The organism is Mesorhizobium huakuii (assembly GCF_030160235.1).
Lineage (GTDB): Bacteria > Pseudomonadota > Alphaproteobacteria > Rhizobiales > Rhizobiaceae > Mesorhizobium > Mesorhizobium huakuii.
The window spans coordinates 1-115,343 of sequence record NZ_BSNY01000012.1 but is presented as its reverse complement, the minus strand read 5'-3'; the positions used below and the strand labels follow the sequence as shown (position 1 = coordinate 115,343).

Annotated in this window: 101 protein-coding genes, 1 pseudogene and 1 riboswitch (1 of these 103 running past the window's edge); of the genes and pseudogenes, 65 read left to right on the top strand and 37 right to left on the bottom strand. The window is 63.3% G+C overall.

The features are described from left to right. The 6 genes from tssM to QQK95_RS05325 all read left to right on the top strand — a co-directional run. Positions 1–3,231, top strand: the 3' portion of a protein-coding gene (tssM, locus tag QQK95_RS05350; protein WP_284269728.1) for a type VI secretion system membrane subunit TssM. 300 nt of this gene lie to the left of the window's left edge; 3,231 of the gene's 3,531 nt are visible here — the last part of the coding sequence; the start codon falls outside the window, past its left edge; the stop codon is at positions 3,229–3,231. Positions 3,232–3,366: 135 nt separating this feature from the next. After that, positions 3,367–4,146: a PP2C family protein-serine/threonine phosphatase gene (locus QQK95_RS05345; protein ID WP_284269725.1), complete on the top strand. Its 780-nt coding sequence runs from the start codon at positions 3,367–3,369 to the stop codon at positions 4,144–4,146. Next, positions 4,143–6,764, top strand: coding sequence for a serine/threonine-protein kinase (locus tag QQK95_RS05340; protein ID WP_284269722.1), 2,622 nt, complete (start codon positions 4,143–4,145; stop codon positions 6,762–6,764). Before QQK95_RS05345 ends, QQK95_RS05340 begins: the two co-directional genes overlap by 4 nt. Before the next feature lie 12 nt (positions 6,765–6,776). After that, entirely contained in the window at positions 6,777–7,277 is a 501-nt protein-coding gene (locus QQK95_RS05335; RefSeq protein ID WP_322791210.1) for a DUF1036 domain-containing protein, read from the top strand. Further along, entirely contained in the window at positions 7,274–9,709 is a 2,436-nt protein-coding gene (locus QQK95_RS05330) for a M23 family metallopeptidase (protein ID WP_284269717.1), read from the top strand. The genes QQK95_RS05335 and QQK95_RS05330 overlap by 4 nt, the downstream gene beginning before the upstream one ends. Before the next feature lie 172 nt (positions 9,710–9,881). After that, positions 9,882–11,207 (top strand): caspase family protein, encoded by a 1,326-nt coding sequence (locus QQK95_RS05325; protein ID WP_284269715.1) that lies wholly within the window; start codon positions 9,882–9,884, stop codon positions 11,205–11,207. A gap of 84 nt (positions 11,208–11,291) precedes the next feature. Here QQK95_RS05325 and QQK95_RS05320 read toward each other — a convergent pair whose 3' ends face one another. Next, complete coding sequence (locus QQK95_RS05320; RefSeq protein ID WP_284269713.1) at positions 11,292–11,795, bottom strand: OmpA family protein; 504 nt, start codon at positions 11,793–11,795, stop codon at positions 11,292–11,294. A 215-nt stretch (positions 11,796–12,010) separates the two neighbouring features. Between QQK95_RS05320 and QQK95_RS05315 the strand changes: the two genes are divergently transcribed. Continuing rightward, entirely contained in the window at positions 12,011–12,547 is a 537-nt protein-coding gene (locus tag QQK95_RS05315) for a DUF6931 family protein (RefSeq protein WP_284270540.1), read from the top strand. A gap of 53 nt (positions 12,548–12,600) precedes the next feature. Here the strand turns inward: QQK95_RS05315 and QQK95_RS05310 are convergent, their stop codons facing one another. The 3 genes from QQK95_RS05310 to QQK95_RS05300 form a co-directional block, all read right to left on the bottom strand. Beyond that, positions 12,601–13,761: a caspase family protein gene (locus QQK95_RS05310; RefSeq protein ID WP_284269711.1), complete on the bottom strand. Its 1,161-nt coding sequence runs from the start codon at positions 13,759–13,761 to the stop codon at positions 12,601–12,603. A gap of 85 nt (positions 13,762–13,846) precedes the next feature. Next, positions 13,847–14,890 (bottom strand): OmpA family protein, encoded by a 1,044-nt coding sequence (locus QQK95_RS05305; RefSeq protein ID WP_284269709.1) that lies wholly within the window; start codon positions 14,888–14,890, stop codon positions 13,847–13,849. A gap of 493 nt (positions 14,891–15,383) precedes the next feature. After that, entirely contained in the window at positions 15,384–17,933 is a 2,550-nt protein-coding gene (locus tag QQK95_RS05300) for a caspase family protein (protein ID WP_284269708.1), read from the bottom strand. Between the two features lie 388 nt (positions 17,934–18,321). On the opposite strand from QQK95_RS05300, the gene QQK95_RS05295 reads away from it, so the two are divergent. Both QQK95_RS05295 and QQK95_RS05290 read left to right on the top strand, forming a co-directional pair. Continuing rightward, positions 18,322–18,747, top strand: coding sequence for a hypothetical protein (locus QQK95_RS05295; protein ID WP_284269706.1), 426 nt, complete (start codon positions 18,322–18,324; stop codon positions 18,745–18,747). Between the two features lie 643 nt (positions 18,748–19,390). Beyond that, positions 19,391–19,558, top strand: coding sequence for a hypothetical protein (locus tag QQK95_RS05290; RefSeq protein WP_284269704.1), 168 nt, complete (start codon positions 19,391–19,393; stop codon positions 19,556–19,558). A 319-nt stretch (positions 19,559–19,877) separates the two neighbouring features. On the opposite strand, the gene QQK95_RS05285 is transcribed toward QQK95_RS05290, so the two are convergent. Further along, complete coding sequence (locus QQK95_RS05285) at positions 19,878–20,780, bottom strand: GNAT family N-acetyltransferase (protein WP_284269702.1); 903 nt, start codon at positions 20,778–20,780, stop codon at positions 19,878–19,880. Positions 20,781–21,018: 238 nt separating this feature from the next. On the opposite strand from QQK95_RS05285, the gene argE reads away from it, so the two are divergent. From argE to QQK95_RS05255, 6 genes are all read left to right on the top strand, one after another. Beyond that, positions 21,019–22,143, top strand: a complete 1,125-nt coding sequence (argE, locus tag QQK95_RS05280) for an acetylornithine deacetylase (RefSeq protein WP_284269700.1) — start codon at positions 21,019–21,021, stop codon at positions 22,141–22,143. Positions 22,144–22,154: 11 nt separating this feature from the next. Then, entirely contained in the window at positions 22,155–23,078 is a 924-nt protein-coding gene (locus QQK95_RS05275) for a 2-hydroxyacid dehydrogenase (protein ID WP_284269698.1), read from the top strand. Between the two features lie 23 nt (positions 23,079–23,101). Beyond that, positions 23,102–23,455: a cupin domain-containing protein gene (locus QQK95_RS05270; RefSeq protein WP_284269696.1), complete on the top strand. Its 354-nt coding sequence runs from the start codon at positions 23,102–23,104 to the stop codon at positions 23,453–23,455. Between the two features lie 149 nt (positions 23,456–23,604). After that, positions 23,605–25,068 carry an aldehyde dehydrogenase family protein gene (locus QQK95_RS05265; protein ID WP_284269694.1) on the top strand — a complete coding sequence of 488 codons (1,464 nt, stop codon included), beginning with the start codon at positions 23,605–23,607 and terminating at the stop codon, positions 25,066–25,068. Between the two features lie 10 nt (positions 25,069–25,078). Then, a complete protein-coding gene (locus QQK95_RS05260; RefSeq protein ID WP_284269692.1) occupies positions 25,079–26,122 on the top strand; it encodes a tartrate dehydrogenase in 1,044 nt (347 codons plus the stop codon). A gap of 17 nt (positions 26,123–26,139) precedes the next feature. Next, entirely contained in the window at positions 26,140–27,597 is a 1,458-nt protein-coding gene (locus tag QQK95_RS05255) for an NAD-dependent succinate-semialdehyde dehydrogenase (RefSeq protein ID WP_284269690.1), read from the top strand. Between the two features lie 39 nt (positions 27,598–27,636). On the opposite strand, the gene QQK95_RS05250 is transcribed toward QQK95_RS05255, so the two are convergent. Both QQK95_RS05250 and QQK95_RS05245 read right to left on the bottom strand, forming a co-directional pair. Then, complete coding sequence (locus QQK95_RS05250) at positions 27,637–28,911, bottom strand: NAD(P)/FAD-dependent oxidoreductase (RefSeq protein ID WP_284269688.1); 1,275 nt, start codon at positions 28,909–28,911, stop codon at positions 27,637–27,639. Positions 28,912–28,927: 16 nt separating this feature from the next. Continuing rightward, positions 28,928–29,596, bottom strand: a complete 669-nt coding sequence (locus QQK95_RS05245) for a haloacid dehalogenase type II (RefSeq protein WP_284269686.1) — start codon at positions 29,594–29,596, stop codon at positions 28,928–28,930. Between the two features lie 310 nt (positions 29,597–29,906). Here QQK95_RS05245 and QQK95_RS05240 point away from each other — a divergent pair, with 310 nt between their 5' ends. The 7 genes from QQK95_RS05240 (at position 29,907) to QQK95_RS05210 (ending at position 38,296) form a co-directional block, all read left to right on the top strand. Continuing rightward, a complete protein-coding gene (locus QQK95_RS05240) occupies positions 29,907–30,746 on the top strand; it encodes a GNAT family N-acetyltransferase (protein ID WP_284269684.1) in 840 nt (279 codons plus the stop codon). Between the two features lie 10 nt (positions 30,747–30,756). Continuing rightward, on the top strand, positions 30,757–32,130 hold the full coding sequence (locus QQK95_RS05235; RefSeq protein ID WP_284269682.1) for an aspartate aminotransferase family protein: 1,374 nt from the start codon (positions 30,757–30,759) through the stop codon (positions 32,128–32,130). A gap of 237 nt (positions 32,131–32,367) precedes the next feature. Next, a complete protein-coding gene (locus QQK95_RS05230) occupies positions 32,368–33,090 on the top strand; it encodes an HAD-IA family hydrolase (protein ID WP_284269680.1) in 723 nt (240 codons plus the stop codon). Positions 33,091–33,154: 64 nt separating this feature from the next. After that, positions 33,155–34,765, top strand: coding sequence for an ABC transporter substrate-binding protein (locus QQK95_RS05225; protein WP_284269678.1), 1,611 nt, complete (start codon positions 33,155–33,157; stop codon positions 34,763–34,765). Between the two features lie 86 nt (positions 34,766–34,851). Beyond that, entirely contained in the window at positions 34,852–35,802 is a 951-nt protein-coding gene (locus QQK95_RS05220; RefSeq protein ID WP_284269676.1) for an ABC transporter permease, read from the top strand. Continuing rightward, positions 35,799–36,644, top strand: coding sequence for an ABC transporter permease (locus QQK95_RS05215; protein WP_284269674.1), 846 nt, complete (start codon positions 35,799–35,801; stop codon positions 36,642–36,644). Before QQK95_RS05220 ends, QQK95_RS05215 begins: the two co-directional genes overlap by 4 nt. Beyond that, positions 36,641–38,296 carry an ABC transporter ATP-binding protein gene (locus QQK95_RS05210; protein WP_284269672.1) on the top strand — a complete coding sequence of 552 codons (1,656 nt, stop codon included), beginning with the start codon at positions 36,641–36,643 and terminating at the stop codon, positions 38,294–38,296. The genes QQK95_RS05215 and QQK95_RS05210 overlap by 4 nt, the downstream gene beginning before the upstream one ends. A 15-nt stretch (positions 38,297–38,311) precedes the next feature. Here QQK95_RS05210 and QQK95_RS05205 read toward each other — a convergent pair whose 3' ends face one another. Further along, complete coding sequence (locus QQK95_RS05205) at positions 38,312–38,788, bottom strand: Lrp/AsnC family transcriptional regulator (protein WP_258585456.1); 477 nt, start codon at positions 38,786–38,788, stop codon at positions 38,312–38,314. Positions 38,789–39,004: 216 nt separating this feature from the next. Here QQK95_RS05205 and QQK95_RS05200 point away from each other — a divergent pair, with 216 nt between their 5' ends. After that, the gene (locus QQK95_RS05200) at positions 39,005–40,330 is read left to right on the top strand and encodes an NAD(P)/FAD-dependent oxidoreductase (RefSeq protein WP_284269665.1); all 1,326 of its coding nucleotides are present in this window, start codon (positions 39,005–39,007) and stop codon (positions 40,328–40,330) included. Positions 40,331–40,368: 38 nt separating this feature from the next. Here the strand turns inward: QQK95_RS05200 and QQK95_RS05195 are convergent, their stop codons facing one another. From QQK95_RS05195 to QQK95_RS05175, 5 genes are all read right to left on the bottom strand, one after another. Then, on the bottom strand, positions 40,369–41,736 hold the full coding sequence (locus QQK95_RS05195; RefSeq protein ID WP_284269663.1) for an FAD/NAD(P)-dependent oxidoreductase: 1,368 nt from the start codon (positions 41,734–41,736) through the stop codon (positions 40,369–40,371). Next, positions 41,733–42,035 (bottom strand): (2Fe-2S)-binding protein, encoded by a 303-nt coding sequence (locus tag QQK95_RS05190; protein WP_284269660.1) that lies wholly within the window; start codon positions 42,033–42,035, stop codon positions 41,733–41,735. Before QQK95_RS05190 ends, QQK95_RS05195 begins: the two co-directional genes overlap by 4 nt. Next, complete coding sequence (locus tag QQK95_RS05185; RefSeq protein WP_284269658.1) at positions 42,032–44,017, bottom strand: hydantoinase B/oxoprolinase family protein; 1,986 nt, start codon at positions 44,015–44,017, stop codon at positions 42,032–42,034. Before QQK95_RS05185 ends, QQK95_RS05190 begins: the two co-directional genes overlap by 4 nt. 4 nt (positions 44,018–44,021) lie before the next feature. After that, the gene (locus QQK95_RS05180; RefSeq protein WP_284269656.1) at positions 44,022–46,100 is read right to left on the bottom strand and encodes a hydantoinase/oxoprolinase family protein; all 2,079 of its coding nucleotides are present in this window, start codon (positions 46,098–46,100) and stop codon (positions 44,022–44,024) included. A gap of 90 nt (positions 46,101–46,190) precedes the next feature. Continuing rightward, positions 46,191–47,096, bottom strand: a complete 906-nt coding sequence (locus QQK95_RS05175; RefSeq protein ID WP_284269654.1) for a LysR family transcriptional regulator — start codon at positions 47,094–47,096, stop codon at positions 46,191–46,193. Positions 47,097–47,202: 106 nt separating this feature from the next. Here QQK95_RS05175 and QQK95_RS05170 point away from each other — a divergent pair, with 106 nt between their 5' ends. From QQK95_RS05170 to apnL, 8 genes are all read left to right on the top strand, one after another. Further along, a complete protein-coding gene (locus tag QQK95_RS05170) occupies positions 47,203–48,318 on the top strand; it encodes an NAD(P)/FAD-dependent oxidoreductase (RefSeq protein WP_284269652.1) in 1,116 nt (371 codons plus the stop codon). A gap of 281 nt (positions 48,319–48,599) precedes the next feature. Then, positions 48,600–49,427 (top strand): phosphogluconate dehydrogenase C-terminal domain-containing protein, encoded by an 828-nt coding sequence (locus QQK95_RS05165; protein ID WP_284269650.1) that lies wholly within the window; start codon positions 48,600–48,602, stop codon positions 49,425–49,427. Between the two features lie 302 nt (positions 49,428–49,729). Further along, entirely contained in the window at positions 49,730–50,671 is a 942-nt protein-coding gene (locus tag QQK95_RS05160; RefSeq protein WP_284269648.1) for a D-ribose ABC transporter substrate-binding protein, read from the top strand. A gap of 78 nt (positions 50,672–50,749) precedes the next feature. After that, positions 50,750–51,415: a DUF2291 family protein gene (locus tag QQK95_RS05155; RefSeq protein ID WP_284269646.1), complete on the top strand. Its 666-nt coding sequence runs from the start codon at positions 50,750–50,752 to the stop codon at positions 51,413–51,415. Then, complete coding sequence (locus QQK95_RS05150; RefSeq protein WP_284269644.1) at positions 51,412–52,980, top strand: sugar ABC transporter ATP-binding protein; 1,569 nt, start codon at positions 51,412–51,414, stop codon at positions 52,978–52,980. Before QQK95_RS05155 ends, QQK95_RS05150 begins: the two co-directional genes overlap by 4 nt. Then, on the top strand, positions 52,977–54,041 hold the full coding sequence (locus tag QQK95_RS05145; protein ID WP_284269641.1) for an ABC transporter permease: 1,065 nt from the start codon (positions 52,977–52,979) through the stop codon (positions 54,039–54,041). The genes QQK95_RS05150 and QQK95_RS05145 overlap by 4 nt, the downstream gene beginning before the upstream one ends. Before the next feature lie 2 nt (positions 54,042–54,043). After that, complete coding sequence (locus QQK95_RS05140) at positions 54,044–55,078, top strand: Gfo/Idh/MocA family protein (protein WP_284269639.1); 1,035 nt, start codon at positions 54,044–54,046, stop codon at positions 55,076–55,078. Further along, positions 55,075–56,913 carry a D-apionate lactonase gene (gene apnL / locus QQK95_RS05135; protein WP_284269637.1) on the top strand — a complete coding sequence of 613 codons (1,839 nt, stop codon included), beginning with the start codon at positions 55,075–55,077 and terminating at the stop codon, positions 56,911–56,913. The genes QQK95_RS05140 and apnL overlap by 4 nt, the downstream gene beginning before the upstream one ends. A gap of 6 nt (positions 56,914–56,919) precedes the next feature. On the opposite strand, the gene QQK95_RS05130 is transcribed toward apnL, so the two are convergent. Further along, positions 56,920–57,633, bottom strand: coding sequence for a transcriptional regulator NanR (locus QQK95_RS05130; RefSeq protein ID WP_284269635.1), 714 nt, complete (start codon positions 57,631–57,633; stop codon positions 56,920–56,922). Between the two features lie 183 nt (positions 57,634–57,816). On the opposite strand from QQK95_RS05130, the gene oiaX reads away from it, so the two are divergent. Beyond that, positions 57,817–59,067 carry a 3-oxo-isoapionate-4-phosphate decarboxylase OiaX gene (gene oiaX / locus QQK95_RS05125; RefSeq protein ID WP_284269633.1) on the top strand — a complete coding sequence of 417 codons (1,251 nt, stop codon included), beginning with the start codon at positions 57,817–57,819 and terminating at the stop codon, positions 59,065–59,067. Positions 59,068–59,075: 8 nt separating this feature from the next. Next, positions 59,076–60,404, top strand: coding sequence for a four-carbon acid sugar kinase family protein (locus QQK95_RS05120; RefSeq protein WP_284270538.1), 1,329 nt, complete (start codon positions 59,076–59,078; stop codon positions 60,402–60,404). A 194-nt stretch (positions 60,405–60,598) separates the two neighbouring features. On the opposite strand, the gene QQK95_RS05115 is transcribed toward QQK95_RS05120, so the two are convergent. From QQK95_RS05115 to QQK95_RS05085, 7 genes are all read right to left on the bottom strand, one after another. Then, entirely contained in the window at positions 60,599–61,663 is a 1,065-nt protein-coding gene (locus QQK95_RS05115) for an ABC transporter ATP-binding protein (RefSeq protein ID WP_284269631.1), read from the bottom strand. A gap of 17 nt (positions 61,664–61,680) precedes the next feature. Next, positions 61,681–63,198: a DUF5060 domain-containing protein gene (locus QQK95_RS05110; protein ID WP_284269630.1), complete on the bottom strand. Its 1,518-nt coding sequence runs from the start codon at positions 63,196–63,198 to the stop codon at positions 61,681–61,683. A gap of 18 nt (positions 63,199–63,216) precedes the next feature. Next, positions 63,217–64,083: a carbohydrate ABC transporter permease gene (locus QQK95_RS05105; RefSeq protein ID WP_284269629.1), complete on the bottom strand. Its 867-nt coding sequence runs from the start codon at positions 64,081–64,083 to the stop codon at positions 63,217–63,219. Beyond that, positions 64,080–65,033 (bottom strand): carbohydrate ABC transporter permease, encoded by a 954-nt coding sequence (locus tag QQK95_RS05100; protein ID WP_284269627.1) that lies wholly within the window; start codon positions 65,031–65,033, stop codon positions 64,080–64,082. Before QQK95_RS05100 ends, QQK95_RS05105 begins: the two co-directional genes overlap by 4 nt. Positions 65,034–65,118: 85 nt before the next feature. After that, on the bottom strand, positions 65,119–66,363 hold the full coding sequence (locus tag QQK95_RS05095) for an ABC transporter substrate-binding protein (protein WP_284269625.1): 1,245 nt from the start codon (positions 66,361–66,363) through the stop codon (positions 65,119–65,121). A gap of 65 nt (positions 66,364–66,428) precedes the next feature. Next, on the bottom strand, positions 66,429–66,593 hold the full coding sequence (locus QQK95_RS05090; protein ID WP_284269623.1) for a hypothetical protein: 165 nt from the start codon (positions 66,591–66,593) through the stop codon (positions 66,429–66,431). 230 nt (positions 66,594–66,823) lie between these two features. Next, positions 66,824–67,969 (bottom strand): ROK family transcriptional regulator, encoded by a 1,146-nt coding sequence (locus QQK95_RS05085; protein ID WP_284269621.1) that lies wholly within the window; start codon positions 67,967–67,969, stop codon positions 66,824–66,826. Between the two features lie 217 nt (positions 67,970–68,186). Between QQK95_RS05085 and QQK95_RS05080 the strand changes: the two genes are divergently transcribed. The 7 genes from QQK95_RS05080 (at position 68,187) to QQK95_RS05050 (ending at position 75,149) form a co-directional block, all read left to right on the top strand. Beyond that, positions 68,187–69,440: an ABC transporter substrate-binding protein gene (locus QQK95_RS05080; protein WP_284269619.1), complete on the top strand. Its 1,254-nt coding sequence runs from the start codon at positions 68,187–68,189 to the stop codon at positions 69,438–69,440. A 65-nt stretch (positions 69,441–69,505) separates the two neighbouring features. Next, positions 69,506–70,441: a carbohydrate ABC transporter permease gene (locus tag QQK95_RS05075; protein WP_284269617.1), complete on the top strand. Its 936-nt coding sequence runs from the start codon at positions 69,506–69,508 to the stop codon at positions 70,439–70,441. Continuing rightward, the gene (locus QQK95_RS05070) at positions 70,434–71,339 is read left to right on the top strand and encodes a carbohydrate ABC transporter permease (RefSeq protein ID WP_284269615.1); all 906 of its coding nucleotides are present in this window, start codon (positions 70,434–70,436) and stop codon (positions 71,337–71,339) included. The genes QQK95_RS05075 and QQK95_RS05070 overlap by 8 nt, the downstream gene beginning before the upstream one ends. 67 nt (positions 71,340–71,406) lie before the next feature. Further along, positions 71,407–72,513 (top strand): ABC transporter ATP-binding protein, encoded by a 1,107-nt coding sequence (locus tag QQK95_RS05065; RefSeq protein WP_284269613.1) that lies wholly within the window; start codon positions 71,407–71,409, stop codon positions 72,511–72,513. A 31-nt stretch (positions 72,514–72,544) separates the two neighbouring features. Further along, the gene (locus tag QQK95_RS05060; protein WP_284269611.1) at positions 72,545–73,312 is read left to right on the top strand and encodes an SDR family NAD(P)-dependent oxidoreductase; all 768 of its coding nucleotides are present in this window, start codon (positions 72,545–72,547) and stop codon (positions 73,310–73,312) included. Positions 73,313–73,338: 26 nt separating this feature from the next. Next, positions 73,339–74,337, top strand: a complete 999-nt coding sequence (locus QQK95_RS05055; protein ID WP_284269610.1) for a sugar phosphate isomerase/epimerase family protein — start codon at positions 73,339–73,341, stop codon at positions 74,335–74,337. Continuing rightward, on the top strand, positions 74,337–75,149 hold the full coding sequence (locus tag QQK95_RS05050; protein ID WP_284269609.1) for an SDR family NAD(P)-dependent oxidoreductase: 813 nt from the start codon (positions 74,337–74,339) through the stop codon (positions 75,147–75,149). Before QQK95_RS05055 ends, QQK95_RS05050 begins: the two co-directional genes overlap by 1 nt. Positions 75,150–75,538: 389 nt before the next feature. On the opposite strand, the gene QQK95_RS05045 is transcribed toward QQK95_RS05050, so the two are convergent. Next, entirely contained in the window at positions 75,539–75,742 is a 204-nt protein-coding gene (locus QQK95_RS05045) for a hypothetical protein (RefSeq protein WP_284269607.1), read from the bottom strand. A 132-nt stretch (positions 75,743–75,874) separates the two neighbouring features. Between QQK95_RS05045 and QQK95_RS05040 the strand changes: the two genes are divergently transcribed. Next, on the top strand, positions 75,875–76,411 hold the full coding sequence (locus QQK95_RS05040) for an inorganic diphosphatase (RefSeq protein WP_284269605.1): 537 nt from the start codon (positions 75,875–75,877) through the stop codon (positions 76,409–76,411). Between the two features lie 435 nt (positions 76,412–76,846). Here the strand turns inward: QQK95_RS05040 and QQK95_RS05035 are convergent, their stop codons facing one another. Both QQK95_RS05035 and QQK95_RS05030 read right to left on the bottom strand, forming a co-directional pair. Then, a complete protein-coding gene (locus tag QQK95_RS05035; protein ID WP_284269603.1) occupies positions 76,847–77,050 on the bottom strand; it encodes a hypothetical protein in 204 nt (67 codons plus the stop codon). 98 nt (positions 77,051–77,148) lie between these two features. Continuing rightward, a complete protein-coding gene (locus QQK95_RS05030) occupies positions 77,149–78,087 on the bottom strand; it encodes a toll/interleukin-1 receptor domain-containing protein (protein ID WP_284269601.1) in 939 nt (312 codons plus the stop codon). Positions 78,088–78,310: 223 nt separating this feature from the next. Here QQK95_RS05030 and QQK95_RS05025 point away from each other — a divergent pair, with 223 nt between their 5' ends. The 16 genes from QQK95_RS05025 to QQK95_RS04950 all read left to right on the top strand — a co-directional run bounded on the left by QQK95_RS05025 (position 78,311) and on the right by QQK95_RS04950 (position 93,727). After that, positions 78,311–79,261: an NUDIX hydrolase gene (locus QQK95_RS05025; RefSeq protein ID WP_284269600.1), complete on the top strand. Its 951-nt coding sequence runs from the start codon at positions 78,311–78,313 to the stop codon at positions 79,259–79,261. Positions 79,262–79,330: 69 nt separating this feature from the next. After that, positions 79,331–80,305, top strand: a complete 975-nt coding sequence (gene nadA, locus QQK95_RS05020) for a quinolinate synthase NadA (protein ID WP_284269598.1) — start codon at positions 79,331–79,333, stop codon at positions 80,303–80,305. Continuing rightward, positions 80,302–81,837 (top strand): L-aspartate oxidase, encoded by a 1,536-nt coding sequence (locus tag QQK95_RS05015; protein WP_284269596.1) that lies wholly within the window; start codon positions 80,302–80,304, stop codon positions 81,835–81,837. Before nadA ends, QQK95_RS05015 begins: the two co-directional genes overlap by 4 nt. Continuing rightward, the gene (gene nadC, locus QQK95_RS05010) at positions 81,837–82,691 is read left to right on the top strand and encodes a carboxylating nicotinate-nucleotide diphosphorylase (protein WP_284270536.1); all 855 of its coding nucleotides are present in this window, start codon (positions 81,837–81,839) and stop codon (positions 82,689–82,691) included. Before QQK95_RS05015 ends, nadC begins: the two co-directional genes overlap by 1 nt. Before the next feature lie 116 nt (positions 82,692–82,807). Continuing rightward, positions 82,808–83,749: a biotin synthase BioB gene (bioB, locus tag QQK95_RS05005; RefSeq protein WP_284270534.1), complete on the top strand. Its 942-nt coding sequence runs from the start codon at positions 82,808–82,810 to the stop codon at positions 83,747–83,749. Then, positions 83,746–84,885, top strand: a complete 1,140-nt coding sequence (locus tag QQK95_RS05000) for an 8-amino-7-oxononanoate synthase (RefSeq protein WP_284269594.1) — start codon at positions 83,746–83,748, stop codon at positions 84,883–84,885. The genes bioB and QQK95_RS05000 overlap by 4 nt, the downstream gene beginning before the upstream one ends. Then, on the top strand, positions 84,882–85,517 hold the full coding sequence (gene bioD / locus QQK95_RS04995) for a dethiobiotin synthase (RefSeq protein WP_284269592.1): 636 nt from the start codon (positions 84,882–84,884) through the stop codon (positions 85,515–85,517). The genes QQK95_RS05000 and bioD overlap by 4 nt, the downstream gene beginning before the upstream one ends. Then, entirely contained in the window at positions 85,517–86,782 is a 1,266-nt protein-coding gene (locus tag QQK95_RS04990) for an adenosylmethionine--8-amino-7-oxononanoate transaminase (protein ID WP_284269591.1), read from the top strand. The genes bioD and QQK95_RS04990 overlap by 1 nt, the downstream gene beginning before the upstream one ends. Next, entirely contained in the window at positions 86,779–87,762 is a 984-nt protein-coding gene (locus QQK95_RS04985) for a beta-ketoacyl-ACP synthase III (protein WP_284269590.1), read from the top strand. The genes QQK95_RS04990 and QQK95_RS04985 overlap by 4 nt, the downstream gene beginning before the upstream one ends. 57 nt (positions 87,763–87,819) lie before the next feature. Then, on the top strand, positions 87,820–88,272 hold the full coding sequence (panD, locus tag QQK95_RS04980) for an aspartate 1-decarboxylase (protein ID WP_284269589.1): 453 nt from the start codon (positions 87,820–87,822) through the stop codon (positions 88,270–88,272). Positions 88,273–88,378: 106 nt separating this feature from the next. Next, positions 88,379–88,495, top strand: a riboswitch (TPP riboswitch). Between the two features lie 103 nt (positions 88,496–88,598). Beyond that, positions 88,599–90,434 (top strand): phosphomethylpyrimidine synthase ThiC, encoded by a 1,836-nt coding sequence (thiC, locus tag QQK95_RS04975; protein WP_284269588.1) that lies wholly within the window; start codon positions 88,599–88,601, stop codon positions 90,432–90,434. After that, positions 90,431–91,432, top strand: a complete 1,002-nt coding sequence (thiO, locus tag QQK95_RS04970) for a glycine oxidase ThiO (RefSeq protein ID WP_284269586.1) — start codon at positions 90,431–90,433, stop codon at positions 91,430–91,432. The genes thiC and thiO overlap by 4 nt, the downstream gene beginning before the upstream one ends. Continuing rightward, positions 91,401–91,598 carry a sulfur carrier protein ThiS gene (gene thiS / locus QQK95_RS04965; RefSeq protein WP_183460448.1) on the top strand — a complete coding sequence of 66 codons (198 nt, stop codon included), beginning with the start codon at positions 91,401–91,403 and terminating at the stop codon, positions 91,596–91,598. The genes thiO and thiS overlap by 32 nt, the downstream gene beginning before the upstream one ends. Position 91,599: 1 nt before the next feature. Then, positions 91,600–92,373, top strand: a complete 774-nt coding sequence (locus QQK95_RS04960) for a thiazole synthase (RefSeq protein WP_284269585.1) — start codon at positions 91,600–91,602, stop codon at positions 92,371–92,373. Further along, positions 92,370–92,975, top strand: a complete 606-nt coding sequence (locus QQK95_RS04955) for a thiamine phosphate synthase (RefSeq protein ID WP_284269583.1) — start codon at positions 92,370–92,372, stop codon at positions 92,973–92,975. Before QQK95_RS04960 ends, QQK95_RS04955 begins: the two co-directional genes overlap by 4 nt. Continuing rightward, positions 92,966–93,727, top strand: coding sequence for a hydroxymethylpyrimidine/phosphomethylpyrimidine kinase (locus QQK95_RS04950; RefSeq protein WP_284269582.1), 762 nt, complete (start codon positions 92,966–92,968; stop codon positions 93,725–93,727). The genes QQK95_RS04955 and QQK95_RS04950 overlap by 10 nt, the downstream gene beginning before the upstream one ends. A 294-nt stretch (positions 93,728–94,021) precedes the next feature. Here QQK95_RS04950 and QQK95_RS04945 read toward each other — a convergent pair. From QQK95_RS04945 to trbB, 12 genes and pseudogenes are all read right to left on the bottom strand, one after another. Continuing rightward, positions 94,022–94,747, bottom strand: a pseudogene (locus QQK95_RS04945) (xylose isomerase); the annotation flags it as partial. A 284-nt stretch (positions 94,748–95,031) separates the two neighbouring features. Next, entirely contained in the window at positions 95,032–95,256 is a 225-nt protein-coding gene (locus QQK95_RS04940) for a DUF2274 domain-containing protein (protein WP_284269581.1), read from the bottom strand. 2 nt (positions 95,257–95,258) lie between these two features. Further along, positions 95,259–96,416 (bottom strand): TraB/TrbI/VirB10 family type IV secretion system protein, encoded by a 1,158-nt coding sequence (locus QQK95_RS04935; RefSeq protein WP_284269580.1) that lies wholly within the window; start codon positions 96,414–96,416, stop codon positions 95,259–95,261. Further along, entirely contained in the window at positions 96,413–97,468 is a 1,056-nt protein-coding gene (gene trbG / locus QQK95_RS04930) for a P-type conjugative transfer protein TrbG (RefSeq protein WP_284269579.1), read from the bottom strand. Before trbG ends, QQK95_RS04935 begins: the two co-directional genes overlap by 4 nt. Further along, a complete protein-coding gene (gene trbF, locus QQK95_RS04925; protein ID WP_284270533.1) occupies positions 97,465–98,154 on the bottom strand; it encodes a conjugal transfer protein TrbF in 690 nt (229 codons plus the stop codon). Before trbF ends, trbG begins: the two co-directional genes overlap by 4 nt. Positions 98,155–98,158: 4 nt before the next feature. Further along, on the bottom strand, positions 98,159–99,529 hold the full coding sequence (gene trbL / locus QQK95_RS04920; RefSeq protein WP_284269576.1) for a P-type conjugative transfer protein TrbL: 1,371 nt from the start codon (positions 99,527–99,529) through the stop codon (positions 98,159–98,161). A 2-nt stretch (positions 99,530–99,531) separates the two neighbouring features. Continuing rightward, positions 99,532–99,849, bottom strand: a complete 318-nt coding sequence (gene trbK-alt, locus QQK95_RS04915; RefSeq protein ID WP_284269574.1) for a putative entry exclusion protein TrbK-alt — start codon at positions 99,847–99,849, stop codon at positions 99,532–99,534. Positions 99,850–99,860: 11 nt separating this feature from the next. Next, a complete protein-coding gene (gene trbJ, locus QQK95_RS04910) occupies positions 99,861–100,619 on the bottom strand; it encodes a P-type conjugative transfer protein TrbJ (protein WP_284269572.1) in 759 nt (252 codons plus the stop codon). Then, entirely contained in the window at positions 100,616–103,066 is a 2,451-nt protein-coding gene (trbE, locus tag QQK95_RS04905) for a conjugal transfer protein TrbE (protein ID WP_284269570.1), read from the bottom strand. Before trbE ends, trbJ begins: the two co-directional genes overlap by 4 nt. 10 nt (positions 103,067–103,076) lie before the next feature. Then, positions 103,077–103,358, bottom strand: a complete 282-nt coding sequence (locus QQK95_RS04900; protein ID WP_284269568.1) for a VirB3 family type IV secretion system protein — start codon at positions 103,356–103,358, stop codon at positions 103,077–103,079. After that, positions 103,358–103,690 carry a TrbC/VirB2 family type IV secretion system protein gene (locus tag QQK95_RS04895; RefSeq protein WP_284269566.1) on the bottom strand — a complete coding sequence of 111 codons (333 nt, stop codon included), beginning with the start codon at positions 103,688–103,690 and terminating at the stop codon, positions 103,358–103,360. Before QQK95_RS04895 ends, QQK95_RS04900 begins: the two co-directional genes overlap by 1 nt. Next, on the bottom strand, positions 103,687–104,670 hold the full coding sequence (trbB, locus tag QQK95_RS04890) for a P-type conjugative transfer ATPase TrbB (protein ID WP_284269565.1): 984 nt from the start codon (positions 104,668–104,670) through the stop codon (positions 103,687–103,689). Before trbB ends, QQK95_RS04895 begins: the two co-directional genes overlap by 4 nt. A 381-nt stretch (positions 104,671–105,051) precedes the next feature. On the opposite strand from trbB, the gene QQK95_RS04885 reads away from it, so the two are divergent. Genes QQK95_RS04885 through QQK95_RS04875 form a run of 3 tightly spaced genes read left to right on the top strand, consistent with a single transcriptional unit; the run spans position 105,052 to position 107,136 of the window. Next, on the top strand, positions 105,052–105,711 hold the full coding sequence (locus QQK95_RS04885) for an amino acid ABC transporter permease (protein WP_284269563.1): 660 nt from the start codon (positions 105,052–105,054) through the stop codon (positions 105,709–105,711). Further along, positions 105,701–106,360 carry an ectoine/hydroxyectoine ABC transporter permease subunit EhuD gene (gene ehuD / locus QQK95_RS04880; protein ID WP_284269561.1) on the top strand — a complete coding sequence of 220 codons (660 nt, stop codon included), beginning with the start codon at positions 105,701–105,703 and terminating at the stop codon, positions 106,358–106,360. Before QQK95_RS04885 ends, ehuD begins: the two co-directional genes overlap by 11 nt. Continuing rightward, complete coding sequence (locus QQK95_RS04875; RefSeq protein WP_284269559.1) at positions 106,360–107,136, top strand: amino acid ABC transporter ATP-binding protein; 777 nt, start codon at positions 106,360–106,362, stop codon at positions 107,134–107,136. The genes ehuD and QQK95_RS04875 overlap by 1 nt, the downstream gene beginning before the upstream one ends. Positions 107,137–107,210: 74 nt before the next feature. On the opposite strand, the gene QQK95_RS04870 is transcribed toward QQK95_RS04875, so the two are convergent. Next, positions 107,211–107,909 (bottom strand): response regulator transcription factor, encoded by a 699-nt coding sequence (locus tag QQK95_RS04870; RefSeq protein ID WP_284269557.1) that lies wholly within the window; start codon positions 107,907–107,909, stop codon positions 107,211–107,213. A gap of 524 nt (positions 107,910–108,433) precedes the next feature. On the opposite strand from QQK95_RS04870, the gene QQK95_RS04865 reads away from it, so the two are divergent. From QQK95_RS04865 to QQK95_RS04845, 5 genes are all read left to right on the top strand, one after another. Further along, a complete protein-coding gene (locus tag QQK95_RS04865; RefSeq protein ID WP_284269555.1) occupies positions 108,434–109,618 on the top strand; it encodes an ROK family transcriptional regulator in 1,185 nt (394 codons plus the stop codon). A 111-nt stretch (positions 109,619–109,729) separates the two neighbouring features. Beyond that, a complete protein-coding gene (locus tag QQK95_RS04860) occupies positions 109,730–111,040 on the top strand; it encodes an ABC transporter substrate-binding protein (RefSeq protein WP_284269553.1) in 1,311 nt (436 codons plus the stop codon). A 77-nt stretch (positions 111,041–111,117) separates the two neighbouring features. After that, on the top strand, positions 111,118–112,038 hold the full coding sequence (locus tag QQK95_RS04855) for a carbohydrate ABC transporter permease (protein WP_284269551.1): 921 nt from the start codon (positions 111,118–111,120) through the stop codon (positions 112,036–112,038). Next, a complete protein-coding gene (locus tag QQK95_RS04850; protein WP_284269549.1) occupies positions 112,038–112,940 on the top strand; it encodes a carbohydrate ABC transporter permease in 903 nt (300 codons plus the stop codon). Before QQK95_RS04855 ends, QQK95_RS04850 begins: the two co-directional genes overlap by 1 nt. Positions 112,941–112,964: 24 nt before the next feature. Next, entirely contained in the window at positions 112,965–115,106 is a 2,142-nt protein-coding gene (locus QQK95_RS04845) for a beta-galactosidase (RefSeq protein ID WP_284269547.1), read from the top strand. Positions 115,107–115,343 lie beyond the last annotated feature (237 nt).

Here is a 115,343-nt window from a genome sequence, read left to right as displayed (position 1 = left end):
ACGAGCGGCAAGCGCAACTTCCTCTATGATATTCCCTGGTACATCATCATCGGCCCGCCAGGCGCCGGCAAGACGACGGCCCTCGTCAACTCCGGGCTGAAATTTCCGCTTGCGGGCTCCGGCAATGCCCAGCCGGTGGCCGGCGTCGGCGGCACGCGGTCATGCGACTGGTGGTTTACCGATGAGGCGGTGCTGATCGACACGGCCGGCCGCTACACGACGCAGGAATCGGACCGCGAGCGTGACAAGGCAAGCTGGCTTGCCTTCCTCGGATTGCTCAAGAAAAACCGCATAAGGCAACCGATCAACGGCGTGATCCTGGCCATCAGCCTCGCCGATCTCATTGGCCTCGACGACCAGCATATCGAAGCCCATGTGACCGAGATAAGAAGCCGCCTGCGCGAATTGCACGAGACGCTGAAGATCCAGTTTCCCGTCTATCTGCTTTTCACCAAAGCCGATCTCGTCTCCGGCTTCGTGGATTACTTCGGTCAATTCGACGAAGCGCGCAGGCGCAAGGTGTGGGGCGCGACGTTCCAGACCGTCGATCGCACCAGGAACATGGCCGGCGAGGCGCCTGCCGAATTCGACGAGCTGGCGAAGCGCCTGGCGGAAGAAGTCGTCGATCGCTTGCAGGAAGAGGCCGACCCGGTGGCGCGCATCGCCATCTTCGGCTTCCCGGCACAGTTCGGTGCCCTCAGGAGCCGGATAGCCCAATTCGTCGGCAGCTTGTTCGATGCCTCGCGATCGCATGTCAATGTCAGCCTTCGGGGCCTCTACTTCTCCTCTGGTACTCAGGAAGGAACACCGTTCGACCAGGTGCTGGGCGCGATCGGCCGCAGCTTCGGCAGCGCCTCGCAGGCGCATCTTTCCGGCACCGGCAAGAGCTTCTTCCTGCACGATCTGCTGACCAATGTGATCTTCCCGGAATCGGGCTGGGTATCCTTCGACCGAGCAGCCGAACGGCGCGCCAGGCTCGCGAGGTTTGGCGGCCTCGCCGCCATTGCGCTGGCAGCCTTGGCGGCTCTCGGCGTGCTTGGCCTCAGCTTCTTCGCCAACAAGTCGCTGATCGCCTCCACGAGGCAGGCGATGGCGCAGTATCGCGACAGCGCCGATTCGCTGCTCAAGAGCACGACGGTGACCGACGTCGACCTCGAAAACGTCATCGGCCCGCTCGACCAGTTGCGCAACCTGCCGGCCGGCTTCGAGAACGGCGACCAGGCAAAGCCGATCGAGGAGACGTTTGGGCTCAGTCAGCGCGAGAGGCTGCTATCAGCCTCCAGGACTGCCTACCGGCAAGCGCTCGAGCGGACATTCCGCTCCCGGCTCCTGGTGCAGGCCGAGCGCACGATCCAGGCTAGGATGGCTGATCCGATCGCGCTCTACGAGCCGCTGAAGATCTACCTGATGCTGGGCGGCAAGGCCCCGAAGGTCGATGACGAGTTGATCGTTTCCTGGATGAGGCAGGATTGGGAAGAGAACCGCTATCCCGGCGAGAACAACCGCGAGGGCCGCGCGCAGCTCGAAAAGCATCTGCGCGCCATGCTCGCGCTCGACGACGCCTACGATCCCGTCTTTGAGCTCAACCAGCCACTGATCGAAGCAGCGCAACGCTCGCTCGGGCGCATGAGCCTTGCCGACCGCGCTTCGGCGCTGATCAAGTCGGCGGTCTACGCCGCAAGGCTGGAAGACCTCTCCGTCGCGGCGAAAGCCGGCCCCGAGGCGCAGCTGCTGTTCGAACGCATGGATGGCAGCGATCTCGCCGATCTCAACGTTCCTGGACTTTACACGCGCGCCGGCTTCAACCGCTTCTTCCTGCCGCAGCTCTCGCGCGTCGCGCAAATGCTCGTCAACGACCAGTGGGTGCTCGGCGGAGGCGGCGAACAGGGCGGCATTGACCAGGACCTGCCCAAGCTCGGTCCCGAACTGATCGACCGCTACGGCGAGGAATTCTCCTCCGCATGGAACCGCGTACTCGACCAGTTGAAATTCAAAGCGTTGCTCAAGGACAAACCGCAATATCTCGCGCTTTCCGCCCTCGCCGCGCCAGACTCGCCTCTCGATCAGCTGTTTACGGCGATCGCCGACGAGACTGCATTGACGAAGCAGAACACCACGGCCGAGGGCGAGAGCAGCGCAGCGCAAGAGGACCCAGCCAGCATGGCCAAAGGTCTGGCGCGCATCGGCCTGCAGATCGCCGGCGGCAAGTCGCAGAGCCGAGCCGGACTGGATTCGGCTGTAGCGCAGAATGCCGGCGCGAGCGTCGAGGCACAGTTTCGATCGTTCCAGGCCCTGGTCAGCGGCGCCAGTGGGCGACGGCCGCTGGATGCGCTGACGCGGAATTTCCGCGACATATTTCAAAGCCTGAAGCTTTCGGCAGACGTGCCTTCACAGACCGAACGCGTCAATGCCAACCTGCAGCTGCAGATCTCCACGCTGCGCGCCAATGCCTCGCGCCTTCCGAAGCCGCTTGCGCGCTTGGTCAACGCGGCGGCGGACGAGTTCGAAGGCAATGTCGCCGAAGCCTCGGTGGCCAACCTCAACCAGAACCTCGACCAGACGGTCACACGAGCCTGCGAGGAGGCGGTCAACGGTCGCTATCCCTTCGCCAGTGACGGCACGCAAGAGATCTCGATAGCGGATTTTGCCAAGCTCTTCGCGCCGGGCGGGCTGATGGACCGCTTCTTCGCGCAGAACCTTGCGCCGCTGATCGACATGACCGGCCAGGAATGGACCTGGAGACAGGACGCCCGTTCCAGCCGCGACCTGGCGAAGTCGACCTTGAAGTCATTTCAGGCGGCCGCCGAAATCCGCAGCGCCTTCTTCCCTTCCGGCGGCTCGGTGCCGTCGGTTTCGATCACCATCACGCCTTTTTCGCTGAATGGTAACGCCGATAACGCGGTTCTCAACATTGACGGCCAGACCGTCCAGAGCAGCCAGACGGGGAATGCGCCAAGCACGGTGACCTGGCCAAACGGCACTGCCTCTGGTTCCGCCAGCCTCAGCCTGATGCCGGAAATGCCAGGCCGCGACTCCGCTCTCAAATTCGAAGGACCGTGGGCCTTGAAGCGTTTGTTGGACAAGGCGACCATCACCGCCAATGGCGCCAACACCGAAGCCCGTTTCGTGATCGGCGGGCGAGACGTCGCTTACACGATGCAGACCGGGCCGGGGGTCAATCCCCTCCTGCTGCCGGCCTTGTCCGGCTTTAGCTGTCCCAAGGCGTTCTGACATGGCTGTGTTCCAGCGCACCGCCGGCCGCAGCCCTCATTTCGGTACTCTAATGTATGCGCTTATGGCAAAGTGGCCTGGGCACCCTGCCCATGCTTGGTCACAGAGGACGCTCGCGAAGCGCTTGGTGGCAAATTGAGCTCTGTCGCCCTTCCCATCGAAAGCTTCGGCGTGAGCCATAAGGGCTGCGTGCGCGACCACAATGAGGACAACTACCTGATAGAGCCGCAGACCGGCCTGTGGGTGGTGGCCGATGGCATGGGCGGGCACGAGGCCGGCGAGGTCGCTTCGGCCAGCATCGTCGATCATCTGGCAACGATCGGCATTGCGAGCTCGGCGCCGGACCTTCGCGCGCGCTTCGAAGACCGGCTGAGCCGCGCCAATTCCGAAATCCGCGACATCTCGCGATCTCGCGGCATAACCATCGGCTCGACCTTCGCGGCCTTGCTTGCCATGGACGGACGCTTCGCTGGCCTGTGGGCCGGCGACAGCCGCATCTATCTGGTCCGCAACGGCGTGATCTTGCAGGTCTCGAAGGATCACACCGAAGTCCAGGAACTGCTGGACCGCGGCATGATCAGCGCGGAGGAAGCGCTGACCTGGCCGCGCCGCCATGTCATCACCCATGCCGTCGGCGTCAGCGATGAGCTCGAGATCGATTTCCAGCAGGGCGAGCTGATGCCGGGGGATGTTTTCGTCCTGAGCACCGACGGACTGACGGCGCATGTCAGCGACGCCGAGATCGAAGCCGCGGTGATATCCGCAACGCCGCAGGCGGCGTGCCGAAGCCTGCTGGAGACGGTGCTGGCGCGCGGCGGAACCGACAATGTGACCATCGTACTCGTGAAGATCGGCGGCGGGCGCAACGGTGCGCTCCATTCGGATCGGTCCGGAGTGGAAAGCCTGACGAGATGAGCGACGACGACAAGACGCGGATATCGACCAACGACACCTATGCCGGCGTCGGCACGCAGCTCAGCGGCATTTACGAGCTCGACGAGAGGATCGCCTCCGGCGGCATGGGAGAAGTCTACCGCGGCCATAACATCCAGACCGGCGACCATGTGGCGATCAAGATCGTATTGCCCGAATTCGCCCGCGATCAGACGATCCTGTCGCTGTTCCGCAAGGAAGCGTCGATCCTCAACCACCTGTCGCATGACGCGGTGGTGCGCTATCATGTCTTCACCATCGATCCGAGGATCGGCCGCCCCTATCTGGCGATGGAATTCGTGGACGGCCAGTCGCTGTTCGACGTGATGCGTCGCGGAGCGATGCCGGGGCAAGACGTGCGGCGGCTTTGCCATCGCCTGGCGTCGGGGCTCGCCGCGGTGCACCGGGCGGGCGCGGTTCACCGCGACCTCTCGCCGGACAACATCATCCTGCCTGGCGGGCAAGTGGAAGCAGCCAAGATCATCGATTTCGGCATTGCACGGTCGGCGGCTGTAGGCGGTGAAACGCTGATCGGCGGGAAATTCGCCGGCAAATACAATTACGTCTCGCCCGAACAGCTCGGTCTTTATGGCGGTGAGGTCAGCGAGCAGTCCGATATCTATAGCCTCGGACTGGTGCTCGCCGCGGCATTGCGCGGAAAGCCGCTCGATATGAGCGGCTCGCAATACGAGGTCATCGAGAAACGGCGGACCGTGCCGGACCTGTCTGACATCGATCCCGATTTCCAGGACCTCATTGCCGCGATGCTGCAGCCGGATCCGCGCGATCGTCCGGCCAGCATGGCCGAGATCGCCAGGGCAACGCGTGGCGAGGATATCGACGCGACATTGCCGCCGGCATCCTATGGTCCGCGTGACCGCTCGGGCTTGCCGCGCGCCGGCTGGACGGCGCTGGCCGAGTCCGGGCCGCAGCCTTCGACGTCCGCGGGCGAAAAGCCCTTCGTTGAACATGTGCGGCCGGCGCATCTGTCACAACCACGGCCTGCGCCAGCGCCGGCCAGCACGCCCATTCCGGCTGCGCCGCGAAAATCGTCGCGGATGCCGGCCGTCGCCAGCGGCCTCGTGACGCTGGCGGTCCTGTTGGGGGGCGGCCTTTACTTCAGCGGGGTCCTGGCGCCTCCGCCGGCCGAAGAGAAACTCAAACCGCTGACGGCGAAGCCGGCGCCCAAACCCGTTGCGGAAGCCCCCAAAACGGTGGCTCAGACACCGCAGCCGGAAGCATCGACCGCTCGGCCACCATCACCGGTGCAGCCTCAGCCGGAGCCTTCAAAACCCGACAATGCCGCCACTGTCGAGACGGTAAACCCACCTGCCCTACCGGACGCACAGGTGAAGACGCCGGTGCCGGCCGACAGCCAGGCGAACGCTGCGGGCAAGCAGAAGCCCGAGCCGGCCAAGCCCACCGAAATCCCCATGCCGGTCGCCCCGCCCGTCGGCAAGCCAGCTCCGCCTACGGCCCAGCCCGAATTCAGGGCCAACAACAATCAGGCGCAAGTGGCTCCAGCCGAGATCAAGCCCGCCCAAGCGCCGACCGCGAACCCATCAACGGCCGTGTCGGCGCCAAAGGCCGAGGAAAATACGAACCCGCCGAAGACGTCCGCGCCGAGCCATGCGGAAACAGAGAGCAAGCCGGCACAGGAGGCAACCCCGCCGGCGACAAAACCCAACGCAACCGACCTGGTCGACATGATTTCCAAGCTGGCCAAGCCGGAGGCTTCCTCGCCGCCGGCCTCGGAGAGCCAGTTGCCGGCGCCGCCGACCAGCCCGCCGGCCAAACCAGCGACCCCGACCGCCGGCCAGCCGACGCCACCAACCGCGCCATCAGAACCGACACAGACAGCGCAGCCGTCCCAGCAACCGCAGCCGCCGGTAGGCACACAGCCCGAAAATACCGAAGTCGCGGTCAATGTGCCCAAGCCGGCGGTTCCGCCGGCGAAGCCAGTCGACGAGACGGCGCAACGCGCCTCATGGGTGCGCGACTTCAGCGGCGGCGACTGTTTCTATGCATCGCTGACGTCTGAAAGCGCCAGCGCCGCCGCCATCGAAGGCTTCGCAACGGCCGTGCAGCCGTTCGAGCGGATGCTCAATGATTTTCGGTCGAGATTCCATCTCGAGCCGGACATCAGCGTCCGTCTCATCGAGCAGCCCCAGTGTGAAGTGACAAACTTCCTGCGCTTCCTCGATCGGAACCGTGTGGAAGGTCCGCAGCTCGTTCTCGACCGGACATCGGTGCCGGACGGCGCGCCGATCAGCGGCACGCTGGTAACGCATGTAGGGCTGGTTTCCAACGTCATGCTGATCGACCACAGGGGCATCGCCTTCAACCTCGATGATCGCATCGTGGCGCAAGCCGACAAGGCGACCTTCAACATCCCCATTGGTCTAGGCGCCGCCGACAAGGCGGCCGGCAAGGCCCTGCCGCAGATCATGCTGGTGATCACCGGGCCGAAGGACATCCAGGCCGCGATGTTTTCGAGACCGACACCGGTCTCCGAGCTTTTGCCAAGGATCCTCGAGGAGATCGGCGCCGACGGCTCGCGGTTCTCCGCCACCGCCAAGTATTTCCGGCTCGGCGGATAGATATGAACGCCGATGGACCTTCGCCCCTTGCATTCATTTTGCCAGCCCTCGTCACGCACAAAGCGTAGCTGGTTTCGATTATTGCCGGACTTCTCCAACCGCTTGGCATTTTCCGCGCTGTTCGGCGCGGCGCTGCTCGTTATCCTCTCGACCAACAGCGCGCATGCAGAATTCACCGTCTGCAACCAGACGCTCGACGTCGTCAACCTCGCCGTCGGACAGAAGGTCGACAATGCCGACCAGACCGACGGCTGGTGGACCATCGGCGCCAACCAGTGCGTGAACGTCATCCGCGAGGAACTGGCCAACCGCTACATCTACCTCTACGCGACCGATGTGTTCGGCCACGCGATCCTCAACGGTTCGACCGAGATGTGCGTTGATCGGCGCCGCTTCTCCATCCGTGGCATCGACGAGTGCTGGCAGCGTGGTCATATCGCGGCGCGTTTCGTCGAGGTCGACACGCAGGAGCAGGTGCGCTGGACCTATTTCCTGACCGGAAACAGCCCGTGACGCACAGCATCGACACGAGCTTCAAGCAGAAGAAGCTGGCGCGCCTGGCCGAGCGCAGACGCAAACTCTGGCGTCGCGTCCTTGCTGGCGTCGCTACGCTCACCGTCATCGCGATCACCACCGGCTTCTACCTTACCAAGGACAACTGGTCGTTCGGCGACGAGGACGAGGAGCTGCATCCCGTCGAAGGCATGGAAGACGTGCCGCCCGACGCCTCGGTCTATGTGCCTGCCATCATCGACCTTGCCGGTGACCCGATGTGGATCACGCTGGCGCCCGACGCGGACACCGCCGCGAAGGGCCACACGGTTGCGCGCCCGGCCGAACTCGACAGTTCCGGAGCCTCGCCGCAGATCGAGATTCTGTCCGATGTGATGCTGAGCGCCAGCGAGAAGTTCATGACGACGATCCCGTCGACGCAGGAGGATTTTGCCTTCTTCAAGGCGCAGCGGCAGATTGCTCCGAAGCCTTCAGCCGCAGCCCCGGACGATCAGCAATCGGCCTCCCCCGCACCTGCTGCGGCGCCCAACGACCAACCGGGCGATCTGGCGAACGACCTGCAGGCGCCGCCGGACGCGGGCGATATCCCCGCCGGTCCGGCGCCCAAGGCCGACGCAGACGACCCCGAGGCCGGCTGGGGCGAGACCATCGACCAGGGCGAGGCAGCGCTCCCCGCCTTCAAGAAAACCGCGATCGAGAACAACACCACCGTCGCGACCGTGACCAGCGAATACCAGCGCTTCGCGGCGACAGAGGACACTTTCGTGAAAATCCTCAACGGCCGCAGCCTGGATAGCGTGGCGCTCGACGCGCATTTCTCCGCGGACGACGCCAGGCTTGCGGGCGAGGCGCTGAAAGCGCTGTTCAACCGCGATGGGCTCGAGGCCGGTTTTGTGGTCGCCATGCGCGGCTTCCGGCCGAACCGCGAGACGACGACGATGTCGCTGATGCAGGTCTCGGTCTACGCAAGGAACGTCTATGTCGGTACGCTGACGCGCAGCGCGGCGGGCGCCTTCGTTTCCGGCGTCGACCCCTGGGTTCGCGAGGACCTCTTCAACTATTCCGGCGCCTCGGACCAGGGCGGGCCCAAGCGGCAGTACCGCCTGCTCGACGCAATCTACTCGACCGCCGCACGCAACAAGGTGCCGACCAGCGTGATCGGCGAAGCGATCATGTATCTGTCGAGGGGACAGGACCTCGACGCTTTCGCCAGCGAGGACCAGCGCCTGGTGATGATCTACTCGCAGACGCCGCGCGGCCAGGGCGAGATCTCCGGACGTGTGCTTTACGTCGGCGTCCTGGGCAAGGACAAGAACCTCGACTGCTTCGTCTTCCAGCAAAGCGACGGCCAGTATGCCTGCGTGACCGGTGACGACCAGGTTCGTTCGCTGAACGTCACCAACGGCATGGTCACGCCGGTCGCAGGCGTGATGACGTCGACCTTCGGCCCGCGCAAGCATCCGATCCTCGGCACGGTTCGGATCCACAAGGGTGTCGACTGGGCGGCTCCGGTCGGGACGCCGGTCATGGCCGCTTTCGACGGCGCGATTTCCTTCCAGGGCGATGGCGGCAGCTACGGCAATCTGGTGAAGATCACGCATGCCAACGGCCGCGAGACGCGCTACGCGCATATGCAAAAATTCGCCATCGCCAGCGGCGTCGGCACCAAGGTGAAGGCCGGCGACGTCATCGGCTATATCGGCACCACGGGGCTTTCGACCGGCCCGCATCTGCATTTCGAGCTCTACGAGAACGGCGATGCGATCGACCCGCTCGGGACAGTCACCGCGGTCGCCACCGCCGTTTCCGTCAGTTCCGGCGGGCCTGGCGATTCCGCGGTCGAGACGCTGACCGACCGGATCGTCCATGTCGAAAGCGGCGGCAGTGCCCGCGCCAAGAACCCCAACTCGTCGGCAACCGGCGCCGGCCAGTTCATCACAAAGACGTGGATCCGGATGATGAACACCTATCGTCCCGACCTTGCCCGATCGCTTTCGACCGCCGACCTGCTCGCGCTTCGCTATGACGCGACGCTGTCGCGCGAAATGGTGCGCAACCTGGCGCGCGAAGGGGAGGCCTATCTGCGCGCCCGCGGCCACCAGATCACGGCAGGGCGTCTGTATCTTTGCCACTTCCTTGGCATGGAAGGAGCGCACCAGGTGCTGGCGGCGTCCGCCTCGTCGCAATTGAGCGCCGTTCTGGGCGCAGCCGTGATCCAGGCCAACCCGTTCCTGACCGGCAAGACCGTCGGCTACGTCATCGATTGGGCCGAGCGGAAAATGGGGCAGAAAGTGCCGCGCGTGGTGACCGATCAGACCCAGCCTGCGACAACCACGACCGAGGTCCGGCAGACGTCGCCGGAGTTCGAGAAATACAAGCAGGCGATAACCGCGCTGCTCAATTCAATCCAGGAGACGCTCGAGCCGGGCTAGTGACCGTCCCAAAGGCGGCACGATCGCCTGGTCAGGGTGCATACGGTGAACCTAAACCGTCGCCGGGGCGACACAAGCCAGAGAGCCATTTTTGGCAGAAGCGACTTGTCGCTGACGAATTGAGCATGCGCAGAGATCAATAGCGTGCCCCGAGGGGCCGGAGGGCTGATCCATGAAACCGTTTGCCATCCTTTTGAGCGGACTTGTCCTTTCCATCCTTGCCGCCTTCGGCGTCCAGGCCGCAACAGCCGAGGGCAAGCGTGTCGCACTGGTCATCGGCAACAGCAAATATGTCAACGCCGTTGCCTTGCCCAACCCTGCGAACGATGCCCACCTGATTGCGTCGACGCTGCGCAACGCCGGCTTCGAAGTGATCGAAGGCGTCGACCAGGACAATGCCGGCATGCATGGCCTGATCAGCAAATTCACCGAAGAATCCTACAACGCCGACCTTGCGGTCATCTTCTACGCAGGCCACGGCATGCAGGTCGACGGCAAGAACTATCTCATACCGGTCGATGCCGATCTGACCTCGCCCGCCTATCTCAAGACCCGCACGGTTCAGATCGACGAATTCATGGCGGCGCTGCCTGCCGATCCCGCCGTCGGCGTCATCATCCTCGATGCCTGCCGCGACAATCCGCTGGGTCGTACCCTGGCTGCGGCCCTGCCCAAGAGCCGCTCGCTTGGCGCCGGCCTCGCGCCGGTGGATGCAAAGGCAGACGGCGTCGGCACCGGCGGTGTCCTGATCGCTTATGCAACGGATCCCGGCGCGATCGCTTTCGACGGCGACGGCGTCGACAGCCCTTACTCCCTGGCGTTGGCCAAGCACCTGACCGAGCCCGGTGTCGAGATCCAGAGCGCTTTGACGCGCGTGCGCGGCGACGTGACGGAAGCCACGCAGGGCCGGCAGCGGCCGTGGCACAATGCATCGCTTGGGCGCGAGGTGTTCCTCGGCAAGCCCGCGGCACAAGCAGCCCCGCCCGCCGCAGCGCCGGTGGCCGACGCCGACGCCGACAAGACGACGGCAGCGTCCGCCCCCGTGGCCAGCGAGCCGCTATCCTGGGAGGTTGAGCAGCGGCTTTGGGACGAGGCTTCGAAGAAGAATGCCATTCCCTACTACCAGGCCTATCTCGACCAGTTTCCGAACGGTAGTTTCGCCACCGTGGCGAAGCTCAACATCGACCAGTTGAAGGACCCGACGGTGGGTAAGCAAGTCGCGGCGCTCGACACGAACGCAAATCCAGGCCCGGCCGTTCGTACCTCGGCCGCCGACCAGGTCCGCACCGCACCCCCGAAGAAACAGGTCGTGCAGAAGACCCGCGCGCTGAAACCGGTGGCGCAGCGGAAACCGCGAAGACAGCAGATCGTCGAGCGCTGGCGCAACCGGGAGATTGTGATGCGCGACGAGCCGCGACGGAGAGACACCAACGACTTCCTGACCAAGGCGCTAATTTTCGGCAGCGGCGTCGTGATCGGCGGCGCGATGAGATATTGATCATAGCCAGTTAATGGGAACCCGCGTTGGACGAGTTCCCTTTTGCCGCTGTCGCTGCTGGCGGATCGGCCTGGCGGCGACCGCCTATTCGGTCCTGATGCGCATTTCCACGCGCCGGTTGACCGGATCGTAAGGGTTGGCGACCCGCGGGTGCGACTTGCCAAGGCCGATCGCTTCGAGCCGCGCCGATTCAACGCCGTTCGCTTCGAGGAAAGCCGCCACCGACTGGGCCCTCCGCTGCGACAGATCCTGGTTGTAGCGATCCGGGCCGGTCGCATCGGTATGACCTTCAACGACAAAGCTGAACGTGCTCAGCCGATTGTCCTTCAGCGCCTTGGCGAACTCGTCGAGTTCGGTGCGCGCTGTCTGGTCGAGTTGCGCGGAATCAAGGGCGAAATTGATCATCATGTCGAGACCGGTCTTTTGTTGAGCTGAGCCAGTCTTCTCGGCCTTGCTCTTGCACTCTTCCTCCGTGCCGACGCAGATGCCGCGCGCGGCACCCAGATTGCCGGTCTGGCCGGCGAAGAACTTGACGATGTCTTCCGATTTCTGAAGCGGATCGGCAAAGACGTGCGTTGCAAGAAGCATGGCCGCCAATGCCAAGGCTGAACTGCCCCATCGCATGACCGTCACTCCTGTCTGAGAGGATTTCGCTGGCGCGCATCATATCAAACGGGGAAGCGATTGTCTGTGACCAAACGCATGCCGCTCGTGGCCGCCACCTGTTAACGACTGAGGCTTGACCAGCGCTCGGCCACAGGCTTGAGTACTGTTCCGCTGGCTTTTGGGGTGTTGTGGCAGCCATGGCCAATGAACTCGGATACAGAACGGCACGGGATCTGTTTCTTGCTTGTCCCGCCATAGCAAGGGACATGAAATCGCTGGCCACCGGTCAGCCGCCGCTTGATTTTTGCCGAGCCCTACTTGCCGGGCGCGTGCCGGAAGAAGCAGTCACGTTCTGTGCCTACCTCCTGCCCGAGCGAGCCGCCGTCTGGTGGGGACATGAATGCCTGAGCAATCTTGCCGAGCTTCTCGCGGACCGCGATCTCGAATTGCTGGCGCTTGTCCACGACCGCGTCGGCGAACCGGATAATCCCCACCATCAAGCAGCCCTGAGCAATTCCTTGGACCTGCCGCCGTCGACGCCGGCCGCCTGGATCGCCCTGGCAGCGGTGTGGCGCGACCCGACCCTCGACATGGTGTCGACCGGATTTCCTGCCGCCCATGCCGTCAATGCCGGAATTCTGGCCGGGCTGGCCCGCGCCTCGCTGGCGGACCGGTTTTCCGTGCTTTCAGCCTTTGTCGAAATGGGCATCCAGATGGCGGAGATGGAAGCGTAACGGCATTCGCCGATCCCTACGCGCCATCCGTCATCGCTGGCGCCAGGCCGGCATTATTGGCAGCCGCCTTGCGCCCATCTGGCCAGCGCGACCTTGAAGCGGGTACCGAGCGGATGCTGCAGGCGCAGGACCGAGACGTCGTTGGCGGCGAAATTCTTCGCCTGCTCGCAAAGCCGGGCCTCATTCCACTCATGGCAGTTGTCGCAGTGCTTGCCTTCCCAGACCGATTTGTCGAGGCCTTCCACCGGACTGAAAAGCGGTTCACTCTTGATCAGTTCGGCGATGCTCTTGCCGTCGATCGCCGGGTCGCCGAACTTGACGGGACGGTCGAAAAGGATAGGGCCGTCGGTAGCCAGTTTCGGGATTTTCGCACGCAGGGTATCAAGCGCGAGCTGATCGCCATTCTGGCCTGGCGAAGCGCCGGTGTTGCGCGTGTCGGAGCCGGCTTCGGCTTGCGGGGGGCTCGCCTCGCCGACGATCAGCGGCGCGTTGAGATCGACCTTGTGCAGGACAACCTCGGTGGTCAAAGAGACATTGATCCAAGGCCGTTGCTTGCCCGCGGTCGCCTTGAAGACGTCGCTGGTCACCCTGTTCATCGCCTCGGTGATGGAGACATTGGATTCCCCAATGTGCTGAAGCAATGCCGTCGTGAAGGGCGAGTGGTCGCCGGACCCGTCATAGGCGAGCTGGTTGGGACTGGCGGCGAAGGCGACGAGCGTTCCGGCGCCGCCATTCTCGATCGGAATTTCCGCAAGGCCGCTGCTTGCACCCTTGATGCCGGCGGTCTTTGCCAGCACATCGGCAAGAGGATTGTCCCGGCATGCGTCCAGGAACACCAGCCTTATGCTTGTCTCGCGGGACATCTGGCGCAAGATGAAATCGACCGACACGGCCTCGAAGTCGAGCGAGGTCTCGTCCTCGAGCGCGGCATCCACCGGAAGCAGATAGTTCTTGCCTGAAACCTGCAGGCCATGGCCGGCATAGAAGAAAAGCGCCACATCGGCGCCGCGCACCTGCTTGGCGAACTGGGCGACCGTGGCCTGTGTCTGCTGCTTGGTGAGATCGAAGCCGGAGACCACCTCGAAACCAAGGTTCTGCAGGCGCTCGGCCATCGCCCGGGCATCGCGTGCAGGATTGGCGAGCGGCGCGGCGTGCTGATATTGCGAGTTGCCGAGCACCAGCGCGATACGGCGCTCGGCACTGGCGGCCGTCAAAGTCAAAATCAGGACAAGCGCGGCAAGGCCGGCGCCGCGAAGCAAGACTGCGCAAGACGCGATTGCACGGGAGCCCACCCCGACCTCAGTTCGCGAGCTTCGTGGCGGAGAATTCGATCCGCCGGTTGAGCGCCTTGTTCTTCGGCGTGTCGTTGGCGGCAACCGGGCTCTCCTCGCCATGGCCGGCGGCACTGATCTGCTGACGCGGCACGCCACCGGCGACCAGCGCATCGGCAACCGCCTGCGCGCGCCGTTCGGAGAGCGCCTTGTTTGCCTCGGGCGAGCCGTCCGAGTCGGTGTAGCCGGACACCACCACCTTCAAAGTCGGGCATTTGCCGACGACACCTTCAACTTCGGTGAGCAGCGGACGGCTCTTGGCATCGAGCCGGGCGCTGGCCGGGCGAAAATAGATGGCGCCGGTGCGCGACAACACGGCAAACCGGTTGAGGCACTCCTCGTCGCTGAAATTGGCCTTGGCGGCATCGGTGGCCACGGGACCGACATCGGCGGTTCCGGCGGCGACTGTCTTCACCGCGGCCGACTTGCTGCCGTCGGCGACAAAGACGAAGTCGAAGGACACCGAGGCGGTGGGCACGATGTTCGTCACATTGGCGGCCTGCTGCAGCTTGTCGACGTTCGGCAGCAGGCCGAAGTCCTCGACATGCACCGCGACGGGAGCCTCTGATGCTACGGAAACCTGAGTGTCGCTGATCATGGTTACGACGACGCTCGCTTCCAGATCCTTGTCGACGCCATGCAGGCTAAGCCGGAACGGCAAGGTTGCCTTGATCCGGCGTTTGGCCGGCAAGTCGGCAAAGGCGGCCGGGTCGACCTTCGCCGTCAGCTCGGCCGTCGGATATTTGAATGTTTCGAAGAACAGGAAGCGCATGCGTACATTGCGCAGGTCGACGCCCGTGTCGACGGAATTGAGATCGAAGCTGACCTTGGCGTCACCGGCGGAACTCAACGTGCCGGTGATATTCCTGATCTTGTTGGTCTCGACGATCGTGTTCTTCTTGACCGACTGATAGGTCAGCACCGAGGCGTCAGGATCGAGCGTCCAATTGGGCGCGGCGTTGGCGGCGTGCGGTTCGAAGACCAGCAAGCCGAGCAGCGCGGCAAGGACCAAGCTAGACGCTACGGCCTTCGCTCGCATTGCTTGACAGAGTGCGACGACTTCGAACATGGAACGCCCCCGCCAGGACAACCTATCTCGATACCGCAGGAGACGGGAGCATAGTGCACTTGTCCTTGCTTGGCGAGCGGTTCGAGTCGGCCACTACAAGTAACGCCAGCCTGCCGTGCGCGGGCGGAATTGCCTGCTATCGGGCGCTCATCCCCAACCGCCCCCTCCGCCTCCGCTGCCGCCGCCCAAAGGTGCAATGACAGCCGGGGTTTCGTCCTGAACCGGTTTGATCAGTTTCTTGGCGGTAACCTTCTTCCGGCTGACGACCTTTGGCGCGGTCGTCGTGCGAACGACCTTCGTCTTGTGTCTCGCAGTCGGGGTCGGCTCGACCCTCGGCGTCACGGTCGTGCACCCCGCGACAGCCAGAGCGCCGGATAGGATCGATACGACGATTGCCTGTTTCAATGCCCAGCCCACCACACTGCCTCCTCGTTGATCAGAACAAGTCCCGACGCGGGTTGGCTTGTTCCCAGACCGCCCTGGCCGTCTTGACCAGTTGATCATCCAACGAGCCGTCCGCCGAAATCTTCGATTTGAGGTTCCCACGCATCTGCTTCAGGGCCGTCGTCTTCGCCTTGGCTCCGAACTTCGCCAGCGTGTTCCTGGCATCGGGAATTTCGTTGCGAAGATCGAGCGCGGCCGCGAAAGCAAGGTAGCGTACCGCCACGGCCTGGTCCGCCTTCTCGCCCCTCTGCATCTCAAGAGCCGCGCGATCATATGCAGCCGACTGATCGCCTCGGTCGGTCGCCAACTCGAACAACCTTTGCGCTTCTGCAAGATCCTGCTGCACGCCGACACCGTCCCTGTACATGCGTGCAAGGCTGCCGGGAGCGTAGGGCTGGCCGAGATCCATGGATTTCTGGAAGAGCGAGAGTGCTGTCTTCGGGTCCTTCTCGACTCCCGTGCCGGAGAGATAGTTTCGGCCGAGCAGATTCATCGAATACATGTCCTGCCGCTCGACGCCAGATTTAAGGAAGGCCACGGCGCGAGTTGGATCGGCGGGCACACCATTACGGCCTTCCGTGAAGATCGCGGCGAGATCGTTCATTGCATAGGTGTGCCCCATCGCCGCCGCCTTGAGCAGCAGGTCCAGCCCCTTGGTGGTGTCACGCTCCACGCCATAACCGTTGAACAAGGCGCGTCCCCACGAGGTCATCCCATAGGGATCGCCCTTGTCGGACGCCGCGGCGTAGAAGGTATTCGCCTGCTTGCGATTGACGGGCATTCCCGTTCCCGTCGCGTTGAGGTAGCCAAGCTCGAACACGGCGCGGACGTGCCCCTTGTCGGCAGCCTCCTGGATTGCCTTCTTGGCCTCGTCGACCTTACCGACCGCAAGCAAGGCCCGACCGAGCTGGTAGTGGAAGCGAGCGACGTCCGGATAGGCTTTCACCGCCGCCCTGCAGACGTCCACGGCGTTGCTGCTGACTTCGTTCGGCAGCAGGCCGGGGACGACGCCCTGCAGGTCAAGAGGTTCACCCGCCTCCCTGTCGCAAGGCTCTACGCTGGGCGACAGTTTCATCGTCGCCGGCTTTGGCGAAGTGTTGTCAGCCCTGATTTCGAAGCCGACTATCAATGGTTTGACGGCGCCGATCTGAGGTTCGTAGCGCAAGTGGTCGACTTCATCGGCCATCAGGCTCGAATCCGGAGACAAGGTCCGATCCGGCAGGGACAGCGTCCCGGTTGCCGGATAGCTCGCAAGTTTCAGGCTGACCGCCGGATCCTTGGTCGGGAAATCCAGCTTCAACGGAACCGGGCCGACACCGACTGGAACCTGGACGTCACGGTTTTCGATCGCTTCGGCGGCGCCGGCAATGTGAATGCCGCGTTCCACCGCCTGCTGCTTCTGCTCGGACTCGAGCGAGGCCACGAGTTGCTTGCCCTCGGCCCCCTCGCCATTCTTGACCCGGAACACCAGGATGCCTTGGGATTCGCCGCCCCAATCGTCTCGTGTGGCATAGGCCAGCATGTCGACCTGTTCCTGGATGCCGGCGCCCTTGGGCACGTCCATCTGCAAGCGCGGGAGATCCTTGCCGGCGATCGGCTCACCCGCCGCAACTGGCTTGCCGTCCAAAATCAGACGCCCGAGCGCCGGCGGCCTCACGATGCTGACGGTGACCGGGCCGCCATCGACATCCAGCGGCTCCGGCAGGTCGAGCGCGACAGGGCCGACGCCGGACGGCACGACCTTTTCCAACACGGGCGGCAGTGCCGGCCGGCTGGCGCGGCGCATGAGGACGACCTCGTCGATCAGCGACGAGTTTTCCCAAGGCACCTGCTTACCGGCCGTAGCCTCGACCACATCGCGGCGGACGGCCGCCATGACCGAGCGTATCTCCTGGTTCGGCGCCAATGCGCGACGGGAGAAGGCGGAGGAAAAAGGACTGAGGTCGCCACTTCCGTCATAGGCGACGGCACCGGGCTCGGTGGCGAAGGCAATAAGCGTGTTCAGCGAGCTTTTCACCTGCGCAAGGCCGGTGTCGCCGGCAGTGATCAGCTGGTCTCGCAACCAATAGTCCTTGCGCGGAAACGGATTGTTGCGGCAGGCGTCGAGGATGATCACCTGGATCTTCGATTTCGCTCGCAACTGCTGCAGCACATCGTCGAGCTTGACGGCCTGGACCTCAATGTCGGCCGCGTTCTTGAGCGAGGCATCGACCGGGATCAGGAAATTTTCGCCGCCGATCTGAAAGCCATGGCCGGAATAGTAAACGATCGCCAGATCGGCGCCGTCCGCCGCCGCGAGGTAGTTGCGGAACTGCTTTTCGAATTCGATCTTGGTGAGGTCCTTGGCGACGAACACATCGAATCCGGCCAGGCGGAAGGTGTTCGACACATCCGCGGCATCCTTGTCCGGATTCTTGAGGGCTGGAATTTCGCGGTATTCGGAATTGCCGATGACAAGGGCAACCCTTCGATCGGCACAAGCCTGGAACGCCGTGAAGCTCGCGAGGATCAGGGCCGCAATGAACGCGCAACATCGCAGCATGGCTCATCCTTAACTGCTAATGACCTGTCGGCTGCAAGATACAGCTTGCGACACCTGGTCTGTTAAAGACTTCACGATCTGCCGAAACGGCAGGGCCGCACCCACGATGGATGCCGCACCCAACCACCTGTTAAAATACCCCAGTGGGATGGGTACCGCAATAAGCTGGGCGAAAGGACCCGGAGGGGTGTCGCCACGGTCCTGCCGATGCACGACAAGGCCAGGGCTCGCCACGAGCTTGGCACCTTGCTTGGTCATGTCTCGCACCGGAAACAAAGCTCGACAAGCTTCGTCGATCGCGAGCAGGCGCTCCTGGAACCGGGCGACGGCCGTCACGCGCATCGGGACGACCTGGCGGAAACTGTCCCGGACAGTCGAATCTGGTCGGGTGTCATCGGCGGCGCTCCTCGGCTCGCTGGTGAAGCAAGACCATGGCTCCAAAGCGTTTCGCGCGGATGTCACCCGGCACTTCGGCGTGTTTCAATTCGATTACACGTTACGCCCGATCGTTCTCGGGTTCGTTCCACGAACAGGCCCGGCAGCATTGCAGCACCTGATGGGCGTTGTCGCCCGGAGCCTCAGCGCCGAAGTGGTCGAGATGCTCATAGATTGGCGGGCCTGGAGGGACGTGATCTTTCAACAAAATCAATCCAGCCGTTGTGATTCGGACAGCTCTGCTGCCACACCCGAACGTGGCAACGACAGCCGCTCGTTCGGGCCTATTGTGACCAGCCTATTTGCAAGCCACGGTACGCCATGGCCCTCTGCGGAACTGACCGGGATTTACTTCCGCAGCGCCGACGTATCTGATTAGCCAAACGGTCAGAAAGGAGCGCAGGAACAGTCTAGGACATCCGGTGAGCACAAAAAAGGAGGGCAGTAGGGCTGCCGGACGCCGCTATCGACGCCGCCTCCTACTCCCACTCGATTGTTCAGCCAGCCTATAACCAATTGAAATCACAGTCAAATTCTTTCGTTGCCACCGCAAATACCGACACCAGAACAGTAAAAAAAATACGCTTTTGACTTTAAAGGGAAATCGCCGCAAAAAAATTTGAGGTTTCATCAGCTATCGAGACCAATCGGGCGATTTTTGCGCTTCGCGGCATTGGACGGCGAGCCCAAGCCGTCTCGAAAAATACCGTCACTGCTCCAACTCGGGCGGACCGTCGTCATGATTTGCCTTAATGGATCGCCGCATCAAGTCTCGCCGCCATCGCCAAGTGGCGCAGATGCTGTTGGCACTGGTTCTCCCATTATGGCAATTGCCCGAGTATATGCGGTTGCGTCGCTCGTCCAAGTCCATCCCACCGGCACGCATTTCGGCAAAACGCCAAAAAGGCGCAACGCGGTTACAATAAGCGTCTTCACGGCATCCGCGGTGATCCTTGGAACGGTCAGCACCACGCTGGCCTTCGCGCACCAGATCGGCTTTTGAGACGAGCGCCGTTGGCGTCGTGCTCGCGCTCAGCATCGTCGCGCTGGTCGTCGCCTGGTGGTTCGCCTATCGCGACATCAAGCTTTCGACCCGGGGTACCCTCGGTATAGAGGATTATTATTCCGCCTTGAGCCGGGATCATGGCATGCTCGGACAGGTACTCCGATGGATCTTCGAGCGGCGGTGATTCCCTTTTAAGAACAATGGCAAATACCTAGGCTTGGCATCGCTATTGCCGTTAGCTCCCGCAACCGGTACCCCGGTGCTCCGGATTCATGGCGACGCCGATCCGATCATACCTTTTGGGGAGGGTGTGCAAGCGGCACAGAGCAGCTAAAGCCAGCCGATGCCCTGGCCAAGATCACGATCCGGTCCGGACTGGGCCATCACGATAGATGCCCTAACGGCGAAATCTTGGCTGCTGCGTTGGCCGGTTCTTCGAGTTGGCGCCGCAAGGGTGTCGGCGAGGGGCGGGACCGCCGTGCCTCGCCGCGACCCGGACTCAACTACCCGAGAGTTTGACTGGCGAGTGCATAGGTCACCGGTGCAACGGCGTCGCCGACGGCAAAATCGTTGAGGCGTTTGCCCATCGACATGGTGAGCACCGTGTCGAAAACCGGCATTCCGCTGTGCGACAGAAAGGCGGCGAACTCGCCATTGTCCATGTGGGTGTCGATCCGCAGGAAAGACCCCGAATGGTCGGCCACGTGCGGCCGGACGATCGCCACGGCATCGGCATCGCTTTCCGCCACGACCGGCCCCACCACATGGCCCCGCCCGAACGGCCGACAAAGCGCGAACGCGTTCAGCTTGTCACCTTTGAAAAGACCATAGCCGACCGAATGCGTGAAAAGCTTTTCAATGAGCGCCGCCCGCCTCACGCCAAATCCTGCCGCGTCGAGCGCGATTGCCGCGGGAATATCCCTCGCGGCCAGAGTCCGGACATCGCCTCGCGCATTTGCCGGCCCGGCCATCGTCTGCATCCGGGCGATGCCCTGGCATTGATAAACGGTCTTCTCCGGTTGGAAGTCGAGCGAGAGGTAGAGCCGCCTTGCCGCGCGCGTTGCATTGAGGCGCAGATCGCGACCGACCACCTTGTCGAAGACCCGCTTCATCAGCCATTGCCCCGCTCCCAGCGTTTGGAGCCGCGGCGATGTGATGACCATCCCCACGGTGGCGAAATCGTCACCATGCGCGAACCACATAGCCGAACCTAGAACCCTGCCGATCTCGTCGAGGGCCACGACCCCCTCTCCCGATTCACGCAGAAATTGCCAGTCCTCGGCGCGATGCGGCCATCCCACAGCGAGCGAGTGCGCGTGCAAGCGGTCCAGTTCGACGCCTTCGATGTCGCCGATCCGCATCGAGAAAGTGTCGATTTTCAAGCTTCCCGACGGCTTCAAGTCCATGCCCCTAAAAGATTGTCGTCCTGAGCGCGGCACACCGATGGCCACTCTCTGCCCGCCAACGCTAAACGAGCGGACCGGTACGATTAGCTCGAAAGCCGCGCAGCAACGCAAGATTCAACTGAAACATTTCAGCTTTCGGCACGCAATAGCGCAAGAATGCACACACTCTCCCCGGAAATCTAGCAGCATATGGTCGACGGCACTGATCCCGGCGAACCCGAACGTTTTGAGGGCAGGAATGGACGTCTTCGACATCCTCGACCGTCTCGTCGCCTTTCCATCGGTCGCCGGCAAACCGAACGGCGACATCGCTGGCTGGATCGAAGCCTATCTCGCAAAACACACGACGCAGGTCACGCTGCTTCCAGGGCCGGAAGGCGATCGTTCCAATCTTTTCGCGACGATCGGCCCCTGTGATGTCCCGGGCTATATCCTGTCCGGCCATATGGATGTCGTTCCCGCTAGCGAGCCGCAATGGAGTTCGAGCCCTTTCGCGCTGCGCAAGGAGGGCGAAAGGCTCTACGGACGCGGCACCACGGACATGAAGGGGTTTCTGGCTGCAGTGCTCGCCGCCGTGCCCGCGCTGGCGGCACTGCGGCTTGCCAGGCCAATCCATTTCGCCTTCTCCTATGACGAGGAGGTGGGATGCCGCGGTGTGCCGCATTTGATCGCCCGCCTTCCCGAACTCTGCGCCAAGCCGCTCGGCGTGATCGTCGGCGAGCCGAGCGGCTTGCGCGCCGTGCGCAGCCACAAGGGCAAGGCGGCCGCCCGCTTGATCATCAATGGGCGCTCCGGGCATTCGTCGCGGCCCGATCTCGGCCTCAACGCCATCCACGCCATGGCCGGCGCGCTAAGTGCGGTCGTGAGCGAAGCAGAGCGGCTGACGAACGGTCCGTTCGACCCTGATTTCGAGCCGCCCTACTCCTCGCTGCAGGCGGGGGTGGTCGCGGGTGGACATCAGGTCAACATCATTCCCGACACCTGCACGCTGGATCTCGAGGCGCGCGCCGTACCCGGCGTCGACCCTGCCAGCCTGCTCGCGCCCGTCAAGGCACGGGCAGAGGCGCTTGCGGCCCAAGGCTTTCGGGTCGAGTGGAAACTGATGAGCGCCTATCCGGCGCTGTCGCTCCCACAAGACGCGGCACTGGCGGCACTTCTGCGCGAGTTGACAGGCGAGGTGCCGCTTGCCGCCGTCAGCTACGGAACGGAGGCCGGACTTTACCAGGACGCCGGGCTCGATGCTATCATCTGCGGACCAGGCGACATCGATCGCGCCCACAAGCCGGACGAATACATTCTCACGAATGAACTCGCCGCCTGCCAGCGGTTGATCGGGGCGCTGGGCGCCCGCTGCGCGGCTTGAAGGGAACCGGAATGACATTCCTCTTCAATTCCGACGCGCGGCGCGGGGCGATCTTCGCCGAAGTGTTCGCGAGAGAACTGCCGGACGTCCCCTTCACGATGGATGCCGCAACAGTCGATCCCGACGCCGTGCGGTATCTCATTACCTGGACCGCACCGGATAACCTCGAGCGCTACAGGAATCTGGAGATCCTGTTTTCCATTGGCGCCGGCGTCGACCAGTTCCGCCTCGATAGCCTACCGGAGCAGGTGAAGATCGTGCGTACGATCGAGGAGGGCATCGTGCGCATGATGCAGGAGTATGTGACGCTGGCCGTGCTCGCCCTGCACCGCAACCTGCCGGCCTATCTGACGCAGCAGCGCGCCGGCCAATGGCGCGACATCACGCAACTCCAAGCCGGGTCGCGCCGGATCGGCGTGCTCGGCCTCGGGCAACTCGGGCAGGCCGTCCTCGATCGCCTGAAACCCTTCAGCTTTCCGCTCGCCGGCTGGAGCCGCTCGCCACGGCAGATCGAGGGCGTATCCTGTCATCATGGCGAGCTTGGACTGAAGGAGATGCTCGCGGCCAGCGACATACTCGTCTGCCTACTTCCGCTGACCGAGGATACGCGTGGTTTCCTCGATGCCGACCTGTTCGCGAAACTGCCCAAGGGCGCAGCGCTCGTTCACACGGGCCGCGGGCCGCAGCTCGACCACGAGGCGCTTGTCGTCGCGCTCGACCGCGGCCACCTTTCGGCGGCAATGATCGACGTGACGGATCCAGAACCGCTGCCTGTGGGCCATCCGTTCTGGTCGCATCCGAATATCATCCTGACTCCGCACGTCGCCAGCGTCACCCAGCCCGTGACAGCTGCGCTGGCCGTCATCGAAAACATCCGCCGCCACCGCGACGGGCTCGACCCTATCGGGCTCGTCGACCGGGCGCGCGGCTATTGAAATCCAACCTGAAAGGCCATCCCTTGTCCCTGCTCAAGACCGTCGATACCAGCCCTGCATTTCCCCCGCGCGAATCCAGAGCGATGCCCGAACGGCTGATTGCCGGCAATCCCGCCTTCAAGACCTGGGCGCAGGACGCCGCCAAGGGCGACCTCGTCCACACCGGCGTTTGGGAAGCGACGCCTGGCGAGACGCGCTCAATCAAGGGGGAGACTTTCGAGTTCTGCCATATCCTCACCGGCGTGATCGAGATCACGCCCGATGGCGGCGAGGCGGTGACCTACCGCGCCGGCGACAGCTTCGTGATGAAGCCTGGCTTCACCGGTGTCTGGAAGACCATCGAAACGGTGCGCAAGATCTACGTCACGGTAGGATAATGGCTCCCCCTGAGGCCCTGGCCTCCGCAACAGATTTTGCCGTCCTTCATTGCCAGCACGCAACAATCATCCGCGACCGATCGCCGAACGGCGCATGCTGCGCTCGTGCCCGCGCTAGGTTCGTCCAGAACAGCTGAAAGTAGGCGCCCATGGGCCTGAGCTTCCACCCGGATACCGTCTCCCTTCCCGTCGGCCATTTCATTGGCGGGGAGATGATCGCGGCCGAGGGTGCGATCGAGATGCGCCGCCCGTCGGATGGCAAGGCATACACCGCCTGTCCGATCGCAGGCCCAGAGGTGATCGACTGTGCAGTGGCAAGCGCCAAGGCGGCGCTGAAGGCCAGCAACTGGGGCAACGTTCGGCCACGCGAACGGACGAAGGCACTCCAGGCCTGGGCCGACCTGATCGAGGCGGAAGCGGAAACGCTGGCAAAAATCGAGGCGCTGTGCTCGACACGGCCCGTCGGCCAGCTCGTCGCCGGCGACATCGCCATCACCGCCGAGCAGATCTGCTTCTTCGCCGAATTCGCCGACAAGGAAGGCAGCGAACTGGTGCCGACCGACGACGCCACTCTCGGCATGATCATGAGCGAGCCCTATGGCGTGGTCGGCGCGATCACGCCTTGGAACTTCCCCATCTCGATGGCCGGGTGGAAGCTTGGTCCGGCGCTGGCCGCGGGCAATGCGGTCGTGCTGAAGCCGTCGGAAATGACGCCCTTTTCGGCAGTCTACATGGCACAACTCGCCGTGAAGGCAGGCTTGCCGGCTGGGCTTATAAACGTGGTCCTGGGAGACGGCTCGACGACTGGAACGGCGCTGACCGGCCATCCCGAGATCGCCAAGGTCAGCTTCACCGGCTCGACCCGCGCCGGTTCTGCCATCATGGAAAACGTCGCTCGCACCGGCGTCAAGCCGATGACGCTGGAACTTGGCGGCAAGAGCCCGCAGATCGTCTTTGCCGATGCCGATCTGGACAAGGCGGCGACCGCGATTGCCGGCAGTGTCACCTTCAACGCCGGCCAGGCCTGTGTGGCCGGCACGCGCCTGATTGTCGAGAAGAGTGTGGCCGACAGGCTGACGGCCGCGATCCTGGAGAAGATGAAGGCGGTACGGCCCGGCCCGACCTGGGACGAGGCGACGCAGTATTCGCCCATAATCTCGGAACGGCAGCGGGCGCGTGTCGACGGCATCGTGCGCGCCGCGATCGAGGCCGGCGGCGAATGCCTGACCGGCGGCGGCGTCATGGATAGCCCAGGCTATTTCTACGAACCGACGCTGATCGCAGATGTCGACCAGGCCAATCCGGCGATCGTCGAGGAAATCTTTGGCCCGGTCCTGACCGTCCAGGCCTTCGAGACCGAGGAGGAGGCGCTGGCGCTGTCCAGCCACCCGAGCTACGGACTGGCTTCCGGCCTGTTCACGTCAGACCTGTCCCGCACCATCCGCTTCGCGCGCAAGCTTGAAGCGGGCACCGTCTGGGTCAACCGCTACAGCCGCTCGCGCGACCATATCCTGCCGACCGGCGGCTACAAGCGCTCCGGCATCGGCAAGGACCTCGGCCGCGAGGCCTATCTCGCCAACCGCAGGACCAAGAGCGTCCTGATCAGCCTCTAGAGAGATGCCGATGAAGTCCTATTCGATCGCCCTGATCCCTGGTGACGGCATTGGCCGCGACGTGACCGCCGCCGCATGGACGGTGATGGAAACGGCCGCCAGCCACTCCGGCTTTGCCTTGACGGGCACCGAGTTCCCCTGGTCCTGCCGTTTCTTCAAGGAGACCGGCCGCATGATGCCGGAAGACGGCATCGAGACCTTGCGCGGCTTCGACGCCATCCTTCTCGGCGCCGTCGGCTGGCCGGCGGAGGTGCCGGATTCCGTTTCGCTGCACGGCCTGCTGCTGCCGATCCGCAAGGCATTCGTGCAATACGCCAACATCCGGCCGCACCGGCTGCTGCCGGGCGTGACAGGGCCGCTGCGGGCGGAAGGTTTCGACATATTGTGCATCCGAGAGAACACCGAAGGCGAATATTCGGGCGCCGGCGGGCGCGTGCATCAGGGCACGCTTGACGAGGTTGCGGTTGAGACCTCGATCTTCACCCGCGCCGGCGTCGAGCGCATCCTGCGCTTCGGCTTCGAGCAGGCGCGGACACGGAACGGCAAGCTGGCTTCCGTCACCAAGTCCAACGCGCAGAAATACTCGATGGTGTTCTGGGACGAGATCACCCGCAAGCTGGCTGCGGATTACCCTGACGTAGAAGTGACCAGCTATCATGTCGATGCGCTCGCAGCGCGCATGATCATGGCGCCGGAGAGCCTCGACGTGGTCGTCGCCTCCAACCTGTTCGGCGATATCCTCACCGACATCGGCGCGGCAATCCAGGGCGGGCTCGGTCACGCCGCCTCGGCCAACATCAATCCCGATCGCTCGGCGCCATCCATGTTCGAGCCGGTGCATGGCTCGGCACCCGACATCGCGCATCTCGGCATCGCCAATCCGATCGCCACCATCTGGTCCGGCGCCATGATGCTCGATCATCTCGGCGAAAAGGCCGCAGCCGGCCGCGTCATGAAGGCGGTCGAGGCCGCAACCGCCAGAGGCATAGGCACCATTCCCGGCAAGGACCGCACGGAGGCCATCACGGCCGCTGTCGTCGCGGCGCTCACCTGATTGCAAGGTCGGTTTCGATGAAAAACCTGAAAGACAAAAATCTCTTCCGCGAAGCCGGCCTGATTGGCGGTGAATGGGTCGCTGCCGGCTCCGGCAGGACGGTCGATGTCGTCGATCCGGCCACCCAGGCTGCCATCGGCACCGTACCGGACATGGCCGGCTCCGACACCCGCGCGGCCATAGACGCCGCGGCGTCCGCCTATGGCGACTGGAAGAAGAAAACCAACGCCGAGCGCGCCGGCCTCCTCGAAGCCTGGCACGGCCTGATGCTTACGCATCTTGACGATCTCGCGCTGATCCTGACGACTGAACAGGGCAAGCCGCTGGACGAGGCCAAAGGCGAGATCCGCTATGGCGCGTCCTTCGTCAAATGGTTCGCGGAGGAAGCGCGCCGCATCAACGGCCACACCATCCCCTCGCCGACGCAAGACCGCCGCATCATCGTGCTGAAGGAGCCGGTCGGCGTGTGCGGCATCATCACGCCGTGGAATTTTCCCAATGCGATGATCACCCGCAAGGTCGCGCCGGCGCTGGCCGCGGGCTGCACTGTGGTGATCAAGCCATCCGAGTTCACGCCCTATTCGGCGCTGGCGCTCGGCGTGCTTGCCGAACAGGCTGGCATCCCTGCCGGCGTCATCAACATCGTCACCGGCATGCCCGCGGAGATCGGCAGCGAGATCATGGCGAACGAGACGGTGCGCAAGATCTCCTTCACCGGCTCGACGCGCGTCGGCTCGCTGCTGATGCGCGGCGCGGCCGACAGCGTGAAGCGGCTCAGCCTGGAGCTCGGCGGCAACGCGCCCTTCATCATCTTCGACGACGCCGACCTCGACCTTGCCGTCGAGGGCGCGCTTGTCTCGAAGTTCCGCAATGGCGGCCAGACCTGCGTCTGCGCCAATCGGATCCTCGTCCAGGCCGGGGTCTATGAAACCTTCGCCGCCAAACTTTCCGCCCGCGTCAACGCCTTGACGATCGGACCTGGCACCCAGCCCGGCGTCGCCATCGGGCCGATGATCAACATGGCGGCGATCGAGAAGATCAACCGCCACGTCGAGGACGCGCTCGCCAAGGGTGCTGCGATCATCACCGAGAAACCGGTCCTGCCGGAGGGTCGTCAGTACGTCGCGCCTATGGTGCTGAGCGGCGCCACAACGGACATGCAACTCGCCGGCGAAGAGACGTTCGGCCCGGTCGCGCCGCTTTTCCGTTTCGAAACGGAAGAGGAAGCGATCGCGCTGGCCAATGGCACGCCCTACGGGCTTGCCTCTTACTTCTACACCGAGAATTTGAAACGCGCCTGGCGCGTCGGCGAGGCGCTGGAGTTCGGCATGGTGGGCTTGAACACCGGCTCGGTCTCGATGGAGGTGGCTCCCTTCGGCGGCGTCAAGCTGTCCGGCCTCGGCCGCGAGGGCGCGCAGGCCGGCATCGAGGAATATCTCGAGATGAAAAGCTTCCACATGGGTGGGCTAGGGTGAGGCAATTTCGCTGAAGCCCCGACCGGGCCGGAGCCGCGATCACTGAATCCGGTCGAGCGCCTTGTAGTAGAGGCCGACCATCGGCAGGAACCAGGGTTTGCCGGAATAGCCGGGAATGGATGGCCATTCGAGCCCCTTGAGCGGATTGCGGTCCTCGCGTCCGACCATGGCATCGGCCAGGATCATGCCGAGATGGGTGGAAAGCTGCGCGCCGTGGCCGGAATAGCCCATCGCGTACCAGACACCGTCCTGGTAACCGGCGCGCGGAAAGCGGTCCTTGGTCATGTCGACCAGTCCGCCCCAGCAATAGTCGATCTCGACCTTGGCGAGCTGCGAAAAGATCGCCGCGAGGCCCGCCCGCAAGATCTGTCCGCTCCTGGCGTCGGAGCGCTGGTCCGATGTCGCCGAAAAGCGTGCGCGGCCGCCGAAGATCAGGCGATTGTCCGGCGAGAGCCGGAAGTAGTTGCCGATGTTCATCGAGGTCACGCATGTCCGGTTGCCGGGCATGGTGGCAGTGATCTCGGCGTCGCTTAGCGGCCGCGTGGCGATGATGAAGCTGCCGACGGAAATGATCCTGCGGCGGAAATAGCTGAAGTCAGGCGTGGTGTAGGCGCCGGTCGCCACCAGCACATTGTCGGCGCTGATGCCGCCACGCGAAGTAGTCAGCTCATGCCTGCAGCCGACCTGCTTGCGATCCGTTACCACCGTGTTTTCATGGATGACGGCGCCATGACGGGTGGCGGCGGTGGCAAGACCCGTCACGTAGCGACCCATATGCATCATGGCGCTCTTCTTCGACAACATCGCGCCATGGAAGGGCGAGCCGATCTCGGATTTGAGGTCGGCCGCCGACAACAGCGCCGTGTCCGGATCCACCTCCGCATGGATGGCTTCGAAGTTGCGTCTGATCGCTTCGAAATGCTGCGGCTTGGAGGCGAGCTTCAGTTTGCCGGCGCGGCGGAAATTGCAGTCGATGCCCTCTTCGGCGACCAGCGCCTCGATGGTGTCGACGGAGTCGTCGAGCGCCCGGTAGAGCGCGATTGCGCGCTCCTTGCCGAGCTCCGCCTTGGCTGAGAGATAGCTGTGGGCAAGACCGTTGTTGAGGTGTCCGCCATTGCGGCCGGATGCGCCCCAGCCCACACGCTGCGCCTCCAGAACCGCCACCTTGGCACCGGCCTTCGCCAGCTGGCGCGCGGCGGCGAGGCCGGTGAAGCCGCCGCCGATGATGGCGGCATCGTAGTGCCCTTCGACGGGGCCTTGAGCCCCGCCGGAAAACATCGGGGCGGTGTCGTGCCAGTAGGAGACCAGCTTCATCGGCAATCCGCCTGTTTCAGAGTCCAACCACGCTCGCGAGACCGGAAATATCAGCGATCTCGACATAGCCGTAGTACGGGTTGGCCGGTTCATGGCCGCGATTGACCCAGACCTTGTTCTTGATGCCGAGATCGTGCGCCGACATCAGGTCGTAGCGGAACGAAGACGAGCAGTGAAGGATATCTTCCGGACCGCAGCCCAATCTGTCGAACATGTATTCGAAAGCCTGGAAGCGGGGCTTGTAGGCTTGCGCCTGCTCGGCGGTGTAGACGGCATGGAAGGGCGCGCCGAGTTTCTCGACATTGGACATGATCTGCGCGTTCATGGCGTTGGACAGGATGACCAGAGGAATCTCCTTGGCCACCTTCGCCAGGCCGGCCGGAACGTCCGCGTGAGGCCCCCAGGTCGGAACGCGCTCATAGACCATCCTGGCGTCGTCGGCGCTGAAGGCGACGCCGTTGCGCTTGCAGGAGCGATCGAGCGCGTTGTGGACGACGTCGGCATAGGGCTTCCAGTCGCCCATGATCTCGTCGAGCCGATACGCCGCGAAGTTCTTGATGAACTCCTGCATGCGCGGTTCGTCGAGCCGGCTGCCGTAGAGGTCGCGCGCCGCTTCCGCCATCTGGAAATGGGTCAACGTGCCGTAGCAGTCGAAGGTGATGTATTTGGGCCTGAAGGAAGCCATGGCAGTCGATCTCCGGTGGAAGCACATCCGCGTTGGGATGTATTTCATCATAGGACGGCAGGCAGCGGCCCACTTGACCGAAATCGCCCTCCCGAAAGCAGAAAGTTCCGTATCCGCCGTCCGGTTTGGCACGCTGTAGCATCTGGCGTGCCGGTTGCGGTGCCGTCCGCGGCGTGAGGCACCTCCGCCGCCAGCACAAGATGCGGCGCACCGCCTGCGCTACGGCGAAAGATACTGCCGAAGCCAGGGCCTTCAGACGATCTGCTGCGCGCTGATGGTCGAAACTTGGCATCAGACGGAAGGATGCCTCATGCCGCAGGGCGAGATCGAACTCCAGGCCTTCGGGCCGCACCATATCGAGGGCGCCGTGGCGCTTTCTCGCCAGGAGAGTTGGCCGCATCGCCCGCAGGACTGGCAGATGGCGCTGCAGCTTTCGAGCGGCGCGGTCGCGCTCGACGGTCAGGGCCGCGTCGCCGGAACCATCCTGGTCACGCCCTACGGCATGGATTGCGCGATGATCAACATGGTGATCGTCGACAGGAACGCGCGGGGCAAGGGGCTTGGGCGCCGGCTCATGGATCAGGCCTTCGCCTTGGCCGGCAACCGTCCACTGCGGCTCGTCGCGACGGCTGACGGCATGCCTCTCTATGAGAAACTGGGCTTCGTGCCTTCCGGCACCATCCTGCAGCACCAGGGCCAGGTCGCGGCGCTTGGCGCGCCCGATGGCGTGGAAGCAGCCGGTCCTGACGATCTGCCTGACATCAAGGCGCTGGACCGCGACGCATATGGCGCCGACCGCGAGGCCCTGATCGACGCGCTGGCGGAGCGCGGCCAGCTCGCGGTCATCCGTCGCAACGGCGCCATCGAGGCCTATGCCGCGATCCGCCCGTTCGGGCGCGGCGAGGTGATCGGTCCGGTCATCGCGGAAAGCGCAGCCGAGGCGAAGGCCCTTATCGGCTTCTTTGCCGCGCCGCGTCCCGGCGCCTTCCTGCGCGTGGATACCGGCAGCGTGACCGGCATCGCCAACTGGCTCGAGGAAATCGGCCTCACCCACGTCGGCGGCGGTGTGGCCATGGACCGTCCACCCAAGACGGGCGCGGACCAGATCAGGCCGAAAGTTTACGCCCTCGCCAACCAGGCGCTCGGCTAGGAGGATAACAATGCTCGCCAATTCGCTGATCGAACTCGACCGCGCCCATCTCATCCATCCGGTCGCCTCCTATCGTGGCCATGAGGCGCTTGGCGTCCGTGTCTTGAAATCGGCGAAGGGCGCGACCGTTACCGAGGCGTCTGGGCGGCAACTCGTCGACGGCTTCGCCGGGCTGTGGTGCGTCAACGCCGGCTACGGCCATGACAGCATCGTCGAGGCGGCGGCCCGGCAGATGCGCGAGCTTCCCTACGCCACCGCCTATTTCGACCTCGGTTCGGAGCCTGCCATTCGGCTCGCCTCAGAACTGGCCGAGCGCGCGCCGGGCGACCTCAATCACGTCTTTTTCACGCTTGGCGGGTCGGACGCGGTCGACAGCACGATCCGTTTCGTCCGCTACTACTGGAATGCCAAAGGCGAGCCGCAACGCGACCAGTTCATTTCCATCGAACAGGGTTACCATGGGTCGTCGGTGGTCGGCGCGGGCCTGACCGCGCTCCCCGCCTTTCACGCCGGTTTCGGTATTCCCTTCGAATGGCAGCACAAGATTCCTTCCCCCTATCCCTATCGCAACCCGGTCGGCGAGGACGGCAAGGCGATCACCGCCGCATCGCTCGCCGCGCTGAAGGCCAAGATCGAGGCGATCGGGCCTGAGCGGGTCGCCGCCTTCTATGCCGAGCCGATACAGGGCTCGGGCGGCGTCATCGTTCCGCCAAAAGGCTGGATCAAGGCCATGCGCGAACTCTGCCGGGAGTACGGCATCCTGTTCATCGCTGACGAGGTGATCACCGGTTTCGGCCGCACCGGACCGCTGTTCGCCTGCACCGACGAGGAGATCGTCCCCGATTTCATGACGACCGCCAAGGGGCTGACTTCGGGTTATGTTCCCATGGGCGCCGTGTTCATGGCCGATCATGTCTACGATGTCATCGCCGATGGCGCGGGCGCTTCGGCCGTCGGCCACGGCTATACCTATTCCGCCCATCCCGTCAGCGCCGCCGTCGCGCTCGAAGTGCTGAAGCTTTACGAAGACGGCCTTCTGGACAATGGCATCAAGGCCGGTGCCCGGCTGATGGCGGGATTGGAGGGCCTGAGGGACCATCCGCTCGTCGGCGACGTACGCGGTCGCGGCATGCTTGCCGCGATCGAGCTGGTGGTCGACAAGGACAAGAAGACGCCGCTTCCGGTTTCGGCGATGCCGGCACGGCGGGTCTTCGACAGGGCCTGGGACAACGGCCTGATCATCCGTGCCTTTGCCAACGGGGTTCTCGGCTACGCACCGCCGCTTTGCTGCACCGACGCCGACGTCGATGCGATCATCGAGCGTACACGCCGGACGCTCGACCAGACGCTGGCCGATCCCGATGTCCGCCAGGCTCTGGCATGACGGCGGCGAAATATGTCGTGTCTCGAAATATCGCCGGGGCTGACGATTTCGCAATTTTGTGCCGCCCTCTCACGCCTTTTCGGCGAATCCAGCGCGGGGGAAGTGCCAGACTGCAGTTAAGACAAGGCCAGAAAGCTTGGATCTCCCGGCCTTCGAAAAGGGCCGACGCCCCGAACAGCACGGAATTTTGTTCTGTTCAACACATGCAATTCGGCCGAACGCAGAGGAGAGCCAGTCTTGGCCAGGGGCTTTAGTGAATTCAAATACTTGACCTTCGATGTCGTCGGCACGCTGATCGACTTCGAAGGTGGCATCACGACCTGCCTGGCGGAAATTGCCGCAGAGGCCGGTGTTTCGATCGATGGCGAGGAAGCGCTGAGCCTCTACCGGCAGGCCCGCTACATGCCCGATGCCGGCCTGTTCCCCGACGATCTTGTGCGTGTCTACACAGTCATCGCGCCGCGGCTCGGCCTGCCGGCTGAGGAAAAATACGGCGTCCGCCTGCGGGATTCGGCCAGCCGCTGGCAAGGCTTCCCCGACAGCGCGGCGGCATTGGCCGAGCTTGCCAAATCCCACAGGCTGATCGCCATGACCAATGCCCGGCGCTGGGCGCTCGGTCATTTCGAAAAGCAGCTCGGATCGCCCTTTTTCGCCACCTTCACCGTCGACGATACAGGCACGGAGAAACCGGACCCGGCCTTCTTTCAGAAGGTCTTCGACTTCGTGGCCTCCCGAGGCGACAGCAAGGACGACATACTGCATGTCGCGCAAAGCCAGTACCACGACATCGGCATATCCCGGGCACTTGGCATGACCAATTGCTGGATCGAGCGCCGGCACGCCCAGAAGGGCTATGGCGGCACGATCGAGCCCGAGCGTTTCACCGTGCCGGACTACCACTTCACCTCAATGGCCGCATTGGCGGCGGCCGTGCGGGAAAGCCTGAAGGAACGAACCTGAGCCCAAGCCCGGAAAGCCGCAGCAAGACGAGCATCCCGGAGAAACAAACAGAAAGGGGAATGATATGACTGACAAGATCATGAACTGGACCAGCGCAGACGATGCCATGGTCGAAAATGCCATCCGTCGGGGCGCGAGCCGCCGCGAACTCCTCAAGATGCTGCTGGCCGGCGGCGCTGCGGTTGCGGCGGGCAGCATAGTGCTTGGCCGTGCCACCAATGCCGTCGCCGCCACGCCGATTTCCGGCGGAACGTTCAAGGCCGCCGGCTGGTCGTCCTCGACCGCCGACACGCTCGATCCGGCGAAGGCGTCGCTGTCGACCGACTATGTCCGCTGCTGCTCGCTCTACAACCGCCTGACTTTCCTCGACAAGGATGGCGTCACGCAGATGGAACTGGCTGAAAGCTTCGACAGCAAGGACGCCAAGACCTGGACCGTGAAGCTACGCAAGGGCGTCACCTTCCACGACGGCAAGGACCTCACCGCCGACGACGTCGTCTACTCGCTGAAGCGCCATCTCGACAAATCGGTTGGTTCCAAGGTCGCCAAGATCGCCGCGCAGATGACCGGCTTCAAGGCGGTCGACAAGTCGACCGTGGAGATCACGCTCGCCGACCCTAATGCCGACCTTCCGACCATCCTGGCGCTGCACCATTTCATGATCGTCCAGGACGGCACCACGGACTTCTCCAAGGGCAATGGCACCGGCGCCTTCGTGCTGCAAACGTTCGAGCCGGGCGTGCGGTCGGTGGTCACCAAGAACAAGAACTACTGGAAATCGGGCAAGCCCTATCTCGACTCCTTCGAATTCATCGCCATCAGCGACGACAGCGCCCGCGTCAACGCTCTGCTTTCCGGTGACATCAATTTTGCGGCTTCGATCAATCCGCGCGCGATGAAGCTCATCGGCGGGCAGCAGGGCTTCGAGTTGTCAAAGACGACCTCGGGCAACTACACCGACCTCAACATCCGGCTCGACATGAATCCGGGCAACAAGGCCGACTTCGTGGCCGGTATGAAATATCTCGTCAACCGCGAGCAGATCGTCAAATCGGCGTTGCGCGGACTTGGCGAGATTGGCAACGACCAGCCTGTCTCCCCGGCAAACATCTTCCACAATCCCGACGTCAAGCCGAAGGCTTTCGACCCGGACAAGGCGAAGTTCCACTTCCAGAAGTCAGGCTTGCTCGGCCAGTCCATTCCGGTGATCGCATCCGATGCCGCGACCTCCTCGATCGACATGGCGGTGATCATCCAGGCTGCCGGCGCCGATATCGGCATGAAGCTGGACGTCCAGCGTGTCCCGTCCGACGGCTATTGGGACAATTACTGGCTCAAGGCGCCGATCCATTTCGGCAACATCAATCCACGCCCGACGCCGGATATCCTGTTCTCGCTCCTCTACGCGTCCAACGCGCCGTGGAACGAAAGCCAGTACAAGTCCGAGAAGTTCGACAAGCTGCTTATCGAGGCGCGCGGGTCGCTCGATCAGGCCAAGCGCAAGGAAATCTACAACCAGATGCAGGTCATGGTCTCCGAGGAGGCCGGCACTATCATCCCGGCCTACATTTCCAACGTGGATGCCCTCTCCAGCAAGGTGAAGGGTTTGGAGGCGAACCCGCTCGGTGGCATGATGGGCTACGCAATGGCGGAATATCTCTGGCTCGAAGCCTGAGAGGCGCCTCCCAGGGACCGGGCAGCCGGTCCCTGGGACCTATTGCGCAATATGGCTTGGCCGAACGCAACCGTAGGAGCGCTTCCATGACGTCTGGGGTTCTAAACCTCGTGCTGAAGCGACTCGCGATCGCGGTCGTGACGCTTATGATCGTTCTGTTCGCAGTGTTTTTCGCCACCAGCATGCTGCCTGGCGACACCGCGTCGATTCTGCTCGGCCAGGCGGCGACTCCGGAAGCCGTCGCGGGCCTGCGCGAAGCCATGCATCTCAACGATCCGGCAATCCTTCGCTTCCTGCGCTGGCTTTTCGGCCTTCTCCACGGCGATCTCGGCACCTCTTACGCCAATGAGATGCCGGTAGCGGCGCTGATCGGCGGACGCTTCGTGAACACCATGGAACTCGCCGGCATCACCACGCTGCTCTCGGTGCCCCTCGCGCTGACGCTGGGCATCACCGCCGCCATGCTGCGCGGCTCCCTCTACGACCGCACCGTCACCGTCCTTTCGATCGGCGTGATCTCCGTGCCGGAATTCATGGTCGCAACCCTCGCGGTCCTACTTTTCGCCGTTTACCTCAAATGGCTGCCGGCCCTGTCCTCAGTCAATGAGGCGCATACGCTGACCGATCTTGTGCGCATCTATGCAATGCCCGTGATCACGCTCACCTTCGTCATCTCCGCGCAGATGATCCGCATGACCCGTGCCGCCGTTATCGAAACGCTCTCAACGCCTTATGTCGAGATGGCGCTTCTCAAAGGCGCCTCACGCAGCCGTATGGTGCTCAAGCACGCGCTTCCCAATGCGCTTGGGCCGATCGTCAACGCGGTCGCCCTATCTTTGTCCTATCTGGTCGGCGGCGTCATCATCGTGGAGACGATCTTCAACTATCCCGGCATCGCCAAGCTGATGGTCGATGCGGTCGCCACCCGCGACCTGCCGCTGATCCAGAGTTGCGCGATGATCTTCTGCCTCGGTTACCTCTTGCTCATCACGGTCGCCGACATCATCGCCATCATGTCTAACCCGAGGATCAGATGACGCGCGTGGCAGCTTCCGGACGGTCCTTCCTGGGCCACAGCTACAATCTCGTGGGCATCGTGGCCTCGCTGGTCATCCTGGTGTGGATGCTGATCGCCATCTTCGCGCCCACCATCATTCCCCATTCCATCGGCGACATCGTCGACGACGATTATTTCGGCCCGATGCGTCAGGGACTATGGCTCGGCTCGGATTATCTGGGGCGCGACATGCTCTCGCGGGTGCTGATGGGCGCTCGCTACACGGTCGGCATATCGCTCGCCGCGGTCGCCATCGCCTGCTTCTCGGGCGTGATGCTGGGGATGACCGCGGCCGTCATCGGCGGCTGGGTCGACACCTGCCTCAGCCGCTTCCTGGATGCCATGAATTCCATCCCCAGCAAGCTGTTCGGCCTCGTGGTCGTCGCCGCGGTCGGCTCGTCGATACCAGCGCTGATCCTGACGCTTGCCGTCATCTATATACCGGGCGCCTACCGCTTCGCGCGGGCGCTCGCCGTCAACATCAACACCATGGACTTCATGACCGTCGCCCGCGTCCGCGGCGAAAGCACCGCCTATCTCATCGGGTCCGAGATTCTGCCCAATATCATACGCCCGGTGCTGGCCGATTTCGGCCTGCGCTTCGTCTTCATCGTTCTGCTGCTCTCCGGCCTGTCCTTCCTCGGGCTCGGCCTGCAGCCGCCGCTCGCCGACTGGGGCGCCCTGGTACGCGAGAACATAGGCGGCCTGCCCTTCGCGGCTCCCGCCGTCATCATTCCCTCGCTGGCGATCGCCAGCCTCACCATCAGCGTCAACCTGCTGATCGATAACCTGCCGCAAAAGATCAGGGACAGGGACGCATGACCAATCTTGTCGAGGTCAGGAACCTGCGGATCGAGGCGACGACGGATGCCGGACGCATCGTCGAAATCATCAAGGGCGTCAGCCTCGATATCGCCAATGGCGAGATCGTCGCCCTAATCGGCGAGAGCGGCTCCGGCAAGACGACGGTGGCGCTCTCGCTCATGGGCTATGCGCGGCCCGGCTGCCGGATCACCGGCGGCGAGATCAATGTGAACGGCAAGAACATGGCAGCACTTTCCGAAAAGCAGCGCGCCAGGTTGCGCGGCACCGACATTGCCTATGTTCCGCAAAGTGCCGCCGCCTCCTTCAACCCCTCGTCGACGATCATGGAGCAAGTGATCGAGGTTACGCGGATCCACGGCCTGATGCCGCCAGAGCAGGCACGAAAGCGCGCGGTCGAACTGTTTCGAGCCTTGTCGCTGCCGGATCCAGAAGGGATTGGCGCGCGCTACCCGCACCAGGTTTCGGGCGGGCAATTGCAGCGGCTGTCGGCGGCCATGGCGCTTATCGGCGACCCCAAGCTGGTCATCTTCGACGAGCCGACCACCGCGCTCGACGTGACCACGCAGATCGACGTGCTGAAAGCATTCAAGTCGGTCATGCGGGCGGGTGGGATAGCGGGTGTCTATGTTTCCCACGACCTGGCCGTCGTCGCCCAGATCGCTGACCACATCGTTGTGCTGAAGGGCGGCCAAGTGCAGGAGACCGGCACCACGGCTCAGATTCTTTCCGCCGCCCAGCATCCCTATACGCGCGAACTGCTGGCTGCCTTCGAGCCGAAGCCACGGCAAGCGCATGCTGACGCGGATGCCGGCGCGAAGCCGTTGCTGCGTATCGACAATGTGACCGCCGGCTATGGCGCGGTGCGAGACAACGGGCTGCCACTCATCCGGGCCGTCGATTCCGTCAGCCTGGTCGTCGAGAAGGGACGCAACCTCGGCATTATCGGCGAATCCGGCTGCGGAAAATCGACGCTGGCGCGCGTCATCGCCGGCATCCATCCGGCGGCGGCCGGCGACATCATATTCGACGGCAAAGAACTGCAGCGGGCCGCAGGGAAACGCAGCCAAGACCAGCTGCGCGAGATGCAGATCGTGTTCCAGTATGCCGATACCGCGCTCAATCCGGCCAAACCGGTGGAGGATATCGTCTCCCGCCCGCTGGCCTTCTATCACGGCCTCGACAGGCAGGCGCGCTCGAAGCGCGTCGATGAACTGCTCGACATGGTTCGCCTGCCCAGGACGCTGCGCTACCGTCGGCCGTCGGAGCTCTCGGGCGGCCAGAAGCAGCGCGTGAACTTCGCGCGCGCCCTGGCGGCCGGACCCAAGCTCATCATCTGCGACGAAATCACCTCGGCGCTCGACACGGTGGTAGCGGCCGCCGTGATCGAACTGCTCAAGGAGCTGCAGCGTGAGCTGGGCCTTTCCTACATTTTCATCAGCCACGACCTCTCGGTCGTCGAAGCGATCTGCGACGAGATCATGGTGATGTACAATGGCGAGCGGGTGGAGCAGATCACGCCCGACAGATTGAAGGCGCCTACTCACCCCTATTCGAAGCTGCTGTTCTCCTCCGTGCCGAAGCTCGATCCGACATGGCTCGATGGCCTTGTCCGCGACCCCGAACTGGTCAGCCAGTACGGCCATCGCTGACAAAACGGCAGAGGCTCACCTCGGAAACAGGCTGGGCAGCGGCATGTGCGCCTTGACGATGGGGGATTTCAGCACGACGAAGCTGAAATACTTGTCGATGCCGATATCCATATCGGTCAGCCGCTCCATGATCGTCTGGTACTCGGCTATGCCGGCGGTCACGAATTTCATCAAATAGTCGTAGCCACCCGACACGAGATGGCACTCGATGACCTGATCGATCTTCTCCACCACGGCGAGAAAGCGGGCGAAGTCGACCTGGCGATGGTTCTTCAAGGTGATTTCGGTGAACACGGTCAGCGTCTGGCCAAGCTTGCCAATATTCACCTGTGCGGAATAGCCCTCGATGTAGCCCTCCGACTGCAATTTCTTGACCCGCATCAGGCACGGGCTTGGCGACAGATGCACCAGTTCGGCCAACTCCACATTGGTGATGCGGCCGTTCTTCTGCAATTCATGAAGAATCTTGATATCGATCCGATCCAGCTTCATGGTCGTCTCCGCAGGCCACAGCACAAAATGCTGCCTTGCTTGTAGATATTGACATTACCACAGCCCGTTGGCCTGTCCATCCAAGGGGACAGCGCTTTGAAGCGCAGTGGCTCCCGATTTTGACCGCGCTGCCGGAATAAAATTCTGCTTCGGCTTCAACTGCGGCAGCGGCTGCCTGCGCAACACGGTAGATTGGCGTATCAAGGCAGAGAGACCATGCGCGCGCCGCTACAGCAAATCGAGACATCTGGCGAACTGCCGCGATCCGCGGACGCGGTGGTGATCGGCGGCGGCATCGTGGGTGTCTTCGCGGCCTATTACCTGGCCAGGCGCGGCATGCGGGTTGTGCTTGTTGAAAAAGGGCGCATCGGCGCCGAGCAGTCCTCCAGGAACTGGGGATGGTGCCGCCAGCAGAACCGCGACGCCCGCGAGCTGCCGATGGCAACCCGAAGCCTCGACCTGTGGGACAGTTTTGCCGCGGAGACCGGCGAAGGCACCGGCTTTCGCCGCTGTGGCCTGCTCTATCTCAGCAATGACGAGGCGGAGCTGGCCGGCTGGGCGCGCTGGCGTGACTTCGCCAGAACGACCGGCGTCACCACGCACATGCTCGACAGCGCCGAGGCCAGCGAGCGCGGCCGCGCCACCGGCCGGAGCTGGAAGGGCGGCGTCTTCTCGCCGACCGACGGCACCGCCGACCCCTCGTGGGCCGCGCCCTCGGTCGCCCGGGCCATCCTCAAGCTCGGGAGCACCGTGCATCAGAATTGCGCCGCGCGCGGTATCGAGACCGAAGGCGGGCGCCTGAGCGGGGTGGTCACCGAAAGCGGAACGATCAGGACGAAGGTGGCGGTGCTGGCCGGCGGCGCCTGGGCCTCGTCCTTTTGCCGGCAGTTTGGCTTCCGCTTTCCGCAGGCGTCGATCCGCTCCTCAATTCTGTCCGTCTCGCCTGGCGCGGAGGGTCTGCCCGATGCGCTGCACACGGCAAGAATCTCGGCCACGCGTCGCGGCGACGGTGGCTATACGCTCGCCATAAGTGGACGCGGCCGCGTGGACGTGACGCCGCAGCAATTGCGCTTCTCCTCCCAGTTCCTGCCCATGTTCCTGAAGCGGTGGCGAAGCCTCGCGCCTGGCGGGCTGCAAGGCGCACGCTCGGGTCACGAGACGCTCCGGCACTGGCGGCTCGACCAGCCGACGCCGATGGAGCGGATGCGCATTCTCGATCCGGTCCCGGACAAGGCAACCATCCGCCTGACCCATGCCCGTGCGCTCGAACTTCTGCCCGGCCTTCGAAAAACCAGGATCACCGCGGCCTGGGCCGGCTACATCGACAGCACGCCGGATGGTGTGCCCGCCATCGGCGAGATCCATAGCGTTCCGGGTTTCTTCCTGGCTGCCGGATTTTCGGGACACGGCTTCGGCATCGGACCCGGCGCCGGTCATCTTGTTGCCGATCTGGTGGCCGGATCGCAGCCGATCGTTGATCCGAAATCCTACGATCCACGGCGCTTCGATGCTTCGGCCTGGGGTAAGGTCGCCGATTTCTAGGCCGTGACAGATGCAGAGGCGCGGTTTTCGCAATGGCATCAGTCTTCCCGGAGAAAGGCGCCGATAGGAGCCGGTCGGACAGGCGCCTGCCCGCGAAACCGGCCGATGGCGTCTTGCGTGCAGCCAGCCTGCGCCGCTGCGAGTTCAACGGCGGCCAACTGGCAATAGCGCCCCTGGCAGCGACCCATGCCGACGCGCGACAGTGACTTCACCCGGTTGGCCTCGCCGCCGCAGAAATCCACACTTTGACGTACAGCTCCGGCAGTCACGTTCTCGCAGCGGCAGACAACCGCGTCGTCGGGGAGCGCTTGCATCATCTGGGCCGGCCAGGGAAAAGCGCAAGCCAGACCGCGCGCAAAGCGCTCCAGCCGCGCAAGCTTGCGCAGATCGGCGCCGATGGAGGGCGCCGAGAATCCAAGATCGGCAAGGCACGCCGCCGCCGCCAGGCGCCCCGCGATCTCCGCGCCATCCGCTCCCACAAGACGAACCCCGTCGCCCGCAAGATAGACCCCGTTGCCGGCGCGACCCATCTCATCGATCTTTGGCAGCCATTGCTGCCACTGCTCATCGTAAATGAAGGCGCATTCCGCCAGGTCGGCCAGATGCGTCTCGGCCCGCAGGTGCCAGCCCATGCCGATCGTGTCGCATGGCGTGAAGCGCTGCCTTCCGCCGGCATCGCGCCAACACATCGCCGTGACACCTTGCCCGTCGGCCTCGATCCTTTCGAGGCTCACGCCGGCATGATAGCGCCTGCCGAGCTTCGCCCGCAGGACCAGGCCGCGCAGCGCGACGAGCGGCCGGGCGGCAAGCTTCCAGAAACCCCGCATCTGCTGATGCCAGGGAGAGGTGTCGAGCACCGCCGCCACATCCGCCCCGGCCTCGACGAGCTGGGCGCCGACCAGTGTCAGCAAAGGCCCCGATCCGATCAGGACGATGCGCCGCCCGAGGGCCACGCCTTGTGCCTTGAGCGCGATCTGCGCCGCGCCAAGGCTGTAGACGCCGGCGCTCTGCCATCCCGGGACCGGAGCGACACGGTCGGATGCGCCTGTGGCAAGGATCAGGCGGTCATAGCTAACAATCTGCACGCCGCCCTCCCCCAGCACGTGCAGCCGACCTTCCTGCATGGCAATAACCGAGCTTCCCGCGCAATGGATGAGTCGCCCGTCGGCCGCCAACCGATCGAAGACCGCATGCAGCGCGCGCGCCTTTGCCGCCTCCGACCCGTAGAGCTGCTCCGGCGTGCGGACGAACCCGTCAGGCGGACGACGATAGATCTGGCCGCCGGCGCGATTGCCCTCGTCGATCACAACAGGATGGAGCCCCGCATCGACCAGCGCGGCCGCCGCCCTTATGCCGGCGGGGCCTGCGCCGACGATCACGACGCGCGGCGACGCAGTCCTGCTCACGGCCAACTCTCCGGTGGCGTCGTGCTCAGCCGCATGCCTTCCGTGATAAGGCTCGAGCATGCCCGCAGACGCGGTCCTTCCTCCTGCCACACCCAGCAATCCTGGCAGGCCCCCATCAGGCAGAAGCCGGCGCGCGGCTCAGGTCCGAACTCGGACATTCGCAAGGCATGCCCTGACGCCAGCATCGCGGTCAGCACGGTGTCGCCCTCGAGCGCCCTACGGATCTGCCCGTCGAAAAAGAAATGCACCCCCGCCCGGTCGCGCTCGGCCAGCCGGACGATACGGCCGGCCGTGATCATTCCGCGGCCTCGCGCATGGGGTGAGGACGCGGCAGTTCGGGGAAGCGTTCGCAAACGGCATCGAAAGCCGCCTGGACACCCTCCGGCCCGGAGCGTCCCTTCATTCGGCGGAAGATCTCCGTCTTCGTGAAGAACCGCCAGTGGATCGGCAAATTCCCCAGTATGGCGGTGAGCCGGTCATAGGCCGCCGGCGTCCATTGCGCTTCGTAGCCGTCGCGCTCCGGACCGAAATGGAAATGCCCGGCGGTCGGCTCGTGACGCGCGCGCAATTGCGCCGTTGCCTGCTCGTCAACCTCGTCGCCGCGGAGGACGACGCCATAGTCGCGTTCGGCCGCACCCGGCGAAAGATAGCCGCGCCGCACATCCTGCGCGACCCGCCAGGGCTCGCGTTCATACGGATCGCCGCGCCCACCGCCTCCGGCGGAGCGGATTTCGAGCACGTCGCCGGGCTGCAGCACCGCGGTGTCGATATTGCCCAGCCGCCGCTCGTGCCCGGCCCCCGGGTTGACGACCATGTCCGAGAGGCCGGCGGCCTTGCCGCCCAGCACACCCCAGGGACGGAAGAAACTGCGGTCGCGGTTGCGCGCCGTGATCCTGGAGTCGGGAGCAAAGACGCGGAAGGCCATTTCGGTCGCCAGCCCGCCGCGCCAACGTCCTGCCCCGCCACTGTCCCTGGCGAGCCCATATTTCAGGAATTCCACCGGGGTCTCGGTCTCGGTGATCTCGATCGGCGTGTTCTTGAGATAGGCTGCATCCGCGCCCGAGCCGTTCGTGCCGTCGCGATGCGGCATCGCCCCGCCACCGCCCACCACGGGGTTCACCGCCGTGATGACGGTCCGGTAGGTCCGCTCGTCCGTGGTCATGACATTGACGATGCAGTTGTTGCCGGCCGGCGCCGCGGGCAGGCGTTCCGGCACCGCTTGCGAGAAGGCGCCGAAGATGACCGACCGCAACCGGGCGCAGGTGAGCGAGCGCATGCCCACTGCGGCGGGATGGACCGGATTGAGCACCGAACCTTCGGACGTGATGCAGGTGAACGGCCTGGTGAGGCCCGTATTGAGCAGGATCTTCGGGTTCAGCGTGTAGAGCACGTAATAGACGCCCACCAAAAGCATGGTGTGGCGCGGATCGCCGCCCGAAGGCACGTTGAGCGAGGAACCGAGTTGCGGATCGGAACCGGTGAAGTCGAGCACCGCCTCGTCGCCGCTGATCGTCAGCCTCAGCTTCAGCCGGCATGGATTGGCCTCGACCGAATCCTCGTCGGCGTAGTCGGCGAATTCCCAGGTGCCGTCGGGCATGGCGCGCAGCACGTCGCGCGCTTGCGCCTCCGCGTGGTCGAGAAGCGCCGAAACGCCTTCGATGAAACCGGCCTTGCCGAACTTCCTCACCATCGCCTGGATCTTGCGCTCGCCGGTGTTGAGCGCCCCGACCAGCGCCTTGATGTCGCCGATGTTGAGGTCTGGCTTGCGCACATTGGTGCTCATGATCCGCAGGATCGACTCGTCGAAGACACCTTCCCGCACCAGCTTCATCGGCGGAAAGCGGATGCCTTCCTGATGGATTTCGGTGAGCGCCCGGCTGAGCGAAGCCGGCACCGCCCCGCCCATGTCGGTGTTGTGGATGTGCCCTCCGGTCCAGGCGACAATCTCGCCGTCGACGAATACCGGCTTCCACAGATGCGTGTCGGGCGCGTGCGTCGCGACGTGGCCGGAATAAGGATCGTTGGTGAAGGCAACGTCGCCTGGCCGGTAGTCGCCGACCATCGCGATGGCGCGGTGATAGGAAAGCCCCGGATACCAGGTAGCGCCAAGCTCCATCGGCACGGCGAAGGTCGCTCCCGACCGATCCATCAGCATCACCGTAAAATCCTGCGTCTCCTTGACGAAAGCGGAGTGCGCGGTGCGATGCAGTGTATGGGCCATGTTCTCGGCGGCCGCGCGGGCATGGTTGGCCAGAACCTGGAGGTTTGTGCGGTCAAACATGGCGTCACTCCGCAAAGGTCAGCAAAAGGTTGAGATGGCGGTCTACCCGTGCCTGCGCTCCGGCAGGAATCGCGAAGGTGGTGTCTTCCTGAACGACCACGGCAGGCCCGTGGAACGTGCTGCCCGGCACGAGGGCCTGCCGGTCGTGGAGGTCGACGGTTTCGACGCGGAGGCCCGTATAGACCGGGAGCCGGCGCGTCGGGATGGCAGCAACGTCTACTTCTTCGGTCTCCGGGAGGGAGAGTTTCGGCCCGGCGCCTATGGCGGACAGCCGGACGTTCACAAGCTCGATCTCGCCGTCCGGGTCGTGGAAATCGTAGAGCTGCTGATGGAAGAGGTGGAAGGCCTGCTCGATGGCGGCCAGATTGCCGTCCACCAGCCATTCCGGCGAGAGGACGACCTCGATCTCGTAACTCTGCCCGACATAACGCATGTCGCAGGAGAGGTTGAGTTCCGCGGCGGCATCGTGCCCCTGCGCCGCGAGCCAGTCGCGACCCTCGCGCGCCAGGGCCTCGAAGGCCTCGCGAATTCCGCCAAGCGCCACAGCCGACAGCGGGGTGAAGAGGGTGCGAATGAAGTCTCCGCGCAGATCAGCCACCAGCCCGCCAAGCGCCGACACCACGCCAGGGCGGCGGGCCGCCATGACGCGCTTCATCCCGAGTTCGCGGGCAAGGAAGGCGCCGAGCATGGGACCGCCGCCGCCGAAGGGCATCAGCGTGAAATCGCGCAAGTCCACGCCTGCGCGCGAGGCGAGTTTCTCGACGTCGACGAACATTTCCGACACTGCGATGTCGAGGATCGCCTGCGCGGTCTGTTCGATCGGGCGGCCGAGGCGGGCGGCAAGGTCGCCGACTGCGCGATGCGCCAGTCCGGTATCGATCATGAGCTGGCCGTAGGCCATCTCGCTGTGGCCAAGCCATCCGCACACCACCATGGCGTCCGTCACAGTCGCCCGCTCGCCACCCCGGCCATAGCATGCCGGTCCTGGCGTCGAACCGGCCGACTCCGGCCCGACGCGCAGCACCCCTTGCGCGTCGACACTGGCGATCGAGCCGCCGCCGACACCGATAGAACTCACCGATACGGAAGGGATATGGAGCGGAAATTCGCCGATCAGTTCACCGGTGCCGAACTGCGCCTCGCCGTCGATGATGAGCGCGAAGTCGGCCGAGGTCCCGCCAATGTCGAGGGTAAGGACCTTGTCCTCGCCTGCCTGGCGCGCCAGCCACGAGGCGCCAATGACGCCGGAGGCCGTTCCCGACAAAAGCATGTTCACGCAGGCGCGCTTGCCTTCGGCAGCGTTCATCAGCCCACCGTTCGACTTCGTCAGCATCGGACGGGCCGGGACGCCGCGGTCCTTCAGCCGCTCTTCCAGCGCCGTCAGATAGCCCGAGACGCGCGGATGGACATAGCCGTTGAGAATGGCGGTCGAGCTGCGCTCGTATTCGCGAATGACCGGCCACACCTCGGCCGAGGAGAAGACGAAGAGGTCTGGCGCCAGACGCGCGATCGTCGCCTTGACGGCGGCCTCCTGCGCGCCATTGCGCCATGAATGGAGGAAGGAGACGATGATCCCCTGCGCTCCATTCGCTTTCGCCGCCGCCACCGCCGTCTCGACCGCTGTCATGTCCGGTGCCTGGGATTCGCTTCCATCGGCACGCATGCGAACCGGAATGCCGAACACCATGTCGCGCGAGATCAGCGGGTCCGGCCGCGAGCAGAACAGCGAATACATGTCCGGCATGCGCAGCCGTGCGAGTTCGATCACGTCCTCGAAGCCGGCATTGGTGAACAGCGCCAGCGGCGCGCCCTTGCGCTGGATAATCGTGTTGATGCCAACGGTCGTGCCGTGCACGAAGCGCGTCATGAGCTTCGGATCAAAGCCTTCGCGTTCGGCCAGAAGGGTGAGGCCGGTCATCAGTTCGGCACCCGGATCTTCCGGCGTCGTCAGCACTTTCAGCGAGGCGACGCGACCGGAGCGGGCTTCGAGCGCGCAGAAATCGATGAATGTCCCGCCGATATCGACGCCGACCTTCCAGTCGGCCCCGTTCTGCCCTGCATCCGCGGCGATGGTACTGTCCATGATGCGTCCCTTCCTGTCTGCCAACGCAAAACTGGCACGACCGGATGGTGCGGGTCCAAGACGTATGACGAGCAAGGATATAAGTTTTGCTTATGCCTTCGCGCGATGCTCATCCAGGACGGCGGAACAGGCGGCGCGGATTTCGTCGCGCATCATCTCATCGGCCCGCGAAAGAGGCCGTGTGCGCGAGGTCAGCAGCGCGATCGGAAATTCCGGTCCCGCAGCGAGCGGCTTGACTGCAAGCCCGGCAAACTGGTGCCACGGCAGCAGCGCATCGACGAGCGCGATGCCCAAGCCAGCCTGGACGAAGCCGACCGCGGAAATGGATACGTCGATCTCGAGCGACGGCGAAAGCGTCACACCTTGCAGGCGGGCAGCGTTGGCCAGTTCGTCGGCAGGACGGGTATTGCCGCGATACGATATCAACTCCTCCCCGACGAGGTCGGCGAGCGCCAGTTCGATTTTCCCGGCCAACGCATGCCCGGAGGGCAACAGGCATGAGAAGCCGACGCTGCCGATCACCTCGGCCTCGATATCGGGAGGCAGGCGGTCGTCCATGGCCACGCCGAGGCTTGCATCGCCGGCGCGCAGCATGTCGATGATGGCGGAGATCGGCGCGCTATGGGCACGCAACATTATGTTGGGATGCTGGACCCGAAATTTGGTGAACGCACGCGGCAAGATAGCCATGGCCGGCGGCGGTGAGGCGGCGACCCGCACCAGCCCTGCCCGACCCAGGCGTAGGTCGGTGGTCTTGCGGCGCAAGCCTTCAAGCCCCGCCGACAACCTCTCGGCATCAGGGAAGATCTCGAGCGCTTCCGGGGTCGGTCGCAGCCGGCCCTTCACCCGCTCGAACAGGGTGAAGCCGAGTTCGTCCTCGGCGTGAAGCAGGATCTGGCTCAAAGCCGGCTGGGAGATGTTCAGCATCCGCGCCGCGGCGGTCACGGTGCCCGCGCGCATGACAGCGATGAACACTTCGAGCTGCCGGGCCCGCATTGCCACTCCATAGGTAAAGCTTATGGCTTCTATCCAAACCCATCTTTGACGCAATACCGCGGTGCGGACAAGATTGGTCAAAGGATTCATTGCAAGAGGGCGCGCCATGGATGTGATCGTGCTGGGCGGCGGACTGATGGGGACGGCTTCGGCCTATTTCCTTGCCAGGCGCGGCGCGCGCGTGACGCTGATCGATCGCAACCGGATCGGTACTGGGGCAACCGTCGCCTCCTTCGGCAACATTCGGCGTACGGGACGTCATCTGTCCCAGCTTCCGCTGGCCCATCGCTCGCTCAGACTGTGGGGCGAGGCCGAAGAAATGCTTGGTCGCGACGTGGAATTCCGCGCTACCGGCCACATCCGGCTGATCTTCGATGAAGGTAGTCTTGCCGACATGCGGGCTTATGCCGAGGCGGCGCGGCCCCTGGGGCTCGAGCTGGAGGAACTGGGAAAGAGCGAGATACGCGCCCGTTTTCCCGGCCTGGCTCCCGACGCGATCGCAGCGTCATTCTCACCATTCGACGGCAGCGGCAATCCGCGGTTGATCGCGCCGGCCTTCGCCGAAGCCGCCCGCAAGCTTGGCGTGACGATCGTCGAGGATGCCAGGATCGAGAAGATCGAGCGGACCGAATCCGGTTTCCTTGTCACCAGTTCAAGAGGCGCTTTCGCTGCCGAATGCCTAGTCAATACGGCCGGAGCCTGGGGCGCGCGCATCGCCGCGCAGTTCGGCGAAGAGGTCCCGCTCGACGCCTGCGGTCCGCAGATGGGCGTGACCGAGCCGCTGCCGCATCGGATTCTGCCGGTGGTCGGCATCTGGACGCGCTACAAGGACCATGGCGCCTATCTGCGTCAGGTCGAGCGGGGCAACATCGTCTTCGGCGGCGCGGCCGAAAGGGTACCGGTGGACCTTGATCCAGGGCATGCGGTCGCCGATCCCACGCGCCTGCCGTTGCAATTGCGCGCGGTTGCGCGACTGCTGCCGGCAATCGCGCGGGTCGCGATCATCCGCACGTGGTCCGGCTGCGAGGGCTATGTGCGGGACATGCTGCCAGTCATGGGACGCTCGGCGACGACGCCAGGCCTGTTCCACGCCTTCGGCTTCAGCGGACACGGCTTCCAGGTTGGTCCGGGTGTCGGCGACGCCATGGCCGAACTCATCATGACCGACCGTTGCGAAACACCGCTCGACGATTTCAGGATCGATCGCTTCCGCGCCACCTGAAGGGCAATTGTGGACATCCGCACAACGATGCACCCCTTGGCCGGGAAAGGCGCGATACCCTCTTGAATAATTTGAGATTGCGCGGGTGTGTCTTGTCATACCCGCGCCCAAGGTAAGCTAACGGGGTGCGACACCGACGACGCCGGCAGACGCGGCCGCGTCGTTGCCGGAGTGACCGGCCAGGTCGACAATTCCACTTGCCAAATTATGGTAGAGTGATCATACCAGTATATAAGGTGACGATCGCGCGACAATCACCATGATTCAAGGAGCAAGGCTAGATGACAACGATTGCGCTGTTTGGTGCGGGCGGGAAAATGGGCTACCGGCTGTCGACCAATTTTCGCGGATCGGACTACACGATCCGCCATGTCGAGATCAGCGAGGCGGGCAAGGAGCGGTTGAAAACCGGTCTGGGCATCGATGCGGTCGGCGTCGATGAGGCACTCGAGGGCGCCGAGGTCGTGATCCTGGCGGTGCCGGACACGCATATCGGCAAGGTCGCCGCCAGCATCGAAAGCAAGCTTGCGTCTGGCACGATGGTGATCGTGCTCGACGCGGCGGCCCCTTTCGCCGGCCACCTGCCTGATCGTCCCGACCTGACCTATTTCGTGACCCATCCCTGCCATCCGCCGATTTTCAACGACGAGACCGACATGGCCGCCAAGAAGGACTTCTTCGGCGGCGTCAAGGCCAAGCAGCATTTCGTCAGCGCCCTGATGCAGGGGCCGGAGGAAGACTACGCCAAGGGCGAGAAGATCGCCCAGATCATCTGGGCGCCGGTGATGCGCTCGCATCGCGTCACGGTCGAACACATGGCGCTGCTGGAACCCGGACTTTCGGAGACGGTGTGCGCTTCGCTGCTCGTCGTCATGAAGGAAGCCCTCGACGAGGTCGTGGCGCGCGGCGTCGACCGGCAGGCCGCGCTCGATTTCCTGCTCGGCCACATGAATGTGCTCGGCGCCGTCATCTTCGGCGAGACCAAGGGCGTGTTCTCCGATGCCTGCAACAAGGCCATCGAATTCGGCAAGCCGGTGCTGATGCGCGACGACTGGAAGCGCGTCTTCGAGCCGGAAGAAATCGCCGCCAGCATCCAGCGCATCACATGAGGCGCGCCTTCCCTCCGCTGCATCAAGGTGCGCAGTTAGATACAGATCATCTGAATTAGTGATTGACTCATCATACCAGTTGGCTAAGCTGTTGACACGCTCGAGCTGACCGATCTCCGCGGGGAGGAGCCGTCGGAAGGAGCGGAGGATGGCGGGGAACGGCGCGAAAATCGGTTCGGTCGAAATGATCGGCAAACGGGCTTTGCCGATCAAGCTGGCGCTTTGCCCGCCCAGTCTGACGATTTCAAATGGAGACAACGGCCTCGACTGGTCGAGGCCCATGTTCTTAAAGGGAGGACTTAATGAAACTTACTCGCAGAATGACACTTGCAGCTTTCGCCGGCGTGCTGGCCCTTGGCACGGCGGCGCCGGCCTTCGCGGCCGACCTGATCGCCATCATCACCCCCTCGCACGACAATCCGTTCTTCAAGGCGGAGGCCGTCGGCGCCGAGGCGAAGGCCAAGGCGCTAGGCTATGAGGCGCTGGTGTTGGTGCATGACGACGACGCCAACAAGCAGTCGCAACTTATCGACACCGCGATCGGCCGTGGCGCCAAGGCGATCATCCTCGACAATGCCGGCGCGGACGCCACCGTCGCCGCGGTGCAAAAGGCCAAGGACGCCGGCATCCCCTCTTTCCTGATCGACCGCGAAATCAACGCCACAGGCGTCGCCGTCGCGCAGATCGTCTCCAACAACTACCAGGGCGCCCAGCTCGGCGCCCAGGAGTTCGTCAAGCTGATGGGCGAGAAGGGTAACTTCGTCGAACTGGTCGGCAAGGAATCCGACACAAATGCCGGCATCCGCTCCAAGGGCTATCACGACGTCATCAATGACTATCCGGACCTGAAGATGGTGGCACAGCAATCGGCCAATTGGAGCCAGACCGAGGCCTATGCCAAGATGGAATCGATCCTGCAAGCCAATCCCGACATCAAGGGTGTGATCTCCGGCAACGACACGATGGCGATGGGCGCCTATGCGGCGCTCGCCGCGGCTAATCGCAAGGACGTCATTGTCGTCGGCTTCGACGGCTCCAACGACGTGCGCGACTCCATCACATCAGGCGGCATCAAGGCGACGGTGCTGCAGCCGGCCTACGCCCAGGCGCAGATGGCGGTTCAACAGGCCAACGACTTCATCAAGAACAAGAAGTCGCCCGAGAAGGAAAAACAGCTGATGGACTGCGTGCTGGTCAATGGTGACAACGCCGCCAAGCTGGAAACCTTCGCGCTGAAGAACTGAACCGGCGTAACGCAAACAGTGGGGGGCGAACTCGAGGTTCGTCCCTCGCCTTCATTTCACCGGGATGCTTTGACCTTGATGTTCAACAAGCCGACCTGGCAGATTAAGGCAACTTGGCCGATACTCGCGCTTGTCGCCGGTATCGGTCTCGGCGCCTGCAAGATCCTGCCGACACCATCGGCGCAAGGCGGTGCAGGCGACGCGTCGGGCTTCAACCCCGACAAGATGGTCGGAGAGATCTGGGCCTCCAAGGTCATCCCGTATTTGCAAGAGAAGGCCGGGCCGTTCGCCGAGGTCCATGCACTGGCGAAGACCGACCAGGCGGCTGCCGGCACCAAATATGGCAACCCCAAGAAGCAGGCCAATTCGCCGTGGACCTTCGCGGTCCGCGTCGAGGGCAAGATCGTCGCCGCCAACACGCAGTCGCGCGCGGCAACGATGGATATCGACGTCGACGGCGACGGCAAGGCGGATGCGCGCGTACAGATCGGGCCGGCGGTGCGCGGCACGGCGCTACGCGACAGCCTCGATTTCGTCCAGTTCAACGATTTCACCAACCAGATCGACTTTGCCCAGTTCGGCAAAGCTTTCAATGCCTATGCCGACAAAACCGCGCTGTCCAAGCTGCCGCGCGAAACGCTGGAGGGCCGCGCCGCCAAGGTGCTCGGCGCCTACACGATCGAAGGCGGCCAGGACCTGCCATTGGTGACCCCGGCGGAGGCCGAGATCGGGCCAAAGCCATGACCACGGCGCTTGATCATGACGTCATCCTGAAGCTGGAAGATGTCTCGAAAGTCTATGCCGGCACCGTCGCGGTCAAGCAGGCCAATTTCGCGGTGCGCAAGGGCGCGGTCAATGTGCTGGTCGGCGAGAACGGCGCCGGCAAATCGACGCTTATGAAGATCATCGCCGGCGTCGAGCAGCCGACGGCCGGGCGCATCCTGCTCGACGGCAACGAGGTCTCCTTCTCCTCCTCAGGTGACGCGGTGAACCGCGGCATCGGCATGGTGTTCCAGGAGTTGAACCTGTTCGGCAACATGACGGTCGCCGAGAACATTTTCGCCACGCGCGAGATCACCAACCGCTTCCGCAAGATCGACCGCAAGGCGCAGGAACGGCGGGCCGGCGAATTCCTCGATCGGCTCGAAGCCGGCATCCGGCCGGACATGCTGGTCGAGGATCTGCGCATCGGCCAGCAGCAGCTGGTCGAGATCGCCAAGGCTGTCTCACTTGACGCACGCGTCCTGATCATGGACGAGCCGACCTCGGCGCTAAGTGCCGCCGAAGTCGAGATCCTGTTCAAGGTGATCGCCGACCTCAAGGCGCACGGCGTGGCGATCGTCTACATCTCGCACCGGCTGGAGGAGCTGATCCGCATCGGCGACTACATCACCGTGCTGCGTGATGGCCGTATCACCGGCCAGGAGGAGGTGAAGAACGTCGACACGCAGTGGATCGTGCGGCAAATGATCGGCTCGGACGCCAAGGATTTCGCCAAGGCCGACGGCCATGTTCCCGGCGAGGAGGTGTTCCGCGCCGAAGACATCTGCCTGCCGCGCGTCACCGGCGGACTGGCGGTCGACCATGTCTCGCTGTCGCTGCGCGCCGGCGAGATTTTGGGCATTTACGGCCTGATGGGCGCGGGGCGCAGCGAGCTGTTTGACTGCATCATGGGCCGTCACGGCCATGCCAGCGGCAAGATCTTCATCGACGGAAAGCAGATCAGGGAACGCGACACGACGCGGCGCATCCGGCGGGGTCTGGCACTGATCCCGGAAGACCGCCAGCGCGAAGGTCTGGTGTCGATCCTGTCGGTTGCCAGCAATCTGACGCTGGCCAGCCTGTCGCGCTTCGTGCGCCTGTTCCACATTCGAGGCGATGCCGAGCGGCAGGCTGTCAGGCAGATGGTACGGGAGCTCTCGATCAAGGTCGCGGACACGGCGCAGGAAGTCTCGTCGCTCTCCGGCGGCAACCAGCAGAAGGTGGTGATCGGCAAGGCGCTGCTCACCGGACCCAAGGTGCTTTTGATGGACGAGCCGAGCCGCGGCATCGATGTCGGCGCCAAGGCCGACGTCTTCCGCACCATGCGCAAGTTGTCGCGCGATGGGCTGGGCATCCTCTTCGCCACTTCCGATCTCGACGAGGTGATGGCGCTGTCCGACCGGATCGCGGTGATGAGCAATGGCAGACTGACCGGCATGTTCGACCGCGCCGAGGCGAGCGAGGCCGCGATCGTCGCCGCATCGGCGTTCGGCCATGGCCCCGCCCCCGCACATCTTGCCCCAGAATTTGGAGAGCAACGCCGATGACTGACATTCCGGCCAGGGCAGCCCCCTCTTCGGCCTCCAGCGGCTCCGCGCTGCTGACGCTGATGAAGCTCAGGACCTTCATTGCGCTGATTGCCGTGCTGGTGTTCTTCTCCATCGCGGCGCCGAATTTCCTGTCGGCCGCCAATCTGATCCTGATGGCCAAGCATGTGGCGCTCAATGCCTTCCTCGCCATGGGCATGACCTTTGTCATCATCACCGGCGGCATCGACCTTTCGGTCGGCTCGATCGTCGGCCTGTGCGGCATGGTGGCCGGCTACCTCGTGCTCAACGGCATCGATCTGCAGATCGGCTACACCATCTATTTCAACGTGGTCGAGATCGCATTGATCACCCTGGCGGTCGGCATATTGATCGGCGCCGTCAACGGACTGCTGATCACCAGGCTCAACGTCGCGCCCTTCATCGCCACGCTCGGCGTGCTTTATGTAGCGCGCGGCCTTGCGCTGCTGTCGTCCGACGGCCGCACTTTCCCCAATCTGGTCGGCAAACCGGAACTTGGCACCACCGGCTTCGGCTTCCTCGGCGCCGGCCGGCTCGTCGGCCTGCCGGTGTCGATCTGGATCCTGATCGTGGTAGCGCTGGGGGCTGCCTATCTTGCCCGGTACACACCGCTGGGCCGCCACATCTTCGCCGTGGGCGGCAACGAGCGCGCGGCGCGCATTTCGGGCGTACGCGTCAACATGGTCAAGATGTTCGTCTACATGTTCTCCGGCTTCTGTGCGGCGATCGTCGGCCTGATCATCTCGTCGGAGCTGATGGCCTCGCATCCGGCGACCGGCGAAAGCTTCGAGTTGAACGCCATCGCCGCGGCGGTGCTTGGCGGCACCTCGATGTCGGGCGGACGCGGCACGATCGGCGGCACCATCGTCGGCGCTTTCGTGATCGGCATCCTGTCGGATGGGCTGGTGATGATGGGCGTAAGCTCCTTCTGGCAGATGGTGATCAAGGGTCTGGTCATCATCGTCGCCGTCGTCGTCGACCAGGCGCAGCGCCGGCTCCAGCAGCGTGTGACCCTGATGCAGATGGCAAGGGCGGGTTAAACATGGCGACTTTGAGTGGAGCGCTGATCGGTTGCGGCTTCTTCGCCGTCAACCAGATGCATGCCTGGCGCGACATCGACGGCGCCTCGATCGTCGCCATCTGCGACCGCGATCCGGAGCGGCTCAGGATCGTCGGCGACCAGTTCGGCGTGGCGAAGCGCTACACTGATGCAGCCGCGCTGTTCGCGGCCGAGACGCTCGACTTCGTCGACATCGCCACCACCGTCAGCAGTCATCGGCCGCTGGTCGAGATGGCCGCCGCCCAGCGCGTCCCGGTGATCTGCCAGAAACCGTTCGCGCCTACGCTCGCCGACGCCAAGGCGATGGTCGCGGCCTGCGCCAAGGCCGGTGTGCCTCTGATGGTGCATGAGAATTTCCGCTGGCAGTCACCGATCCAGGCGGTGCGCGCGGTGCTCGACAGCGGTGAGATCGGCACGCCCTTCTTCGGGCGCATCTCCTTCCGCTCCGCCTATGACGTGTTTTCCGGCCAGCCCTATCTGGCGACGGGAAAGCGCTTCATCATCGAGGATCTCGGCATCCACATCTTCGACATTGCGCGTTTTCTCCTCGGCGATGTGTCGAGCCTCACTGCCCGTACCGCGCGCATCAACCCGGCCATCACCGGCGAGGATGTCGCCACGATGCTGATGGATCACGAGAGCGGCGCCATTTCGGTGGTCGATTGCAGCTATGCGACCCGACTTGCGGTGGAGCCGTTTCCCGAAACGCTGATCGAGATCGACGGAAGCGACGGTACGCTCCGGCTGGCGCAGGGTTACCAACTGACCGTCGCCGGCAGGGGCGGCACAATGGTCAGGGACATCTCGCCGCCGCTGCTGCCCTGGGCCTCGCGGCCATGGCACAACATCCAGGAAAGCGTGCTGGCGATCCAGCGGCACTGGGTCGACTGCCTTGCATCAGGCAAGGAGCCGGCGACCGCGGGCGCCGACAACCTCAAGACATTTGCGCTGGTCGAGGCTGCCTATGCCGGCGCCGCGAGTCGGGAACCGGTCCGCATCGACGATCTGCTGAAATGACCGCGGATCGGTTCCTCCTTTGCGGCACGAGCGCGGCGGAGACCGAACCGGTCCGGTTGACCGCCGGTCCGCTCAACGCCGATTTCGTCAACGGCAATCTGCGCACGATCCGCCACGGCGGCACGGAGGTGCTGCGCGCCATCGCCTACATCGTGCGCGACCGCGACTGGGGCACCTATGAGCCAGCCCTGGCTGACCTGACGATCGACCAGGGTGCCGATGCTTTCACCGTCAGCTACACGGCGGGCTGCGCCGGGCCGGACGGAAGCCGGCTCACCTTTCGCGCCGCCATCAAGGGAACCGCGGACGGTGGGCTGGTGTTCAGCGTCAGCGCCCTGCCCGACAGCGATTTCGAGACCAACCGCTGCGGCTTCTGCATCCTGCATCCGATCGCCGGCCTCGCCGGCAGCCCGGTGACAGTCGAGCACACGGATGGCAGCGTGGTGGCGACGAAACTGCCTGACCTGATCGACCCCTGGCAGCCTTTCAAGGACTTGCGCGCCATCACGCATAAGGTGCGGCCCGGCGTCACCGCCGAGTGCCGCATGGAAGGCGACGTCTTCGAAATGGAGGACCAGCGCAACTGGTCCGACGCGTCCTACAAGACCTATGTGCGGCCGCTGGCGCTGCCGTGGCCCTATATGCTCCCGGCCGGCGAGACCAACCGCCAGACGATCAGCCTGAGTATTGCCAGCGACGGCAAGACGCCGGTCACCACCGAGGTATCCGGCCCGGTCCGTGTGACGCTCGGCGAGCCCGGTCCGGCGCTGCCGGATGTCGGCGTGATCATCTACCCCGGCGATGTCGAGACGGCGCTGGCGAACCTCGCCACCCTATCCGTGCTCGGCCCGCAACAATTGCTGTTTCATTACGATCCGACGCGCGGCCATGGGCTCGATACCTTGCGCTCGTTCGCCCGGCTCGCCGCAGCCTATCCCGCCCGCACAACGCTCGAATGCGTGGTGGCCTGCAGCGGCGATCTCGATGCCGAACTCTCCGATGTCGCTGGTCTGGTGCGCCGGGCGAGGCTGCGGCTCGATGCCATTGCGGTGTCGCCTTCGGTCGACCGCCAGTCGACGCCGCCGGGCAGTGCCTGGCCGCCCTGCCCGCCGCTGGAAGATGTCTATGCCGCAGCGCGCCGCGCCTTTCCCGATATCCGTCTAGGCGGCGGCATGTTCAGCTATTTCACCGAGCTGAATCGCAAGCGTGTTCCGGCCGGACTGCTCGATTTCGTCACCCATTGCACCTGCCCGATCGTACACGCCGCCGACGATCTCAGTGTCATGCAGTCGCTGGAGGCATTGCCGTTCATCACCCGGTCGGCGCGGGCGATCTTCGGCGACAAGCCTTACCGGATCGGGCCCTCGACCATTGCCATGCGGCAGAACCCCTATGGCGGCGCGACCAAGGACAATCCGCGGGGAGAGCGCATCGCCATGGCGAACCGCGATCCGCGCCACAACGGACTGTTCGCCGCGGCATGGACGATCGGCTATGCCGCGCGTGTCGCGCCGGCCGGGTTGGAGATGCTCACGCTGTCCGGCTTCAGCGGGCCATTCGGCGTGCTGGCGGAAGCCGGTGAACCCGCCGCCGAGGGGTCACCGCGGCCGATCTTCCAAGCCATCAAGGGGCTTTGCGAACTGGCTGGCCTTAAATACGTCGCGGCCAAAACGAGCGACGAGACCCGGGTACTGGCGTTGGCCGGGCGCTCATCCTCGGGCAAGACGGTCGTATGGCTGACGAACCTGACGGCAAGCGACGTGCCGGTCGACCTTTCGGAGTTTGGCCGCGACCGTATTGTGATGGCACCCTACGCGATCGCACGGATCGGCTGAACCAGATTACTTTTCAGAATTCATCACATATAGGGCGCGCGAGCGCTCCAGATGCTTGATCATCGCCTTCTCGGCGCCATCGGCATCTTTCTTCTCGATGCGTCCGATGATCTCTTCGTGCTCGGTCAGCGTGAACTGTTCCTTGCCGGTCCAGATCAGCATTTCGGTGTGATACTCCTTCAGCCAGCCCAGCATCGCCTCGCTGACAGCGACATAGATCGGGTTGCCGGAGATCGCAGCGATCTGGGTGTGGAATTTCATGTCGGCGGAAATGAAGCCTTCGGAATCACCTCGCGCGGCACGCTGCTCGGCGACGGTTGCCTTGAGCCGCTGCACATCCTCGACGGTGGCCTTCTCGGCGGCTTCCCTGACCATGCCACGCTCGAAGAAAATGCGCGCGGTCTTGAGGTGCTCAAGCGTGTCCTTCGACGACGACAGGATGATCTTGGCCGCGCCGTCGACCTGTTTGATGATCGACTTGGCGGTGAGCTGCAGCACCTTGGCCCGCTCGCCATGCGAGATGGCGACAAGGCCCATATTGCTCAGCGCCTGCATCGCCTCGCGGATTGCCGGCCGGCCGACCTCGAAACGCTCCATCAATTCACGCTCCGACGGCATATCGTCGCCCGGCATCAACTCGCCGCTGGTGATCAGGCGCTTCAGCCGCAAGAAGACCTCGTCGGAAAGCTTGCGTCGGACAATCGGTTCCGAACGGTTCATCGTCGCGAATCACTCCCTTGACCCGGCTCTATCTAACACCGCCGCCACAATTCGCGGAAATGCCGGCTGTCGACCTTGCAAAACCTCCAGCCCGGATATGTCTTGCAATACTTATGTACTCATTATACCAGATTTCAGACACTGGTGAACCTTTTTCGAACGCCTGGGCTTGAGACAGCGGACATGATCACCCTCACCTATCGCATCGAAACGTCTGAAAGCATCGAGGCCCTGGCAGCCAAGATCGCCAGCGACCAGTCGACCGGCACCTTCGTCGCGCTGCCCGGCGAAACCGAGGAACTGAAGGCGCGCGTGGCGGCGCGCGTCCTGGCGATCCGGCATCTACCCGACGCCGTGCAACCCTCCATTCCGGAAGCCGGCAATGGACCATTCAAGCGCGCCGATGTCGACATCGCCTTTCCCTTCGACGCTATCGGCACCGACCTGTCAGCACTGATGACCATCGCCATCGGCGGCACCTATTCGATCAAAGGCCTGTCGGGTATCCGCATCGTCGACATGAAGCTGCCTGATGACTATCGCGGCGCCCATCCCGGCCCGCAGTTCGGCGTCGCCGGCAGCCGCAAGCTGACCGGCGTCGAGGGACGCCCGATCATCGGCACCATCGTCAAGCCGGCACTCGGCTTAAGGCCGCATGAGACGGCCGAGATGGTGGGTGAGTTGATCGAAGCCGGCGTCGACTTCATCAAGGACGACGAGAAGCTGATGAGCCCGGCCTACTCGCCGCTGGCCGAGCGGGTGAAGGCGATCATGCCGCTCATCCTCGACTACGAGCAGAAGACCGGCAAAAAGGTGATGTACGCCTTCGGCATCTCGCATGCCGATCCGGACGAGATGATGCGCAACCACGATCTGGTGGCGAAGGCCGGCGGCAATTGCGCGGTGATCAACATCAACTCCATCGGCTTCGGCGGCATGGCCTACTTGAGAAAGCGCTCCAGCCTGGTGCTGCACGCCCATCGCAATGGCTGGGACATCCTCACCCGCCACCCCGGCCTCGGCATGGATTTCAAGGTGTGGCAGCAGTTCTGGCGGCTGCTTGGCGTCGACCAGTTCCAGATCAACGGCATCGCTTCAAAATATTGGGAGCCGGATGCATCCTTCATCGAATCCTTCAAGGCAGTGACGACGCCGATCTTTTCGCCTGACGATTGCGCGCTGCCGGTCGCAGGGTCCGGCCAGTGGGGCGGGCAGGCGCCCGAGACCTACCAACGAACCGGCCGAACAGTCGATCTGCTCTACCTCTGCGGCGGTGGCATCGTCAGCCATCCGGACGGGCCGGGCGCCGGCGTGCGCGCCGTCCAGCAAGCCTGGCAAGCGGCGGTCGATGGCATCCCCCTGGCGGAATATGCCCGCAGCCATGCCGAGCTCGCACGGTCGATCGAAAAATTCGGCGACGGCAGGGCGGCGTGAGCGAAGTCATGCAGAACCTGCTGCTTAGCTACTATGGCGACGACCTCACTGGCTCGACCGACGTCATGGAAGCGCTCGAGCTTGGCGGCGTGCCGACCGTGCTGTTCATGCGTCAACCCGACCAGCAACTGCTAGGGCGGTTTGCGCATTGCCGCGCCGTGGGACTGGCTGGCACGAGCCGCAGCGAGACGCCGCAATGGATGGACGAAAATCTGGCGCCTGCTTTTAGATGGCTAAGAAGCCTCAAAGCGACGGTTTGCCATTACAAGATCTGCTCGACCTTCGATTCCAGCCCGGCGATCGGCAGCATTGGCCGCGCCATCGAGATCGGCCGGCGTGTCTTCGACCAGAAGAGCGTGCCGGTGATTGTCGGGGCGCCTCAGCTCAAACGCTACACGGCGTTCGGAAACCTCTTCGCGGCGTTTCGCGGCACCTATTTCCGTATCGACCGCCATCCCGTCATGAGCCGGCATCCGGTGACGCCGATGAAGGAAGCCGACCTGCTCGTCCACCTCCATCGCCAGACCGATCTCGGTTCCGGCCTTGTCGACCTGGCGGCGCTGCAGGCGGATGACCTTTCGCAAACCGTCGACCAAGCCTTGCAGGACAAGGAAATCGTCCTGTTCGACGTCGAAAGCCGCCAGACGCAGACGCGCGTCGGCGAGCAGATCTGGCGGATTTGCGAACAAGGTCATGGTTTCGTCGTCGGATCCTCGGGCGTCGAATATGCCCTGCTTGCCGAATGGGCCGGCAAGGGCATCGCCGCGGGGCACGCGTCCTTCGTGCCGCCCGGTCCGGTGGATCGGCTCGCCGTGGTCTCGGGCAGTGTGTCGCCGACCACCGAGAAGCAGATCCGCTTCGCGCTCGCCCATGGGTTCGACGGCATCCAGATCGATGCCATTCAGCTGGTTTCGGACAGCGCCGGCGAGGCAATCGAGCGCGCCGTCGCGAGCGGCCTGGCGAGTCTCACGGCAGGGCGCAGCGTCATTCTCTACACCGCCCTTGGTCCCCAGGCTGATCGCAGTGCCGAGATCGACCATATTGAAGGTGCGCGAAACCGGCTCGGCCGAGCGCTGGGCGACATTCTGCGCCGGCTGGTCATCGACCAGAAACTCCGGCGCGCGGTCATCGCCGGCGGCGACACCTCCAGCCATGCGCTGGGACAATTGTCCATCGACGCACTGACCGTGCGCATGCCACTGCCGCAATCGCCGGGTTCGCCGCTCTGCCTTGCCCATGGTGGCGGCGAGGTCGACGGCCTCGAAATCGCGCTGAAGGGCGGCCAGGTCGGAACCGATCGCTATTTTAGCGCCATTCGCGACGGCCTCGGGTGTTGATGGAGTTGCCTGGCGGCAAATGACCGCATCGGTGATTGCTGTGATTTTCGAGGCTTTGCCGCATCCTTCGTCAGCACCTTCCGGCCCACGGCGACGGCAATTCACGCGCGCATATGAGCGACGACGAGCAAGCCGCCGCGTCGCTGGCAGAACCACCCCCCGAACATCCCGGACGGGCTTATCGCAAACATCAATCAGATGCGGCTTCCCGACGCCGGGTCGAAGAAATGCACGGCCGACTTTCGTACGGAAAGCATGACGGTCTCATCCGGCTTCAAAGTGACGCGTTCGCGCAGCACGCAGACGAGTTCATGGCCCGCCATTTCGACCGAAAGATGCGTCTCGGCGCCCGTCGGCTCGACGACGATCACCTTCGCCGCGGCGCCGGTTTCGCTGTCGATATGAATGTCCTCCGGACGCACGCCCAGCACGAGGCGCCGTCCCGCGGCTGCGGCGGGAATGGCTGACAGCGGGATGATTGATCCTTCGTCCAGTTCGAGGCCGGGATGCGGATCGCCGCGCACTGTTCCTTCGATGAAATTCATCGCCGGTGATCCAAGGAAGCCGGCGACGAACATGTTTACCGGCCGGTCATAGAGCTCGAGCGGGCTTCCGACCTGCTCGATCCTGCCGCCGTTGAGCACCACGATCTTGTCGGCCATCGTCATCGCCTCGATCTGATCGTGGGTGACGTAGACGATGGTCGATTTGAGCCGCTGGTGCAGCGCCTTGATCTCGGATCGCATCTGCACGCGCAGCTTGGCATCAAGGTTCGACAGAGGTTCGTCGAACAGGAACACCTTGGGATCGCGCACGATGGCGCGGCCCATGGCGACGCGCTGGCGCTGGCCGCCGGACAACTGGCGCGGGTAGCGCGCAAGCAGCGGCTGCAGCCCCAGGATCGATGCCGCCGTATCGACCTTTTTCTTGATCTCGGCTTGCTTGGCACCTGCGAGTTCCAGGGCGAAACCCATATTCTGCGCGACGGTCATCTGCGGATAGAGCGCATAGTTCTGGAACACCATGGCGATGTCCCGTTCCTTTGGCTGGAGATGGTTGACCACCCGCTCGCCGATCGAGATCTCGCCGCCCGAGATGGTTTCGAGCCCGGCGATCATGCGCAGCAGCGTCGATTTTCCACAGCCCGAAGGGCCGACCAGAATGACAAATTCACCATCCTCGATGTCGACGCTGACCCCATGGATCACGGGGGTCGCACCATAGGACTTCTTCACGTCGACGATCTGGACAGAAGACATCTTGCAACCCCGTTTTGCTAGCGCCGTGGCCTGACGCGGATGGCTTGATAGGGCTTGCCGGGCAACTCTACCGCGAAAGCAGCGTCCGCCTTGCCCCCACGCACGACCGAGCCATGGCGTGTTGGATGCGGAATTGGCGCCGCCACTTTCGTGGCTGGCGTCACCGTCATGGCCCAAGTGTCGATGATGTCGATGTCGTAGTCGCCATCCTGCAGCGGTAGGCCGGTGGACCAGACGACCGGCTGATGCTCGCCAAGATAGATATAGCGGAGATCGCCGTCGCTGGCGCCGGAGACCCGGCTCCACGGCCAGGCACTGTTGTGGCCCATCGGCTCCAACCCGTTGCTGACGTCCTCTTCGATGAGGTCGCGCAGGAAGCCGATCCGCTTCCACGCCTCGCCGTGAAGCCGGCCGCCCTTGGCCCACCAGATCAGATCCCGCGGGTGCATGTAGGTTTCGCCATGCCCGGCATAGCCGCCGCGCATGACGGTGAGCCAGAAGCGATGCACCAGTTCTTCGGCACTGATGTTGCCCCATGGGAAGACGATGTTGCCTTCATATTCAGGTTCGTCGTTGACGACCGGCTTACCGTAGGCGTCGCGCCATTCGGGTGTTCGTTTCACGTCCCAGTTCTGGATGCAGACATGGCTGACCCACGGTTTACGATGGTCGAAATTCATCGACTGCTCGCCATTGTGGATCGATTTCAGATGTTGGTAGGGGTCGTTTTCCTCGAGGATATGGAAGTAGCGATCCCACTGCGCCATCGGCTTGGTGTCGAGCAGGAAATCGTACTCGTTGGCCAGCGACCACCAGACGTTGCGATAAGCCGCGAGCCGTGCCGCGAGGTAGGCGACATAGCGGAAATCCTGAGCCGCGCTCATGTCGGCGTAGCCCCACCGATCATAGGGATGGAAGATGATGATGTCGGCCTCGATGCCGAGATTACGCAGTGCACCGATCTGAGTCTCGAAGTGGCGGAAGGCGGCCGGATTCGGCCGGTCGAAATCCTCCTTGCCGTCCCGCCCTGTCTCGAAAATCGAATGCAGCGCTGGATTGGTGTTGTAAGGATAGTCCTTCGGGAAGACACCCATGCGCACCTTGTTGAAGCGCGCTTTCTTCAACGTTGCCAGCGTCTCGGCCTGCATCTCGAGCGGCTGGTGCGTCCAGGCATAGCAAGTGGTGCCGAACGGGAAGTAGGGTGTGCCGTCGGCGTAGGCGAAATGGAATTTGTTGCGCACGCGCACCGGGCCATGGTTGCCGGCCGCCGGCGCCACCGCATCGAAGGCACCGCCAATGCCTGTCAGCAACGGGCTGTTGGACTGCGTGACGTAGCTCCAGCTGCCTTCATTGTCTGGCATGAAACGGATGCGGTAGATGCCGTCGCCATCGTAAAAGCCTGGAACCGCGATGCTACGGTTCGCTTGCGAAAAGCTGGCGGACAACTCGATCTCGACAAAGGGATTGCCATCCGCTGGCCCCTTCAGTTCGATCTCGAACATGTCCCATTTCTCGACTGTCGTGCCGTCGGTCATCCGTGGTTCCTTGCGTTGCTATTCCTTGACCGCGCCCGACGTCAGCCCCGAGACGAAGTAGCGCTGGAAGATGAGATAGACGATCGCCGCCGGCAGCACCGTCATGACGATCGCCGCGTTGAGCTGGCCATAGTCGCGGGCGAACTGGCTCTGGAACGACATCAGGCCGAGCGGCAACGTCCAGCGGTCCGGATCCTGCAGGATGACCAGCGCCATGGCGAACTCGTTCCAGGTGGCGACGAAGTCGAGGATCAGCAGCGCAGCAAGCACTGGCAGCGACACCGGCAGGAAGATGCGCCGAAACACGGTGAAATGCGACGCGCCGTCGATAAGCGCCGCCTCGCTCAGTTCCTTCGGCACGTCCCTGAAAAAATTGTGCAGGATGAAGACCTGGTAGGGGACGCCAAAGGCGAGATAGGGCAGGATGATGCCGACATAGGTATTGATCAGCCCGAAGCTGTTCACCTGCTTGAAGATCGGCGCCAACATCACCTGGAACGGGATCATCGTGCCAAACACGATGGCGAGGAAGACCACCTTGTGTCCCCAGATCTGGATGCGGCTCAGCGAATAGGCGGCCATGGCCGATATCATCAGCCCGAGCGGCACCTTGATGACGGTGATGATGGTGCTGTTGACGACCGTTGTGCCGAAATCGCCGCGCCGCCAGGCATTGGTGAAATTCTCCCAGGCGAGGCTGGTGGGCGGCGAGAATGCGCCGGTCCCCATCACCGTGGCGTTCGATTTCAGCGACGTGAAGATGATGAAGACGAACGGAGCGATCCAGACCATGGCGACGATGATCAGCGCGATCCACAATGCCACCAGCAGCGGATCCACGCGCTCCGCGCCGGCCTGTCGAAAGGGGCTGGCGACGCCACTCATTGATACGCCTCCTGCCGCTTCAGCGTCCAGCGCAGATACGGGATGACGATGGCAACGGTGATGAGCAAGAGCACGACGGAGATGGCGCTGCCACGACCGAAGTCACCGAGTTGCATGGCCTGCGTATAGGCCCACATAGCGAGCATCTGCGTCGATTGTGCCGGGCCGCCGCCGGTCATGCCGTAGACGATGTCGAAGGCTTTCAGCGAGTTGATCAGCGACAGGATCAGGACGATGGTTATGGTGGGCCTCAGCGCCGGCAGCGTTACATAGCGGAACAGCTGGAAGCGCCCTGCGCCATCGATGCGGGCGGCTTCGATCAGAGTCTGCGAAACCCCTTGCAGGCCGGCCAGGAACAACACCATCGAGAAGCCCGCGACCTCCCAGACATAACCGATGAAGACCGAATAGAGCGCGACGTTGCGGTCACCCAGCCAATCCTGGATCAGGTTGGGCCATCCGGCTGCGGAGAGCAAACTGTTGAACAACCCGAAGAAGGGGTCGAACATCCAGCGCCACATGGTTGCCACCGCGATCGGCGCGATGATCACGGGCATGTAGAACAGGGCGCGCAGCGGCGAGCGGCCAGGGATGTTCTGGTTCAGGCCGAGCGCCAACCCAAAGCCGATCAGCGGCGGGAAGATGACCGACAGGAAAGTCCAGATCAGCGTGTTCTTGAAGGCGACCCAGAACACCGGATCGTCGGCGAGCACGTAGCGGTAGTTGTCGAGCCCCACCCAATGCTTGTCGGCGTTCAGTCCATTCCATTTCATGAAGCTGAGCTGGATGACGTCGATCATCGGATAGAAGGCAAAGACTGCGTAGGCCAGCACCGCGGGCGCCAACAGCATCAGTCCCTGCAAGGTCGGATCCTGCAGTTTCCGGCGAAGCTGGCCTGACCGGGCAGGCATTCGCGCATGGCGATCGGCGGCGGAAATGTTCACGGCCATGTATCGTCCCGGGAGCGGTGCAGGAGAATCGGCTGGCCGGCCCCGGCCTGCGGCTTGTCGGGGCCGGCCATCACGAGGTTCAATATCAGCTGCGATTGCCGATGAATTTCTGCAGCTCGGCGGCTGCCGCCTTGGGATCGAGATTGTCGCTCGCTACCTCGTTGATCACCCGGAAGTATTCGGTGGTGACGTCGAGCGGAAAAGCCTGGTCGCCATTGACGAACGTCGCGGGGAACTTGCCGAAGATCTCGATCCATTTCTGGTCGAGCGGTTCTGTGCTCGTGTACTTGACGTTCTTGTTGACCGAGATCGAACCGAAATCGCCAAGGTGCTTTTGCTGCACGTCGGTGGATTCGAGATAGTTCAGGAATTTGGCGGCGATGTCGGGAACTTTGCTCTTGGTCGAAATGTAGTTGTACTCGGCGAAACCGTAGAGGCGGTCAGTACCGGTCGGGAACGGGAACAGACCAAAATCCGCGGTGCGGTTTTCACCCTTGAGCTGCCCGACCAGCCAGTCGCCTTCAAGCATCATGGCGGCTCGATTGCCGAGGAAGAGATTGAACGACTGCGCCTGATCGATCCCCATGAACGGCTTCAGTGTGTAATTCGATGTCCATTTGTGGAATTCCTCGAATGAGGCCGTGGCGCAGGCCTCGTCGGCCCAGTTCACCTGCATGCTCATCAGACGGTCATGCTTGTCGACGCCGCATTTGGTCTCCAGGATCATGTCCATGAGACGCATGACGTGCCAGTTGACGGTTCCGCCAAAGGTGATCGCCGGGATGCCGGCGGCTTTCAGCTTTTCGGCGTCTGCGACAAGTTCATCATAGGTCGCGGGGGCCGTGGTAATACCGGCCTTCTCGAACAGCGCCTTGTTGTAATAAAGCGCCTCGCCGTGGAATGTGTAGGGCACGCCGTGCCTGCCACCCTCATACTGCTTGGAGAAGGAAAGCGCCGGTGAGAGCAGTTCGTCGTCCCATTTGTATTGGGAGTAGTATTTGTCGAGCGGCAGGCTGAGTCCCGCCTTGACGAATTCGCCGCCAAGGCCAAGGCCGCCCCACATGAAATAGATGTCCGGTCCCTGGTCGGAACCTGAGGCGACCCGTAGCGCCGACTTGTGTTCATCGGTGCCGCGGCCTTCCACCTTGATGGTGACACCAGGATTGGCAGCCTCGAATTCCTTGACGATGTCAGCCCATGCCTTGTTGGCGGAATCATTGGCGAAGGTCAGGGTCCAGACCTTGACCTCTTGCGCGGACGCCGCGCTGGCGACCACCATGGCGATGGCGCTAAAAAGCGCTACGCGCCGAAGTTTCCTTGACGTTTGCATAGTCTCCTCCCTTGACCGTGTACTCGCATCCGCCGAACCCTGGTCAACCTTAGCGGCAACCATCATCATGTCAACTGGTATGATGAGATGAAGAGCAGGAGAATGTTTGGGGTTGATCGGAACTGGCCTTCCAGGTCATCAGCCCGGACGGGCAGCACCGTGCCCAGTCCGCCAACGATCAGCACCATTGCGAGGGCGTCGTTCCACTTCATGTTGGCGAAGGCTCGCATCGTCTCATACCTCGAGGAAAACGGGGCAGCTGCGGGCCACCTCGTCAGCCCGGCTTGGCAATCATCGCCTGCCCGTGCGCACCGGAAAATTGCTTCTGAAACCCTAGACGCTCATGAAGAGAGCGTCCGCCATTTGGTGGATACGGCTTCATCGCCAAGGAGATCTGGCGCATGCGCAAGCCCGGCTCTTCAAACCCCAAGGTCCGCTGTCGCGACTTGCCCCAAGCCGATCAGCCGAGCGAGAGTTCCTTCGTCTGGTGTCTCAGCACGAGGCCGACCGCGCCCAGCAACGCATCGTTCTCGGTGTGCTTACCAACGATTATCCGCGTGCGCAGGGCCGGAGCGACATCGCGGGACTTGATGAGCGTGTGGCGTTCATAGGACGCGATCAGCGGCGTCAACAGAATGTCACCCGCCAACGCCATCTGGCCCCCGATGATGATGAGCGGCGGGTTGAGCACCGAGCCGATCAAGCCGAGACCCCGGCCGGCGATCTCGGCGGTATCCTCGATCATCCGCAACGCCCTGACATCGCCCTCCTTGGCCATCATAATGACATCGTCCATAGTGACCTGCCGCCGCACAACACGCGAAATCTGTTCCAGTGGCCGGGCAAAACTCGCATAGAGCTCCAGGCATCCGCGATTGCCGCACCGACAAAGATCGCCGCCGGGATCGATGCTGATGTGCCCGAATTCGCCGGCACCGCCGGCAATGCCCGTCACCAGCCGGCCATGCTGGACAATGGCGCCACCAACCCCCAGATCGATCTTGAACAGCACGAAATCGTCTTGGCCGATGGCCGCACCCCACATCAGCTCGGCAATGGCCGAGCAGTTGCTCTCGTTGTCGGCGAAGATCGGCCGCTCCAGGACGGGTCCGAACACATCTCGTATGTTGACGCCGGCCCATGTTGGAACGATGCTCGCGCGCAGGACCACTCCATCGCGACTGACAGGACCAGAGACGGAAATCCCAACCCCCAGGAGTCCCGCCATCGGCAGACCATTTTCCTCGTAAGATTGGGCAATTGCCGATTTGGCCATCTGGGCCGCCTGCTGCGGTTGGTAGTCCAGTGCCATGGGGATAGTTTGTTCGGCAATGACGGAATGTGAGACATCGGCGACGATCAGCCTTATCTGCTGAAGCCCCAGATGAATTCCGACGCAGGTGCCCGCTGTCGGATTGAGCGTCACAGCCGCGGCTGGCCTGCCAATGGCTCTGATCCCCTCGTGGCTGGTCGGGGCTTCGATTACCATGCCCGATTTTCTCAAGCCATTGAGCGCGGTTGAGACCGTCGAGCGCGCCAGACCGGTGACACGTGCGATCTGCGACGCCGAGAGAGCGCCGCGCTCACTCAGGCAACGCACAATCATGCTCTCCGGCGATGCGGGCGGCCTGTCGATCAGCCACGTTCTAAGCGAAGGTTTTGTCATAGACCAACATAAACATCGTTGACTGATAGCTCCAATATGTCATCTTGGAAAGAACTTGAGATTAACGCATCTCGCCGGCGGCGGCTTCAAACCGCGGCCATAAGCGGTCGATACGAACCGTGCAACACCATATGGGAGTGAAACTATGAAATGCATCATGACCGCCCTCGCGGCCGCCGTTGCGTGCACCTTTGCCGCCGGGGCAGCCTTCGCCGAGCCCAAGACGAACCTGCTGCATCAATGGGCGACTGGATCGGACGCGCAGGCGATCGCCAAGCTCGGCGAGATGTTCACCGCCAAGGGCGGCAAATGGGAACAGACCTCGATCGCCGGTCACACGGCCAATACGCTGGCCAAGCTGCGTGCTGACGTGATCGCCGGCAATGCCCCGCCCGCCGTGCAGCTGAAAGGTCCGGAAATCGCCGAGTGGAACAAGACCGGCATGACCGCTGATCTCGACGAACTGGCGGCCTCGGAAGGATGGGAGAAAGTGGTCGCGCCGGAATTGCTTCCGGTGATGAAGCCCACCGGCAAATGGGTCGCCGCCCCCATGAACATCCACCGCATCAACTGGCTGTGGGCCTCGCCGAAGGTCATGCAGGCCGCCGGCGTGACGGAAATGCCCAAGACCTGGGCCGAGTTCAATGCGGCCTGCGACAAGATCGTCGCGTCCGGCAAGATCTGCATCTCGCATTCGACCGCCGACTGGACGGATTCGACGGTGTTCGAGGTCGTGCTCTACGGCCAGGACATCGATCTCTACCGCAAGGCCTTCGTCGAGGGCGATGTCGAGTCCATGCGTAGCCCGGGGATGGTCAAGGCCTTCCAGCAGATGCGCCTGATGACGACCAAGTACATGGATCCGGGCATGGTTGGCCGCGACTGGGATTCGATGTCGGCGCTCGTGGGCAAGGGCGACGCGGCTTTCCACATCATGGGCGACTGGACGATTGGCCTGCTGACGGCCGCCGGCTTTAAGGAAGGCACCGACTATGTCTGCGCCCAGGCGCCGACCGATTGGGGCAAGCCCGGCTTCATACTCAACTCGGACTCGGTCGTGTTCTTCAAGCAAAAGGATCAGGATTACATCGACGGCCAGAAGCTGCTTGCCAGCCTGATCCTGTCGCCCGACTTCCAGACGGTCTTCAACCAGGCCAAGGGCTCAATCCCCGCACGCCTGGATATCGACCTGTCAAAGGGCTTCAATCCGTGCCAGCAGCTCTCGCAGAAGGATCTGCAGGCTTCGATCAAGGACGGCACGCTGGTCCGCTCGATGGCGCACAACATGACCATCCCGCAGAAGATGCGCGGTGCGATCATGGACGCCATTACCGAGTTCGTAGCGACGCCCGACATGTCACCCGAGGACGGCGCCAATGCGATGGCCGACGCGGCCGAAGCACAGAAGTAGACAGGAACGGCCGGGCGCAATTTCTATCCGCACCCGGCTATCCTCCATCCAGTTCCGCGCCGCAAATGTCAAATCACGACCTGATCCTGTCGACCCCGGCGCCCGCCCGCCCCTGGCGCGAGCGGCTGGGCTCCGCGATGCCCTTGCTGGTGCTCGGCCCCTCGCTTGTGGCGAGCTTCGTCTATGTTTTCGTGTTCACCGGCTGGACGCTCTACATCTCGCTCTCCAACTCCTCGCTGCTCCCTACCTACGGCTTCGTCGGTCTGGACAACTACGCGTCACTCTGGGCGAACCGGCGCTGGAACATCGCTTACAATAACCTCTTTCTCTTCAGCGGTTTCTATATCGTCGGTTCGATGGCAGTGGGACTGCTGCTGGCGATCCTGATCGACCAGCGTGTGCGCGGAGAAGCGGTCTGGCGCACGATCTTCCTCTATCCGCTGGCCGTGTCCTTCATCGTCACCGGCACGGTCTGGAGTTGGCTCTACAACCCGACCGACGGTATCCAGGCCATGGTGCGCGGATTGGGCTGGACGAATTTCAGTTTCGCCCTCGCCAGCGACCGGCATTATGCAATTTATGCGGTGATCATCACCGGTGTCTGGCAGTCCTCGGGCTTTGCCATGGCGCTCTTCCTGGCGGGTCTGCGCTCGGTCGATTCGGACCTCATCAAGGCCGCGCAGATCGACGGCGCGTCGACCTTCCGCATCTATCGCAAAGTGCTTCTGCCAACGATTGCCCCGATCTTCCTGGCGGTCGCCGTCATCCAGATCCAATTCGCCATCAAGACCTTCGACCTCGTGGCGGCCCTCACCAAAGGGGGGCCGGGGATCTCGACCACGTTCCCTGCCATTTATGTCTACGACCTGATGTTCCAACGCGGCCAGATCGGCGAAGGTGCTGCGGCGGCCATCATGATGCTTGCCGCTCTTGCCGTGGTGCTGGTGCCCTATTCGTTGTGGGTGGTTTGGCGCCGGCGCAAGGAAGCCGGCCATGGGTGACGTCTCGTTGGACCAGGCGCAGGATCGTCACGCTGCCACAGTTGCGGCGCGCAGGCATTTCCTCACCCGCTTCGTCATCTATGGGCTGCTGGTTATCTTCGCGGCGATCTACCTGGTGCCGTTGTTGGTCGTGGTGCTGAATTCATTCCGTGATCAGCAAGAGATCGCGCGCAACGGGTTGATCTCGCTGCCACGCAGCTTCCGCCTCGAAGCCTGGGGCCAGGCCTGGAGCACCTATTGCATCGGCGGCACCTGTGAGGGCATGCAGCGCAGCTTCTACAACTCTCTGAAAATGACGATCCCGGCGACGATCATCTCGACGGTGGTCGGCGCTATGAACGGTTACATATTGTCGAAATGGCGCTTCAAGGGTTCGGAAGCGCTGTTCACCTGCATGCTGCTCGGCGTCTTCATTCCGGGCCAGATTTCGTTGATGCCCTGGGCGTTCATCCTCGGCAATCTGGGCCTCAGCAATTCGACCTACGGGCTCATCGTCATACATGTCATCCAGGGCATTTCGTTCACCACGCTGTTCTGCCGCAACTACTACGTCAGCATCCCCGACGATCTGATCAAGGCGGCACGCATCGACGGCGCAGGCTTCTGGCGCATCTTCCGCAAGATCATTCTCCCGCTCTCCTCACCGATCCTGATCGTCACGGTTATCTGGCAGTTCACCGGCATCTGGAACGAATATCTGTTCGGTGTCGTCTTCACCTCCGGGCAGCAACAGCCGATCACGGCCGCACTCGTCGCGCTGACGGCAAGCGGCACGAATGTACGCGCCTACGATGTCATGAGCGCCGCCGTGCTGATCGGCGCGCTGCCGCCGCTGCTGATCTATCTCTTCGGTGGCAAGTATTTCGTCCGCGGCCTGACCCAGGGTGCGATCAAGTGAAGCGCGATCAAGTGAACGGAGTCTGTCTCATGTCGCCGATCGCCCCGACCACCAAGAAGGGTATCGCATGTCGACATTGACCATCCGGTCCCTGCGCAAGAACTACGGCGCGGTCGAGGTGCTGAAGGGCATCGATCTCGAGGCGCAGAACGGTGAGTTTATCGCGCTGGTCGGACCGTCCGGCTGCGGCAAGTCCACCTTGCTCGCGATGATCGCCGGGCTGGAAACCGTAACCTCCGGCGAGATCCGCATCGACGGCCGGCTGGTCAATTCGGTTGCGCCGAAGGACCGCGACATCGCCATGGTGTTCCAGTCCTACGCGCTTTATCCGACGATGACGGTGCGCGAGAACATCACCTTCGGCATGGAAAGCCGCCGCGTACCGAAGCCGCAGCAGGACGAGGCGGTCAAACGGGTTGCAGCGTTCCTGCAGATCGAACCGTTGCTTGGGCGCAAGCCCGGACAGCTTTCGGGCGGCCAGCGCCAGCGCGTCGCGATGGGCCGGGCGCTGGTGCGTGATCCGAAACTGTTCCTGTTCGACGAGCCGCTCTCCAATCTCGACGCCAAGCTGCGCGTCGACATGCGTACCGAAATCAAGAAACTGCATCACCGCGTCGGCAAGACGACGGTTTACGTCACCCACGATCAGGTCGAGGCAATGACGCTCGCCTCGCGCATCGCCGTAATGCATCAGGGATCGGTCCAGCAATTCGATGAGCCGGCCACGATCTACAACCGTCCGGCCAACATGTTCGTCGCGGGCTTCATGGGTTCGCCGGCGATGAATTTTTTGCCGGCCGAACTGAGCGAGGAAGGCGGCCGCCCCACTGTTGTCTTGCCGACCGCCGACGGCAAGACGGCCAGCCTGCCGATCGTCCAGGCGCTGCCGTCCGATACGCCGCGACAGCTCTTGCTCGGCATCCGGCCGGAGCACATCTACCGGTTTGATCCCGATCTTGCCCGTCGCAAGCCAAGCATCGCTCAAATCAATGCCGTGGTGGAACTGGTCGAGCCGACGGGTGCGGAGACGATGGCCGTTCTGCGCCTGGGCGCCAAGGAGATCACCGGCCGTTTCGACCCCGACGGCACGCCTCGGATGGGTGAGACGGTGACGCTCGGCATCGACATGGCGCGTGCGTGCCTGTTCGACCCGACGACCCAACGCCTGATCTGACCCAACGCCTGATCTGAAGAGAGTTTCGCATTTGCCCTTTGCCACCTATCCGAGCCTGGCCGACCGTGTCGTGCTGATTACCGGCGGCGCGTCTGGCATCGGCGCCGATACGGTTCGCGCCTTCGCCGCCAATGGCGCACGCGTCGCGTTTCTCGATCTACAGCAGGAGGCCGGCGAGGAACTCGCGCGAGAACTCGGCACCACGGCAGCGCACCCGCCCCTCTTCATGCGCTGCGACGTGACCGATATTGTCGCCCTCCAGGCTGCGATCGGCACGGTGCGCGACCGCCTCGGACCTGTCGCGGTGCTGGTCAACAACGCCGCCGACGACAATCGCCACCCGGTCGCCGACGTGACGCAGGCGTACTGGGACCACGCCCAGGACGTGAACCTCAGGCACCACTTCTTTGCCGCCCAGGCCGTGCATCCGCACATGAAGGAACTGGGCTTTGGTTCGATCGTCAATTTTTCCTCGATCGCCTGGCGTTTCGGCGCGGCGGACATGGCGCCCTATGCGACGGCCAAGGCTGCAGTGGTCGGGTTGACATTCGCGCTGGCGCGGGCGTTTGGGCCCGACAACATCCGCGTCAACGCCATCGAGCCGGGTGCCGTCATCACCGACCGGCAACGGCGGCTTTGGTACAAGACGCAGTCGTCGGTCGACCAGGTGGTGCAGCGCCAGATGATCCGCCGGGTTCTGCTGGGCGAGGAGATCGCGCGTACGGTGCTGTTCCTCGCCGCCGACGATAGCCGCATGATCACCAAGCAGTCGATCACCGTGGATGCCGGTCTGCGATGACCCCAGCCCCATCAAAGGATCGTTCCATGCTCCAGGTCGGCCTGAACCCCTACGGTCTGACCTATCATCTCGGCCTCCAGGCTCGCGGCACGCCACGCGCCAATCCCAAGCCGGCAGGGCTGGAGGGTTTCATCGCGCTTGCGACCGAGCTCGACGCGCGGGTTCTCGAGATCTGGGTGCCATGGCTGACGGAGCTTTCCGACGGCGCGGTGATCGCGCTGCGCGAGAGGCTCGCCAGCCTTGGCATCACACCGATCGTCAGCGGCGGCCTTCTGGTGGGCGAACCGCTAGACGCCGCATTTCGAGCCGCACGCCTGCTGAGGGTGAAAATCATCCGAACCGCGCTGACGCCGGTTCTGTGTGGCGACCGCAACGCCGCCGGCGAGAAATGGGGCGAGTTCGCCGGCATCATTCGAGACAGATTGAAGGAATGGGGGCCCCGCGCGATTGCCGAGGGCCATGTGCTTGCGATCGAAAACCACCAGGACTTCACCAGCCAGGAACTCGTCGATTTCTGCGCGCTCGGCGGCGAAGGCATCGGCGTCACTTTTGACACCGGCAACACATTCCCTGTCGGCGAAGCGCCGCTCGATTTTGCGCGGCGGATCGCACCTTATGTCCGCCATGTCCACCTCAAGGACTACCGCGTGCAATTCACGACCGAAGGCTACAGGCTGATCCGTTGTGCCATCGGCGATGGCGCAGTGCCGTTTGCCCAGCTGTTCGCAATTCTTGCCGAACACCACAGTCGCATGACCGCCGTTCTGGAACCAGGCGCATTGGAGGCGAGGCATGTCCGCTTTCTCAGCGACGACTGGTGGCACGGCTATCCGCCGAAAACGGCGCGAGAATTTGCCGCCTGCCTGCGGGCAGCCCAGCGCAATCGGCTGCCCGACGATGCAGACTACCGCACCCCTTGGGAGCGCGAAGACGACGCTTCCCTCGTTTCCTATGAGCTCGACATGATCCGGCGCAGCGCCGCCAACATGCGCAACCTTGGTTTGATGAAAGTGGAGAATATCTGATGGCGACACGTGAACTCGATGGATTGACCGCCTTCGTCACCGGCTCCGGTCGTGGCCTTGGTCGCGTGATGGCCGAGCGCCTGGCGGAACTCGGCGCCAATGTCGCGATCCATGACATGGATGAAACAGCACCGGCCAAATATGGCGAGTTCGCCAATCTCGCAGAGGTGGTCGAGCGCCTGAAGCGGCATGGCACGAAGGTCACGTCGGTAACCGGAAACATTGGCGACCAGAAGGCGGTGGCCGAGATGAAGCGCAAGATCGAGGCCGATCTCGGTGACGTGCATGTGCTTGTCAATTGTGCCGGCGGCGACATCGGCGCCAAGGGCGGCAAGCCGAACCCGAACAACGCCCTCGACATCGAACTGGACGACATCCGCGTGCTCACCGAGAACAATCTGATCGGCACGATGCTGGTCTGCCAGGCCTTCGTGCCGCCAATGAAGCAGCGCGGCGGCGGCTCCGTCATCAACATCGCGTCGGCGGCAGCACATCTCGGCGTCTCACCCGAGGTCGTCTACTCGACGTTGAAGGCCGCGGTCGTACATTACACGCGCTGTCTCGCCAAAGAACTGATCGACGATGGTGTGCGCGTCAATGCGGTCAGCCCCGGCGCCACCAAGACGGCCCGGTTCCAGGCGACCCGAGTGGTCGATCCTAACCGTATGGATTCTAGCAAGAAATCGCTGAACCGCTATGCGGAGCCGGAAGAGATCGCCGAGGCGGTGGCCTTTCTCGCCGGTCCGCGCGCGCGCTTCATCAACGGCCAGGTCATCCGCGTCGATGGTGGTTTCACGATCTTTCCAGGCTAAATGGCCGCCGTTTGGCGATGTCCGCTGGCGAAGGGACGCGACCGCATGAATGACTACTCCGGCAACGGCTGAAATTGGGTGCAAAGCCGTTAATCCTCCTCAAGGCGCTGCTTCAGTGTGCCAACTCGTTGAAGGTTGCAGCACGCCGGGATAGGCCTCGCAGAGCGGCTCGCTCGGCGCATAAAGCGGACGGACCGCGTTGATCGGGCTGGAGCCCAGATACCAGTCGGGAACAGTGCGGCTATGAAATTCCTTCAGCGCGATATCGTTCCCTCGGAAAAAGGCTCGCTGTGCCTTTGGGGAGGCAGCGGGCCATTTAGGAGCTGGGATCAACCAGCATAGGTCAACGAGCGGCCGAAGAGTTGGGCGCCACGCCCCGCCAGCGCATGCTAAACGCCTTTCTGGCGCTTTTCGATCGCATACGAGCGGCAGCACATGCCCACTATCGACAGTGCGGTGCCGCCAGACAGGGATACGGCAAGCATCGTATCTTGCGACGCACTTTTCCAGCTGACCGCAGCCAGCGATATGGCGCTTATGGTCGAAGTCACGTAGCCAACGCCTTTCAGCGCATGCGGCGAAACCTTAACCATCAGACTCTCCCCTTCCGCCAGGCTGATGAACAAGCGCGTCCAACGCAGGCTCCACCCATCGGCGGCTGGTTGCAGGGAACCTTTTGCCGCCTCGCGCGTGCTACTGCGATGGTGAATTTGGATGTATGCGCGATGACAAACTTTTTGAAATTGCCGACGAAATCCCGGAATCTGTTTCGTGTCGTTGTCGAAACGCCAAGGGGAGCTGCGGCAAAGCTGGCCTATGAACCCAAAAACGGTGTTTTCCAATATTCACGGCCATTGCCGGTCGGCAACACGTACCCCTACGATTGGGGGTTCGTGCCGTCCACCCTCGGAGATGATGGCGATCCGCTCGACGGCATGGTGATTCACCAGGCAGCGACGGCACCTGGTGTGGTTATTCCATGCGACCTGCTCGGTGCGCTGCGGGTAAAGCAGAAGGATCCCGGCGGAACCGTCATGCGGAACGATCGCTATATTTTCTGCCCGCACAAAGAGGACGCCCCTGACAAGCCCGTCGCAGCCGACCATGTGCCGCCGGATTTGCGCCAGGAGATCGAGCAGTTCTTTTTGTCTTCGGTGCTGGGCACAGGCAAGACCATCAAATTGAAGGGCTGGCAGGACGCCAACGAGGCCGCCAAGTCGCTGAGCAAGGGTGCCAAGGCTTTTCGGCACAAACGCAAGTGAGGGGCTGTCCCGGGTAGGAAACGTTCGCCTTTTCGCTGGTTAGACCACGCAAACCATACCCGTCTGACGAACGCCGAACTGACACCTGGTATTCTTGAAGGCGCAACCATTTGTGGCCCGGCCAATGAAAAGATCGGCTCTGTCGACCACGTGCATGACACGCAGCCAATCTCAGCCCACAGATAGTTGTTGACCGTCCCTGCGATATTTTATTTTTATTTTCAGTATGTTACGTTGCAGAATGGCGCATTTTCGGCGGCGTTCGAATGGGCCTGAATCATTCCCACTCGATTGTTTCTAACCCAGCTAGATCATTGATCTGGCTGGGTTTTTTCTTGCTTGCGGCACCGAAAGCCGACGCATGATCCGTCAAAAAATTACGCTTTTGATTTTAAAGGGAAAATCGCCGCGAAAAATATTTTGAGGTTTCACCAACTATCGAGACCAATCGGCGATTTTTTGCACCTTGTAGCGTTCGGACGGCGCGCCCCAGCCGTCTCGAAAAGTACCGTCATCGATCGAACTAGGGCATTTTTTCGTTGCAAGATCAATGGTCATGGCAGGCCCGGAGGACGAATGAAAATCATTGATTTTGTTGAGTTTTTCGTAGGCCAAAACGTGGGCCAAAATCAGAAGCATTCCGTATCGTTCCGTATGGGTCGTTCCCAAACCCACACTTAGAGCGCCAATCGTTACCTACGGGCATTGGACCGGAAGCAAGCTCTTTGGCTATGTGACTATCGCAACCGCGCTGTGAATCTCTCCCACAGATAGTCAGCTGCCTGTTCTTGGCTCAGACGCTTCATGTCCAGGCCCTTTTCAATTTCCGAAAAACCCATGGACAGCGTCGCCGACAAGACGAGTTCGCCGGTCGAGGACGGGACCAGGATTTCGTTGCAGGCATCGCCCGTCATCCTTCCTTCGGCGAAGCAAATGTTGTTGTCCCCCATCATCCCGCCAAGCCAAATCCGGCATTGGCTCTTGCTTGTGCCATCGAGGAACAATTCGACCCTGAAGTCGGTGGCGGTTGCATCCGTGATGTCGAACTCGATACGGCCATTCTCTGTGGCGGCTTGCTTCAGATTGTCTTGGAAAGTTCCGCGGATCGCCGCGAAGGCACCTTTGACGAACCTTCGACGGTCCACATCGCTGATCTTGGCATCGAGGCCAGGCAGCAAGGAACGGATGGGCCTTGTGCGCGTCGTCTGTGCGCCGGGGAAATCCTTATGCTCGAGGGCCAATGGCGCGCCGGGAAAACTGGGACGGTTTGAAGGCTTTGCCCGCTTGATGTCGATGCCGTCCAGGATCGCCTGCCTCGCCGAACCTTCGTCCATGTCGACGATTCGGATCTGGACGATAGCCGTCAGCAAACCTTCTGGCTTGCAGCTACGGACCATGATTGGCACTACGCGCCGGTCGAGGCCTTGAGGATCCCGCGCGAACGCACTGGCCCATTCGGCAGCCGCCATGCCGGACTTCAGGTAGTCGGGCGAAAGCACCATGATCGTTCGTTCGGCGGCACTTGAAGCTTCCTGCATCTCGAGGACGAAATTGCTTCCCGGGCGGAAATCCCAAACCTGAACGATAGTGGAGAAACCTTCTTCTTCGAGGATGTAGGCGATCCATTCGGCCCATTTTTTGTCCACGCCGGTGTAGCTTATGAAGAAGTCCGTCATGTCCAATTCCTGGCTGAGTTCCGGCAAATTCGAGCCGTCGCTGCGTCGGATGGTTAGGTCTGAGGATCGGAAAAGTCCATGCCAATAGGGGGATCGAGGTACCACACGTCGTTTCATTGACGAACGTTGACGGGCGGCGTGCGTAAGTACACCTTTCGCTCAGCTTGCACCGCTAGGACGCCACGATCTTCGGACTTCCATCGAAATCCATGCAGGACAAAGAATGACCCAGGTGACAAGGCAGCCTGCGAGAACTAATCAGCGCCACCCCGTTAGCGCGGACCTGATTGCTGTTGTCATTGCGGTGACCGACGGTCAGCCACGCGTGCTCACCATCGAGCAGGCTCAAGCCTTGCCGTCCGGCCCTTTTGAGCTCGACCATCGTTCCTTGCAGTCGGGCCTGAGAACCTGGGTCGAGCAGCAGACCGGTCACCCGCTTGGCTACGTAGAGCAACTCTATACTTTCGCCGATCGCGACCGGACCGGCGGCGAGCGCGTGATCTCGATCAGCTACCTCGGCCTGACGCGAGAAGAGCAGGCCGAAAGGTCTCCAGCACATGGCTGGCGAGGCTGGTATGACTATTTTCCGTGGGAAGATCATCGCGCAGGCGTGCCGTCTGTCTTGCGTGACATCCTTGTGCCCCGACTTTCCGCCTGGGCGAATGAAGCCGAAGATCCAAGCATGCGCCACGATCGCCAGCAGCGCGTCGCCCATGCCTTCGGTCTGGACGGTCGCGACTGGAACGAGGAACTCGTCCTACAGCGATACGAGATGCTCTATGAGGCCACGCTGGTGGCCGAGGCCACGCGCGGGAGGGACGCCGGCAGTCCGCGGTCCCTGCCCGGCCGACCGATGATCGCCGACCACCGCCGCATTCTGGCGACCGGTATCGCCAGGCTGCGGACTAAGATCAAATACCGCCCCGTGGTGTTCGAACTGATGCCGCCCGCATTCACGCTGCTGCAGTTGCAGCGCACCGTTGAAGCGCTTGCCGGCCGGCTCGTGCACAAACAGAATTTCCGGCGTCTCATCGAACAGCAAGATCTAGTCGAGGAGACAGGCGAGACGGTGTCGGAAACACGAGGGCCTCCGGCCAAACGCTTCCGCTTCCGCCAGACAGTTCAGGCGGAACGAACTGTCGCAGGGACGAAATTACCACTTTCACGCGCTTGACATTCAATATGCTCAAGTTAAGCATATATCCTTAATGTACTCGAAGAGAGCATATTAAGGGGACAAAACATGCTCAACGCCTCTGCGCGCACGGCTGCGCTCTACGACCGCGTGCGGAGGGTCATCCCACCGATCGAATGGTCGGTGTTCGCCGATGATATCGAGGCCATTCTCGATCTGAAGCGGCAGCGAAACGCCGTCATCCTGGCGCACAACTACCAGACACCGGAGATCTTCCACTGTGTCGGCGACATCGTCGGCGACAGCCTGGCGCTGGCCCGCAAGGCGATGACGGCCGACGCGGATGTCATCGTGCTGGCCGGCGTCCACTTCATGGCCGAGACGGCGAAGCTGCTCAACCCGCAAAAGACGGTACTCATACCCGACCTCGAAGCCGGCTGTGCGCTGGCGGATTCGATCACCGCCGAGGACATCCGGCTGCTGCGGCAACGTTATCCGGGCGTGCCGGTCGTCACCTACGTCAACACATCGGCAGAAGTGAAAGCCGAGTCCGACATCTGCTGTACCTCCGGCAATGCCAAGGCCGTCGTCGAGTCCCTCGGTGTTTCCCGGGTGATCATGCTGCCCGACGAGTATCTGGCTCAGAACATCGCCACCCAGACCGATGTGGAGATCATCGCCTGGAAGGGGCATTGCGAGGTGCATGAGCGTTTTACACCGGCCGACATCCGGCAGTTGCGCGAGGATCATCCGGGCGTGACGGTGCTGGCGCATCCCGAGTGCCCGCCGGAAGTCGTCGCGGAAGCTGATTTTTCCGGTTCGACTGCCGCCATGTCGGACTATGTCGGAAGGCAAAAGCCGCCCCGCGTCGTGCTGATGACCGAGTGCTCGATGAGCGACAACGTCGCGGTCGAGCATCCCGAGGTCGAGTTCATCCGGCCCTGCAATCTGTGCCCGCACATGAAGCGCATAACACTCGCCAACATCCGTACGGCGCTCGAGCAGAACCGCCATGCCGTGACCATCGCACCCGAAATCGCCGGTCGTGCGCGGCTGGCCGTCGAGCGGATGCTGGCCGTATGAGCATGGACGTCCACTCTCTCGCCGGCCGGCCGGTGATCATCGGCGGCGGCATAGCCGGATTGATGACTGCGCTGCACCTGGCGTCCGAGGCGGTACTTCTCCTGTCCAGGACGCCATTGGGTGCTGATGCATCCAGCACGTGGGCACAGGGCGGCCTCGCCGCAAGCCTCGGCGACGACGACGATCCGGCACTGCATCTGGCCGACACGCTCGCAGCAGGCGATGGGCTTTGCGACAGGGAGATGGCGAGCCGTATCCTCAATGCGGCGCCGGGCGCGATCGAGACATTGGCGGGCTTCGGGGTTCGCTTCGACCGCATGCCGGAAGGAGGGGTACGTCTCGGACTGGAAGCCGCGCACAGCCGGCGCCGCATCGTTCATGCCGATGGCGACGGTAGCGGGCGCGAGATCATGCGTGTCCTGGTCGCGGCCGTCCGCTCGACGCCGACAATAGAGGTCGTCGAGGGGTTCGAAGCGCGCCGGCTGGCCGTGGAGGACGGCAAGATCGCCGGTGTTCTGGGGAGCGGTCCGACGGGCCCGGTGTTCTTCAGCACGGGACGGGCCGTCCTCGCCACCGGCGGGATCGGCGGGTTGTTTCTCGACAGCACCAATCCGCTGGGCAGTTGCGGACAGGGCTTGGCGCTCGCGGCCCGCGCTGGAGCTGTCCTGGCCGATATGGAATTCATCCAGTTCCACCCGACCGCGCTCGATGGATCGGACCGCCCCATGACGCTGATCAGCGAGGCGGTTCGCGGCGAAGGCGCTGTGATCGTCGACGAGACGGGCCGACGTTTCCTCGACGGTTTGCGGGGCGCGGAACTCGCACCGCGCGACATCGTCGCGCGCGCCGTCTGGAAGCACCTCGCCGATGGCCATCGCGTCCTTCTCGATGTGCGGGAAAGACCCGGCCCGGCATTCGCGCGCCAGTTCCCGACGATCGCGTCGGCCTGCGCCAAGGCCGGCATCGATCCGACGCGTGATCTCATTCCCATTCGCCCTGCCCAGCACTACCACATGGGTGGTGTTTCAGTGGATCTGGCCGGGCGGACATCGGTTCCGGGACTTTGGGCTTGCGGCGAAGTCGCCTCGACCGGGCTGCACGGCGCCAACCGGCTGGCCAGCAACTCGCTGACCGAAGCCGTCGTCTGCGCGCGCTGGGTCGCCGAGAGTGTAGCCGGTTCGCCCGGAGGTGGCGGAAAGCCAGCCATGGCACCTCACTTGCCCGCGCCAGACCCAAGACCTGTGCGCCCTCATTTGTCGCGTGCCCTCGGCGTCACACGTGATAGCGACGGGTTGAAAGAGGCTGCGCAGGCCTTGTTGCCGCTGGCTCGGCAGCACGATGCAGCATCCGATCCCGCAGCTGTCGGGCTGATGATCACGATTGCCGCCTTGCGGCGCCGGGAAAGCCGCGGGGCTCATTTCCGGACCGACTTTACGCATCATGCGACTGTTGCCCAGCGCTCCGAAATCACGCTCGAAGCCGCCCTTGTGGCGGCGCGGGAACTCGAACCTCTGCTGGAAGGTGCCACATGATGAACCTCTCGCCGCTTCCGACAATCATGCTCGAGCCTCTGGTACGGGCAGCTCTTCTGGAAGACCTTGGCAGGGCCGGTGACTTGACCACGGATGCCATCGTGGCGAAGGAACGCCACGCGACGACCGTGCTTGCGGCACGCCAGCGAGGCATTGTCGCCGGTCTCGATCTGGCGATGCTTGCCTTCAGGTTGATCGATCCGAATGTCGAGATGACGGTCGAGCGAGCGGACGGCAGCGAAGTCACCCCAGGAGAGGCCATTGCGTCGGTGAGCGGGCCGGCCCGCGCCATTCTCGGCGCGGAACGGACGGCGCTCAATTTTCTCTGTCATCTGAGCGGCATCGCCACGGCGACGGCATCGGTGGTCGCGGCGGTCCGCGACCACGGCGCAAAGATCGTCTGCACGCGCAAGACGACGCCTGGTCTACGAGCCGTCGAAAAATACGCCGTGCGTGCCGGTGGCGGATCCAATCACCGTTTCGGCCTCGACGACGCCATCCTGATCAAGGACAACCACATCGCCATCGCCGGCGGAGTTCGCCCGGCAATCGAGCGGGCCCGAATGGGCGTCGGTCATCTCGTCAAGATCGAAGTCGAGGTCGATACGCTGGCCCAGTTGGAAGAGGTTCTGGCGCTCGCTCCCGACGCGGTGCTGCTCGACAATATGTCGGTCGACGAGCTTCGCCAGGCGGTAGCCATGGTTGCCGGCCGGGCCACAACCGAGGCGTCGGGCAGGATCACCGCCGCGATTGCGCCAGCCGTTGCCGCAACCGGTGTCGATCTGATTTCCATTGGCTGGTTGACTCACTGCGCCCCGATCCTCGACATCGGCCTCGACTACCGAGAGCTTTGATTATCGCGGCTGACCATCGGCGCCCAAACCACCACAACGCAAGGAACAGGATGGAAATGCACGCAGCGATTTCGGAAAAGACCGTGCCTGAAGTTCAATCCCTCGGCGACCGCCGGATGTGGAGCCTTGAAGAGGCCCAGTCTCTCCACGACGCGCCCTTCAACGACCTGCTGTTTCAGGCGCAGACCGTGCACCGCCAGAATTTCGATCCCAACAAGGTCCAGCTCAGCCGGCTCTTGAGCATCAAGACAGGCGGCTGTCCGGAGGATTGCGGCTATTGCAGCCAGTCGGCGCATCACGAAAGCGGGTTGAAGGCGTCGAAGCTGATGGAGGTCAGGCGCGTTATCGCCGAGGCGACCAAGGCGCGTGACGCCGGCGCCACGCGCTATTGCATGGGTGCTGCCTGGCGCAATCCCAAGGCGCGCGACATGGATGCGGTCGTGGCGATGGTCGAGGGTGTCAAGGCGCTCGGCATGGAGACCTGCATGACGCTGGGCATGCTCGATCTCGGCCAGGCGCAGCAACTGAAAGAGGCCGGCCTCGACTATTACAACCACAACATCGACACCTCCGAGCGCTACTACTCGGAGGTCATCTCGACCCGGACGTTTGCCGACCGTCTGGATACGCTGGCCAATGTCCGCGACAGCGGCATCAAGGTCTGCTGCGGTGGCATTGTCGGCATGGGCGAAGAGCCGGTGGACCGGATCGACATGCTGGTGACGCTGGCCAATCTGCCGGAACATCCCGAAAGCGTGCCGATCAACATGCTGATCCCGATCGCAGGAACGCCGCTGGCCGAAGCCAAGCCCATCGAGCCGATCGAATTCGTGCGCGTGATCGCCCTGGCGCGCATCATCATGCCGAAATCGCATGTCCGGCTTTCAGCCGGCCGCACCGCCATGACCGACGAGATGCAGGCGCTGTGCTTCTTTGCCGGCGCCAACTCGATCTTCGTCGGCGACACGCTGCTGACCGCGGACAATCCCGGCGAGGACAAGGATAGCCTGCTGTTCCGCCGTCTCGGCATCGAGCCAATGGAACTCGAGGCGCAATGAACGGGGCACCGCTTGCCCGCTATGACGCGACCTTGCAGGGACTGGCGCGCAAGGACCGGTTGCGGACGCTGTCGCCACGCGCCGGCCTCGACTTCTCGTCGAACGACTATCTCGGGCTCGCCGCCTCGAGGAGGCTTGGCGATGCGGTGGCAGTGGCGATCGCGCGGGGCACGCCGGTTGGCGCGACCGGATCACGGCTGTTGCGCGGCAACGCGCCGGAACACGAGGCGCTGGAGGCGGACGCGGCGGTGTTCTTCGGAGCCGAGCGCGCGCTGTTCTTCGGCAGCGGCTACATCGCCAACTTCGCCCTGCTGACCGCCCTGCCGCAGAAGGGTGACCTTTTGGTCCTCGACGAGCTTGCTCATGCCAGCATGCATGAGGGGGCCTGCGCCGGCCGAGCCGAGTTCAAGCTCGCCGCGCACAACGACGTCGATGCCTTCGAGGATGCAATTAAGCGCTGGCGCGCCGAAGGCGGCACGGGGCGCGTCTGGATCGTGATCGAAAGCCTCTACAGCATGGATGGCGACCGCGCGCCGATGGAGAGCCTGGTCGCGCTTGCCGACCGGCACGAGGCCTTCATCGTCGTCGACGAGGCGCATGCCACCGGCGTCTGGGGACCGGAGGGCCGCGGCCTTGCCGGCGCTTTCGAGGGCCGCGACAACATCATCGCGCTCCACACATGTGGCAAGGCGCTCGGCGCGTCCGGCGCACTGGTCACTGGGCCGGGACTGCTGTGCGACTATCTCGTCAACCGCTGCCGGCCATTCATCTATTCCACCGCGCCATCGCCGCTGATGGCAGTGGCAGCGCGCGAGGCGATCGCCATACTGTCCGATGAGCCCCAGCGCCGTGTCCGGTTGCAGGAGCGCGTTGCCTTGGCGGGCCATCAATTGGCCGAGCGCTGCGGCGTGAAGCCCAGCGGCTCGCAGATACAGCCCTTTGTCATCGGCGACAACAGGCGCACCATGGCGGTGGCTGCGGCGTTGCAGATGCGCGGTTTCGACATACGCGGCATTCGCCCGCCGACCGTGCCCGAGGGCACGTCGCGGCTGCGTATTTCGCTGACGCTCAATGTCGACGAAGCCGACATTTCGGCCATGGTCGAGGCGCTCGTCGAGGTGCTGGCCTCGACATGACCAAGCGCATCGTGATCACCGGAACGGATACCGGCATCGGCAAGACGGTGTTTTCAGCGGGATTGGCCGGCCTGCTCGACGGCTTCTACTGGAAGCCGGTGCAATCGGGCCTCGACGAGGAGACGGACAGCGAGGTCGTTGCCCGGCTTTCCGGCTTGCCCGCCGGGCGCGTGCTGCCCGAAATGTATCGCCTGAAGGAGCCGCTGTCGCCGCATCGCTCAGCCGAACTCGACGGCGTCGCGATAGACGTCGCAGAGCTCTCGCTTCCGGACTTGCCGGGTCCGATCGTCATCGAAGGCGCCGGCGGACTGATGGTGCCGCTCAACCGGCGCACCAAATTCATCGACATATTCGCGCAGTGGCGGGTGCCGGTCATCCTGTGCGCCCGTACCAAGCTCGGCACGATCAACCACACGCTGCTGTCGATCGAGGCGCTCAGGGCCCGTTCCATCCCGCTCATCGGCATTGCCTTCATCGGCGATGAGGTGGCCGATACGCAAAGAACAATCGTGGAATTCAGCGGCGTACGCCAGCTTGGCAGACTGCCGCTCATCGATCCGCTGACGAGCGGGACGCTGAGGGACGCGATGGCTGCCGGCTTCGACCTCACAGCGATAGCAGGAGGCGAGTGATGTCGCAGTCCAGTGTGTGGCATCCGTTCACCCAGCACGCGCTTGAGCCCGCGATCCCTGAAATCGTCCGGACGGAAGGCGCCTACCTCCACAAAGCCGACGGCACGCGCATCCTGGATGCCATTTCCTCCTGGTGGGTCGTCACCCACGGCCATCGCCATCCCCGCATCATCAAGGCCATCGAGACGACCGCGGCGAGCCTCGACCAGATCATCTTCGCCGGCTTCACGCACGAGCCGGCCGAGCGGCTGGCGAGCGCACTTGTCGGCCTTGCTCCCGCCGGTCTCGACTGGGTGTTCTATTCCGACAGCGGCTCGACCTCCGTCGAGGTCGCGCTGAAGATGGCGCTTGGCTATTTCCGCAACATCGGCGCGCCGCGCGCGCGCATCGTCGTCATGGAGCACAGCTATCATGGCGACACGATCGGCACGATGAGCGTCGGCGCCCGCGGCGTATTCAACGCTGCCTACGAGCCTATGCTGTTCGAGGTCGACACCATCCCCTTCCCCGCCGCCGGGCGCGAGCAGGAGACGCTGGATCGGTTCGAGGCAGTCTCCCGCGACCGGCACGCAGCCGCGCTGATCGTCGAGCCGCTGGTGCTCGGCGCCGGCGGCATGCTGATGTATCCGGCCTGGGTTCTCACCGAGTTGAAGAAGATCGCCGAGGCCTCCGGCACATTGCTGATCGCCGACGAAGTGATGACCGGCTGGGGGCGTACCGGAACGATGTTCGCCTGCGAGCAGGCGTCCATCTCTCCGGACATTCTGTGCACCTCGAAAGGGCTAACGGGCGGCGTGATCCCACTGGCGGCCACGCTTGCGACCGATGCCATCTTCCAGGCCCATTATTCCGAGGACCGGACGAAGACGTTTTTCCACTCGAGTTCCTACACCGCCAATCCGATGGCCTGCGCGGCCGCACTCGCCAATGTCGAGATCTGGCGTGACGAACCAGTGGCCGAGCGTATCGCGGCCTTGAGCGCGAGACAGGCTGCCGGGCTTCAACGCTTTCGCGACAACCCTCGCTTCACCGACGTCCGGACAACCGGCACGATCGCGGCCCTCGATCTGCGCACCGGCTCTGCCGGCTATCTGGCCGAGATCGGGCCAAAGCTGCGCGCATTCTTCCTAGAGCGCGGGCTGCTTGTGCGCCCGCTCGGCAATGTGCTGTATCTTCTGCCGCCCTATTGCATCACCGGCGACGAGCTCGACGGGCTCTACAACGCCATCGAGGAGGCCGGCGAACGCTTCGGCGCCAAGCCATGAGCAGGTCATCCAGCCTTCTCGGGTTCGGCCATCATGCGCCCGCGCGCAAGGTCGAGAACCCGGAGATCGAAAGCCGTCTCGGGCTCGAGCCCGGCTGGATCGAACGGCGCACCGGGATTCGCTCGCGCTTCTGGGCAACAGAGGAAGACACGCTGTCGGGCCTTGCCGCGCAAGCCGGTGACATGGCGCTGGCGAACGCCGGCATCGACCGGAGCGACATCGGCCTGTTGTTGCTTGCCACCTCGACGCCCGATCACCTGCTGCCGCCTAGCGCACCGCTGGTCGCGCATCGGCTTGGGCTGGGGCGTGCGGGCGCGGTCGATCTTACCGGCGCCTGCGCCGGCTTCATCTATGCGCTGATGTTCGCGGATGGCTTCACCCGCCTGCACGGCAAGGCGAGCCTTGTCATTGCCGCCAACATCCTCAGCCGCCGCATCAACCCGGCCGAGCGCGCCAGCGCCGTGCTGTTTGCCGATGCCGCCGGCGCCGTGGTGATCGCTCCCTGCGAGGATCCCGACCGGGGCATTCTCGGCGCCTCGGTGGATTCCGATGGCTCGCGCTACGGGCTGATCCAGATCCCGGCAGGCGGAAGCAACATCCCGTTCCGTGGCGACCTCGACCTCGGGCAAACCCGAATGACGATGACCGACGGACGCGAAGTTTTCGCCAAGGCTGTCGAGATGATGACCGATTGCTCGATAAGCGCGCTTGCCGCTGCCGGAGTGCGATCACAGAATGTCGGCAGGTTCGTGCCGCATCAGGCGAATGCCCGCATTTTCGATGCGGTCGGGAACAACCTCGGCATTGCGGATCATGCGATCGTCAAGACCATCGCCGAATACGGCAACTCTTCGGCCGCAACGATCCCACTGTCGCTCTCGCTAGCCAATCAGACGGAGCCGTTTCGGTCGGGCGAAAAAATCCTACTGGCGGCAGCGGGCGCGGGCCTGAGCGGCGGCGCCCTCGTCGTCGGAATTTAGCCGAGCGACCGGCCGCCCAAAGGACTGGTCATTCATGATCGATAGGACAACAGACCAATGCGAAAACTAGTCGCCGGCAAGCTGCACGGTATCCACGTCACCGAAGCGAACCTCAACTACCATGGTTCGATAACGCTCGACCCTGATCACTGCGAAGCGGCAGGGATCCTGCCCATGGAATTCGTGGAGATATGGAACAAGAATTCCGGTGCGCGGATTTCGACCTACGTTATTCTTGGCGAACGCGGCTCGCGGTGCTGCATCCTCAACGGTGCTGCCGCCCGCACCTGCCAGCCTGGCGACCAGATCATTGTTAGCAACTCAATCTACCTGGACGAAGCGCAAATCACCTCGCTGAAGCCGCGGATCGTCACGTTCGATCAGGACAACCACATACTCGATCGCCTGAGCTACTCCGTCGATCTTGACGCACATGGTCGTTACAGCTTCTCCATCCTTGACGAAGCGAATGAAGCTTTGGCCATTCCAGCCCTGGTCTCAGGGGCGTGACCTGTCTCCGACGCATTCGTCAGCCTTTCCGCACGACTTGATTGGCCGCCGCCACCGCCCCAGGCCGATTGCGCTTGACAAGATAGCGCCGGCCCGTTCAATTCGGCGCATTCACCAGGGGAGTCCCGGCAAGGGGCTGAGATACTGCTGGCTTTCGCGGCGCAGTGACCCGTTGAACCTGATCCAGTTCATACTGGCGTAGGGACGGTGCAAGCGCTTTGCGGGAGTTCACGCCCGAGGTCCTGTTTCGGCAGGTCTACAGAAGCGTCTTTTCATCCTTCCGGCACAGAACTGGGTCTCCAATGCATGAGCAAAGGAGCCTCACAATGAATGCCCTCACCCCAGCCGTCTCGACGGGACCGCTGCCCGCCTCTCGCAAAATCCACAAGTCTGGCGTCCTCTATCCGCACATCAAGGTGCCGATGCGCGAAATCTCCGTCCATCCGACGGCGGGCGAACCGCCCGTCACCGTCTACGATCCGTCCGGCCCCTATACCGACCCGACTGTCGAAACCAGCATAGAAAAAGGCCTTGCCCGGCTTCGCCACGCATGGATCACAGCGCGCGACGATGTCGAGGTCTACGACGGCCGCCATGTCCGGCCGGAAGACAATGGGTTCGCCACGGGCGAGCGACTGACACCGGAATTTCCCATACGCAATCGGCCGCTCAGGGCCAAGCAGGGCAAGGCGGTGACCCAGCTTGCCTATGCGCGCGCCGGCATCATCACGCCCGAAATGGAGTTCGTCGCCATCCGCGAGAACCTTGGACGCGAGCAGCTGCGTTCGAAGCTCCAACGTGATGGTGAAAGCTTCGGCGCCGCTATCCCGGACTTCGTCACGCCGGAGTTCGTACGCGACGAGGTGGCGCGCGGCCGCGCCATCATTCCAGCCAACATCAACCATCCCGAAAGCGAGCCGATGATCATCGGGCGCAATTTCCTGGTCAAGATCAACGCCAATATAGGCAATTCAGCCGTCACCTCGTCGATGGCCGAAGAGGTCGAAAAAATGGTGTGGGCGATCCGCTGGGGCGCCGACACGGTGATGGACCTGTCGACCGGCCGCAACATCCACAACATCCGCGACTGGATCTTGCGCAATTCACCGGTGCCGATTGGCACGGTGCCGCTCTACCAGGCGCTCGAAAAGGTCGGCGGCATCGCAGAGGACCTGACCTGGGAGGTCTACCGGGACACGCTGATCGAACAGGCCGAACAGGGCGTTGACTATTTCACCATCCACGCCGGCGTGCGGCTGCACTACATCCCGCTGACCGTTAACCGGGTCACCGGTATCGTCTCCCGCGGCGGTTCGATCATGGCCAAATGGTGCCTGCACCATCATCGCGAAAGCTTCCTCTACGAGCATTTCGCGGAGATCTGCGACATCTGCCGCGCCTATGATGTGTCCTTCTCGCTCGGCGACGGCCTTCGTCCCGGCTCGATCGCCGATGCCAATGACGCAGCACAATTCGCCGAGCTGGAAACGCTCGGCGAGTTGACGCAGATCGCCTGGGCAAAGGACTGCCAGGTGATGATCGAGGGCCCCGGCCACGTGCCGATGCACAAGATCAAGGAGAACATGGACAAGCAGCTCGCCGTCTGCGGCGAGGCGCCGTTCTATACACTCGGACCGCTGACGACCGACATCGCGCCGGGCTACGACCACATCACCTCAGGCATCGGCGCGGCGATGATCGGCTGGTTCGGCACCGCCATGCTCTGCTACGTCACGCCGAAGGAGCATCTCGGCCTTCCCGATCGCAACGACGTCAAGATCGGCGTGATCACCTACAAGATCGCCGCCCACGCCGCCGATCTGGCGAAGGGCCATCCGGCGGCAAAAGTCAGGGATGATGCCCTTTCCCGCGCGCGCTTCGAGTTCCGCTGGGAGGACCAGTTCAACCTCTCGCTCGATCCCGAAACCGCGCGGTCTTTCCACGACCAGACCTTGCCCAAGGAGGCGCATAAGGTGGCACATTTCTGCTCGATGTGCGGACCGAAATTCTGCTCCATGCGTATCTCCCACGACATCCGCGCCGAGGCACAGAAAGAGGGCATGGCGGCGATGGCGGCGAGATACCGCGAGGGTGGCGATCTCTACATGCCGGCTGACAAGACCGGCGTACCGCTCATGCCAGAGGTGCCGGAGCCGTCATGAGGGTGCTCGTCAAAGGGGCTGGCGTCGCCGGCCTCACCGCGGCCTTCGAACTCGCGATCCGAGGCGCGGCGGTGACCGTCGTCGAGACCCGGCATGGCCTCGGTGGCAATGCATCGTGGTTTGCCGGCGGCATGCTGGCGCCATGGTGTGAGCGAGAAAGCGCCGAGCAGCCGGTGCTGGATATCGGACGCGACACCGCTGACTGGTGGGGTGCGGTGCTGCCGGGTCAGGTGACACGGGCCGGAACGCTGGTCGTGGCCGCCCCGCGTGATGCTGGCGAGCTCGACCGGTTCGCCAGTCGCACGTCGGGGCATCGGCGTGTCGATGAAGACGAAATTGCGCTCCTGGAGCCCGACCTCGCCGGCCGCTTCCGGCGCGGATTGCTGTTTCCCGATGAGGCTCATCTCGACCCGCGCCAGGCGATGGCAGCACTTCATGACAAGCTCGTGGCCATGGGCGTCGAACTCCGCTTCGGGGCCGACGCCCAGCCTGTTTCCGGTTTCGAATGGCAGATCGACTGCACGGGAATGGCAGCAGCCGATGTCAGGCTGCGCGGCGTTCGCGGCGAAATGCTGATCCTGCGCACGCCTGACATCTCGCTGTCGCGCCCGGTCCGGCTGCTGCATCCGCGCCTTCCGCTTTATGCGGTACCGCGCACCGACCAGCGTTTCATGATCGGCGCAACGATGATTGAAAGCCAGTCCGCCGGACCGGTCACGGCGCGTTCCATGATGGAGCTGTTGGGTGCTGCCTATGCCCTCCACCAGGCCTTTGGCGAAGCCGAGGTCGTTGAAACCGGTGTCGGCGTTCGTCCGGCCTTTCCCGATAATCTGCCGCGCGTCGAAACGAGCGGAGACATCGTTGCAATCAATGGGCTTTACCGCCATGGCTTTCTTCTCGCCCCCGCCATGGCGCGCCAGGCTGCCGACCTGGTTTTCAGCCAAGACAGAACCAGGGAGCTTGCTCATGAAACTGACCGTCAACGGCGAAGCGCATGAGGTTGCCGCCACCACGCTGGCGGAGCTGCTTGCCGTGCTCGACTATGAGGGCGATTGGCTCGCCACCGCCGTCAACAGCGACCTCGTGCACAAAGCCAAGCGGGCGGAGTTCCAGTTGAGCGACGGCGACCGGATCGAAATCCTCTCGCCGATGCAGGGAGGCTAGCATGTTCGATCTTCTTGGAACCACGCTTCCTTCCCGCCTGCTTCTCGGCACGGCGCAATACCCTTCGCCGGCCATCCTTGCCGATGCGGTCAAGGCGTCGGGCACGTCGGTGGTAACCGTCTCGTTGCGCCGTGAAATGGCAGGCGGCAGGGCTGGCGAACAATTCTGGTCGTTGATCCGCTCGCTGGGTGTAAAAATCCTACCCAATACCGCCAGCTGCCACTCCGTCAAGGAAGCTGTCACGACCGCGAAAATGGCGCGCGAAGTCTTCGGTACTGGCTGGATCAAGCTCGAAGTGATCGGCAATCACGACACGCTGCAGCCGGACGTGTTCGGCCTGGTCGAAGCTGCCCGTATCCTGTGTGAGGACGGTTTTACGGTATTTCCCTATACCACCGACGATCTTGTCGTCGCCGAGCGGCTGCTGGAGGCGGGCTGCAAGGTCTTGATGCCATGGTGCGCGCCGATCGGCTCCGCCCTCGGACCTGTTAACATCATGGCGCTGCGTTCGATGCGCGGACATTTTCCTGGGGTCCCGCTGATTGTGGATGCAGGGCTCGGACGTCCGTCGCACGCGGTGACTGTCATGGAACTCGGCTTTGACGCTGTGCTCCTGAACACAGCGGTCGCCAAGGCGGCCGATCCGGTCGGCATGGCGCGCGCATTCGGCAAGGCGGTCGATGCCGGCCGTGAGGCCTTTTGCTCGGGCATGATCGAGCCGCGCGACGTCGCCGTGCCATCGACGCCGACGATCGGCAGGCCGATTTTCTCATGAAGCTCGATCCCTTCTATCTGATCGTCGACAGCGCCGCCTGGATCGAACGGCTGGTGCCGCTCGGCGTCAAGCTGGTGCAGCTTCGCATCAAGACTATGGATGATCTCGGGTTGCGCGCGGAGATCCGCAAGGCAAAGGCTTTATGCGCCCAGCACCAATGCCAACTCATCGTCAACGACCATTGGCGCTTGGCGATCGAGGAAGGTTGCGACTTCGTCCACCTTGGCCAGGAGGATATGCAAACCGCCGACCGCGCGCGGATTCGGGCAGCCGGTCTAAGGCTTGGACTGAGCACACATGATGATGTCGAACTGGAAACGGCGATGGCCGCCGAGCCTGACTATATCGCGTTGGGGCCCGTCTATCCCACGATCCTGAAGAAGATGAAATGGGCGCCGCAAGGGATAGAACGGATCCGCGAGTGGAAGCGCCGGGTCGCACCGATACCCCTGGTCGCCATAGGCGGCCTCAACCCTGACCGGCTCGACGGTGTCTTCGCCTCAGGCGGCGACAGCGCGGCGGTGGTCACCGACATCACATTGAATGCCGATCCCGAAGCGCGCACGCGGGAATGGATCGAAAAGACAGACCGATGGCGCTGAGGCGAGACCCTTATGTGCTCGTCGTCGGCGGGTCGGACTCCAGCGGCGGAGCCGGAATTGCGCGCGACATCGAGACGATCTCTTCCATTGGCGTACGCACCTGCCTTGCTGTCACAGCGCTAACGGTGCAGACGCACGAAGCCGTCATGGAAATCCATCATTCGCCACCTCGCCTGGTGGCCGAGCAGATGCGTGCCGCGCTGCAGGCCAACGAAGTGGCCGCCATCAAGATCGGCATGCTCTCAACGGCTGAGATCGTTGTCGCCGTTGCCGGCGTGCTGCGCGAGAATCCGCAGGTGCCGGCAGTGCTCGACCCCGTGCTGGCCTCCACTTCAGGCCGGGCTCTGTTGAAAGCCGGCGCCATCGCCGCCATGAAACGTGATCTGATGCCGCTTTGCCGTCTCGTCACACCCAATCTCATCGAGCTAGCACTCCTTGTTGGTTCGGAACTGGCAGCGGATGAGGACGGCGCAGTGTTGCAAGGTCAGGAATTGATGGCTGCCCAAGCGCAGGCCCTGTTGATCAAGGGCGGCCACGCACCGGGACCTCGATCAACCGATATTCTGTTGCGCTCCAATCACGCCCCAATCCGCTTCGACTCGCCACGCCTTGCCGCATCGATGCGCGGGACGGGCTGCATGTTGGCCAGCGCGATTGCGGCTCATTTGGCGAAGGCGAGCCCACTCGAAGACAGCGTGCGCAAAGGCAAGCGGTTTGTTTTCGAAAAGCTGCAGAAAAATGCAGCCGAATGACACACAGTGGCTTTATCTCCATGATGATGAGCGCCGCCTTGGGCCGCGGATCCTGGCACTCGATGAAGGGTGGGCTGTACGGCTGGATGTCCGAAGGCGAGCGCGCTGACTGCGGCGTGAGTAACATTAAACTCCTCCCCGGCCCGCGACAAGTTTGAGAGCCGCGCGGCAACGTGAAAGGCATGGGTGCGTTTAACGGCAGGCAACGCCTGCTAGCGGAATGTTTCGATTATTACCCGATGCCCAGGCGGTCACATCCTGCAATTGGAACTCGCCTCTTTCTCGAACCAATGCGTAGCGGTTGACGATGTTTTCCAGCAGCTCCTGGCGACCCGACCTTGGCTGCGGCTCGATCTTCTTCTTGACGACGCGCTCGGCGATGTCCTCCAGCGTGCGCTTGCCCTCGGCCGTGCTCCAGCCGGCATAGCGCTCGGCCAGCGGGCCCGACAGCGCCTTGTCCTCGACCATGCGGGCCGCGGCCTTGAGACCGCGTGCGCAGGCATCCATGCCGCCGATATGGCCGATCAGCAGGTCCTGCGGGTCGAGCGACTGGCGGCGCAGCTTGGCGTCGAAATTGGTGCCGCCGGTCTTGAAGCCACCGGCCTGCAGGACCTGGTAGTAGGCCAGCGCCATTTCCGGCACGTTGTTGGGGAACTGGTCGGTGTCCCAGCCCGACTGGTAGTCGTTGCGGTTCATGTCGATCGAACCGAAGACGCCGAGCGCATTGGCCAGCGCCAGTTCGTGCTCGAAGGAATGGCCGGCCAGGATGGCGTGGCCCTGCTCGATGTTGAGCTTGACCTCCTTCTCCAGGCCGAAGCGCTTGAGGAAGCCATAGACGGTGGCGACGTCGTAGTCGTACTGGTGTTTCGTCGGCTCCTGCGGCTTCGGCTCGATCAGGATGGTGCCCTTGAAGCCGATCTTGTGCTTGTAGTCGACGACGAGGCTGAGGAAGCGGCCGGCCTGTTCCTGCTCGCGGGCAAGGTCGGTGTTGAGCAGCGTCTCATAGCCCTCGCGCCCGCCCAGGCTGCCGCCCAAGGGCTTAGTCTTGTTCGAAACCGTTGTGAACATCATCCACAAGGCGGCGCCGAACGCTGCCATAGCCTTCAACACGAGACCCGAGGACACCGCAGATGCCGCCGCCCGTCAACTCCCCACGAGTTGCCGCCTCCCACGCAGTTCTGTCCTCTTGTTGTCGACTGGAAGGTGATCGAATCACAGTAGTACGCCAGATGATTGAATCTCGTGCTGATAGCAATCGTGCTACAGCATGACGAAGTTTTAACCTTAGCCGGCCGAGGTGACCCTCAACCTTTCCGCTCCTGCTTGGCTCTGGCAAAGCCCCGATCCGTCGCGATAAATCGCTCAAGCATGGGCACAATCAGGCGAACAGGATCAGTGGAACCCTGACCCGCGTCGCGGCCAAGGATCTCAGCATATCTGGATAGATCGCGGTGCAGCGGCGCCGGCAGTTCCACTGTGACCTTAACCGGCTTGTCGTCTGCAATCGGACCGAGTTTCAGCTTGGCCATTTTCAGCCTCCGTAGGGTTCGAGCACGAGATCGCGCGTAACGACGACACGCACATTGACGCCCGGCCGTATCGTCAGCGTCGGTGCGATGTTGAGTTGGCGCTGGACGATCTGCTGGCCCACCTGGCTGAGGCTGTCGGAGGCGCCGCCGCGCAAGGCGCGCACGATGTCACTCTCCTGGCCGGACGAGCCGGCCTCAGCGCCAACGCTGAGGATGGTGGTGAGTGCGGCCGCCTTGAACAGGTCGGCCCAATGGTAGTCGACGCCGTCCTCAAGGCCGGCATAGCCTTGGGCGTCAGTGCCAGGCTGGCGTTCAAGAACAATGGAGCGTCCGTTGGAAAAGACCAGCCTGCTCCAGACGAGCAGCACGCGACGCTGGCCGAAGCCGACGCCGTTGTCGTATTGGCCAATGACACGCGTGCCTTGCGGGATCAGCAGCGAGCGACCCGTGGGACTGTCATAGACATTTTCGGTCACCTGGGCGGTGATCTGACCGGGCAGATCGGAACGGATACCGGTGATAAGGGCCGCCGGGATGACGGCGCCTGCCTGGAGCACATAGGGCGACGCCGGCGGCGTGACGCGATCCGGCGCCACGGTGCGCCGATCAGCGGCCGCATTCAAGAAGGCGAGCTGTCGGTCTTGCGCGGTCGACTGGCCGATCTGACCGGCAAGGTCAGGGCCGCCAAGGTTCGGCGGGGAAGTTCCTGCGGGCGGGGTTTCGGCCATCGCCGCCGTTGACTGCCCTGTCTGGAAGAAGACACGCGAGGTTCGGGCCGCCTCCTCTTCGGCCCGCCGGCGCTGTTCCGCATCATCGACCATGGGTGTCGCGATCGTTGGCGGCACGACGGGCTGTCCCTTGTTCTGCGCATCAAGCATCGGCCGGCCAAGATCGCCAGGCAGCGGCGGCCCAAGAACGGGACCGGTATAATCGCGCGGCAGCCTGGCCAGTCCGTCGGCGGGCTGCCTGTTGGACGTCGAGTACAGCTCGTCGCCATGCCTGCCGGTTTCACTCGTCTGAAGCGCGTAGACCAGCGCGCCGCCGACGCCAAGCGATGTACATAAGCCGATGCCGGCGAGCACCTTGCGCGACAGGCGCGTGACACGCGGCGGCTCGGGGCGGAGCTGCATGGGGGCGGCAGCGACTTCGTTCTCGTTCATGAGTGCTCCCCTCCCCTTTGAGGAAATGCGTTCTTTGCATTCGGCGCCGCGTTGGTGCCTGACATCCACAGACCTCTCCGCGTGGCATCGGCGCGAACGATCCTGACGGTCTGTTGCCGCTTGCCATTGCCAAGCCGCAATTCCGCTGCGCCGAAAAGCCGGTCGACGATCAGGGTGTTCTGGTAGACGCGGCTGTTAGCGATCTCGGCCTCGCCGTCCGGGCCGATGACGAAGATAGGCGGCATCTCGCCTTGCACGATTCCGCTGGAAAACTCGACATAGACCCGCCTACCGTCGTCATAGACGCTGAGGGGCCTCCAGGGGGGCGCGTCGCCGGTAAGGCCATAGCGGTAGTTGCGTGCGGTGAAGGGGGGAATCACCGGTGTCGCGGGGATCGCCCGCGCTTGTCCGGCCGGCGGCGCGGGATAGGCCCATGACACGGCGGGCATGTACGGCTTCTCGCCCGATTGCAGCTCGATCATGTAGCTGCGCCGGTCGGTGGTGATGACGAGATTGGTGTTGATGTCCGGGCGCGAAGGCTTGACCAGCACATGGACGCGCCTGGTGACGCCCGCTCCGCTTTCGGTGTCACCGATGATCCAGCGCGCGGTATCGCCCGCCGCGATCGGACCTTCGCCGGTCAGGCTTTCGCCAGGCTCAAGCGCGATGTCCGTTATCTGTCCTGGAGCGGCATAGACCTGATAGAGGGCTCCTTCACTCCAGGGATAAATCTGAATGGCATTGTAGTAGCCCTCACGACGCGGCTGGACCCGCGCCGCCGCGTTGGCGTTCTCGACGCGCGCCGCGGGCGTGCTGCCGGCGACACCGCCGCGGGCCGGGACCCACCCTGGTGGAACGTGCAGCGGCTTTGACCTTTGATCGAGCGCGGCTCCCGGAGCGGCGGGCAAAGGCGGCACGTAGGCATCATAGGAGATCTGAGGTGGTTTCTGCGGTGTGGCGCAACCGGCAAGTATGGAGCCAGATAGCAACACCACGGCAAACGCCGACCTTGTCAAAGTCGGAGTGGCGATGACACACAATGGCAGGTTCATTGGCTCATCTCCCGGGACCAGTTGATGGCGTTGACGTAGATGCCGAGCGGATTGGCGCGAAGACGTTCAGCATCGTTTGGCATCTGTGTCACGATCGTCAGGATCGCGGTCCAGCGCTCGGTGCCGGAAAGCTGACCGTTTTCGTAGTGGTGCTCGATCCAGGCGACACGAAAGGAGCCCGGTGAAGCCCTGATGACCGACGAAATATCCACCGCGACCTGCTGCTTGCCGACCCTGGAGAAAGGGTCGTTGGCGCGGGCGTAGTCGTTGAGCGCTGCGGCGCCCTGGTCGGTGGTCCAATCATAGGCGCGCAGCCAGTCCTGGCGCAGGATGATCGGATCGGCGGGGATGGAGCGCACCTGTTCGACAAAGCGGGCGAGATGCCACTCTATCTGAGGATCCGTCGGCTTATAGTCGGCGATCGCGGGCGCGGTCGCTTGAACCTGGCCCATCTTGTCGACCTGCACGACCCAGGGCACGACAGTACCGCGGCCCAATTGCCAGACCAGTGACGTGGAAAGGCCTGCCGACAAGATGAGTGACCCGAACGCCATGGCGCGCCAATTGCGTGCCTGCACGCGAGCAGAGCCGATGCGTTCATCCCAGATCTGCTCCGCCTTTTGATAGGGCGTTTCCGGTCGAGGGGTCTTGCCGTAGTGGACGGCGGGTCGCCTGAAGATATTCATTATGTCATTTGCCTTCGGAAAGAGAAATCGAAGCTCCGCCGCCATGGCTGTCGCCGGCGCGTACCGCGTGGGCGGCGGTCTGTGCGCCATGAGAGAGGCGTTGTGAGCGCTGCAAGCGTCTGGCCCATTCCGGCTGTCCGTGAGTGCCGGATGGCTTGCCCGCGCCGGACGCAGGAGCCGCGGCTGTCAACGCAGCGCTGCCGATCGTTCCCATGGTCGACGAACCGCCGGTGATTTCAGCCGCCGAACTTTCCCCGGAGGCGAAGCTGGACTTAAGCGACTGACTGGTGTTTGCGGCAGCGCGCTTGAGGGGGGAGAAGGTTGCCGCAGCGCCAGCTCGCGCAATGCCGCCCAAGCCGGAGGCGATGCCTGCCGCGCCAGCCTGGCCGGCGGCGCCAAGCGTATAAGCGGCCGAGGCGCCGCCAGCGAGTGACGTGCCGCCACGCGCGGCTGACATCGCGCCCGAGAATGCGGCTGTCCCGCCTCGCGCCGCCAGGCCGGCGGCGCCATAGCCCACAACCGCCATGCCCCCCGCGGCAAGGCCAGTGCCAACGGCCGCACCGGCGCCAAGCTGCGGTCCACCCGCGACGAGGCCGTTGGCGATGCCGGGACCGAAGATGCCGAGGCCAAGCAACGACAGCGCCGCCAGCACGATCGCCATGGCCTGGTCGATGGTGGGGTTCTCGCCGCCGAAGCCTTGGGTGAATTCGCCGAAGAGCGTCGATCCGATGCCGATGACGACGGCAAGCACCAGAATCTTGATGCCGGACGAGATGACGTTGCCAAGCACGCGCTCGGCCATGAAGGCAGTCTTGCCGAAGAGGCCGAAGGGGATCAGCACGAAGCCGGCCAGCGTCGCCAGCTTGAACTCGATCAGCGTCACAAAGAGCTGTACCGCCAGGATGAAGAAGGCGAGCAGGACGAGCGCCCAGGCAAAGAGCAGGCAAACAATCTGGAGGAAGTTTTCAAAGAAGGAGACGTAGCCCATCAAACCGGAGATCGCCTCAAGCAATGGTCGTCCCGCATCGAGACCGGTTTGCGCCACCTTGCCGGGGTGCAGCAGGTCCTGTGCCGAGAAACCGGTTCCACTCGCCTTCAGACCAAGACCGGAAAAACTCTCGAAGACGATTTGAGCGAGACCGTTCCAGTTGGATATCAGATAGGCGAAGACACCGACGAAGAGCGTCTTCTTGACGAGCCGCGCGAGGATGTCGTCATCAGCGCCCCAGCTCCAGAAGAGCGCGGCGAGCGTCACGTCGATGACGATCAGCGTGGTGGCGACGAAGGCGACCTCGCCGCCGAGCAGGCCGAAACCGCTGTCGATATAGCGGGTGAACGTGGCCAGGAATTGGTCGATGACACCGGTGCTGCCCATATCTACCGGGCCTCGTGCAGGGCAGCATCCGGCGCGTCCGGCTCGACAATCGAACGCCCCGATGGCTCTTTGAGACCAAGGAAGCGATCGCGCTGTTCAGCCCATAGCCGCGCGCATCCATCGTCACGCAGGGCAGCCTCGCCAAGGACCTGGCAGCGGCGCAGACCGTCGTGAAGCGGATTTGGCATGTAGGCTGAGGTTGCGCGCGGGCGCTGGCCCGCCGGCTTGTCCTCCTTCCGGCTCATACCGAGCGCGGCGGCCGTGACGGCGGCCGCGACAAAGATGACAGCCGCCATGCGAGCGAGCGTTTTTCCGTCCATGGCCTTCGACCTCAGCGGTTGAACATCTGGACCGAGCCGGCCTCGTAGCCCGAGCCTGGAGTGAGGAAGCGGCGCCGCTGCTCGCGTCCCTGATCGACCGCGGCAGCCCGTTCGGCCTCAGTCAGAGCCTGTGCGCGGCCGTTGGCAGCGACCACAGCGGTCAGATCCGCGAGCTGCTGGCCCTGGAGCGCGAGAAGCTGATTGCCAGCTTGCGTCGCCTGCAGCGCTCCGGTCGCCGATTGGCTGGCGCCGGCCAGCGCCGACATCTGCGCCCGGCCGGTCTCGATGTTTCCAACCACACCGGCCTGGACGCGCATGGCGTCCTGAAGGCCGCCCACCGTGTTTTGCCAGCGCGAGCGCGCGTCCGTGACGAGCTCTCGGTCGGATGCGGAGAGCGAGACGCTGGCGTATTGTTGCTGAAAGGCCTTGTCGACCTGCTGCACGTCGAAGGCGATGTTTTGTGCCTGGCCGAGAAGCTGCTGCGTGCGTTGCACCGACTGTTGCAGCTGCTGCAGCGAGGACAAAGGCAGGCTCGCCAGGTTGCGCGCCTGGTTGATCAGCATCTGGGCCTGGTTCTGAAGCGAGGTGATCTGGTTGGTGATCTGCTGCAGCGAACGCGCCGCCGTCAGAACATTCTGGGAATAGTTCGATGGATCAAACACGATCAAGGCATAGGCTGGCGCCGTCATCATCGGCGGGATCGCGACCGGCGCGGCGAGCATTGCCGCGACCAGGAGAACGGCGCGGGGGCGGTTTTGAAGAACAGTCATGGTTGGGGGTCCTTTTCAGGTTCGGGAAGGGTGAGGTTGGGAATGAGGTCGGCGGCCCAGCCGACGTCGCGGGCACGCAGCCAGGCCGCCAGGAAGCCGTGGCGGCCATGCTCGGCGATGATGCTGCCGGTCAGCGCCTGATCGCTCTTCGAGGACGCGGCGCAAAGTGCCAGCCCGACCTCGGACAGGCCGAGCTCGAAGAGACGGTTGCCCCGACGGGACTGGCAGTAGTAATCGCGCTTGGGTGTCGCTCGCGCCAGGATTTCGATCTGGCGGTCGTTCAGGCCGAAGCGGCGATAGATGGCGGTAATCTGCGGCTCAACCGCGCGCTCATTGGGCAACAACAGCCGAGTCGGACAGCTTTCGATGATCGCCGGCGCAATGGCCGAATTGTCGATATCGGCAAGTGACTGGGTGGCGAAGACGACGCTGGCGTTCTTCTTGCGCAGCGTCTTCAGCCACTCGCGCAACTGGCCGGCAAACCCCTCGTCATCGAGGGCAAGCCAGCCTTCGTCGATGATGAGCAGCGTTGGACGCCCGTCGAGCCGATCGCCGATGCGGTGGAACAGATAGGACAGGACAGCCGGCGCGGCTTGCGTGCCCACCAGTCCTTCGATCTCGAAGGCCTGCACGGATGCCTGGCCGAGGTGTTCGGCCTCGGCGTCGAGCAATCGGCCGTGAGCGCCTCCGACACAGTATGGGCGCAATGCCTGCTTCAGGTCATTGGCCTGCAAGAGCACGCTGAGCCCGGTGATGGTGCGCTCCTCGACGGGAGCCGAGGCAAGCGACGTCAGCGCCGCCCAGATATGCTCCTTTGCGTCCGGGGTGATTGGGACGCCCTCGCGCATCAGGATCGCGACGATCCAGTCAGCCGCCCAGGCGCGCTCGTATGTGTCATGAACCCGGGCGAGCGGCTGAAGCGAAACGGAGGCATCCATGCCTTCGGTGAGGTGCCCGCCGAGATCGTGCCAGTCGCCACCCATGGCAAGCACAGCGGCGCGGATAGAGCCGCCGAAATCGAAGGCGAATATCTGAGCGTTGCGGTAGCGGCAGAACTGCAGCGCCATCAGCGCGAGCAGCACCGACTTGCCGGCACCAGTGGGGCCGACGACCAGCGTATGGCCGACATCACCGACATGAAGGACCAACCGGAACGGGGTCGAGCCTTCGGTCTTGCCGTAAAGCAAGGGAGGACTGACCAGATGCTCGTCCCGTTCCGGCCCCGCCCACACGGCGGACAGCGGCATCATGTGGGCGAGATTGAGCGTTGAGATGGGCGGCTGACGGACATTGGCGTAGGTGTGCCCGGGCAAGGAACCAAGCCAGGCGTCGACGGCATTGACGGTCTCGGCAATCGCCGTGAAGTCGCGGCCCTGGATGACCTTCTCGACAAGCCGCAATTTCTCATCTGCGACGCGCGGGTCGCAATCCCAGATGGCGACGGTCGCGGTGACATAGGCCATGCCCGCCGTGTCGGCGCCGAGCTCCTGCAACGCAGTGTCGGCGTCGGCCGCCTTGTTGGCGGCGTCGGTGTCGAGGAGGGCTGAGGCTTCGTTGGTCATCACCTCCTTGAGGATCGAGGCGATGCTCTTGCGCTTGGCAAACCACTGCCGCCTTATCCTGGTCAACAGGCGGACAGCGTCGACCTTGTCGAGCAGGATGGCGCGGGTCGACCAGCGGTAGGGGAAGGCCAGCCTGTTGAGGTCATCGAGCAGGCCGGGCGTCGTGGCGGTCGGGAAGCCGACAATCGAGAGCACGCGAAGATGCTTGTCGCCAAGCCGCGGCTCGAGCCCGCCGGCGAGCGGCTCGTCGGCCAGCAGCGCGTCGAGATAGATCGGCGTCTCGGGGACGCGCACCTTATGGCGTTTGGTCGAGATCGTCGAATGCAGGTAGGTGAGCGTTTCGCCGTCATCGAGCCAATGGCATTCCGGCATGAAACCATCGAGCAGAGACAGCACGCGCTCTGTCCGGTCGACAAAGGCGCGCACGATCTCGCCCGGATCGGCGTCCGACTGGTCGCGCCCCTCATAGAGCCACCCCTCGGCGCGCGTGGCGTCTTCGGGCGGCGGCAGGAACAGGAATGTGAGAAAATAGCTCGATACGAAATGGACACCCGCCTCTTCGAAGTCGGCTTTGCGCTCGGCATCGAGCAGCGCGGAGGCGGCGTTGGGAAACTGGCTTTCGGGATAAGAAGCCGCTTCATGCCGCTGCGCTTCGACGAAGATGCTCCAGCCCGAGCCGAGGCGGCGAAAAGCATTGTTGATGCGCGATGCCACCGCAACAAGTTCCGCCGCGACGGCGGAGTCGAGATCGGGCCCGCGAAACCGCGCGCTACGCTGAAAACTTCCGTCCTTGTTGAGCACGACGCCCGGCGCCACGAGAGCGGCCCAAGGCAGATAGTCGGCAAGGCGAGCTGCGGTCCGGCGGTATTCGGCAAGGCTCATCATAGCGGCGCCCTCAAACCGAAAAATGTCCGGGCAGCCGCAAGTGCCTGCGTCCGACCTCGAAAAACAGCGGATCGCGCCTGGCGGCCCATACCGCCGTGAAATGTCCGATTGCCCAGATGAGGAGACCGACCAGCCACAGCCGCAGCCCAAGACCGACCGCGCCCGCTAGCGTGCCATTCAGGATCGCGATTGCGCGCGGCGCGCCGCCGAGCAGGATCTGCTCGGTCAGCGCCCGGTGGACGGGCACCGTCCAGCCTGGCACCGCGTCGAGTTGTTCGAGAGCGGCTGTCATCAGATCAACGCTCCGCCGCCGAATGAGAAGAACGACAGGAAGAAACTCGACGCCGCAAAAGCGATCGAAAGGCCAAACACGATCTGGATGAGCCGCCTGAAGCCGCCCGAACTGTCACCGAAGGCCAGCGTCAGGCCGGTGACGATGATGATGATGACGGCCATGATCTTGGAAACCGGTCCCTCGACAGACTGCAGGATCTTTTCGAGTGGCTGTTCCCATGGCATCGAGGAGCCTGACGCATAGGCGCTCGACGCGACCAGGAGATTGACGGCAAGGGCGGTGGCGCCCGCGGCCAGGTTGCGGTGGCAGCGTGCAAGGAGGCGGATCATGGGGTTTCTCCTGGGTTGATCGGTGTGGCTTCAGCAATGCGATAATCACCGTCAGGGCCGAGACCCTCGACCCGGACGAGTTCGCTAAGCCGTCGCGCGGTGCCACGTCCCGACAGGACGGCGACAAGGCCGATCGTGTCGGCGATCAGCGCACGCGGGACAGTGACGACGGCTTCCTGGATAAGCTGCTCCAGGCGGCGCAGGGCGCCGATGCCGGAGCCCGCATGAAGGGTGCCGATGCCGCCGGGGTGCCCGGTTCCCCATGCCTTTAGGAGGTCGAGGGCCTCGGAGCCACGCACCTCGCCGACGGGAATGCGATCGGGCCGCAGGCGCAGTGACGAGCGAACCAGGTCGGCCAGCGTGGCGACGCCATCCTTGGTGCGCATGGCGACAAGGTTGGGCGCGGCGCACTGCAGTTCGCTTGTGTCCTCGATCACGACGACCCGATCCATCCCTTTCGCCACTTCGGCGAGCAGCGCGTTGGTGAGGGTGGTCTTGCCAGTCGATGTGCCGCCGGCGACAAGGATGTTCGCGCGACTGGCAACCGCGGCGCGCAATATCGCGGCCTGACCGGCGGACATTATGCCCGCCGCGACATAGTCATCGAGCGTGAACACGGCCACCGCAGGCTTGCGGATCGCGAAAGCGGGTGCTGCGACGACGGGCGGCAACAGGCCCTCGAAACGCTCGCCGGTTTGCGGCAACTCGGCCGAGACGCGCGGGGAACGGGAATGGACTTCGGCGCCGACATGATGGGCGACCAGGCGCACTATCCGCTCACCAGCGGCAGGCGCCAGCATTTCCCCCGTATCAGCCAAACCTTCCGAGAGCCGGTCCACCCAGATGCGGCCATCCGGGTTCAACATTATTTCAACGATCGCGGGATCGTCGAGAAACCGGGCGATAGCGGGTCCGAGCGCGGTGCGCAGCATGCGCGAGCTGCGCGCGCGTCCTTCGGTATCGTTGTGCGCTATAGCCATCCTGTCCCCGTTTGAGCCGGGAACGCGTCAAACGACGCCCGGTCGGAGACGATCAAAAGAGCCCTGAAGCGGCCCGATTCAACAGGTTTCAGCCGTCATCGTAGCGTAGCGTGCAATTACCGGCCAACGGCGGTGCCGGCGCCATGATATAAACTTTCGCAATTATATGTACATGTTTATTGACACAAGACTCCTGCTGGGTCTATGAGAGAACCACCGATGGCCTGCCCCTGCAGGCGATCGTTCTTTCCACGGCGCGGAGGGTGTCATGAGGTCCGGTCCGGAGGGCGCGATTTCTCGGCGCAAAACCGCCCTCCTCAGGCACGCCGAAACGATACCGACGCCGTCGCCGCCCGCCTCGATGAAGAGGAGTGGCACCCCGTGAGCCTGCTCGAGATCTGGCTGGGCATTCTGCAAGGGCTGGGTATCACCGCAGAGGTCACGGCCTATGGCCTGGTCTTTGCGGTCCCCTTCGCGCTCGTCTTCGGCGTCGCGCAGTTTCTGGCCACCGGCATGACGCGCTTTGTGGTTACCGCCGTGATCGAATTCTGGCGCAGCTCAGCGGTCGTCATCCTGCTTTTCTTCTTTTATTACGTGCTGCCGGTGATGGGGGTCACTCTGTCGGCGCTGACCGTCAGTTCATTGGTGCTCGGTCTGAACGCTGGCGGCTATGCCAGCCAGGCGGTTCGCGCCGGGCTACAGTCCCTGCCCCCCGGCCAGCGCGAGGCGGGCATGGCGCTCGGCCTCTCGCGCCCGGCGATCCTGCTCCTGATCGAACTGCCGCAGGCGCTGGTCGCGATGAGCCCGACCTTCGTCAACAACCTTATCCAACTCGTCAAGGCAACCTCCCTCGTCTCGCTGGTCACGCTGACGGACATGACCTTCCGCGCCAAGGAAATTGCGCAGACCGACTACGACCCCGTCGCGATCTATTCGGCGCTGCTGCTGGCCTTCTTCGTCGTCTGTTATCCGATCGCGCTTGCCGGCCGCTGGCTTGAGGCGCGGGTCAATCCCGAAAGAGGAACGTCGCGTGGGATTTAACCTCGATTTCGCCCTATCGACCGTCCCGACGATCATCGGGGCGATCGGAACGACCCTCATCGCAACGGTCTTGAGTTGCGTCGGCGCCTCAGTGCTTGGCTTCACTTTCGAAATGATCCGCCGCGGCGGCGGTGCGACTGGCCTCGCCGTCCGCTTCCTGATCGACTTCATCCGCTCGACGCCGGTTCTGGCCTGGCTCTATTTCCTGTATTTCGTCCTGCCCTTCTACGGGATCCGGCTTGGCGCCATGACGGTCGGCATACTGGGGCTGAGCCTGTACTACAGCGGCTATCTGGCGGAGGTGTTCAAAGCGGGCATCGACGCGATCCCGAGAGGCCAGCAGGAAGCAGCCAGAGCCTTGTCGCTCACCCGCCGCGACACGGTCGTTTTCGTCATCGCGCCGCAGATGTTGCGCAACGTCGCCGCACCGTTGGGCAACTATCTTGTTTCGATCCTCAAGGCGACGCCCTATCTGGCGATCCTGGCCGTGCCCGAAATGCTCGGACGCGCCTTTGATATTGCTTCCGAGACCTATCGATACGCAGAGCCGCTGACCGTTGCCGGCATTCTGTTTCTCGCCTTGGCCTTGCTCACCTCTTATGGCGTGAAGCGCATCGAGCAGCGCCTGCTTGCAGCTGGACGCCGCTGATGCTCACTCAAGCCCCACATCCAGTCCCGGCCGTTCAATCCATTCCTCATGTCCGGATCGAAGGCCTCAACAAGTGGTTCGGCGCCCTGCACGTCTTGAAAAACATAGATCTATCCGTAGGAGCGGGCGCGCGCATCGTGGTGTGCGGACCGTCCGGCTCCGGCAAGTCGACCTTGATCCGCTGCATCAACGGTCTCGAGCCTTTCCAGAAGGGAACGATTCAGTTCGAAGCGGCAACTCTGGACAAAGATGGCCGCGATACCTCGAAAGCGCGCCGGCAGACTGGCATGGTGTTTCAGAGCTTCAACCTGTTCCCGCACCTCACCGTGCTCGCCAACTGCACGCTGGCGCTGCGCCGGGTTCTCCTGAAACCGGCACGGGAGGCCGAAGAGATCGCCATGCGGCATCTGACAGCGGTGCACATCCCCGAAAAGGCGCAGGCCTACCCGGCCCAGCTCTCGGGCGGTCAACAACAAAGGGTGGCGATCGCGCGCGCGCTTTGCCTCAATCCCCGCATCATGCTGTTCGACGAACCCACCTCGGCGCTCGACCCGGAAATGATCAAGGAAGTCCTCGACGTCATGATCGCGCTCGCCGGAAGCGGCGTGACCATGGTCTGCGTGACCCACGAGATGGGTTTCGCACGCGAAGTCGCCGATGAGATCGTTTTCATGGACGAAGGCCGCATTGTCGAGCATGCCTCGTCCAGAGACTTTTTCTCTCGAGCCGCTCACCCACGCGCGCGGCTGTTCCTGGATACCATCCTGAGCAATTGAGAGGAGATGCGTGTGGACCCTGCGTGACGGCAATCGGCGCGCAAGCGCGCCACATGCGGTAATCGCCGAGCAGGTCACCAATCCGGTGCGAAGGCGTAGCCAGCCGAGCGGACCGTCCGGATCACATCGCTCCCCACGGAGGCCCTAAGCCTTTTGCGCAGCCTGGCGATATGGACGTCGACGCCCCGCACGTCGGTTGCGGCTGCATGTTCAGGCCATGCGGTCGCGACCAGTTCCTCGCGGCTGAAGACCTTGCCAGGCTGCGCCAAAAGGCTGCGCAAAAGCTTGAACTCGATCGGTGGCATGACGATTTCTTTTTGCCTGAAGAATGTCCGGTGAGTCTGCCGCTCCAGCCGGAATTCGCCCTGCACCAACTCACCCGAATCCGTTTCGCGCGATAGCTTCGCGAGGCCCGCTTTGCCATGCAGCCAGGCCAGAAGCTGTTCGGGGGCGAACGGCCGCGAAAATATCTCGTCTACGCCAGCCTTGATCAGGTCGAGATGCAGCTTGCCCGAACGCGGAGCAACCAGGCTCACGACCGGCGTCCCTTTGGTTGCGGCGGCAGACTTCAGCCAGGCGCACTGTTTGACCACCGCACGGTCGCCGGGATGGCAGTCCATGACCACGGCAAGCGGGGCTGCCGCCTCGATTGCGCGTGCGATTTCCCGGTCTCCCGAAATCAGTCGAATCTCGAACCCCGCTACCGAAAGTATGTGCCCGAAAACCAGGAAAAAATCCGGGTCCTTCGAGGAGATCAGGACCAGCGGCTTCATGAGTCCATCAACCGGGTTCGACACATCATAAGGCTGACTAGCGCGCAAATGGGCGCGATGACAATATCCCTGGGTTTCTTTGAATCCTTTCAACCTTTCTGGGTCGTGCCGCAGCCAAGTTTCGGGTGCTTATGGATAAAGCGGGAATGCATCGAGTGTCGACGGCAGCTTTGCACCTCATGCCGGTCTAGAGTCAGCCGTTGCCTCTGCCCGAAAGCAGACAACACATTGCTTTCTGCGTGTGGCATCTTTGCGCCAAAAGCGGTCATTGATGTTGGGCGGACGAGCTCGTAACCGATTGAAGCAACCGAAGTCAGCTATTTGCACGAGTAAGGGCAGTGACTCCGGAGGCCTTGGGCGCTCGTCCGCGGATCGCCGTAATCATCGAACGGGCTATCGCGGTAGCTTTCACTGCGGAACGACAACTGACGTTCGGCGTCATCAGAAAAAGGCGGACTCTGGCACGGTTCTGGTCTATGCCGACGCTGGTTGCCGGTCCGCCGGCTTTTGCAACTGGTCCATGAATGAAGCGCCAGCCCACGACGTCGAGCCTGTTACGCCGACTCAATCGTTCGGCCGTGGTGGATTTGATCCGCACCGAAGGAGTGGCATCACCTTCGAGCCTCGCCCAGCGACTGAACATCAGCATCCCGACGGTGATGCGGGTGATCGAGGATCTGATTGTCGAGGATCTGGTGGCGTATGACGGGTTTGACGAGGCCAATGTCCGGGGCCGTCCCCGGGCACGCATCAAGTTCCGCGGCGCGGCGCACGCCATCATCGGCATCGAGGCTGGCAAGGGCGAATTCTATGGCGCCGTAGCCAATCTCGAGGGCGTCGTGCAGACCGAAATGCACGAGACCGCCGACGATGATGGCGAGCGCAATTTCGAGAAGCTGGTCGGCTTGATCCGCCGGCTGATGGCGGCCCCCCGTCCGCGCGGCCAGACCATTCGCGGCATCGGCATTGGCCTGCCCTCGATCGTCAGGCAGCCGGAGGGCGAAGTGGTGCTGACACTCGGGCTCGGCTGGCGCGACATGCCGTTGCGGGCGCGGCTCAGCGAGCGTTTTCAGATGCCCATCGTCGTCGAAAACGGGCGCAACCTCGCCGCCGTGGGCGAATGGGGATTCGGGGCCGGGCGTGGCGCGGACAGCGTCGTGAGCCTCTCGATCGGGCCCGGCGCCGGCGCGGGCGTCGTGATCGACGGCAAGCTCTATGGCGGGCACTCGCATGCGGCGGGCGAGCTCGGCTGGTATCTCGATGACCCCCTCCTCACCGGGCGGCCGTTCGAACATCTGGGCGACAAGCAATCGCTGCGCTTTTTCGGCATCCCCGAACAGGCGACGAAAATGCTCGAAGAGGCCAACACCCAGTATGCGGCGGGAAAGCTCACCATGGCGGCCGTTACCGACCGGCAGGCGGACAAAATCGCGCCGGTTGTCATCGAGTTGCTCGACTATGCGACGATGGCGGTGGGCTGTGTTGCTGCCCTCATGAACCCGGAAATCATCGTGCTGGCGGGCCGGGTCGTCGGCGGCGGTGATCTGGTGCTCGATGTGCTGCGGCACCGCCTCATGGGCAATGTGTATGACCCTCCGCGCCTCGTGATGGGCGCCTTAGGCCACCGCGATATCGTCCTGGGCGCGGTGCGTCTGGTGCTCGATGCGACGACCCTCAACCCTGCCGACAGCCTCGTGATGGGCGAATAAAGATCAATCGAGCGCAATTGACAGCGACTGTATGTCGGCATTAAGTTTCTGACTGAAAGAAAAACCGCGTCCTGCGTCGTGTGGGAGCGTATCTTTCGTGGGAGGACTTCAATGACGAAGATTTTTAATCCGCTTGGGCGGATGATGCAGCGTCGTGACTTCTTGAAAGTTGCGGGTGCGAGCGTTGCGGTAGCGGCCCTGCCGGCGACAGTTCGCGGTGCCGAGCCCGTTAAGGTGGTGCTGTGGTCGTGGGTGCCGGATCTCCAGCTTCAGGTCGACATGTTCAACGCCGCGCATCCGGGCATCCGTGTCGAACTCGTGAATGCCGGTCAGGGGAAACCTGAATATCAGGCGGTCCGTGCGGGCCTGCAGGCGGGCAGCGGCCTGCCCGACGTCGTCCAAATCGAATACCAACTCCTCGAGACCTTCCGCCAGGTCGACGCCTTCGCCGATATCGGCCCGTACGCCAATGCCCATAAGGGCGAGTTCCCCGAAGGCCTATGGACGCAGGTCGCCAAGAGCGATGTGGTCAACGGCATGCCGCAGGATTACGGTCCGATGGCGATGCTCTATCACAAGGACATCTTCGACAAGCATGGGATCACGCCGCCCATCACCTGGGCCGAGTTTGCCGATGCGGGCAAGAAGATTCATGCGGCCGATCCGAATGTGTTCATCACCGACGCGCCGTTCGGAGCCAATGCCGACTGGGTCTTGGGTCTGTTGTGGCCGATGGGCTGGAAGCCGGTCAGCCGCGATGGCGACAAGCTCGCGATCAACATCAACGACAAGATTGCCAAGGACTTCGCCGCCTATTGGCAGGACCTTATTACCGCAGGTATCGTCGAGACCAAGCCGGGCTTCAACAATGAGTGGTACACGGGCCTCGACTCGGGCCGCTATGCGACCTGGCTCGCTGCGGGCTGGGGCCCGCTATTCCTGACCTCGGTCGCCAAGACCAGCGTGGGCAAGTGGCGTGCCGCCGATCTGCCGCAGTGGGACGCGAGCAAGTTCGCGACTGGCGCTTGGGGTGGCTCAGCGCTGGCCGTGATGAAGACGACCCAGCATCTGCCCGAGGCAGCCGAAGTCGCGATCTGGCTGAACACCAATCCCGAAGCCACAAAGCTCTACACCACCAAGCAAAACTTCTTCCCCTGTACCAACGCGCTGCTGTCGAGCCCGCAATGGGCGGGCGACAAGCCGGATTTCTTCGGCGGCCAGGAGGTGAACAAAGTGTTCGCCAAATCGGCGAGTGCCGTGGCGCCGTTTGAGTGGAGCCCGTTCCAGGACTTCCTCTACCAGTCGATGTCCGATGAATTCGGCGCCTCCCTCGGCGGCAAGGGCACGCTGTCGGATGCGTTCGACCGCATTCAGGACGCCGTGGTCGCCTACGCGAAGGAACAAGGCTTCACCGTTGTCTGAGTCCTCCCGGGCAACGGCCGGGCGCGCTTGACCGGCGCGCCCGATCTCTTCATCTTGCCGGACGGGGGACCATGGCAATGTCGAATTCGCCAGCCGCCGCGACGCGCCCAGCGCGATGGGGCGGTTTTACGTCACGAAAGCTCGCGCCCTATCTGTTTTTGGCGCCCTTCGTGCTGCTGTTTATCGCCTTCATCGTCGCGCCGCTGGTCTATGCGTTCTACATGAGCCTCTACCGCGACACGCTGGTGGGCGGACGGCATTTCGCGGGTGCGGCCAGCTACATCAAGGTCGCGGGCGACGCCAAATTCTGGGGCGGCGTGTGGAACCTTGTTCTGTTCGGCATCGTGCAGGTGCCGATCATGCTGGGCCTGGCGCTGTTGTTCGCCATCGTGCTCGATCGTGGCCAGGTCTATGCCAAAGGCGTCTTCCGGCTCGGCTTCTTCCTCCCCTACGCTGTGCCGAGCGTGATCTCGACGATCATCTGGGGTTATCTCTACGGCCCCAACTTCGGCCCGTTCACGCAGATAGCCAAGGCGTTCAACCTGCCGCCGCCGGACTTCCTGTCGCCGGGCGCGATGATCTTCTCATTGGCCAATATCGTGACGTGGGAATATGTCGGCTACAATATGGTGATCTACTACGCCGCGCTGATGGCGATCCCGTCGGACCTTGCCGAGGCCGCGCGGATGGATGGCGCCTCGCCCTGGCAATTTGCGCGGCTGATCCAGCTGCCGTTGCTGTGGCCGGCGATCCTGCTCACCATCATCTTTTCGATCAACGGCACACTGCAGCTGTTCAATGAGCCATATTTGATGCGCGCGCTCGCCGGTAACACCATCAATTCGAGCTACACGCCGAACCTCTATGCCTATTCGCTGGCGACTCAGAACCAGCAGTATGGCTATGCGGCCGCCGTTTCGTTCGTGCTTGGCATCGTGATCGCCGGTGCCTCATACATCTTCACCCTGATCACCAACCGGCGTCGGCCGGAGCAATGATGACTGCGACCACCGACATCCCCACTTTCGAAGCTGCCAGGCGCCGGCCCGGCGAACGGCGGCGCTCGCGGATCATTCTCACGCTGCTGCTGTCACTGTTCCTCGTCTACAGCTTTGTGCCACTGGTCTATCTGGTCCTATCGGCAACGAAGACGAATGGCGACCTGTTCACCACGTTCGGTTTCGGCTTCGGCACCAATTTCAACCTCTGGCAGAATCTGAGCGATCTGCTGGCGCGCGACAACGGCATCTTCATGCGCTGGATGTTCAACAGCGTGCTCTATTCAACCGCCGCCGGGCTCGGTGCCGCGATCTTTGCTACTGCGGCAGGCTATGCGTTCGCCAAGTTCAAATTCGTCGGCCGCAAGCTGCTGTTTGCACTGGTCTTGGGCGCTGTGATGATCCCGCAGACGGCCCTCGTCGTGCCTATCTTCCTGCTGCTGGCGCTTTCGGGCCTCAGCGACAATCCGCTGGGCGTGATCCTGCCCTCGATGATCTCCCCGATCGGCGTCTATCTGATGCGCGTCTATATCGACCAGGGCGTCGATGACGAACTGCTCGACGCAGCGCGGCTCGATGGCGCCGGCGAGTTCGTGATCTTCCGCGCCATCGTGCTGCGGCTGGTGGCGCCGGGCATGGTGACCGTGGCGCTGCTCTCGTTCGTCGGAACCTGGAACAATTACTTCCTGCCGCTCATCGTGCTGCGCTCGCAGGCGTATCAGCCGATCACGGTGGGCCTTGCGACCTGGTATCAGCTCGCGCAGCAGGGCGGTGGCGGCGGACAGGTGCTGTTCTCGATCATCATCACCGGCGCGCTGGTCAGCATCATCCCGGTCATCGTGGTGTTCCTGCTGCTGCAGCGGTTCTGGCAGGGCGGCCTCACCGCCGGCGCCATCAAATAGACTATCGCCTGGAGTTTTCCGACTATGACGACTGCCTCGAAATCCGCGCCGCTCTCTGTCTGGCGGCCGATAGCGACCGACACTTTCCTCGTCGGTACCCCGCATTACCCGGAGCATGTCGATGAGAGCTATTGGCAGCGCGACGCCGACCGCATGGCAGCCGCGGGCTTCAACACGGTGCGACTTGCGGAATTTGCCTGGCATATTATCGAGCCGCATGAGGGGACGTTCGACTTCGATTTGTTCGACCGCGCCATAGATGGGCTGGGCAAGGCTGGCATCAAAACCATCATGTGCACGCCGACGGCGACTCCGCCGCGCTGGCTGACGGTGCGTTATCCCGAAGTGTTGCGCGTCGATGCCAATGGCCGCGCCATGAGCCATGGCTCGCGCCAGCACGCCAATCTTGCGAGCGGAGTGTTCCGCGAGCATTCGAAGCGCATCACCAAAGCGATGGCCCAGCATTATCGCGGCAATTCGCACATCATCGGCTGGCAAACGGACAATGAGTTCAATACCTCTGGATCGCTGTCCTACGGTCCGGTGACTCTGGCCGAGTTCCAGGCCTTCCTCAAGGACAAGTACAAGACCATCGCCGCGCTCAACGATGCGTGGGGCGGGCATTTCTGGGCCACCGCCTACGACGATTTCGATCAAGTGGTGCTGCCGCTCGACTACGCCCCTGCGCCGGTCGGGCCGACCCATGTGGTCGACTATCACCGCTTCCTCGCCTTCGCCACGGCGCGGTTCCAGCACGATCAGGTGCTGATCCTGCGCGCCACCAATCCAGACTGGTTCGTCTTCCACAATCTGGGGCGGATCGACGACATCGACTTCCGCGGCGAGTTCTCGACTGATCTCGATTTTCTCGGCTTCGACATCTACCCGCATCTCGATGACGAGATGCAGCGGGTCGGAAGCGTCGGCGAGGCGCAGGCGCTGCGTCTCGATCTCTGCCGCGGCTTCACCGGCAATTTCATCGTGCCCGAGCAGCAATCGGGCTTCGGTGCGCAGCCGAACTTCTCGACGCTGACGCCCGAACCTGGCGAGATGCGCCGCATGGCCTATACGTCAGTGGCGCGCGGCGCCGATGGCGTGATGTTCTTCCGTTGGCGGCCGGCGCATTTCGGCGCCGAGATCTATTGGATGGGCATCATCGATCATGACGACATCCCGCGGCGGCGCTATGACGAGGCCAAGCAGTTTGCGGGTGAGGTCACGGCGCTCAAGGACAAGATCCTCGGCACGCATGTGCGCATGGATTTGGGCATCGCCGGATCGGATTTCGACAATCAGGAGATGCACCGCTCCTGCCCCATCGGCATGCCGAGCCCGCAGGACGACGCGACGCTGCTGCACCGCTATTGCTACCGCCACAACATCGCCTGCGGCTTCATCCATCCCGAAGATGATCTCAGCAAGCTCAAGGCGCTCTACGTGCCGCATTGGCTGAAATGGACCGATGCGTGGACGACGCGGATCGAGGCTTTCGCCAAGGCGGGTGGAACGGTAATCCTGGGCGGCCGCACCGGATCACGCGACGTTAACAACCACGTCATCCGCGACACCTCGCCGGGCAAGAGGCTCTCGGCGTTGGCCGGGATCACGGTCGAGGAGTTCGGGTTGCTGACGCCGATCGGCGGCGAAGGGATGTTCGAGCATGGCGGCCGCTTCGGCGCCAACACGGTGCGCAAGAAGCTGCCAGCGACGTCGGCAAGCCGCCAATACGAGATCAAGATCGGGAATGCGCAGGTGACGGCGGCGCATCTTTATGAGCTGCTTAACGTCGCGCCCGGCACGGAGGTTATCGGCAACTGGGCCAGCCGCTTCGCCGAGGGCCAAGCCGCCATGACTTCGCGCAAAGTCGGCAAGGGCAATGTGATTTACCTCGGCACGTACCTCAGCGACGCTCTGGTCGAGGTGCTGGCCGATCAGGTGCTGGCGCCCGCCGATATCGTGCCGCTCATCGCCGACATGCCGGCCGGGGTCGAGGCGACCATCCGCCAGAGCAAGGACCGCCGCCTGCTGTTCATCCTCAATACGATGGGCGAGCCGGCAAGCATCGGCAATGTACCCGCGGGCAAGGATTTACTCGACGATGGCAAGGTACGCGGCGGTAAGCTGTCGCTCCCGGCCTATGGCTGCAGCATCATCGAACTCGACTAGGGATGTTGTCGCGAGGCTTCGGGAAACGCTCAATATCTTCTGTCTCAGTGATCTCAGATTGGGCAGCAATCTCCACTCTAAGGACCCGTGTCCGCGTCGGGCTAAATCTAGGACCTCCGCACGAAGTCTCACATGTGCGCTTGCGTGCTGGGGTACCCTAGCAGCGGACGGTCTGCTGTCGTGAAGAGTTTCGGGCGCCGGCAGGCGTACGAAAGTCCCCGAGGAAGGAACCCGCGG

Excerpts from the sequence above, each read along its gene's own strand:
- QQK95_RS05340 (WP_284269722.1), top strand. The coding sequence starts at position 4,143 with ATGAGCGACGACGACAAGACGCGGATATCGACCAACGACACCTATGCC.
- QQK95_RS05335 (WP_322791210.1), top strand. The coding sequence starts at position 6,777 with ATGGACCTTCGCCCCTTGCATTCATTTTGCCAGCCCTCGTCACGCACA.
- QQK95_RS05325 (WP_284269715.1), top strand. The coding sequence starts at position 9,882 with ATGAAACCGTTTGCCATCCTTTTGAGCGGACTTGTCCTTTCCATCCTT.
- QQK95_RS05320 (WP_284269713.1), bottom strand. The coding sequence starts at position 11,795 with ATGCTTCTTGCAACGCACGTCTTTGCCGATCCGCTTCAGAAATCGGAA.
- QQK95_RS05315 (WP_284270540.1), top strand. The coding sequence starts at position 12,011 with ATGGCCAATGAACTCGGATACAGAACGGCACGGGATCTGTTTCTTGCT.
- QQK95_RS05300 (WP_284269708.1), bottom strand. The coding sequence starts at position 17,933 with ATGCTGCGATGTTGCGCGTTCATTGCGGCCCTGATCCTCGCGAGCTTC.
- QQK95_RS05285 (WP_284269702.1), bottom strand. The coding sequence starts at position 20,780 with ATGGACTTGAAGCCGTCGGGAAGCTTGAAAATCGACACTTTCTCGATG.
- argE (WP_284269700.1), top strand. The coding sequence starts at position 21,019 with ATGGACGTCTTCGACATCCTCGACCGTCTCGTCGCCTTTCCATCGGTC.
- QQK95_RS05275 (WP_284269698.1), top strand. The coding sequence starts at position 22,155 with ATGACATTCCTCTTCAATTCCGACGCGCGGCGCGGGGCGATCTTCGCC.
- QQK95_RS05265 (WP_284269694.1), top strand. The coding sequence starts at position 23,605 with ATGGGCCTGAGCTTCCACCCGGATACCGTCTCCCTTCCCGTCGGCCAT.
- QQK95_RS05260 (WP_284269692.1), top strand. The coding sequence starts at position 25,079 with ATGAAGTCCTATTCGATCGCCCTGATCCCTGGTGACGGCATTGGCCGC.
- QQK95_RS05255 (WP_284269690.1), top strand. The coding sequence starts at position 26,140 with ATGAAAAACCTGAAAGACAAAAATCTCTTCCGCGAAGCCGGCCTGATT.
- QQK95_RS05250 (WP_284269688.1), bottom strand. The coding sequence starts at position 28,911 with ATGAAGCTGGTCTCCTACTGGCACGACACCGCCCCGATGTTTTCCGGC.
- QQK95_RS05245 (WP_284269686.1), bottom strand. The coding sequence starts at position 29,596 with ATGGCTTCCTTCAGGCCCAAATACATCACCTTCGACTGCTACGGCACG.
- QQK95_RS05240 (WP_284269684.1), top strand. The coding sequence starts at position 29,907 with ATGCCGCAGGGCGAGATCGAACTCCAGGCCTTCGGGCCGCACCATATC.
- QQK95_RS05235 (WP_284269682.1), top strand. The coding sequence starts at position 30,757 with ATGCTCGCCAATTCGCTGATCGAACTCGACCGCGCCCATCTCATCCAT.
- QQK95_RS05225 (WP_284269678.1), top strand. The coding sequence starts at position 33,155 with ATGACTGACAAGATCATGAACTGGACCAGCGCAGACGATGCCATGGTC.
- QQK95_RS05220 (WP_284269676.1), top strand. The coding sequence starts at position 34,852 with ATGACGTCTGGGGTTCTAAACCTCGTGCTGAAGCGACTCGCGATCGCG.
- QQK95_RS05215 (WP_284269674.1), top strand. The coding sequence starts at position 35,799 with ATGACGCGCGTGGCAGCTTCCGGACGGTCCTTCCTGGGCCACAGCTAC.
- QQK95_RS05210 (WP_284269672.1), top strand. The coding sequence starts at position 36,641 with ATGACCAATCTTGTCGAGGTCAGGAACCTGCGGATCGAGGCGACGACG.
- QQK95_RS05205 (WP_258585456.1), bottom strand. The coding sequence starts at position 38,788 with ATGAAGCTGGATCGGATCGATATCAAGATTCTTCATGAATTGCAGAAG.
- QQK95_RS05200 (WP_284269665.1), top strand. The coding sequence starts at position 39,005 with ATGCGCGCGCCGCTACAGCAAATCGAGACATCTGGCGAACTGCCGCGA.
- QQK95_RS05190 (WP_284269660.1), bottom strand. The coding sequence starts at position 42,035 with ATGATCACGGCCGGCCGTATCGTCCGGCTGGCCGAGCGCGACCGGGCG.
- QQK95_RS05185 (WP_284269658.1), bottom strand. The coding sequence starts at position 44,017 with ATGTTTGACCGCACAAACCTCCAGGTTCTGGCCAACCATGCCCGCGCG.
- QQK95_RS05180 (WP_284269656.1), bottom strand. The coding sequence starts at position 46,100 with ATGGACAGTACCATCGCCGCGGATGCAGGGCAGAACGGGGCCGACTGG.
- QQK95_RS05175 (WP_284269654.1), bottom strand. The coding sequence starts at position 47,096 with ATGCGGGCCCGGCAGCTCGAAGTGTTCATCGCTGTCATGCGCGCGGGC.
- QQK95_RS05170 (WP_284269652.1), top strand. The coding sequence starts at position 47,203 with ATGGATGTGATCGTGCTGGGCGGCGGACTGATGGGGACGGCTTCGGCC.
- QQK95_RS05165 (WP_284269650.1), top strand. The coding sequence starts at position 48,600 with ATGACAACGATTGCGCTGTTTGGTGCGGGCGGGAAAATGGGCTACCGG.
- QQK95_RS05160 (WP_284269648.1), top strand. The coding sequence starts at position 49,730 with ATGAAACTTACTCGCAGAATGACACTTGCAGCTTTCGCCGGCGTGCTG.
- QQK95_RS05155 (WP_284269646.1), top strand. The coding sequence starts at position 50,750 with ATGTTCAACAAGCCGACCTGGCAGATTAAGGCAACTTGGCCGATACTC.
- QQK95_RS05150 (WP_284269644.1), top strand. The coding sequence starts at position 51,412 with ATGACCACGGCGCTTGATCATGACGTCATCCTGAAGCTGGAAGATGTC.
- QQK95_RS05145 (WP_284269641.1), top strand. The coding sequence starts at position 52,977 with ATGACTGACATTCCGGCCAGGGCAGCCCCCTCTTCGGCCTCCAGCGGC.
- QQK95_RS05140 (WP_284269639.1), top strand. The coding sequence starts at position 54,044 with ATGGCGACTTTGAGTGGAGCGCTGATCGGTTGCGGCTTCTTCGCCGTC.
- apnL (WP_284269637.1), top strand. The coding sequence starts at position 55,075 with ATGACCGCGGATCGGTTCCTCCTTTGCGGCACGAGCGCGGCGGAGACC.
- QQK95_RS05130 (WP_284269635.1), bottom strand. The coding sequence starts at position 57,633 with ATGAACCGTTCGGAACCGATTGTCCGACGCAAGCTTTCCGACGAGGTC.
- oiaX (WP_284269633.1), top strand. The coding sequence starts at position 57,817 with ATGATCACCCTCACCTATCGCATCGAAACGTCTGAAAGCATCGAGGCC.
- QQK95_RS05120 (WP_284270538.1), top strand. The coding sequence starts at position 59,076 with ATGCAGAACCTGCTGCTTAGCTACTATGGCGACGACCTCACTGGCTCG.
- QQK95_RS05115 (WP_284269631.1), bottom strand. The coding sequence starts at position 61,663 with ATGTCTTCTGTCCAGATCGTCGACGTGAAGAAGTCCTATGGTGCGACC.
- QQK95_RS05110 (WP_284269630.1), bottom strand. The coding sequence starts at position 63,198 with ATGACCGACGGCACGACAGTCGAGAAATGGGACATGTTCGAGATCGAA.
- QQK95_RS05105 (WP_284269629.1), bottom strand. The coding sequence starts at position 64,083 with ATGAGTGGCGTCGCCAGCCCCTTTCGACAGGCCGGCGCGGAGCGCGTG.
- QQK95_RS05100 (WP_284269627.1), bottom strand. The coding sequence starts at position 65,033 with ATGGCCGTGAACATTTCCGCCGCCGATCGCCATGCGCGAATGCCTGCC.
- QQK95_RS05095 (WP_284269625.1), bottom strand. The coding sequence starts at position 66,363 with ATGCAAACGTCAAGGAAACTTCGGCGCGTAGCGCTTTTTAGCGCCATC.
- QQK95_RS05090 (WP_284269623.1), bottom strand. The coding sequence starts at position 66,593 with ATGCGAGCCTTCGCCAACATGAAGTGGAACGACGCCCTCGCAATGGTG.
- QQK95_RS05085 (WP_284269621.1), bottom strand. The coding sequence starts at position 67,969 with ATGATTGTGCGTTGCCTGAGTGAGCGCGGCGCTCTCTCGGCGTCGCAG.
- QQK95_RS05080 (WP_284269619.1), top strand. The coding sequence starts at position 68,187 with ATGACCGCCCTCGCGGCCGCCGTTGCGTGCACCTTTGCCGCCGGGGCA.
- QQK95_RS05075 (WP_284269617.1), top strand. The coding sequence starts at position 69,506 with ATGTCAAATCACGACCTGATCCTGTCGACCCCGGCGCCCGCCCGCCCC.
- QQK95_RS05070 (WP_284269615.1), top strand. The coding sequence starts at position 70,434 with ATGGGTGACGTCTCGTTGGACCAGGCGCAGGATCGTCACGCTGCCACA.
- QQK95_RS05065 (WP_284269613.1), top strand. The coding sequence starts at position 71,407 with ATGTCGACATTGACCATCCGGTCCCTGCGCAAGAACTACGGCGCGGTC.
- QQK95_RS05055 (WP_284269610.1), top strand. The coding sequence starts at position 73,339 with ATGCTCCAGGTCGGCCTGAACCCCTACGGTCTGACCTATCATCTCGGC.
- QQK95_RS05050 (WP_284269609.1), top strand. The coding sequence starts at position 74,337 with ATGGCGACACGTGAACTCGATGGATTGACCGCCTTCGTCACCGGCTCC.
- QQK95_RS05045 (WP_284269607.1), bottom strand. The coding sequence starts at position 75,742 with ATGGTTAAGGTTTCGCCGCATGCGCTGAAAGGCGTTGGCTACGTGACT.
- QQK95_RS05040 (WP_284269605.1), top strand. The coding sequence starts at position 75,875 with ATGACAAACTTTTTGAAATTGCCGACGAAATCCCGGAATCTGTTTCGT.
- QQK95_RS05035 (WP_284269603.1), bottom strand. The coding sequence starts at position 77,050 with ATGCTTCTGATTTTGGCCCACGTTTTGGCCTACGAAAAACTCAACAAA.
- QQK95_RS05030 (WP_284269601.1), bottom strand. The coding sequence starts at position 78,087 with ATGACGGACTTCTTCATAAGCTACACCGGCGTGGACAAAAAATGGGCC.
- QQK95_RS05025 (WP_284269600.1), top strand. The coding sequence starts at position 78,311 with ATGACCCAGGTGACAAGGCAGCCTGCGAGAACTAATCAGCGCCACCCC.
- nadA (WP_284269598.1), top strand. The coding sequence starts at position 79,331 with ATGCTCAACGCCTCTGCGCGCACGGCTGCGCTCTACGACCGCGTGCGG.
- QQK95_RS05015 (WP_284269596.1), top strand. The coding sequence starts at position 80,302 with ATGAGCATGGACGTCCACTCTCTCGCCGGCCGGCCGGTGATCATCGGC.
- nadC (WP_284270536.1), top strand. The coding sequence starts at position 81,837 with ATGAACCTCTCGCCGCTTCCGACAATCATGCTCGAGCCTCTGGTACGG.
- bioB (WP_284270534.1), top strand. The coding sequence starts at position 82,808 with ATGTGGAGCCTTGAAGAGGCCCAGTCTCTCCACGACGCGCCCTTCAAC.
- QQK95_RS05000 (WP_284269594.1), top strand. The coding sequence starts at position 83,746 with ATGAACGGGGCACCGCTTGCCCGCTATGACGCGACCTTGCAGGGACTG.
- bioD (WP_284269592.1), top strand. The coding sequence starts at position 84,882 with ATGACCAAGCGCATCGTGATCACCGGAACGGATACCGGCATCGGCAAG.
- QQK95_RS04990 (WP_284269591.1), top strand. The coding sequence starts at position 85,517 with ATGTCGCAGTCCAGTGTGTGGCATCCGTTCACCCAGCACGCGCTTGAG.
- QQK95_RS04985 (WP_284269590.1), top strand. The coding sequence starts at position 86,779 with ATGAGCAGGTCATCCAGCCTTCTCGGGTTCGGCCATCATGCGCCCGCG.
- panD (WP_284269589.1), top strand. The coding sequence starts at position 87,820 with ATGCGAAAACTAGTCGCCGGCAAGCTGCACGGTATCCACGTCACCGAA.
- thiC (WP_284269588.1), top strand. The coding sequence starts at position 88,599 with ATGAATGCCCTCACCCCAGCCGTCTCGACGGGACCGCTGCCCGCCTCT.
- thiO (WP_284269586.1), top strand. The coding sequence starts at position 90,431 with ATGAGGGTGCTCGTCAAAGGGGCTGGCGTCGCCGGCCTCACCGCGGCC.
- thiS (WP_183460448.1), top strand. The coding sequence starts at position 91,401 with ATGAAACTGACCGTCAACGGCGAAGCGCATGAGGTTGCCGCCACCACG.
- QQK95_RS04960 (WP_284269585.1), top strand. The coding sequence starts at position 91,600 with ATGTTCGATCTTCTTGGAACCACGCTTCCTTCCCGCCTGCTTCTCGGC.
- QQK95_RS04955 (WP_284269583.1), top strand. The coding sequence starts at position 92,370 with ATGAAGCTCGATCCCTTCTATCTGATCGTCGACAGCGCCGCCTGGATC.
- QQK95_RS04950 (WP_284269582.1), top strand. The coding sequence starts at position 92,966 with ATGGCGCTGAGGCGAGACCCTTATGTGCTCGTCGTCGGCGGGTCGGAC.
- QQK95_RS04940 (WP_284269581.1), bottom strand. The coding sequence starts at position 95,256 with ATGGCCAAGCTGAAACTCGGTCCGATTGCAGACGACAAGCCGGTTAAG.
- QQK95_RS04935 (WP_284269580.1), bottom strand. The coding sequence starts at position 96,416 with ATGAACGAGAACGAAGTCGCTGCCGCCCCCATGCAGCTCCGCCCCGAG.
- trbG (WP_284269579.1), bottom strand. The coding sequence starts at position 97,468 with ATGAACCTGCCATTGTGTGTCATCGCCACTCCGACTTTGACAAGGTCG.
- trbF (WP_284270533.1), bottom strand. The coding sequence starts at position 98,154 with ATGAATATCTTCAGGCGACCCGCCGTCCACTACGGCAAGACCCCTCGA.
- trbL (WP_284269576.1), bottom strand. The coding sequence starts at position 99,529 with ATGGGCAGCACCGGTGTCATCGACCAATTCCTGGCCACGTTCACCCGC.
- trbK-alt (WP_284269574.1), bottom strand. The coding sequence starts at position 99,849 with ATGGACGGAAAAACGCTCGCTCGCATGGCGGCTGTCATCTTTGTCGCG.
- trbJ (WP_284269572.1), bottom strand. The coding sequence starts at position 100,619 with ATGACTGTTCTTCAAAACCGCCCCCGCGCCGTTCTCCTGGTCGCGGCA.
- trbE (WP_284269570.1), bottom strand. The coding sequence starts at position 103,066 with ATGATGAGCCTTGCCGAATACCGCCGGACCGCAGCTCGCCTTGCCGAC.
- QQK95_RS04900 (WP_284269568.1), bottom strand. The coding sequence starts at position 103,358 with ATGACAGCCGCTCTCGAACAACTCGACGCGGTGCCAGGCTGGACGGTG.
- QQK95_RS04895 (WP_284269566.1), bottom strand. The coding sequence starts at position 103,690 with ATGATCCGCCTCCTTGCACGCTGCCACCGCAACCTGGCCGCGGGCGCC.
- trbB (WP_284269565.1), bottom strand. The coding sequence starts at position 104,670 with ATGGCTATAGCGCACAACGATACCGAAGGACGCGCGCGCAGCTCGCGC.
- QQK95_RS04875 (WP_284269559.1), top strand. The coding sequence starts at position 106,360 with ATGCTCACTCAAGCCCCACATCCAGTCCCGGCCGTTCAATCCATTCCT.
- QQK95_RS04870 (WP_284269557.1), bottom strand. The coding sequence starts at position 107,909 with ATGAAGCCGCTGGTCCTGATCTCCTCGAAGGACCCGGATTTTTTCCTG.
- QQK95_RS04865 (WP_284269555.1), top strand. The coding sequence starts at position 108,434 with ATGAAGCGCCAGCCCACGACGTCGAGCCTGTTACGCCGACTCAATCGT.
- QQK95_RS04860 (WP_284269553.1), top strand. The coding sequence starts at position 109,730 with ATGACGAAGATTTTTAATCCGCTTGGGCGGATGATGCAGCGTCGTGAC.
- QQK95_RS04855 (WP_284269551.1), top strand. The coding sequence starts at position 111,118 with ATGTCGAATTCGCCAGCCGCCGCGACGCGCCCAGCGCGATGGGGCGGT.
- QQK95_RS04850 (WP_284269549.1), top strand. The coding sequence starts at position 112,038 with ATGACTGCGACCACCGACATCCCCACTTTCGAAGCTGCCAGGCGCCGG.
- QQK95_RS04845 (WP_284269547.1), top strand. The coding sequence starts at position 112,965 with ATGACGACTGCCTCGAAATCCGCGCCGCTCTCTGTCTGGCGGCCGATA.